At 73.1% G+C, this 111,645-nt stretch carries 99 protein-coding genes, 1 tRNA gene, 1 pseudogene and 1 riboswitch; of the genes and pseudogenes, 51 read left to right on the plus strand and 50 right to left on the minus strand.

Annotation, left to right across the window (positions count from 1 at the left end):
* The 5 genes from ACFXGI_RS10235 to ACFXGI_RS10255 form a co-directional block, all read right to left on the minus strand.
* Positions 1 to 780 (minus strand): SDR family NAD(P)-dependent oxidoreductase (locus ACFXGI_RS10235; RefSeq protein WP_384704976.1); only part of this gene is annotated, 780 nt, incomplete at its 3' end.
* Between the two features lie 15 nt (positions 781 to 795).
* Complete coding sequence (locus tag ACFXGI_RS10240; protein ID WP_384704977.1) at positions 796 to 2,010, minus strand: MAB_1171c family putative transporter; 1,215 nt, start codon at positions 2,008 to 2,010, stop codon at positions 796 to 798.
* Positions 1,997 to 2,500, minus strand: coding sequence for a hypothetical protein (locus tag ACFXGI_RS10245; protein WP_384704978.1), 504 nt, complete (start codon positions 2,498 to 2,500; stop codon positions 1,997 to 1,999). The genes ACFXGI_RS10240 and ACFXGI_RS10245 overlap by 14 nt, the downstream gene beginning before the upstream one ends.
* Before the next feature lie 303 nt (positions 2,501 to 2,803).
* Positions 2,804 to 5,293 (minus strand): Tex family protein, encoded by a 2,490-nt coding sequence (locus tag ACFXGI_RS10250; RefSeq protein ID WP_384704979.1) that lies wholly within the window; start codon positions 5,291 to 5,293, stop codon positions 2,804 to 2,806.
* A 138-nt stretch (positions 5,294 to 5,431) separates the two neighbouring features.
* Entirely contained in the window at positions 5,432 to 6,295 is an 864-nt protein-coding gene (locus tag ACFXGI_RS10255; RefSeq protein WP_384704980.1) for a hypothetical protein, read from the minus strand.
* A gap of 115 nt (positions 6,296 to 6,410) precedes the next feature.
* Between ACFXGI_RS10255 and ACFXGI_RS10260 the strand changes: the two genes are divergently transcribed.
* Both ACFXGI_RS10260 and ACFXGI_RS10265 read left to right on the plus strand, forming a co-directional pair.
* A complete protein-coding gene (locus ACFXGI_RS10260; RefSeq protein ID WP_384704981.1) occupies positions 6,411 to 6,863 on the plus strand; it encodes a hypothetical protein in 453 nt (150 codons plus the stop codon).
* 256 nt (positions 6,864 to 7,119) lie between these two features.
* The gene (locus tag ACFXGI_RS10265) at positions 7,120 to 8,625 is read left to right on the plus strand and encodes a M1 family metallopeptidase (protein WP_384704982.1); all 1,506 of its coding nucleotides are present in this window, start codon (positions 7,120 to 7,122) and stop codon (positions 8,623 to 8,625) included.
* Positions 8,626 to 8,664: 39 nt separating this feature from the next.
* Here the strand turns inward: ACFXGI_RS10265 and ACFXGI_RS10270 are convergent, their stop codons facing one another.
* Positions 8,665 to 9,558, minus strand: coding sequence for an oxygenase MpaB family protein (locus tag ACFXGI_RS10270; RefSeq protein WP_384704983.1), 894 nt, complete (start codon positions 9,556 to 9,558; stop codon positions 8,665 to 8,667).
* 173 nt (positions 9,559 to 9,731) lie between these two features.
* Here ACFXGI_RS10270 and sph point away from each other — a divergent pair, with 173 nt between their 5' ends.
* A complete protein-coding gene (gene sph, locus ACFXGI_RS10275) occupies positions 9,732 to 10,721 on the plus strand; it encodes a sphingomyelin phosphodiesterase (protein WP_384704984.1) in 990 nt (329 codons plus the stop codon).
* Positions 10,722 to 10,769: 48 nt separating this feature from the next.
* Here sph and ACFXGI_RS10280 read toward each other — a convergent pair whose 3' ends face one another.
* From ACFXGI_RS10280 to ACFXGI_RS10295, 4 genes are all read right to left on the minus strand, one after another.
* Positions 10,770 to 11,570 (minus strand): hypothetical protein, encoded by an 801-nt coding sequence (locus tag ACFXGI_RS10280; RefSeq protein WP_384704985.1) that lies wholly within the window; start codon positions 11,568 to 11,570, stop codon positions 10,770 to 10,772.
* Positions 11,567 to 12,013: a hypothetical protein gene (locus tag ACFXGI_RS10285; RefSeq protein ID WP_384704986.1), complete on the minus strand. Its 447-nt coding sequence runs from the start codon at positions 12,011 to 12,013 to the stop codon at positions 11,567 to 11,569. The genes ACFXGI_RS10280 and ACFXGI_RS10285 overlap by 4 nt, the downstream gene beginning before the upstream one ends.
* A gap of 48 nt (positions 12,014 to 12,061) precedes the next feature.
* Positions 12,062 to 12,709: a hypothetical protein gene (locus tag ACFXGI_RS10290; protein WP_384704987.1), complete on the minus strand. Its 648-nt coding sequence runs from the start codon at positions 12,707 to 12,709 to the stop codon at positions 12,062 to 12,064.
* Between the two features lie 177 nt (positions 12,710 to 12,886).
* Positions 12,887 to 14,737, minus strand: a complete 1,851-nt coding sequence (locus tag ACFXGI_RS10295) for an AMP-dependent synthetase/ligase (protein WP_384704988.1) — start codon at positions 14,735 to 14,737, stop codon at positions 12,887 to 12,889.
* An 85-nt stretch (positions 14,738 to 14,822) separates the two neighbouring features.
* Between ACFXGI_RS10295 and ACFXGI_RS10300 the strand changes: the two genes are divergently transcribed.
* Positions 14,823 to 15,560: a MerR family transcriptional regulator gene (locus tag ACFXGI_RS10300; protein ID WP_229335589.1), complete on the plus strand. Its 738-nt coding sequence runs from the start codon at positions 14,823 to 14,825 to the stop codon at positions 15,558 to 15,560.
* A gap of 45 nt (positions 15,561 to 15,605) precedes the next feature.
* Here ACFXGI_RS10300 and ACFXGI_RS10305 read toward each other — a convergent pair whose 3' ends face one another.
* From ACFXGI_RS10305 to ACFXGI_RS10330, 6 genes are all read right to left on the minus strand, one after another.
* Positions 15,606 to 17,777 carry a 3-hydroxyacyl-CoA dehydrogenase NAD-binding domain-containing protein gene (locus tag ACFXGI_RS10305; RefSeq protein WP_384704989.1) on the minus strand — a complete coding sequence of 724 codons (2,172 nt, stop codon included), beginning with the start codon at positions 17,775 to 17,777 and terminating at the stop codon, positions 15,606 to 15,608.
* A gap of 52 nt (positions 17,778 to 17,829) precedes the next feature.
* A complete protein-coding gene (locus ACFXGI_RS10310; RefSeq protein WP_384704990.1) occupies positions 17,830 to 19,044 on the minus strand; it encodes an acetyl-CoA C-acetyltransferase in 1,215 nt (404 codons plus the stop codon).
* 30 nt (positions 19,045 to 19,074) lie between these two features.
* Positions 19,075 to 20,217: an acyl-CoA dehydrogenase family protein gene (locus ACFXGI_RS10315; protein ID WP_384704991.1), complete on the minus strand. Its 1,143-nt coding sequence runs from the start codon at positions 20,215 to 20,217 to the stop codon at positions 19,075 to 19,077.
* 9 nt (positions 20,218 to 20,226) lie between these two features.
* The gene (locus ACFXGI_RS10320; protein ID WP_384704992.1) at positions 20,227 to 21,252 is read right to left on the minus strand and encodes an LLM class F420-dependent oxidoreductase; all 1,026 of its coding nucleotides are present in this window, start codon (positions 21,250 to 21,252) and stop codon (positions 20,227 to 20,229) included.
* On the minus strand, positions 21,252 to 22,427 hold the full coding sequence (locus tag ACFXGI_RS10325) for a CaiB/BaiF CoA transferase family protein (RefSeq protein ID WP_384704993.1): 1,176 nt from the start codon (positions 22,425 to 22,427) through the stop codon (positions 21,252 to 21,254). The genes ACFXGI_RS10320 and ACFXGI_RS10325 overlap by 1 nt, the downstream gene beginning before the upstream one ends.
* 105 nt (positions 22,428 to 22,532) lie before the next feature.
* Complete coding sequence (locus ACFXGI_RS10330) at positions 22,533 to 22,961, minus strand: MmcQ/YjbR family DNA-binding protein (protein ID WP_384704994.1); 429 nt, start codon at positions 22,959 to 22,961, stop codon at positions 22,533 to 22,535.
* Between the two features lie 395 nt (positions 22,962 to 23,356).
* Between ACFXGI_RS10330 and ACFXGI_RS10335 the strand changes: the two genes are divergently transcribed.
* A complete protein-coding gene (locus ACFXGI_RS10335) occupies positions 23,357 to 25,036 on the plus strand; it encodes a PKD domain-containing protein (protein WP_384704995.1) in 1,680 nt (559 codons plus the stop codon).
* Between the two features lie 199 nt (positions 25,037 to 25,235).
* Positions 25,236 to 26,390, plus strand: coding sequence for a saccharopine dehydrogenase family protein (locus tag ACFXGI_RS10340; RefSeq protein WP_384705123.1), 1,155 nt, complete (start codon positions 25,236 to 25,238; stop codon positions 26,388 to 26,390).
* 12 nt (positions 26,391 to 26,402) lie between these two features.
* Here the strand turns inward: ACFXGI_RS10340 and ACFXGI_RS10345 are convergent, their stop codons facing one another.
* Positions 26,403 to 27,080, minus strand: coding sequence for an endonuclease V (locus ACFXGI_RS10345; protein WP_384704996.1), 678 nt, complete (start codon positions 27,078 to 27,080; stop codon positions 26,403 to 26,405).
* Positions 27,081 to 27,106: 26 nt separating this feature from the next.
* Between ACFXGI_RS10345 and ACFXGI_RS10350 the strand changes: the two genes are divergently transcribed.
* A complete protein-coding gene (locus tag ACFXGI_RS10350; protein WP_384704997.1) occupies positions 27,107 to 27,406 on the plus strand; it encodes a YciI family protein in 300 nt (99 codons plus the stop codon).
* Positions 27,407 to 27,919: 513 nt separating this feature from the next.
* Here ACFXGI_RS10350 and ACFXGI_RS10355 read toward each other — a convergent pair.
* Together ACFXGI_RS10355 and ACFXGI_RS10360 are read right to left on the minus strand one after the other, a co-directional pair.
* On the minus strand, positions 27,920 to 28,456 hold the full coding sequence (locus ACFXGI_RS10355; RefSeq protein WP_384704998.1) for a DoxX family protein: 537 nt from the start codon (positions 28,454 to 28,456) through the stop codon (positions 27,920 to 27,922).
* A gap of 501 nt (positions 28,457 to 28,957) precedes the next feature.
* Entirely contained in the window at positions 28,958 to 30,046 is a 1,089-nt protein-coding gene (locus tag ACFXGI_RS10360) for a WD40/YVTN/BNR-like repeat-containing protein (protein WP_384704999.1), read from the minus strand.
* Positions 30,047 to 30,120: 74 nt separating this feature from the next.
* Here ACFXGI_RS10360 and ACFXGI_RS10365 point away from each other — a divergent pair, with 74 nt between their 5' ends.
* From ACFXGI_RS10365 to ACFXGI_RS10380, 4 genes are all read left to right on the plus strand, one after another.
* Positions 30,121 to 30,537, plus strand: a complete 417-nt coding sequence (locus ACFXGI_RS10365; protein WP_384705000.1) for a (4Fe-4S)-binding protein — start codon at positions 30,121 to 30,123, stop codon at positions 30,535 to 30,537.
* A 142-nt stretch (positions 30,538 to 30,679) separates the two neighbouring features.
* Positions 30,680 to 31,132, plus strand: a complete 453-nt coding sequence (locus tag ACFXGI_RS10370) for an SsgA family sporulation/cell division regulator (RefSeq protein WP_384705001.1) — start codon at positions 30,680 to 30,682, stop codon at positions 31,130 to 31,132.
* A 230-nt stretch (positions 31,133 to 31,362) separates the two neighbouring features.
* Positions 31,363 to 33,003 (plus strand): ABC-F family ATP-binding cassette domain-containing protein, encoded by a 1,641-nt coding sequence (locus tag ACFXGI_RS10375; protein WP_384705002.1) that lies wholly within the window; start codon positions 31,363 to 31,365, stop codon positions 33,001 to 33,003.
* A gap of 263 nt (positions 33,004 to 33,266) precedes the next feature.
* Positions 33,267 to 34,238 (plus strand): acyl-ACP desaturase, encoded by a 972-nt coding sequence (locus ACFXGI_RS10380; RefSeq protein WP_384705003.1) that lies wholly within the window; start codon positions 33,267 to 33,269, stop codon positions 34,236 to 34,238.
* A 111-nt stretch (positions 34,239 to 34,349) separates the two neighbouring features.
* Here the strand turns inward: ACFXGI_RS10380 and ACFXGI_RS10385 are convergent, their stop codons facing one another.
* The 3 genes from ACFXGI_RS10385 to ligD all read right to left on the minus strand — a co-directional run bounded on the left by ACFXGI_RS10385 (position 34,350) and on the right by ligD (position 36,574).
* Positions 34,350 to 34,604: a WhiB family transcriptional regulator gene (locus ACFXGI_RS10385; RefSeq protein ID WP_384705004.1), complete on the minus strand. Its 255-nt coding sequence runs from the start codon at positions 34,602 to 34,604 to the stop codon at positions 34,350 to 34,352.
* Positions 34,605 to 34,681: 77 nt separating this feature from the next.
* Positions 34,682 to 35,476: a VOC family protein gene (locus tag ACFXGI_RS10390; protein ID WP_384705005.1), complete on the minus strand. Its 795-nt coding sequence runs from the start codon at positions 35,474 to 35,476 to the stop codon at positions 34,682 to 34,684.
* A 54-nt stretch (positions 35,477 to 35,530) separates the two neighbouring features.
* Entirely contained in the window at positions 35,531 to 36,574 is a 1,044-nt protein-coding gene (ligD, locus tag ACFXGI_RS10395; RefSeq protein WP_384705006.1) for a non-homologous end-joining DNA ligase, read from the minus strand.
* A 75-nt stretch (positions 36,575 to 36,649) separates the two neighbouring features.
* On the opposite strand from ligD, the gene ACFXGI_RS10400 reads away from it, so the two are divergent.
* Positions 36,650 to 37,723, plus strand: a complete 1,074-nt coding sequence (locus ACFXGI_RS10400; RefSeq protein WP_384705007.1) for an ATP-dependent DNA ligase — start codon at positions 36,650 to 36,652, stop codon at positions 37,721 to 37,723.
* Here the strand turns inward: ACFXGI_RS10400 and ACFXGI_RS10405 are convergent.
* The gene (locus ACFXGI_RS10405; protein ID WP_384705008.1) at positions 37,681 to 39,108 is read right to left on the minus strand and encodes an NAD(P)-binding protein; all 1,428 of its coding nucleotides are present in this window, start codon (positions 39,106 to 39,108) and stop codon (positions 37,681 to 37,683) included. The genes ACFXGI_RS10400 and ACFXGI_RS10405 overlap by 43 nt on opposite strands.
* A gap of 104 nt (positions 39,109 to 39,212) precedes the next feature.
* On the minus strand, positions 39,213 to 40,214 hold the full coding sequence (locus ACFXGI_RS10410; protein ID WP_384705009.1) for an NAD(P)/FAD-dependent oxidoreductase: 1,002 nt from the start codon (positions 40,212 to 40,214) through the stop codon (positions 39,213 to 39,215).
* A 107-nt stretch (positions 40,215 to 40,321) separates the two neighbouring features.
* Here ACFXGI_RS10410 and ACFXGI_RS10415 point away from each other — a divergent pair, with 107 nt between their 5' ends.
* The 3 genes from ACFXGI_RS10415 (at position 40,322) to ACFXGI_RS10425 (ending at position 41,420) form a co-directional block, all read left to right on the plus strand.
* The gene (locus tag ACFXGI_RS10415; RefSeq protein ID WP_384705010.1) at positions 40,322 to 40,807 is read left to right on the plus strand and encodes an NUDIX hydrolase; all 486 of its coding nucleotides are present in this window, start codon (positions 40,322 to 40,324) and stop codon (positions 40,805 to 40,807) included.
* A gap of 93 nt (positions 40,808 to 40,900) precedes the next feature.
* Complete coding sequence (locus tag ACFXGI_RS10420) at positions 40,901 to 41,173, plus strand: DUF6400 family protein (RefSeq protein ID WP_384705011.1); 273 nt, start codon at positions 40,901 to 40,903, stop codon at positions 41,171 to 41,173.
* Positions 41,160 to 41,420 carry a hypothetical protein gene (locus ACFXGI_RS10425; RefSeq protein ID WP_384705012.1) on the plus strand — a complete coding sequence of 87 codons (261 nt, stop codon included), beginning with the start codon at positions 41,160 to 41,162 and terminating at the stop codon, positions 41,418 to 41,420. Before ACFXGI_RS10420 ends, ACFXGI_RS10425 begins: the two co-directional genes overlap by 14 nt.
* Positions 41,421 to 41,516: 96 nt before the next feature.
* On the opposite strand, the gene ACFXGI_RS10430 is transcribed toward ACFXGI_RS10425, so the two are convergent.
* The 3 genes from ACFXGI_RS10430 to ACFXGI_RS10440 all read right to left on the minus strand — a co-directional run bounded on the left by ACFXGI_RS10430 (position 41,517) and on the right by ACFXGI_RS10440 (position 46,045).
* Positions 41,517 to 43,625, minus strand: a complete 2,109-nt coding sequence (locus ACFXGI_RS10430; protein WP_384705013.1) for an MDR family MFS transporter — start codon at positions 43,623 to 43,625, stop codon at positions 41,517 to 41,519.
* Between the two features lie 48 nt (positions 43,626 to 43,673).
* The gene (locus ACFXGI_RS10435; RefSeq protein WP_384705014.1) at positions 43,674 to 45,029 is read right to left on the minus strand and encodes a 6-phospho-beta-glucosidase; all 1,356 of its coding nucleotides are present in this window, start codon (positions 45,027 to 45,029) and stop codon (positions 43,674 to 43,676) included.
* A gap of 143 nt (positions 45,030 to 45,172) precedes the next feature.
* Positions 45,173 to 46,045: a helix-turn-helix domain-containing protein gene (locus ACFXGI_RS10440; RefSeq protein WP_384705015.1), complete on the minus strand. Its 873-nt coding sequence runs from the start codon at positions 46,043 to 46,045 to the stop codon at positions 45,173 to 45,175.
* A gap of 335 nt (positions 46,046 to 46,380) precedes the next feature.
* Here ACFXGI_RS10440 and ACFXGI_RS10445 point away from each other — a divergent pair, with 335 nt between their 5' ends.
* The 3 genes from ACFXGI_RS10445 to ACFXGI_RS10455 all read left to right on the plus strand — a co-directional run bounded on the left by ACFXGI_RS10445 (position 46,381) and on the right by ACFXGI_RS10455 (position 48,855).
* Positions 46,381 to 47,046 carry a helix-turn-helix domain-containing protein gene (locus tag ACFXGI_RS10445; RefSeq protein WP_384705016.1) on the plus strand — a complete coding sequence of 222 codons (666 nt, stop codon included), beginning with the start codon at positions 46,381 to 46,383 and terminating at the stop codon, positions 47,044 to 47,046.
* A gap of 67 nt (positions 47,047 to 47,113) precedes the next feature.
* Positions 47,114 to 47,671: a toxin-antitoxin system, toxin component gene (locus tag ACFXGI_RS10450; protein ID WP_384705017.1), complete on the plus strand. Its 558-nt coding sequence runs from the start codon at positions 47,114 to 47,116 to the stop codon at positions 47,669 to 47,671.
* Entirely contained in the window at positions 47,668 to 48,855 is a 1,188-nt protein-coding gene (locus tag ACFXGI_RS10455) for an MAB_1171c family putative transporter (protein ID WP_384705018.1), read from the plus strand. Before ACFXGI_RS10450 ends, ACFXGI_RS10455 begins: the two co-directional genes overlap by 4 nt.
* Before the next feature lie 37 nt (positions 48,856 to 48,892).
* Here ACFXGI_RS10455 and ACFXGI_RS10460 read toward each other — a convergent pair whose 3' ends face one another.
* From ACFXGI_RS10460 to metG, 3 genes are all read right to left on the minus strand, one after another.
* Positions 48,893 to 49,672, minus strand: a complete 780-nt coding sequence (locus ACFXGI_RS10460; protein ID WP_384705019.1) for a hypothetical protein — start codon at positions 49,670 to 49,672, stop codon at positions 48,893 to 48,895.
* Positions 49,673 to 49,712: 40 nt separating this feature from the next.
* Positions 49,713 to 50,309, minus strand: a complete 597-nt coding sequence (locus ACFXGI_RS10465) for a hypothetical protein (RefSeq protein ID WP_384705020.1) — start codon at positions 50,307 to 50,309, stop codon at positions 49,713 to 49,715.
* A 328-nt stretch (positions 50,310 to 50,637) separates the two neighbouring features.
* Positions 50,638 to 52,353 (minus strand): methionine--tRNA ligase, encoded by a 1,716-nt coding sequence (metG, locus tag ACFXGI_RS10470; RefSeq protein ID WP_384705021.1) that lies wholly within the window; start codon positions 52,351 to 52,353, stop codon positions 50,638 to 50,640.
* Between the two features lie 490 nt (positions 52,354 to 52,843).
* Here metG and ACFXGI_RS10475 point away from each other — a divergent pair, with 490 nt between their 5' ends.
* Complete coding sequence (locus tag ACFXGI_RS10475) at positions 52,844 to 53,461, plus strand: RNA polymerase sigma factor (protein WP_384705022.1); 618 nt, start codon at positions 52,844 to 52,846, stop codon at positions 53,459 to 53,461.
* Positions 53,462 to 54,237: 776 nt separating this feature from the next.
* Positions 54,238 to 54,957, plus strand: a pseudogene (locus tag ACFXGI_RS10480) (IclR family transcriptional regulator C-terminal domain-containing protein); the annotation flags it as partial.
* A 413-nt stretch (positions 54,958 to 55,370) separates the two neighbouring features.
* Here ACFXGI_RS10480 and ACFXGI_RS10485 read toward each other — a convergent pair.
* Positions 55,371 to 56,222 carry a LysR substrate-binding domain-containing protein gene (locus ACFXGI_RS10485; protein ID WP_384705124.1) on the minus strand — a complete coding sequence of 284 codons (852 nt, stop codon included), beginning with the start codon at positions 56,220 to 56,222 and terminating at the stop codon, positions 55,371 to 55,373.
* Between the two features lie 138 nt (positions 56,223 to 56,360).
* On the opposite strand from ACFXGI_RS10485, the gene ACFXGI_RS10490 reads away from it, so the two are divergent.
* Genes ACFXGI_RS10490 through ACFXGI_RS10500 form a run of 3 tightly spaced genes read left to right on the plus strand, consistent with a single transcriptional unit; the run spans position 56,361 to position 58,095 of the window.
* On the plus strand, positions 56,361 to 57,416 hold the full coding sequence (locus ACFXGI_RS10490; protein WP_384705023.1) for a bile acid:sodium symporter family protein: 1,056 nt from the start codon (positions 56,361 to 56,363) through the stop codon (positions 57,414 to 57,416).
* A 9-nt stretch (positions 57,417 to 57,425) separates the two neighbouring features.
* Positions 57,426 to 57,863 (plus strand): (2Fe-2S) ferredoxin domain-containing protein, encoded by a 438-nt coding sequence (locus ACFXGI_RS10495; protein WP_384705024.1) that lies wholly within the window; start codon positions 57,426 to 57,428, stop codon positions 57,861 to 57,863.
* Positions 57,864 to 57,873: 10 nt separating this feature from the next.
* Complete coding sequence (locus tag ACFXGI_RS10500; protein WP_384705025.1) at positions 57,874 to 58,095, plus strand: hypothetical protein; 222 nt, start codon at positions 57,874 to 57,876, stop codon at positions 58,093 to 58,095.
* Positions 58,096 to 58,209: 114 nt separating this feature from the next.
* On the opposite strand, the gene fdhD is transcribed toward ACFXGI_RS10500, so the two are convergent.
* Positions 58,210 to 59,046, minus strand: coding sequence for a formate dehydrogenase accessory sulfurtransferase FdhD (gene fdhD / locus ACFXGI_RS10505; RefSeq protein ID WP_384705026.1), 837 nt, complete (start codon positions 59,044 to 59,046; stop codon positions 58,210 to 58,212).
* Positions 59,047 to 59,267: 221 nt separating this feature from the next.
* On the opposite strand from fdhD, the gene ACFXGI_RS10510 reads away from it, so the two are divergent.
* Positions 59,268 to 60,209, plus strand: a complete 942-nt coding sequence (locus tag ACFXGI_RS10510; RefSeq protein ID WP_384705027.1) for a beta-ketoacyl-ACP synthase III — start codon at positions 59,268 to 59,270, stop codon at positions 60,207 to 60,209.
* On the opposite strand, the gene ACFXGI_RS10515 is transcribed toward ACFXGI_RS10510, so the two are convergent.
* Entirely contained in the window at positions 60,193 to 61,374 is a 1,182-nt protein-coding gene (locus ACFXGI_RS10515; RefSeq protein ID WP_384705028.1) for a low temperature requirement protein A, read from the minus strand. The genes ACFXGI_RS10510 and ACFXGI_RS10515 overlap by 17 nt on opposite strands.
* A gap of 208 nt (positions 61,375 to 61,582) precedes the next feature.
* Here ACFXGI_RS10515 and ACFXGI_RS10520 point away from each other — a divergent pair, with 208 nt between their 5' ends.
* From ACFXGI_RS10520 to ACFXGI_RS10535, 4 genes are all read left to right on the plus strand, one after another.
* On the plus strand, positions 61,583 to 62,044 hold the full coding sequence (locus ACFXGI_RS10520; RefSeq protein WP_384705029.1) for a hypothetical protein: 462 nt from the start codon (positions 61,583 to 61,585) through the stop codon (positions 62,042 to 62,044).
* 144 nt (positions 62,045 to 62,188) lie between these two features.
* Positions 62,189 to 62,276 (plus strand) — tRNA-Leu (locus ACFXGI_RS10525).
* Positions 62,277 to 62,353: 77 nt separating this feature from the next.
* A complete protein-coding gene (locus ACFXGI_RS10530; RefSeq protein ID WP_384705030.1) occupies positions 62,354 to 64,021 on the plus strand; it encodes a serine/threonine-protein kinase in 1,668 nt (555 codons plus the stop codon).
* Positions 64,022 to 64,173: 152 nt separating this feature from the next.
* Entirely contained in the window at positions 64,174 to 64,701 is a 528-nt protein-coding gene (locus ACFXGI_RS10535) for a hypothetical protein (RefSeq protein WP_384705031.1), read from the plus strand.
* On the opposite strand, the gene ACFXGI_RS10540 is transcribed toward ACFXGI_RS10535, so the two are convergent.
* Positions 64,614 to 65,639 carry an IS4 family transposase gene (locus ACFXGI_RS10540; protein ID WP_384705032.1) on the minus strand — a complete coding sequence of 342 codons (1,026 nt, stop codon included), beginning with the start codon at positions 65,637 to 65,639 and terminating at the stop codon, positions 64,614 to 64,616. The two genes, ACFXGI_RS10535 and ACFXGI_RS10540, sit on opposite strands and share 88 nt — an antisense overlap.
* Before the next feature lie 345 nt (positions 65,640 to 65,984).
* Between ACFXGI_RS10540 and ACFXGI_RS10545 the strand changes: the two genes are divergently transcribed.
* The 6 genes from ACFXGI_RS10545 to ACFXGI_RS10570 all read left to right on the plus strand — a co-directional run bounded on the left by ACFXGI_RS10545 (position 65,985) and on the right by ACFXGI_RS10570 (position 74,292).
* On the plus strand, positions 65,985 to 67,808 hold the full coding sequence (locus tag ACFXGI_RS10545; RefSeq protein WP_384705033.1) for an AMP-dependent synthetase/ligase: 1,824 nt from the start codon (positions 65,985 to 65,987) through the stop codon (positions 67,806 to 67,808).
* Positions 67,809 to 67,920: 112 nt separating this feature from the next.
* Entirely contained in the window at positions 67,921 to 69,183 is a 1,263-nt protein-coding gene (locus ACFXGI_RS10550) for an ABC transporter substrate-binding protein (protein ID WP_384705034.1), read from the plus strand.
* A gap of 10 nt (positions 69,184 to 69,193) precedes the next feature.
* On the plus strand, positions 69,194 to 72,067 hold the full coding sequence (locus ACFXGI_RS10555) for an ATP-binding cassette domain-containing protein (RefSeq protein ID WP_384705035.1): 2,874 nt from the start codon (positions 69,194 to 69,196) through the stop codon (positions 72,065 to 72,067).
* Positions 72,064 to 72,840 carry an ABC transporter ATP-binding protein gene (locus tag ACFXGI_RS10560; protein WP_384705036.1) on the plus strand — a complete coding sequence of 259 codons (777 nt, stop codon included), beginning with the start codon at positions 72,064 to 72,066 and terminating at the stop codon, positions 72,838 to 72,840. Before ACFXGI_RS10555 ends, ACFXGI_RS10560 begins: the two co-directional genes overlap by 4 nt.
* A 170-nt stretch (positions 72,841 to 73,010) precedes the next feature.
* On the plus strand, positions 73,011 to 73,859 hold the full coding sequence (locus ACFXGI_RS10565) for an aldo/keto reductase (RefSeq protein ID WP_384705037.1): 849 nt from the start codon (positions 73,011 to 73,013) through the stop codon (positions 73,857 to 73,859).
* A 7-nt stretch (positions 73,860 to 73,866) separates the two neighbouring features.
* Complete coding sequence (locus ACFXGI_RS10570) at positions 73,867 to 74,292, plus strand: RICIN domain-containing protein (RefSeq protein WP_384705038.1); 426 nt, start codon at positions 73,867 to 73,869, stop codon at positions 74,290 to 74,292.
* A gap of 13 nt (positions 74,293 to 74,305) precedes the next feature.
* Here ACFXGI_RS10570 and ACFXGI_RS10575 read toward each other — a convergent pair whose 3' ends face one another.
* The gene (locus ACFXGI_RS10575) at positions 74,306 to 74,611 is read right to left on the minus strand and encodes a 4a-hydroxytetrahydrobiopterin dehydratase (protein WP_384705039.1); all 306 of its coding nucleotides are present in this window, start codon (positions 74,609 to 74,611) and stop codon (positions 74,306 to 74,308) included.
* 144 nt (positions 74,612 to 74,755) lie between these two features.
* Here ACFXGI_RS10575 and ACFXGI_RS10580 point away from each other — a divergent pair, with 144 nt between their 5' ends.
* Positions 74,756 to 75,553 (plus strand): helix-turn-helix domain-containing protein, encoded by a 798-nt coding sequence (locus ACFXGI_RS10580; protein ID WP_384705040.1) that lies wholly within the window; start codon positions 74,756 to 74,758, stop codon positions 75,551 to 75,553.
* Here the strand turns inward: ACFXGI_RS10580 and ACFXGI_RS10585 are convergent.
* Positions 75,539 to 75,961, minus strand: coding sequence for a hypothetical protein (locus tag ACFXGI_RS10585; RefSeq protein WP_384705041.1), 423 nt, complete (start codon positions 75,959 to 75,961; stop codon positions 75,539 to 75,541). The genes ACFXGI_RS10580 and ACFXGI_RS10585 overlap by 15 nt on opposite strands.
* Before the next feature lie 322 nt (positions 75,962 to 76,283).
* Between ACFXGI_RS10585 and ACFXGI_RS10590 the strand changes: the two genes are divergently transcribed.
* From ACFXGI_RS10590 to ACFXGI_RS10605, 4 genes are all read left to right on the plus strand, one after another.
* A complete protein-coding gene (locus ACFXGI_RS10590; RefSeq protein WP_384705042.1) occupies positions 76,284 to 77,303 on the plus strand; it encodes a hypothetical protein in 1,020 nt (339 codons plus the stop codon).
* Positions 77,300 to 77,863 carry a toxin-antitoxin system, toxin component gene (locus ACFXGI_RS10595; protein ID WP_234435625.1) on the plus strand — a complete coding sequence of 188 codons (564 nt, stop codon included), beginning with the start codon at positions 77,300 to 77,302 and terminating at the stop codon, positions 77,861 to 77,863. Before ACFXGI_RS10590 ends, ACFXGI_RS10595 begins: the two co-directional genes overlap by 4 nt.
* Before the next feature lie 109 nt (positions 77,864 to 77,972).
* Entirely contained in the window at positions 77,973 to 79,415 is a 1,443-nt protein-coding gene (locus ACFXGI_RS10600) for an NAD(P)/FAD-dependent oxidoreductase (RefSeq protein WP_384705043.1), read from the plus strand.
* Entirely contained in the window at positions 79,412 to 80,614 is a 1,203-nt protein-coding gene (locus tag ACFXGI_RS10605; protein ID WP_384705044.1) for an MAB_1171c family putative transporter, read from the plus strand. Before ACFXGI_RS10600 ends, ACFXGI_RS10605 begins: the two co-directional genes overlap by 4 nt.
* Positions 80,615 to 80,633: 19 nt before the next feature.
* Here ACFXGI_RS10605 and ACFXGI_RS10610 read toward each other — a convergent pair whose 3' ends face one another.
* Together ACFXGI_RS10610 and ACFXGI_RS10615 are read right to left on the minus strand one after the other, a co-directional pair.
* On the minus strand, positions 80,634 to 81,887 hold the full coding sequence (locus ACFXGI_RS10610) for an NADH:flavin oxidoreductase/NADH oxidase family protein (RefSeq protein WP_384705045.1): 1,254 nt from the start codon (positions 81,885 to 81,887) through the stop codon (positions 80,634 to 80,636).
* Between the two features lie 229 nt (positions 81,888 to 82,116).
* Positions 82,117 to 82,962 (minus strand): bifunctional 5,10-methylenetetrahydrofolate dehydrogenase/5,10-methenyltetrahydrofolate cyclohydrolase, encoded by an 846-nt coding sequence (locus ACFXGI_RS10615; protein WP_327135753.1) that lies wholly within the window; start codon positions 82,960 to 82,962, stop codon positions 82,117 to 82,119.
* Positions 82,963 to 83,057: 95 nt separating this feature from the next.
* Positions 83,058 to 83,157: riboswitch (ZMP/ZTP riboswitch) on the minus strand.
* 108 nt (positions 83,158 to 83,265) lie between these two features.
* Between ACFXGI_RS10615 and ACFXGI_RS10620 the strand changes: the two genes are divergently transcribed.
* Both ACFXGI_RS10620 and ACFXGI_RS10625 read left to right on the plus strand, forming a co-directional pair.
* Complete coding sequence (locus ACFXGI_RS10620; protein WP_384705046.1) at positions 83,266 to 84,027, plus strand: methyltransferase domain-containing protein; 762 nt, start codon at positions 83,266 to 83,268, stop codon at positions 84,025 to 84,027.
* A gap of 225 nt (positions 84,028 to 84,252) precedes the next feature.
* On the plus strand, positions 84,253 to 85,845 hold the full coding sequence (locus ACFXGI_RS10625; RefSeq protein WP_384705047.1) for an RNA polymerase sigma factor: 1,593 nt from the start codon (positions 84,253 to 84,255) through the stop codon (positions 85,843 to 85,845).
* Between the two features lie 15 nt (positions 85,846 to 85,860).
* On the opposite strand, the gene ACFXGI_RS10630 is transcribed toward ACFXGI_RS10625, so the two are convergent.
* The 6 genes from ACFXGI_RS10630 to ACFXGI_RS10655 form a co-directional block, all read right to left on the minus strand.
* Entirely contained in the window at positions 85,861 to 87,672 is a 1,812-nt protein-coding gene (locus tag ACFXGI_RS10630) for a hypothetical protein (RefSeq protein ID WP_384705048.1), read from the minus strand.
* A 112-nt stretch (positions 87,673 to 87,784) separates the two neighbouring features.
* Positions 87,785 to 88,846, minus strand: a complete 1,062-nt coding sequence (locus tag ACFXGI_RS10635) for an ATP-binding protein (protein ID WP_384705049.1) — start codon at positions 88,844 to 88,846, stop codon at positions 87,785 to 87,787.
* A 95-nt stretch (positions 88,847 to 88,941) separates the two neighbouring features.
* The gene (locus ACFXGI_RS10640; RefSeq protein WP_384705050.1) at positions 88,942 to 89,382 is read right to left on the minus strand and encodes an SRPBCC family protein; all 441 of its coding nucleotides are present in this window, start codon (positions 89,380 to 89,382) and stop codon (positions 88,942 to 88,944) included.
* 74 nt (positions 89,383 to 89,456) lie between these two features.
* Entirely contained in the window at positions 89,457 to 90,842 is a 1,386-nt protein-coding gene (locus tag ACFXGI_RS10645) for an amino acid permease (RefSeq protein WP_384705051.1), read from the minus strand.
* Positions 90,843 to 90,918: 76 nt separating this feature from the next.
* Positions 90,919 to 93,132 (minus strand): phage holin family protein, encoded by a 2,214-nt coding sequence (locus tag ACFXGI_RS10650; protein ID WP_384705052.1) that lies wholly within the window; start codon positions 93,130 to 93,132, stop codon positions 90,919 to 90,921.
* A gap of 371 nt (positions 93,133 to 93,503) precedes the next feature.
* Complete coding sequence (locus tag ACFXGI_RS10655) at positions 93,504 to 93,908, minus strand: hypothetical protein (RefSeq protein WP_384705053.1); 405 nt, start codon at positions 93,906 to 93,908, stop codon at positions 93,504 to 93,506.
* Between the two features lie 139 nt (positions 93,909 to 94,047).
* Between ACFXGI_RS10655 and ACFXGI_RS10660 the strand changes: the two genes are divergently transcribed.
* On the plus strand, positions 94,048 to 94,824 hold the full coding sequence (locus tag ACFXGI_RS10660) for an MBL fold metallo-hydrolase (RefSeq protein WP_384705054.1): 777 nt from the start codon (positions 94,048 to 94,050) through the stop codon (positions 94,822 to 94,824).
* A gap of 47 nt (positions 94,825 to 94,871) precedes the next feature.
* Positions 94,872 to 95,483 carry a DedA family protein gene (locus tag ACFXGI_RS10665; RefSeq protein ID WP_384705125.1) on the plus strand — a complete coding sequence of 204 codons (612 nt, stop codon included), beginning with the start codon at positions 94,872 to 94,874 and terminating at the stop codon, positions 95,481 to 95,483.
* A gap of 20 nt (positions 95,484 to 95,503) precedes the next feature.
* On the opposite strand, the gene ACFXGI_RS10670 is transcribed toward ACFXGI_RS10665, so the two are convergent.
* Complete coding sequence (locus ACFXGI_RS10670; protein WP_384705055.1) at positions 95,504 to 96,100, minus strand: TetR/AcrR family transcriptional regulator; 597 nt, start codon at positions 96,098 to 96,100, stop codon at positions 95,504 to 95,506.
* Positions 96,101 to 96,282: 182 nt separating this feature from the next.
* Between ACFXGI_RS10670 and ACFXGI_RS10675 the strand changes: the two genes are divergently transcribed.
* Entirely contained in the window at positions 96,283 to 97,227 is a 945-nt protein-coding gene (locus ACFXGI_RS10675) for an alpha/beta hydrolase family protein (protein WP_384705056.1), read from the plus strand.
* A gap of 36 nt (positions 97,228 to 97,263) precedes the next feature.
* Here ACFXGI_RS10675 and ACFXGI_RS10680 read toward each other — a convergent pair whose 3' ends face one another.
* The 3 genes from ACFXGI_RS10680 to ACFXGI_RS10690 all read right to left on the minus strand — a co-directional run bounded on the left by ACFXGI_RS10680 (position 97,264) and on the right by ACFXGI_RS10690 (position 100,462).
* Complete coding sequence (locus ACFXGI_RS10680; RefSeq protein ID WP_384705057.1) at positions 97,264 to 98,493, minus strand: MBL fold metallo-hydrolase; 1,230 nt, start codon at positions 98,491 to 98,493, stop codon at positions 97,264 to 97,266.
* A 44-nt stretch (positions 98,494 to 98,537) separates the two neighbouring features.
* Positions 98,538 to 99,827 carry an aminotransferase class I/II-fold pyridoxal phosphate-dependent enzyme gene (locus ACFXGI_RS10685; protein ID WP_384705058.1) on the minus strand — a complete coding sequence of 430 codons (1,290 nt, stop codon included), beginning with the start codon at positions 99,825 to 99,827 and terminating at the stop codon, positions 98,538 to 98,540.
* A gap of 62 nt (positions 99,828 to 99,889) precedes the next feature.
* A complete protein-coding gene (locus ACFXGI_RS10690) occupies positions 99,890 to 100,462 on the minus strand; it encodes a TIGR03086 family metal-binding protein (RefSeq protein ID WP_384705059.1) in 573 nt (190 codons plus the stop codon).
* Positions 100,463 to 100,656: 194 nt separating this feature from the next.
* On the opposite strand from ACFXGI_RS10690, the gene ACFXGI_RS10695 reads away from it, so the two are divergent.
* From ACFXGI_RS10695 to ACFXGI_RS10715, 5 genes are all read left to right on the plus strand, one after another.
* Positions 100,657 to 101,484: a methyltransferase domain-containing protein gene (locus ACFXGI_RS10695; RefSeq protein ID WP_384705060.1), complete on the plus strand. Its 828-nt coding sequence runs from the start codon at positions 100,657 to 100,659 to the stop codon at positions 101,482 to 101,484.
* Between the two features lie 124 nt (positions 101,485 to 101,608).
* Entirely contained in the window at positions 101,609 to 102,052 is a 444-nt protein-coding gene (locus ACFXGI_RS10700) for an SRPBCC family protein (protein WP_384705061.1), read from the plus strand.
* A gap of 284 nt (positions 102,053 to 102,336) precedes the next feature.
* Complete coding sequence (locus ACFXGI_RS10705; RefSeq protein ID WP_384705062.1) at positions 102,337 to 103,170, plus strand: M55 family metallopeptidase; 834 nt, start codon at positions 102,337 to 102,339, stop codon at positions 103,168 to 103,170.
* A gap of 1 nt (position 103,171) precedes the next feature.
* Positions 103,172 to 104,530 carry a M20/M25/M40 family metallo-hydrolase gene (locus tag ACFXGI_RS10710; protein ID WP_384705063.1) on the plus strand — a complete coding sequence of 453 codons (1,359 nt, stop codon included), beginning with the start codon at positions 103,172 to 103,174 and terminating at the stop codon, positions 104,528 to 104,530.
* A 13-nt stretch (positions 104,531 to 104,543) separates the two neighbouring features.
* The gene (locus ACFXGI_RS10715; RefSeq protein WP_384705064.1) at positions 104,544 to 106,556 is read left to right on the plus strand and encodes a prolyl oligopeptidase family serine peptidase; all 2,013 of its coding nucleotides are present in this window, start codon (positions 104,544 to 104,546) and stop codon (positions 106,554 to 106,556) included.
* Between the two features lie 3 nt (positions 106,557 to 106,559).
* On the opposite strand, the gene ACFXGI_RS10720 is transcribed toward ACFXGI_RS10715, so the two are convergent.
* On the minus strand, positions 106,560 to 107,876 hold the full coding sequence (locus tag ACFXGI_RS10720; RefSeq protein ID WP_384705065.1) for a serine hydrolase domain-containing protein: 1,317 nt from the start codon (positions 107,874 to 107,876) through the stop codon (positions 106,560 to 106,562).
* A gap of 121 nt (positions 107,877 to 107,997) precedes the next feature.
* Positions 107,998 to 108,735, minus strand: coding sequence for a hypothetical protein (locus tag ACFXGI_RS10725; RefSeq protein WP_384705126.1), 738 nt, complete (start codon positions 108,733 to 108,735; stop codon positions 107,998 to 108,000).
* A gap of 11 nt (positions 108,736 to 108,746) precedes the next feature.
* Between ACFXGI_RS10725 and ACFXGI_RS10730 the strand changes: the two genes are divergently transcribed.
* Together ACFXGI_RS10730 and ACFXGI_RS10735 are read left to right on the plus strand one after the other, a co-directional pair.
* Entirely contained in the window at positions 108,747 to 109,304 is a 558-nt protein-coding gene (locus tag ACFXGI_RS10730) for a GNAT family N-acetyltransferase (protein WP_384705066.1), read from the plus strand.
* Positions 109,305 to 109,393: 89 nt separating this feature from the next.
* Positions 109,394 to 111,388 (plus strand): DUF5107 domain-containing protein, encoded by a 1,995-nt coding sequence (locus tag ACFXGI_RS10735; protein ID WP_384705067.1) that lies wholly within the window; start codon positions 109,394 to 109,396, stop codon positions 111,386 to 111,388.
* The last annotated feature ends 257 nt before the right edge of the window (positions 111,389 to 111,645 follow it).

The following is a 111,645-nucleotide window of genomic DNA, read 5'->3' on the forward strand; positions in this document are numbered from 1 at the left end:
CGTGGGCCTCACTCGGGGGGGGGGCCGGCCTGTGGGCCACACCGCTCGGCCACCTCCCGCGCCCGGCGGGCGGCTCCGCGGGCGGGCTATGCCGGCGTGGCGCGGGGGTGTTTCCATCCCCGGCCGCCCCAGGGCCAGGTCCCGCAGGGCCTTGCCCACGACGGCCTCGGGCTCCAGCCACACCGCCTCGCGCAGGGAGCTGACGTCCATCCCGGCGCGGGCCTGGAACTCGGTGCGGGTGAACCCCGGGACCACCGCGAGCACCCGGACCCCGTACGGCGCCATGTCCACCCGCAGGGACTCGCTGAACGCGGTGACCCAGGCCTTGGCGGCCCCGTACGTCCCGGTCGGCAGCAGTCCGGCCACCGAGGACACGTTCACCACCGCGCCCCGGCGGCGCTCGCGCAGCCCGGGCAGCATGGCGTGGGTGAGCCGCAGCGGGACCTTCACCAGCAGGTCGAGCAGCCGCTCCTCGTCCTCGACCGGGCTGTACGGGAACGGCGCGGGCAGCCCGAAGCCCGCGTTGTTGACCAGGATGTCCACGGGCCGCCCCCGGTCGGCGAGCCGCTCGGCGACGGCCGTGCAGTCCGCCGGGTCCAGCAGATCGGCGGGCAGTACCTCGCTCGCCGTGCCGAACTCCCGGCCGAGCTCCCGGGCCACGGCTTCGAGGCGGTCCTTGTCGCGGGCGACCAGGACGAGCTCGCAGCCCTTGGCCGCGAAGCCGCGGGCGAAGGCGGCGCCGAGTCCGGCACTGGCCCCGGTGATCAGAACGGTGGTCAAGGGAGGGTCACTTCCTTACGGGGTGTGCGGGCGCTGCGGGGTCGGGCCCTGTGGGCTGAAGTCCGTGGTCGACGGCGATCCGTAGGCCTGGGCCACGTCGACCAGGAACCGGGCCTCGTCGTCGAGGTCGCCGCCCTCGGCGGAGGTCTGCATCGCGGCGGGCAGTTCCCACGCCGCGTCCTCCCCCGGCTGCCCGGGCCGTCCGGCGAGCTTCGCCTGCCGCGCCTCCTTCAGTACGCAGGCCAGCGCGGCCGCGGTGCGCCGCTGCTCGGGTATCCCGTGCCCGGTGACATGGCTGCGGGCCAGCTCCGGAACGCCCGGGGCGACGTACTCGCCGAGGATCAGGATCGCGTCGCGGGTCTCGATCACCTTGCGGTACACCAGCAGGTTGCGCGGGACCGGCGGCCACAGCAGCTCCACGACCCGGCCGGCCCGCGGCTTGGTGAGGGCGACGTGCGGGACGGCCTGGACCAGGTCGTGCCAGAGCGGCCACAGCCGCCAGGCGGTGGCGATGTCGGCGCTCGTGCGGCGCAGCGTGAACAGCGTGGGCACGAGGATCGCGGCAGCCCGCAGCAGTCCGTGCAGGTTCATCATCAGCGGCAGGGCGGGCATCGCCCAGGTGCTGCCGAACAGGGCCTTGAGCAGGTAGGCGAACCAGAACAGGCCCGCGAGCGCGGTGCCGAGGCCGAACAGCCGCAGCCCGGCGGCCAGTCCCCGGCTCTCGGTGCGCCGGCTGTAGCGCCAGCAGAGCGAGACGCAGGTGGTGTTGGCGAGGAGGTGCGCGGAGATCAGCAGCAGCCAGTACGCGAGCGAGGGCACCGGGTCGCCCTGCGGCGGGATGGTGTGCGCGGTGTGCGCGGGGGCGGCCGTGTCGAGCACCACGAGGGTGGTCAGCCAGGCCACCGTACCCACCCAGGCGGCGAGTTGGAGGGCCCGGCCGCGGGTGGCCGCGGCGACGAAGTAGAGCACGGTGCCCGCGGACAGCACGCCGATCAGGTTGCGGACGAGGCCGACGGTGTGCGCGTAGTCCGGATCGCGCATCGCGTACGTGACGACGTCGGGGAGGTTCAGGGTCATCGCGGCGGCGGCGGTGGCGACGGCGAGCCACAGGCCGCGCTGCTGCGGGGAGCGCAGGGCGGCGGGGGCGCGCAGCAGGACGGCCGTCCAGAGGCAGACGACGCTGGGCACGGCGAGCGAGTCGCCGAACGCGGTGAGGTCAGCGGCGTCCATGGCTCCCCCGCCCGTAGCCCATGGCGGATTCCAGCCAGGCGAGGGTGGAGCGGGGCCCGGCGGCCGACTGCGGGCAGGATCCCGTGGTGCGGATGCGGATCATGCTGGCCAGCATTTCCGCCTCCTGCTCCTGGCTGGTGGTGTAGTTGGTGCGCCCGAGGACGGTGGGGACCTGCCCGTCGTTGTCCTCGGCCTCCAGGGAGTTGTGGCCGAACAGGATGTGCCCGAGCTCGTGGAGCACGATGTGCTCGCGGTGCAGCGCGGTGGTCTGTGCCTCGTAGAAGACGAAGTCGACGCTGTCGGTGCCCACCCACAGCCCGCAGACCCCGGATTCCGCCGCTTCCCTGGGGAGCGGGTGGAGGTGGATCGGGCGGCCCCGCTGCTCGGCGATCCGGTTGCACAGCCCCTCGATGGAGAAGGGATGTGTCAGCTCCAGATGGCCGAGAATCTTCTCGCACCGTTTACGGAGGCTGGGTTGCGAGTGGGGCATGTGATCCCTCTTCGGACCCTTTCGCGGGCAGCGTCGGTAGGCGTGCGTGGGCGTGGGCATGGCGTCCTGTGCCTTCAAGGCGGCCTCTGGGAGTGGGGTCCTGAGGGGAGAAACGGAAGCCCGTTCGCCATTCGGCGAACGGGCGTTCCACCATGCCTACAGATCATGTACGGGAGTTCGCAAGATGTGTCCCCAGGTGGGGTGCCTATTCGGCCATCCTGGAAACCGGGTGATCCCGCCCGCGTGCCACGCCCCGGCGGCTCCGCCGGACCGGTGCCGGCGGAGCCGCGGGACACGCCCGTCTCAGCGCTTGCGGCGCCCCTCGTCGCCGCCGGTGAGACCGGCCCGGCGCAGGGCGTCGGCCATCGCGCTGTTGGCCGGGGCCGGGGAGCCGCTGCCGCCTTGGCGCTGCCCGCCGCCGCCCTGGCCCCTGCCCTGCCCGCCGCCCTGGCCCTGGCCCCGGCTCTGACCCTGGCCTCCGCCCTGACCCTGACCCTGACCCTGGCCGCCGCCCTGGCCCTGGCCGCCGCGCTGCTGCGGGGGACGGCCGCCGCCGCGTCGCTCCTGGCGCTCCTGGCGGTCCTCGCGCTGCCGGGGGGCGCCGCCCGCCGGGCGGTCGGCCTCGTCCTCCAGCCGCAGCGTCAGCGAGATCCGCTTGCGCGGGATGTCCACGTCCAGGACCTTCACCCGGACGATGTCGCCCGGCTTGACCACGTCCCGCGGGTCCTTGACGAAGTTCTTCGACAGCGCCGAGACGTGGGCCAGCCCGTCCTGGTGGACGCCGATGTCGATGAAGGCGCCGAACGCGGCCACGTTCGTGACCACGCCCTCCAGGATCATCCCCGGCGCCAGGTCGCCGATCTTCTCGACGCCCTCCTTGAACGTGGCGGTCTTGAAGGCCGGCCGCGGGTCGCGGCCCGGCTTCTCCAGCTCGCGCAGGATGTCCGTCACGGTCGGCAGGCCGAAGGCCTCCGTGACGAACTGCTCCGGGCGCAGCGAGCGCAGCACGCCGGTGTTGCCGATCAGCGCCGCCACGTCGCTGCCGGCCGTCTTGGCCATGCCCCGGACCAGCGGGTACGACTCGGGGTGCACGCTGGAGAGGTCCAGCGGGTCGTCCCCGCCGCGGATCCGCAGGAAGCCCGCGCACTGCTCGTACGCCTTCGGACCCAGGCGGGCGACGTCCTTCAGTGCCTTGCGGCTGCGGAAGGGGCCGTTGTCGTCGCGGTGGGCCACGATGTTCTCGGCGAGCCCGCCGCTGATGCCCGAGACCCGCGAGAGCAGCGGGGCGGAGGCGGTGTTGACGTCGACACCGACACCGTTCACGCAGTCCTCGACCACCGCGTCGAGCGAGCGCGACAGCTTCACCTCGGAGAGGTCGTGCTGGTACTGGCCGACGCCGATCGACTTGGGGTCGATCTTGACGAGCTCGGCGAGCGGGTCCTGCAGGCGCCGGGCGATGGACACGGCGCCGCGCAGCGACACGTCCATGTCCGGGAGTTCCTGCGAGGCGAACGCGGAGGCCGAGTACACGGAGGCGCCCGCCTCGGACACCATCACCTTGGTGAGCTTCAGCTCGGGGTGGCGGGTGATCAGGTCCCCGGCGAGCTTGTCGGTCTCGCGCGAGGCCGTGCCGTTGCCGATGGCGATCAGCTCGACCGCGTGCTCCCCGGCGAGGCGGGCCAGCTTGGCGAGGGACTCGTCCCACTTGTTGGCGGGCACGTGCGGGTAGACCACGTCGGTCGCCACGACCTTGCCGGTGGCGTCGACGACGGCGACCTTCACTCCGGTGCGGAAGCCCGGGTCGAGGCCGAGGGTGGCGCGGGTGCCGGCGGGCGCCGCGAGCAGCAGGTCGCGCAGGTTGGACGCGAAGACCCGTACGGCCTCGTCCTCGGCCGCCTGGCGCAGCCGCATCCGCAGGTCGATGCCGAGGTGCACCTGGATCTTCGTACGCCACGCCCAGCGGACGGTGTCGCCCAGCCACTTGTCGCCGGGGCGGCCGCGGTCGTTCACCCCGAAGCGGCGGGCGATCATGCCCTCGTACGTGGACGGGCCGGGCTCCTCGCGAGGCTCCTCGGGCTCCAGGGTGAGGTCGAGGACGTCCTCCTTCTCGCCGCGCAGCATGGCGAGGACGCGGTGCGAGGGCAGCGCGGTGAAGGGCTCGGCGAAGTCGAAGTAGTCGGCGAACTTGGCGCCCGCCTCCTCCTTGCCCTCGCGCACCTTCGCGGCGAGCCGGCCGCGGCCCCACATGCGCTCGCGCAGCTCGCCGATGAGGTCGGCGTCCTCGCCGAAGCGCTCGGTGAGGATCGCGCGGGCGCCCTCCAGGGCCGCGGCCGGGTCGGCGACGCCCTTGTCGGCGTCGACGAACGCGGCCGCGGCGGCGGCCGGTTCCACCGACGGGTCGGCCAGCAGGCGGCCGGCGAGCGGCTCCAGGCCGGCCTCGCGGGCGATCTGCGCCTTGGTGCGCCGCTTGGGCTTGAACGGGAGGTAGATGTCCTCCAGCCGGGCCTTGGTGTCGGCCGCATTGATCCGGGCCTCCAGCTCGGCGTCGAGCTTGCCCTGCTCCCGCACGGAGTCCAGGATCGCCGCGCGCCGGTCCTCCAGCTCGCGCAGATACCGCAGCCGCTCTTCGAGGGTGCGCAGCTGGGCGTCGTCGAGCATCTCGGTCGCTTCCTTACGGTAGCGCGCGATGAACGGCACGGTGGAGCCGCCGTCGAGCAGCTCGACGGCGGACTTGACCTGCCGCTCCCGTACGCCGAGCTCCTCGGCGATCCTGCCTTCGATGGACATCGTCACGATCGGGTCCCGCCTGCCTTCGTTTGCACTGGAAGGCTGCCAATTGTGGCAGGTGGCGGCGACGGGGGCCGGGAGACCCGCGCCCGGGTCCCCGCCCGGGCCCGCGCCCGGGCCCGCCCCGGACCCGCCCCGGACCCGTCAGGCCTTGCCGAAGGCGTCCGCGGGGAAGGCGCCGGCGGTGACGGCCTTGACGACGAGTCCGCCGCCGAGCTCGGCGAGCCGAGCCAGGCCTTCGGCGCCGAGGTGCTCGTACGGGGCCGCGTCGAGGCGGTCGGTGTCGGCTTCGAGGCGCTCGCGTACGGCCGCGCCCTCCGCGGTGAGTTCGCCTTCGGTGTCGAGGATCCCGCGCTCGTGCAGCCGGTCGGCGGCGGCGTCGAGGTCGGACTGATCCCAGCCGCGGATGGCCTTGATCCACTTGTGGGTCATGCCGCGCCCGGTGGCGGTGTGGCTGACCAGGGCCTCCAGCGGGTCCAGCCCCGCGAGCAGCAGGGCGGCGAGGTGGCCGTCGCCGCGGTGCTCGCGCAGCAGGGTGGTGGCGTGCCAGAGCCGCAGGTGCGGCTCCTCGGGTACGGGGAGGTCGGCGTGGGCGGCGTAGAGGGGCCGGGCGTGCCGGGTGCAGCCCTCGGTGGCGCGCAGGGCGAGGTCGGCGGCCTCGGCGAGCTCGGGGGATTCGATCGCCTCCGCGCCGAGCAGCCGGCGCAGGGTGCCGTCGGCGGCGCGCAGCCGGGCGTCGAGGGCCTGTTCGGGGGTGATGGTGTCCCAGACGGCGGGCAGGTGCCGGGCGACGAAGTCGTGGCGGTAGTTGTAGAAGGTGGCGGTGACCGTGCCGGGTCCGACGGCTCCCATGGCGGCGGAGCGGGAGGCGAGGTTCACGGCGGGCCGCTCGGTGACCCCGAGGGCGGCGAACTCCTTGCCCAGGTCGGGAGAGAAGTAGATGGTCGCGTGCAGCGGGTTGATCGCAGCATGCCAACAGTTGCGGGCGGCGCGCGCAGGAATCGTCATGGCGGCCAGATTACCGACCGCTCAGTATGCCGGGTAGACCGAGTCCCGGCCGCCGTGCATATGATCGAGCCGACATCAACGGGGAGGCGTGAACATGTCAGAGGATGGCGGCCAAATGGCGGACCTTCAGGTCGGCATGCGGTTGAACCACGTACCGGTCGAACCGAGCGGCCCGACGGTGCCGCCGACGGGACCGGCGGCGCCGGGCAACCCGAAGGGCCCGATGGGCCCGTTCGTTCCGGGCGGTTCCGGGGACTTCGCTTCGACGCCGGCCCAGAAGAAGGACGCGGCGAACACGATCGAGACCGAGCTGGAGCCCAACACCAGGAAGGCCGCGGAGTACGCGGACACCGACACCGGCACCGCCCAGAAGGGCTTCGACGGCTGGGAGACCGCCGCCGGCCTGAAGAAGGTGGCGGACACCTGGGACCAGCAGGTGAAGACCCTGATGGGCCGTCTGGCGGCCGAGAAGACCAGCCTGCGCGGCGCGTCGGGCCTCTTCTCGAGCAACGACACCGGCATCGGCACCCAGTTCCTCGCGACCAACTCGAAGCTGAACGGCCTCTAGGAGGCGTCCTTCGGGTCTCGCCGGCATCCGGTTTCCGGCCTTCTTCCGCGCGGCGCACCGCGCGGAAGAAGGCCGTTCGCGTACCCGGACACGGCCCTTGGGGGCGGTGGCCACCGGTCCGGCCGCTCGCCTGTGACGGCCGAATGGCGATCGTGTGACACGAGGGGCCATGGACATGACGTAGGGCGGCGGGCGTGAATACGTTCGGACGACAAGCCGTTGAACAGAACTGTCTCCCTACCCCTTGGAGCTCTTCGTGCACCGCAAAGTCATCGCCCCGAGCGTCCTCGCCGCCTCCCTCCTGCTGGTGATCCCGGCGTCGGCGGCGAGTTCCGTGCAAGGGGCCCCGGGGATCGGCGACCCCTACTACCCGGCCAGTGGCAACAGCGGGTACGACGTGTCCCACTACGACCTGCGCCTGCAGTACCAGCCGAAGACGGACCTGCTGGAGGGCACCGCCACGCTCCTGACCACCGCCAGGCAGGACCTCTCCCGCTTCAACCTGGACTTCGGCCTGAAGGTCAGCGAGATCCGGGTCAACGGCGCCAAGGCGAAGTTCGCCACGTCCGGGGACCACGAGCTGGAGGTGACCCCCGCCCAGGTGCTGAAGAAGGACACCCCGGCGTCGGTCGTCGTCAAGTACGCCGGAAAGCCCTCGGAGTTCAAGATCGACGGCTGGTCGGCCTGGCAGCGCACCCCGGACGGCGGTGTCGCCGCGCAGGAGCCCGACTCGGCCGTCTGGTGGTTCCCGAGCAACGACCACCCGCTCGACAAGGCCACCTTCGACATCTCGGTCAACGTCCCCGACGGCACCCAGGCCATCAGCAACGGCGTGCTCCAGTCGCAGATCTCCCGGCTCGGCTGGACCCGGTACAGCTGGCGCTCGAACAAGCCGCAGGCCACGTACCTGGCCACCCTCGCGATCGGCAAGTTCGACGTCACCACGGGGACGACGGCGAACGGGCTGCCCATCGTCAACGCGTACAGCAAGGACCTCGGCGACAACGCGGGCGCGGCGCGCGCGAGCGTGGAGCGGACCGGCGAGGTCGCCGAGTGGCTGGAGGGGGTCTTCGGGCCGTACCCCTTCAACGCCCTGGGCGGGTACGTGCCGAACGTGCCCTCCAGCTTCGCGCTGGAGACGCAGACCCGGCCGTTCTACAGCCCGAAGCAGTTCGCGAACGGCGCCAACGTCTCGGTGGTCGTGCACGAGCTGGCCCACCAGTGGTACGGGGACAGCGTCTCCGTCGACGGCTGGAAGGACATCTGGATCAACGAGGGCTTCGCCCGCTACAGCCAGTGGCTGTGGTCGGAGAAGGAGGGCGAGGGCACCGCGCAGGAGCTCGCCGACTGGGCATACGGGCAGCGCGCCGCGGACGACCCGTTCTGGCAGGTCAAGCCGGGCGACCCGGGCCCGGACAACCAGTTCCACGGAGCCGTCTACGACCGCGGTGCGATCGCCCTGCAGGCGCTGCGCAACGAGATCGGCGACGAGAAGTTCTTCAAGATCCTCAAGGGCTGGCCGGCCGAGCGGGCCTACGGGAACGCCAAGGTCGGGGACTTCGTCCGGTACGCGGAGAAGTTGTCGAACAAGCCCCTCGCCCAGCTCTTCGAGACCTGGCTGTACACCCCGGGCAAGCCCGCCTTCGCCCCGCCGGCCGCCGCGGCCGAGAACGCCCGGTCCCTCAAGGCCCCCGCCGCGAAGCCGGTGGAGCCGAAGTCCTGGAAGAAGATCGCCGAGACGAACACGATCCACGACCACTGAGCCGCGCAGCGCGCACGAGGCCCCGCGCGCCGGCGCCCCTCAGGGGGTGCCGGCGCGTCGGCGGGCCCGGGCCGCGCGGGCGATGGGCAGGTAGCGCAGGCGCTCCGGCAGCAGCGGTACGAGGAGCCGTACGGCCGTGCTGAGCCGCCGGAGCCTGCGTTCCTGGGACGGGCTCCACTCCAGCCCGATGGCGGCGCGGGCCTCGGGCGGCATGTACCCCACGGTGACGAATGCCCGGAAGTGCAGGAACGCGGCCCGCAGCGCCGGCCAGGCGAGCCGCAGCAGCAGCCGTACCGGCAGGGAGCCGCCCTCGGGCCTCGGCAGCGGCACGTCGGTGGCGACCAGCTCGCGGGCGACCTTGGTCGGCTCGATCTCCTCGGCCAGCATCCGGTGGTAGTAGACCCAGTACTCCTCGATGGTCTGCGGCATGTCCCGGTCGTGTATGCCGAGGATCCGGCCCACCTGGAGCCACTCCCGGTACAACTGCCGCTCCTGCGCGGGGGTGAAGCGGCGCAGCAGGTACCGCCCGGCGTAGAGGTAGATCGGGAAGCCGGTGGCGTGCACCCAGGAGTAGCAGGCGGGGTCGAGGGAGTGGTAGCGCCGTCCCCGGGTGTCGATGCCCTGGATCTCCTTGTGCAGGCGGCGTACCCGGCGGCCCTCCTCGGCGGCCTCCGCGCCGCCGTACACCCACAGCTGGACGGAGCGCAGCGAGCGCTCGCCGCGCCCCCAGGGGTCGGTGCGGAAGACGGAGTGCTCGTCGACCCCGGCGCCGATCGCGGGGTGGGCCACCTGCAGGGTGAAGGCGGCCGGGAGCATCAGCAGGGCCCGGATGTCGCCGGAGATGGTCCAGAGCACCCCGCCGGGGGCCGGCGGCTCGGGATCGGGGCGGCGCGCGGCCTTCGGTCCGGGTGCGGGGAGCGCTGCTTCTCTCATGGTTCCAGTATGCGATTGCCGAAGGTTCGGGCTGCGAGCGCCGGACGTCCCGGGTCGCGAGTACCAGACGTCCGCTCCCGGACAGAAAGTCTTGTCACGGGTGTTACCCAGAGGTAACCGCGGCTGCTTGGATGACGGAGTCGATCTCCCCCTGCAGGAATGATGGAGACCTCATGCTGCACACCAAGCTCAGCCGCAACCGCGCCGCCGCCACGGCCGTTGCGGCGATCGCCGTCGGCGCACTGGCCGCCACCGGTGCGCCGGCCGCCTCGGCCGCGGAGAGCGCCGCGGCCCCGCGGCTCAGCGTCCTCACGTACAACACGTTCCTGATGAGCAAGAACCTCTACCCCAACTGGGGTCAGGACCACCGGGCTTCGGAGATCCCCAAGGCGTCCTTCTTCCAGGGCCACGACGTGGTCGTGCTCCAGGAGGCCTTCGACAACGGCGCCTCGGACGCGCTGAAGTCGAACGCCTCCGCGCAGTACCCGTACCAGACCCCGATCGTAGGCCGCAGCAAGAGCGGCTGGGACGCGACGGGCGGCGCCTACTCCTCGACCACCCCCGAGGACGGCGGCGTCACGATCCTCAGCAAGTGGCCGATCCTCCGCAAGGAGCAGGTCGTCTACAAGGACGCCTGCGGCGCCGACTGGTGGTCCAACAAGGGCTTCGCCTACGTCGTGCTGAACGTGGGCGGGGCCAAGGTCCACGTGGTCGGCACCCACGCCCAGTCCACCGACCCGGGCTGCGGCTCCGGCGAGGCGGCCGACATGCGCGCCCGGCAGTTCAAGGCGATAGACGCCTTCCTGGACGGCAAGAACATCCCGGCGGGCGAGCAGGTCATCGTCGCCGGCGACATGAACGTCGACTCGCGCTCCCCCGAGTTCGCGTCCATGCTCGCCAACGCCGACCTGGCCGACTCCGACTCGCGCACGGGCCACCCGTACTCGTTCGACACCGCGCAGAACTCGATCGCGAACTACCGCTACCCGACGGACCCGCGCGAGGACCTGGACTACGTCCTCTACCGCAAGGGCAACGCGCGCCCGGCGGGCTGGGAGAACAACGTGGTCAAGGAGCAGTCGGCGCCCTGGACCGTATCCAGCTGGGGCACCTCGTACACGTACACCAACCTCAGCGACCACTACCCGCTGATCGGCCGCTAGCCCGCCCCCGCTCGGTGCCCGCCGCGCGGCGGGCACCAGCGCGTTCGGTCAGCCGAGGATCTCGGCGATGTCGGCCTGGAGCCGCCGGTAGTCCTCCGGGTTGTCCGGTGCCCACGCGCGCGCGTCCTCGGAGGCCTGCCGGGCCAGTTCCGCCGCCCGGCCCGGCCAGCCGGCCCAGACGTACATCCGGACCAGTTCCACGGTCGCGCTCGTCGTGGACGGGTGGCTCCGTCCGGGAGAGCGGCGCGCGGCGCGCACGGTCCGCTGCTGCGACTCCAGGGCCTCGCCGACCCGTCCGTTGGCCATCAGCCGTACCGCGCGCAGCGTGCGGACCTCCTGCTCCTCGAAGACGTCGTGCTTCGCGAGGACGGCGGCCGCCAGCAGCAGGGGCACGGCCACCAGGACCACGTACGGTCCGGGGCCGGCGGTGAGGTCGGGCAGCCGTCCGGCGCGGTCGCGCACGGTGCCCGTCTCGGCGAGGTCCAGCGCCGCCCAGGCGCCTCCCAGCACCGCGGCCGTGACCAGCACCGTGCGGTGGACGATGCGGCCGCGCCCGAACACCAGCAGGCCGGCCGCCCAGAGGGCGGCGGCGCCGGTGACCACCACGACGAGGGCGTCCCCGCCCGCGAGTCCGGCCCTCGATCCGAGGGCGGCGGCACCCGTGGCGGCGTCCGCGCGGAATCCGTAGGGCAGGGTGTCGCCGTCGGCCCCGACGACCCACGGCAGTACGGCGCCCAGCAGCATCAGCAGCGCTCCGGCGGCGCCCAGGGTGGCCGGGAGGCGCCCGGGGGTGACCAGCGAGGACAGTACGGCGGTGGCCCGGCCCGTGCCGCCGGTGGGGGCCTTCATCCGCCCAGCCTGACGACGTCGGTGGTGTAGGTGGTGACGGCGACGTAGACCACCACGGGTACGAGCAGGACGGCGGCCGGCGACAGCAGCCAGGTGCACAGAGGCCGCAGCCGGGTGGTCCGCAGTCTGCGGGAGGTCCACAGCAGGGTGCCCGGGACGAACAGCACCAGGGTGATCAGGCTGAGCGCGAAGCGGACCGGGCCGTCCCCGGGGACGGGGAAGAGGAAGGCGAGCGGGGAGTCGTACGTCAGCCTGTCCACCCCTGCGGCGAGCCCTTGGAGGACGAGGATCGCGATGCCGATCGGGGAGAGGAGCAGCGGCACCAGGCCGGCCCCGTCGGTCGACACGGAGTGCGCCATGCGGAAGCTCCCCGGCGTCCTTTCGAGGACCCGTTCCCTCTCGATGGCCCGTTCCAGGTCGTACCCCGGTTGTTCGTCGAACATGTCCGTTCCCCCGGTGGTGGTGTGGTCGTGGTGGTACTCGGGGCCCGGTCAGGCGAGGGCGGGCGCGTCGGGGCCGAGGACCCGTCGGTTGATGCCGCGCCGGCGCAGGGCGCTGAAGGCCCACAGGGCCGCCCCGGCGCCTGCCAGCGCCAGGAAACGGGTCTGGTTCTTGGGCGGAACGGCGGGCACCTTCGCGATCGCCAGCCTGATGCCCGGCCCGCGCAGGGGCGTGTCCAGCGTGTACCCGCCCGGTTGCAGGGGGGCGGTGGCGGCCGGCCAGGCCTGCCAGTGCCCGCGCTCGTCCGCGTACCAGTAGCGGTGGTCGATCGCCTCGCGCAGCCTGGGGGTGCGCCAGGCCCCCTGGTCGAGCGGGTGTCCGTCGGTGGCGGCGAGGGACACCGTACTGCCGGGCTTGTTGCGCGCGTCGCCCTTCACCATGGCTTGCAGGGCCGGGGGCCGGGGCAGATCGGTGCGGCTCTCGATCCAGACCAGGTAGAGGCCGTCGTCGGCCAGCTGGACCGTCCCGGCCTGTCCCGGCTCGGTGCGCAGGACCTTCGCCGCCCCGACGTTGCCGAGGTGCTGGTTTCCCTGCGCGGCCAGCGCGACGCCCAGGAATCCGACGACCCACAGCGCGAGGGCGCCGTCCAGCCAGCGCCGGGACCATCCCGTGCGTAAGAACACTGCGTCGCGTGGCATGCAACCGCCCCCCGTTCGCCGCGGCCGCGTCGTCCGGCCGGGCGCCAACCCGTGGCCCACAGTGTGGCCCGGACTACGGGCCGCTGTCCGGCCGTTGGCCGAGATGCCCGCACCGGGCGGCTCGGGCGGAACCCGTCCGGCGGGCGGTCGTGCGCCCGCCGGACGGGGCCGTCCGGGCTACGGGGCCGGGGCCGCCTGCGGTTCCCCATGAGGGTCCTCGTACAGGGCCTCGATGAGGGGGCCGTACTTCTCCCGGACCACCCGGCGGCGCAGTTTCAGCGACGGCGTGAGCTCTCCGGAGGCGGGGCCCCACTCCTCGGTCAGCAGCCGGTACCGCTTGATCTGCTCGGTCCGGTTGAGCCGGGCGTTGGCCGCCGCGACGGCGGCGGCGATCTCCTCCCGGACGGCCGGGTGCTCCGCGAGCCCGGCGAGCGGACCGGCCTCGATGCCTCGGGCCGCCGCCCACGCCGGGGCCACCTCCCCGTCGAGCACCAGGAGGGCGACGAGGTAGGAGCGGCCGTCCCCGTGCACCAGGGCCTGGCCGATCAGCGGGTGCTCCTTGACGGTGTTCTCCACCAGGGCCGGCGAGACGTTCTTGCCGTTCGAGGTGATGATGAGTTCCTTCTTGCGGTCCGTCAGCCAGAGGAACCCGTCCTCGTCGAGCCGGCCGACGTCCCCGGTCGGGAACCAGCCCTCGGCGTCGTGCGCGCTCTCCACCGACCCGTCGGGCCGCAGGTAGCCGGCGAAGACGGTCGCGCCGCGCGTGAGGATCTCGCCGTCCTCGGCGAGCCTCAGCTCCAGCCCCTCGATCGGGCGTCCCACCGAGCCCAGCCGGAAGCCGTCCGGGCTGTTGATCGTGCACACGCCCGAGGTCTCGGTGAGCCCCCAGGCGTCCATGATGGTGATCCCCCAGCCCGCCCAGAAGCGGACCACGTCGATCGGCATCGGGGCTGTGGCGCTGGCCGTCCACACCAGCCGGTCCAGCCCCGCAAGGCCCAGCAGCGGGTCCAGCACCTGCTCCTTCGCCCGGGCGTACGAGGCTTCGAGCGCGGCCGGGATCCGCTCGCCGCGCTCCCGGTGGCCGGCCCTGGCCCGGGCGAGGTCGTTCGCGGCCTCGATGGACTCCCGCTGCGCGGCGGGAAGCTGGGCGAGCACCGCCCGGACCGACGCGGCGAGCTTCTCCCAGACCCGGGGCACCCCGAAGAACTGCACCGGGTGCAGTTCGCGTACGGCGGCCCCCACGGCGGCCGGGTCGGCGACGAGCCGGACGTGCGCGGCCCGCAGCAGCGGCAGGTAGATGCCGAGGATCCGCTCGGCGATGTGCGCGAACGGCAGGTAGCAGATGTGCTCGGCGTGCTCGGGCAGGTCCGTGCGCCCGTCGATGCGGACGGCCTGGAGCATGATGTTGCGGTGGGTCAGCCGTACGCCCTTGGGGTCGCCGGTGGTGCCGGAGGTGTAGACGACGGTCAGCGGGTCCTCGGGGCGGGTCTCCCGCCAGGCCTTCTCGAAGGCCTCGGGGCGGTGCGTACGGGCGCCGCTCGCTTGCAGAGATCCGTACGTACGGTGCGGACCCGCCTCGGCGGCCTCGGCCACGACCAGCCGCTCCAGGGGCACCTGTGCGTCGGCGAGCAGCGGTTCCCAGCGGGCCAGCTCGCCGGCGCCTTCGAGGACCGCGACCCGGGCCCGGCTGTGCCGGGCGATGTGGGCGATCTGCTCGGGCGCGGAGGTCCCGTACACGGTGACCGGGACGGCGCCGAGGTGGACGAGGGCGAGGTCGGTCAGCCAGTGCTCGGGGCGGTTGCCCATCATGATCAGCACGTGTTCGCCGCGTTCCACGCCGAGGGCGGCGTATCCGGAGGCGAGGACGGCGACCTTGCGGCGGACCTCGGTCCAGTCGAGGGTCGTCCAGCCGTCGCCCTCTCGCCAGGAGAGGGCGGGGAGAGCGCCGTGTTCGGCGGCGTTGCGCGCCAGCAGGGCGGGGACGGTGAGCTCTTCGGGTCGTCCGGGCAGTCGCAGTTTCATGGTCATGGGCAGCTCCTGGCCGTTTCACATCGTTGGTGCGACAGCAATACTGTTGAACCCAAGCTGTGGAGCAGAGAGCGAGGCGCAGACGATGGCCGACCAGGCACCCGAGCCGATGCTCACCGTCGACGAGCTGGCGGCCAGGGCGGGCGTCACCGTGCGCACCGTTCGTTTCTACAGCACGCGCGGGCTTTTGCCCCCTCCCGTGATCGGCCCTCGTCGGGTGGGGCACTACGGGCCGGAGCACCTGTCCCGGCTGGCGCTCATCGAGGAACTCCAGCACCAGGGCATGACGTTGTCGGCCATCGAGCGCTATCTGGACGCGCTGCCCGACGACCTGAGCGCGCACGACCTGGCGATCCACCGCGCCATGGTGTCCAGTTGGGCTCCTGACGCGCCCCAGGAGGTGTCGCGGGAGGAGCTGGAGAAGCGGGCCGGGCGGAGCCTGTCGGACGCCGACGTGCGGCGGCTGACGGCGATGAACGTACTGGCGCCGGCCGCCGGCGGGTTCCGGGTGGACGTGGGGCTGCTGCGGCTGGGCGTCGCGCTTCTGGACGTGCCGATCGCGCACGAGACGATCCTGGTGGCGCGCAAGGTGCTGCTGGAGCACGCGCGGACGGCGGCGCACGAGCTGACGGCGCTGTTCCGGGACGAGGTGTGGGGGCCGTTCACGCGGGGCGAGAGCGATCCGGAGCGGGTGGAGTCGATGAAGGCGCTGTCCGCGCACATGCAGCCGATGGTGGTGCAGGCGCTGGTGACCGCGTTCCAGCGGTCGCTGAAGGAGGAACTGCGGGCGGCGTTCGTCTCGGAGCCCGAAGGCTCCGGGTGAACGCCGCCCGCGGCGGGTCCTGCCGGTTCGGCGGGTCCTGCGGGGTCAGTCGGAGTACGTCTCGCCGCGCTCGGCCTTCGCGACGAGCGAGGCCGGCGGGGTGAAGCGCTCGCCGTACTGGGCGGCCAGCTCACGGGAGCGGGCGACGAAGCCCGCGAGGCCGCCCTCGTAGCCGTTGATGTACTGGATCACGCCACCGGTCCAGGCCGGGAAGCCGATGCCCATGATGGAGCCGATGTTGGCGTCGGCGATCGAGGTGAGCACGCCCTCGTCGAGGCAGCGGACGGTGTCCAGGGCCTCGGAGAAGAGCATCCGCTCCTTCATGTCGGTGAACGGGATGTCCGCGTCCGGCTTGGCGAAGTGCTCGCGCAGGCCCGGCCAGATGCCGGCGCGCTTGCCGCTCTCGTCGTACGCGTAGAAGCCGGCCCCGCCGCTGCGCCCGGGGCGGCCGAAATCGTCGACCATCCGGTCGATGACCGCGTCCGCGGGGTGCGCGGTCCACGTGCGGCCCTCGGCCTCGAAGGCCTTGCGGGTCTCGTTGCGGATCTTGCGCGGGAGGGTGAGCGTGAGCTCGTCCATCAGGGAGAGCACCTTGGCCGGGTAGCCGGCCTGGGCCGCGGCCTGCTCGATGGAGGCGGGCTCCACGCCCTCGCCGACCATCGCCACGCCCTCGTTGATGAACTGCCCGATGACGCGCGAGGTGAAGAAGCCGCGCGAGTCGTTGACCACGATCGGGGTCTTGTTGATCTGCCGTACGAGGTCGAAGGCGCGGGCGATGGCCTCGTCGCCGGTGCGCTCGCCCTTGATGATCTCCACCAGCGGCATCTTGTCCACGGGCGAGAAGAAGTGCAGTCCGATGAAGTCGACCGGGCGCGAAACCCCTTCCGCGAGGCCCGTGATGGGCAGCGTGGAGGTGTTGGAGCAGAGCAGCGCGTCGGGGGCGATGACGTCCTGGATCTCCTGGAACACCTTGTGCTTGAGGGAGGTGTCCTCGAACACGGCCTCGATGACGGCGTCGCAGCCGGCCAGGTCGGCGGCCTCGGCTGTCGGGGTGATCCGGGCGAGCAGCTCGGCGCGCTGGGCCTCGGTGCTGCGGCCGCGGGAGACGGCCTTGTCGAGCAGCTTCTCGGAGTACTCCTTGCCCTTCGCGGCGGCCTCGGCGGTGACGTCCTTCAGCACCACTTCGATGCCCGCGCGGGCGCAGGAGTACGCGATGCCCGCGCCCATCATGCCGGCGCCGAGGACGGCGACCTTGGTGACCTTGCGGGGCGCGATGCCCTGCGGGCGGCTGCGGCCGGCGTTGACGGCCTGGAGGTCGAAGAAGAACGCCTGGATCATGTTCTTGGCGGTCTGCCCGGTGACCAGCTCGGTGAAGTAGCGGGCCTCGATGGTCAGCGCCGTCTCGAAGTCCACCTGGGCGCCCTCGACGGCACACGCCAGGATGTTGCGCGGGGCCGGGTACGGGGCGCCGTTCAGCTGCTTCCTCAGGCTGGCCGGGAAGGCCGGGAGGTTGGCGGCGAACTTCGGGTTCGACGGCGTGCCGCCCGGGATCCGGTAGCCGGGGACGTCCCAGGGCTGCTTCGACTCGGGGTTGGCGTCGATGAAGGCGCGGGCCTTGGCCAGCATCTCCTCGGGGGTGGTGGCCAGTTCGTGGACGAGGCCGTTGTCGAGGGCGCGCTGCGGGTTGTACTGGGTGCCCTGGAGCAGGACCTTGAGCAGCGCGTCGGCGATGCCCATGAGGCGGACCGTACGGGTGACACCGCCGCCGGCCGGGAGCAGGCCGAGGGTGACCTCGGGCAGGCCGATCTTGGAGCCGGGGGCGTCGAGGGCCACGCGGTGGTGGGAGGCGAGGCAGATCTCGTAACCGCCGCCGAGGGCGGCGCCGTTGATGGCGGCGACGACGGGCTTGCCGAGGGTCTCGATGCGGCGCAGCGAGCGCTTGATCTCGGTGCCGGTGTCGAAGGCGAGCTGCGCGTCCTCGGGACGCAGCCGGATCATGTCCTTGAGGTCGCCGCCCGCGAAGAAGGTCTTCTTGGCGGAGGTGTAGATGATGCCGCGGATGGAGTCCTTCTCGGCCTCGGCGCGGTCGGCGACGGCCGCGATGGAGTCCTTGAAGGCCTGGTTCATCGTGTTGGCGGACTGGCCCGGGTCGTCGAGGGTCAGGGTGACGACGCCGGTCTCGTCCTGGTCCCAGCGGATCGTGGTGGACTCGCTCATGTTTCTCGCTGCTTCCGTGTCGGGGAGGAGGTCGGGGGGATCAGGACGGCGTTCAGAGGCGTTCGACGATGGTGGCGACGCCCATGCCGCCGCCGACGCAGAGGGTGACGAGCCCGTAGCGCTTGTCCTGGCGCTCCAGTTCGTCGATGACGGTGCCGAGGAGCATCGCGCCGGTGGCGCCGAGCGGGTGGCCGAGCGCGATGGACCCGCCGTTTACGTTGACCTTGTCGAGGGTGATGCCCATGTCCTTGACGAAGCGCAGGACGACGCCGGCGAAGGCCTCGTTCATCTCGATCAGGTCGATGTCGTCGATGGTCAGGCCGGCCTTGGCGAGGGCCTTGCGGGTGGCCGGGGCGGGGCCGGTGAGCATGATGGTGGGCTCGGAGCCGGAGACTGCGGCCGAGACGATCCGGGCGCGGGGAGCCAGCCCGTTGCGCTCCCCCGCCTCGCGGGTACCGATCGCGACGAGCGAGGCGCCGTCGACGATGCCGGAGGAGTTGCCCGCGTGGTGGACGTGGTCGATCTTCTCGATCCAGTGGTACTTCTGCAGGGCGACGGCGTCGAAGCCGCCGAGGTCGCCGATGTCCGCGAAGGACGGCTTGAGCTTGGCGAGGCTGTCGGCGGTGGTGCCCGGGCGGACGAACTCCTCCTGGTCCAGGACGACCAGGCCGTTGCGGTCGGTGACCGGGACGACGGACTTCGCGAAGCGGCCTTCCTTGATGGAGGTGGCGGCCCGCTCCTGGGAGAGGGCGGCGTACTCGTCGACGTCGCGCCGGGAGAAGCCCTCGATGGTGGCGATGAGGTCGGCGCCGATGCCCTGCGGGACGAAGCCGGTGTCCCAGTTGGTCATCGGGTCGTTGAACCAGGCACCGCCGTCGGAGGCCATCGGGACGCGGGACATGGACTCCACGCCGCCCGCGAGGACCAGGTCCTCCCAGCCGGAGCGGACCTTGGCGGCGGCCAGGTTGACGGCCTCCAGGCCGGAGGCGCAGAAGCGGTTCTCCTGTACGCCGGCCACCGTGTCCGGGAGTCCCGCGGCGATGGCCGCGATCCGGGCGATGTCGGAGCCCTGGTCGCCGACCGGGCCGACGACGCCGAGCACGATGTCGTCGATGGTGGCGGGGTCCAGGCCGGGGTTGCGCTCGCGCAGGGCGTTGATCAGGCCGACGACCAGGTCGATCGGCTTGGTGCCGTGCAGGGCGCCGTTGGCCTTGCCGCGGCCGCGCGGCGTGCGGATCGCGTCGTATACGTACGCTTCGGTGCTCACTGGTCAAGCCTTTCGGGGAGAGGTCGTGCGTTAGCCGAGGAGGGAGCGGCCGATGATCTCTTTCATGATCTCGGTCGTGCCGCCGTAGATGGTCTGGATACGGCCGTCGATGAAGGCCCGTGCGACCCGGTATTCGCTCATGTACCCGTAGCCGCCGTGCAGTTGCAGGCAGCGGTCGGCGACCCGCTTCTGGAGCTCGGTCGCCCACCACTTGGCCATCGAGGCGTGCACGTGGTCCAGCTCGCCGTTGGAGTGGTCGACGATGCAGCGGTCCAGGAAGGCGCGGGTGACGGCGCATTCGGTGGCCATCTCCGCTATCTCGAAGCGGATGTGCTGGAGCTTGGAGAGCGGCCGCCCGAAGGCCTCGCGCTCCTTCACGTAGGTGGTGGTGATCTCCAGCAGGTGCTCGGCGGCGGCGATGCCGGCCATCGCGATGCCCATCCGCTCCTGCGCGAGATTGGTCATCAGGTGGACGAAGGCCCCGTTCAGCTCGCCGAGCAGGTTCTCCTTGGGGACGCGCACGTCGTGGAAGAACAGCTCGGCGGTGTCCTGCGCCTTCTGGCCGATCTTGTCGAGGTTGCGGCCGCGTTCGAAGCCCTCCGTGCCCCGCTCGACCACCAGCAGCGACAGGCCGTGCGCGCCGCCCTCCGGGGTGGTCTTCGCGACGACGACCACCAGGTCGGCCAGGATGCCGTTGGAGATGAAGGTCTTCGAGCCGTTCAGCACCCAGTGGTCGCCCCGGTCCTCGGCGCTGGTCCGGATCCCCTGGAGGTCGGAGCCCGCGCCCGGTTCGGTCATCGCGATGGCGGTGATGGTCTCGCCGGAGCAGAAGCCCGGCAGCCAGCGCCGCTTCTGCTCCTCGGTGGCGAGCGAGGTCAGGTACGGGCCGATGATGTCGTTGTGCAGGCCGATCGCGAGCCCGGCCGCCCCGGCCCGGGTGAACTCCTCGGCGATCACGGCGGCGTAGCGGAAGTCGGTGTTCCCGCCGCCCCCGTACTCCTCCGGGACGGCCAGGCCCAGCAGGCCCTGCCGGCCGGCGGCGCGCCAGGCCTCGCGGCTGACGATCCCGTCCTTCTCCCACTGCTCGTAGTGCGGCAGCACCTCCTTGGTGAGGAAGGTGCGTACGGTCTCGCGGAACGCCTCGTGGTCGGCGTCGAAGATGCGGCGTTGCATCGGGGCCCCCTAGAGCCAGCTCTTGACGGTTTCGATCAGCCGGGCCGGCTCGGCTCCGACGGGTGTGACGTTGAGCATGGTGACGCCCGCCTCCCGGAAGGCCTCGACCCGCTCGCGTACGTAGCCCTTCGGCCCGCACAGCGTCATGAGCTCGCAGAACTCGTCCGGGACGGCGGCCGCGGCGTCGCGCTTGCGGCCGGAGAGGTAGAGCTCCTGGATCTTCCGGGCCTCCTCCCCGTACCCGTAGGCGACGGCGAGGTCGTTGTAGAAGTTCTTGCCGACCGCGCCCATCCCGCCGACGTACAGGGCGATCTGCGGGCGTGCGAGGTCCCGTACGGCGGCGGCGTCCTCGCCGATCGCGAGCAGTCCGCCCGCCACGGTCTGCAGCGGGCCGAGCTCCGGGGAGCGCAGGGCGGCGCCCTCGGCGAGGGCGCTCCCCCACACCGCGTGGGCCTTCTCCGGCAGGAACAGGGTGGGCAGCCAGCCGTCGGCGATCTCGGCGGTCATCCGCACGTTGGCGGGACCGAGCGAGGCGATGTAGACGGGGACCGCGTCGCGGACCGGCCGGGTGAGGATCTTCAGCGGCTTGCCGTGACGGCCGCCCTTCTCGGGCGGCAGCGGCATGTCGGTGATGCCGTGGTGGTCGATCGTCTCGCGGCGCCAGATCCGGCGGCACAGCTCGACGGTCTCGCGGGTCCGGCCGATCGGCTTGTCGTACGGCTTCCCGTGCCAGCCCTCGACGACCTGCGGGCCCGAGGCGCCCAGGCCCAGCAGCGCCCGGCCTCCGGAGATCGCGTCCAGTCCGGCGGCGGTCTGGGCGACGAGGGCCGGGGTGCGCGAGTAGACGTTGAGGATGGCCGAGCCGATCTTCATCCGCTCGGTGCGGGCGGCGAGGTAGCCCATGATCGTCGGGGAGTCGAAGCCCCAGGCCTCGGCGACCCACACGGCGTCGAGCCCGGCCGCCTCCAGCGCCGCGGCCTCGTCGGCGGCCCGGCGCGGGTCCCCGGCGTAGTCGAGCATCATGGACAGTTCCATCAGACCTCTTTCGGGAGCAGGGCCGGTACGTCCCAGTCGCGGGCCACGGATTCGGTGTGAGCGCCCGGCAGTGCGGGGCCGGCGGCGACCGCGGCCGGGGTGGCCGAGAACCGGGGCGCGGGGGCGGGCTGGGTGATCCCGCCGAAGTCGGTGAAGGTGCCGCGGGCGGCGAGGTGCGGGTGGAGCGGCGCCTCGCGCAGGGACAGTACGGGCGCCACGCAGGCGTCGGAGCCCTCGAACACCGCCGTCCACTCCTCCCTCGTACGGGACTTGAAGCGGGCGGCGACCGCCTCGCGGAGCTCGCCCCAGCGGGCCAGGTCCTTGCGGGCCGGGGCCTGGCCCTCGATGCCGAGCAGCTCGACGAAGGTGTCGTAGAACTGCTGCTCCAGCGCGCCGACCGCCATGTACCCGCCGTCGGAGGTCTCGTACGTGCCGTAGAACGGGCAGCCGCCGTCGAGGAGGTTGGCCCCGCGCCGGTCCTGCCAGCCGCCGGCCGCCATCATGCCGTGGATCATGGCCGTGAGGTGGGCGGTGCCGTCGACGATGGCCGCGTCGACGACCTGGCCGGTGCCGCCGGGGGTGCGGGCGTGCCGGAGGGCGGCGAGCACGCCGATCACCAGGTAGAGCGAGCCGCCCGCGTAGTCCCCGACGAGGTTGGCGGGGACGGCAGGCGGCTCGCCCGGGTTCCCGATCATGCCGAGGGCGCCGGTGACGGCGATGTACGCGATGTCGTGCCCGGCGGTGTGGGCGAGCGGCCCGTCCTGGCCCCAGCCGGTCATCCGGCCGTAGACGAGCTTCGGGTTGCGGGCGTGGCATTCGGCGGGGCCGACGCCGAGCCGCTCGGCGACTTGGGGCCGGAACCCCTCGATGAGCACGTCGGCCCGCTCGACGAGGTCCAGTACGCGGGCCGGGCCCTCGGCGGACTTCAGGTCGACCAGGACGGAGCGCTTGCCGCGGTTGGTGACGTCGTACGCGGGGTCGACCGCGAGCCCGCCGCCGCCGGGCCGGTCCACCCGTACGACGTCCGCCCCCAGGTCGGCGAGGAGCATGGCGGCGAACGGGCCGGGGCCGATGCCCGCCAGTTCGACGACGCGCACGCCCGCGAGCGGGCCGCGGCCGCCGCCGGGCCCGGCCGGCCCGACCGGCCCGCCGGGCACGTTCCCTGTCACTGCCATCGAGCCCCCAGCGTCCGTAGCATCCGTGGCGCGCCATTGTGTGACACAACTGATGTAACACCAGTGATGCTAGGAACGCGCCCCACTCAGCACAAGAGCAACCGCTTAGCCGGTTGACTCGTTTCGCACGTCCGGGCCCGCGTCAGGCCCCGCCTCGAGCCGTGCGTCGAGTTCCTTGAGGTGCCGCTTGAGGGCCACCGTCCGGTAGCTCTCCTCCACCCACTCGCACAGCACGTCGAGGGCCGGCGCCCCCTTCTCCCCCAGCGGCACGAAGACCCAGCCGGCCCTCCCCAGCCCGTACCCGGTCGGCTCCGCCCCGGGCGCGGTCATGGCGTGGCCGTGGAGCGCCTCGTCCTTGAGCTTCACGGAGAGCCCGGGCGCCCGCGGGCCGTCGACACTGCCCAGGAACACGAAGATCTTCTTGTTGACCTTCACGACGCAGTCCTCGGGCCCCCACGGAAACTCCATCACGGCCTCCGGCAGCTCCTGGGCGAACTCCCGCACCGCCTCCCACTTGCGCACCGCAGCCTTCATCGACGCCTCCCGTCACCACAGCCGCCCGCTCGCACGGACACTCGACCCTCACGCTAGCGCCGCCCCCCGACACGGACCGGGAAGCGGACCACTGCCTCCTCGCGGGCGCCGTCGAGATCCGGCCACCGGCGCCCTCGGCGCCATCGGTGACCGGAATCGGAATGACGGCGACATCAGCCCCGCCGTCGGCTTTTTCGGGGCCTACCCGGACAACTGGCCAGAGAACATGAAACGCCTGATCACAGCAGCCAGAGGTGATTTCCGTGCCGCTTTCGAGACTCGTTCCGCAGGCGCGGGAATGAGCGCGGGGGGACGTTAAGCGGAAGCTCAGGAGCTATGTAATCTGAGCGGGCTTTCAGCCCTGGCCAAGGGCTCACGAAACATGGGGGGGCTCGGTGTCCTACCGCCGACTCGCAGCATCCGCCGCCGTCTTCGCGGCCGGCATTTCTCTCATACCGGGCATGGCCCACGCGGCCGGCACCGACTCCGGCGATGCCCAGGGCATCAGCAAGCCCGACCTGGCACAGGCCGGCCTGAAGAACACCGCCAAGTTCTCCAGCCCGGCCGACCGGTCGATCCGGCAGAGCGCACCGGTCCCCAAGAGCAAGCTCGCCGCCGCCCCCATGGCGGAGACCGCCGGCGCCGCCAACCCGACGCTCGCGGTCGGCCTGGACGCCTTCGCCATGAGCGCGCACGGGATCGCCGTGGACAGCTCCATCACCAGCGCGGCCACCCCGCTCGACGTGAGCATCGCCTGGGGCGACGGGGCCGTCACCACCGCCTCCGCCTCCGGCACCCAGGTCGTGGAGTCGGAGCACACCTACGCGGAGCTCGGCACCTACACCGTCAAGGTCACCGTGACGGACAAGGCCGCCAACACCGTGGTCACCAACGAGGTGGCCGTCACGACCGAGGGTTCGGACTACACCCCGTACGGCCCGACCCGCCTGCTGGACACCCGCAACGGCACCGGCGCCGCGAAGGCCGCCAAGGTCGCCCCGTACAGCTCGGCGCACCTGAAGATCGGCGGGAACGGCTCCATCCCGGCCGGCGTGACCGCGGTCGTCCTCAACGTCACCGTGACCGGCGCCACCAGCGGCGGCCACGTCACCGCCTTCGCCGACGGCGACGACAAGCCGAGCACCTCGAACGTCAACTTCGTCCCCGGCCAGACCGTCCCGAACCTGGTCATCGTGCCGGTCGGCGAGAACGGCTACGTCAACCTGTACAATGGCGGCTGGGAGTCGGTCGACCTCATCGCCGACGTCACCGGCTACTTCACGCAGACCGCCTCCAGCGGCTACACCCCGCTGGCGCCGCAGCGCTTCGTCGACACCCGCAGCGGCACCGGCACCGCCAAGGGCCAGCTCGCCGGCTACGGGTCCTTCAGCACCCAGATCACCGGCCTCGGCAAGGTGCCGGCCTCCGGCGTCACCGCCGTCGCGCTCAACGTGACCGTCACGGGCCCGAAGAGCGACGGCCACCTGACCGTCTACCCGAGCGGGCAGTCGGCCCCGACCGCCTCGAACGTGAACTTCACGACGGGCCAGACCATCGCCAACTCGGTGATCGTCCCCGTCGGCCCCGACGGCAAGATCAGCCTCCGCAACGGCGGCTGGAACCCGGCCGACGTCATCGTCGACGTCGTCGGCTACTACAGCCCGCAGAGCAAGGGCTCCTACGTGCCGTTCATGCCGATGCGCATGCTCGACACCCGCGACCCCGAGAGCCCGGTCCACGGCCCCGTGGGCGGACGCGACTTCATCCACGCGGAGATGTCCGCGCCCGGTGACGGCGCCACCGGGTTCGTGCTGAACACCACGGTGACCAACACCAAGGACAGCGGGTTCCTCGCCGTGGCCCCCGACCCGAACACGCAGGACGCCTACGACCAGGGCACGGCGAGCCAGCCGAACCCGCCCGGCTCCTCCACCCTGAACTGGACGACCGGCAAGACCGTCCCGAACCTCGTCCAGGCGAGCACCGGCTCCACCGGCGTCGTCGACTTCTGGAACCAGAGCGACGGCGACACCGACCTCATCGTCGACATCTTCGGCATGTACCAGGAGAACTGAGGCGCGGCGCCCCGCGCCGATCGCAGCGCCCCGGAACGGCCCCCCAGGCCGCCTCCGGGGCGCTGTTCTGCATACGGGCCGTGCGGGTTAGCCTCAGCCTCCGACAGGAGTGGGAGGAGCCGTGGTGAACGAAGAGGTTCGACAGGCCGACGGGGCCGCAGGACGCGAACCGGCAGGCGCACGCGAACGGGCCTATGACGTGGTGCTCTTCGGTGCGACCGGCTTCGTCGGCGCCCTCACCGCCGAGTACCTCGCCGCGCATGCCCCCGCCGGCTGCCGGTGGGCCCTCGCGGGGCGCGACCTCGGGAAGCTGGAGCGGCTGCGCGAGCGGCTGACCGCCCTCGATCCCGGCTGCGCCTCGCTGCCGCTGCTGCGCGCGGACGCCGGGGACGCGTCGGCCGTACGGGAACTGGCCGCCTCCACCCGGGTCCTGGCCACGACCGTCGGACCGTACGTGCTGTACGGGGCGGAGCTGGTCGCCGCCTGCGCGGCGGCGGGCACGGACTACGTGGACCTCACCGGCGAGCCGGAGTTCGTGGACCGGATGTACGTCGAGCACGACACCCGGGCCAGGGAGAGCGGCGCGCGGCTGGTGCACGCCTGCGGCTTCGACTCGATCCCGGCCGACCTCGGCGCGTACTTCACCGTGGGGCAGCTGCCGGAGGGCGTCCCGCTGCGGGTGGACGGGTTCATGCGCTCCAACGCGGCCTTCTCCGGCGGGACCCTGGCCTCCGCACTGACCGCCATGGGCCGCGGACCGCAGACCCTGGCGGCGGCGCAGGAGCGGCGGCTGCACGAGCCCCGGCTCCTGGACCGGCGCGTACGGGGACCCCTGGGCGCACCGCGGTTCAGCCGGGAGACCGGCACGTGGGCGCTGCCGCTGCCGACCCTGGACCACCGGATCGTGACCCGATCGGCGGCCGCGCTGGAGCGGTACGGGCCGGACTTCCGCTATCGGCAGTACGCCTCGGTGAAGCACCTACCGGTCGCAGTGGGCGGTGCGGCGGCGGTCGGCGGAGCGGTGGCCCTGGCGCAGCTCCCGGCGGCGCGGCGATGGCTGATGAGCTGCTGGGAGCCGGGCCGGGGTCCGGACGCGGAGCGGCGGGCGCGCAGCTGGTTCACGGTGCGCTTCGTGGGCGAGGGCGGCGGCCGCCGCGTGTTCACCGAGGTCTCGGGCGGCGACCCGGGCTACGGGGAGACCGCCAAGATGCTGGCGGAGTCGGCGCTGTGCCTCGCGTACGACGCCCTGCCGGAGCGGGCCGGCCAGCTCACCACGGCGGTGGCGATGGGCGACGCCCTGCTCGACCGGCTCCAGAAGGCGGGGATCCGCTTCCGGGTGGCCGCCGCTCGCTGAACCGGCCGCCGGTCAGGAGGCTTCGCGCAGGGCCCGCCGGCAGAGGGAGTCGGCGTGCCGGGTGGACTCGGGGATCCGGAAGCGCGGGCTCAGCGCGAGGGCGTGGGCGCAGGCGGTGTCGAGCGAGATCCGGTGGCCCACGGAGACGTACACCGGCTTGATCCCGTCCTGCGTGCGCAGCGCCCGCCCGACGACGGCGCCGTCGGCCGCGACCAGCGGGGCGGCGTCGCCGCGCCGGGCCCCGGGCTCCTCGTACGTGAACGTGAACGGGTTCTTCGCGACGCCCATGCTCGGCAGTCCGGTGACGACCCCGAGGTGGCAGGCGAGGCCGAAGCCGCGGGGGTGGGCCAGCCCGTAGCCGTCGCAGACGACCAGGTCGGGGGCGGCGGTGAGCGAGTCGAGAGCGGCCAGCACGGTGGGCAGCTCACGGAAGGCGAGGAGCCCGGGCACGTACGGGAAGCTGACGCGCCCGACGGCCGTCGCCTCCTCGACGACCTCCAGGGTGGCGGCGTCGAGGACGACGGCCGCGGCGGCGACGAGGTCGCGCTCGTCGTCGTAGGCGACGTCCACGCCCGCGACCAGCCCGCGCCCGGGCGGCGGACCGGCCTCGTCGAGCACCACGGTCCTACGCAGTTCGTCCTGTATCGCCCGGGCCTCGGCCTCATCGGCGGGGGTCTTCGCACTCGTCATGATGGTGCGAGAGTAGCCTGGCGATCATGTTCGTCATGGAGCTCACGTACACCGCACCCATCGAAGCCGTCGAAGACGAGCTGGACGCCCACATCGCGTGGCTGGACGGTTATTACGCCTCGGGCGTCTTCCTCGCCTCGGGTCGCAAGGTCCCGCGCGAGGGCGGCATCATCCTGGCGGCGGGCGTCTCCCGCACGGAGATCGAGCGCATCGCGGCGGAGGACCCCTTCACCGTGGCCGGCGTATGCGAGTACCGCATCACGGAGTTCCTCGCGACGAAGACGTCGGGGGACTTGGAGAACGTACGGGAGAACCCGGTGGTTTAGGGGGCGGGGGCTTCGGGGGCTGGACCTTCGGCTCGGGGTCGGGCGGGCGGGGCGGGACTCATGCGCTCGGGGTCGGTGGTGTGTCCGGGGGCGTCCCGTCAGTCCACTGTCCTTCCGTGTCGGGTCGGTCCGTCAAGGGCGCTCCCTGCGGTCGCGTCGCTGCGCGATGGCCTTCGGCCACCCTTGACCGACCGCCCCGCCCCGGAATGCCATAAGACTGCCGGGAAGCCCCCGAAGGAATGGCCGGGGGTTTACCGGGCAGGAACGGGCCCTCAGCGAAGCCGATCGGCGCCTCCTGCCCATCAGCACGACCAGAGGGCGTCATCAGCAGTCATCCGCACCTCGGTGGGCCCCAACCTGCACCGGATGACGATGGGATGACCATCCCCCACCGGTTCGCGACGGATCGCTACGCGCTTCTCCCGGCATGGCGTCCGACGACCGTCCGGGGCTGGACATGAACCGCCCACGCACCGGGACGGACCTCCCTGGCGACGCGACTGCAGGTGACGGTCAGTCGCGGATGAGGAGGACGACGCATCCGACCACGGCTCCCAGGACCAGTCCGAGAACGGAGTAGCGGGGACGCGACTCGCGGAGGACGGGGAGGAGGTGGTCGACGGAGAAGCGGCCCGGTCCGGTGAGCGTGAGGGCGATGACGGCCGCGAAGAGCACGGACTCCAGTTCCACGCCCTTGGGGGCGAAGAAGGTGTTCAAGCCCCGAACGGCCAGGATGTTGATGAGGGTTCCGGTCAAAGCCGCGCCGGCGAGCGGCGTGAGCAGGCCGAGGGCGAGCCCCAGGCCACCCAGGGTCTCGGAGAGACCGGCGATGACCGCCATGGCGTCCCCGGCGGGATACCCGCTCATCGAGAAGCCCTTGCCGGTGGCCGAGAGGCCCGGGCCTTTGAACCAGCCGAAGAGCTTCTGCGTACCGTGACCGGCCATGGTGAGGCCGACGACGAGCCGGAGTACGAGCAGGCCGATGTCGTGGGTCACCGTGGTGGCGGAGGTGACGCCGAAGATCGTACGGTCCCGCCGGGCGTACGCCATGAACGTCCGTTCCTTCCGTCGCCGGTGAGCGACGGCCACCCTATGACGCTCCACTGCAACGACCGGGCCGCAACGTCGTCACCCCTCGTCGTCGACCCGTTCGGCCGCAAACAACCACGCCCGGCCCCAGACGACCGCCGGACGCCATGCCGAGAGGAGCGCGTAGCGATCTGACGCGCCCCTGGTCATGGCCGGGGATGGTGGTACCGGGACGGGAACAGGACCGGCCAAGGCCGCCGATCGGCATCGCTGAGGGCCCGTCCCTGAACATGAACCTCCCGGCCATCCTTCGGGGGCTTCCCGGCAGTCTTATGGCATTCCGGGGCGGGGCGGTCGGTCAAGGGTGGAGCGCAGCGACATCGCGGAGCGACGCGAACGAAGTGAGCGCCCTTGACGGACCGACCCGACACGGAAGGACAGTGGACTGACGGGACGCCCCCGAACACCATCCCGACCCCGAGCACACGAGCCCCGCCCCCGAAGCCCCCGCCCCCATCAGCCTCACACCCCCTCCAGCCTTCCCACCCGCCCCTTCTCCCCCGCCGCCCAGCAGCCGCCGTCGCTCGCGCAGTCGACCGTGTCGAACGAGCCCGGGGTCAGCGGCCGCCACGTCCTGCCGGCGTCCGTCGTGACGTCCGTGCCCGTCGGCCCCACCGCCAGGGCCGCCGTGCGCAGGTGCGGGAGCCAGGCCGCGCCCGAGCGGTACGCGGGCGGCGGGTTCGGAGCCGGGCGCCAGGTGCGGCCCGCGTCCGCCGATACCGCGGCGGCCTGCGGGGAGGCCTCGCCGGTGCGGTAGTCGCCGCCGACCGCGAGGCCCGCCGTACGGTCGCGGAAGGCCAGCGCGAAGACCCCCTTGGCCGGGTCCCCCGCCGGGATGCCCGATTCGGCGACCCGCCAGGTGCGGCCGCGATCCGCCGAGTGCAGGATCCGGGCGGTCGCGCCGCCGCCCGTGGCCAGCCAGGCGTCGCGCGGCCCGGCGTTCACCAGGCACTGGCCACTGGCCGCGAAGCCCGCCTCGCCCGGCAGGGCGTCCGGCATCCCCGCGCTCGGCAGCACCGCCCAGTTCCGGCCGCCGTCGTCCGTCGACAGGATCCGGAACTTGCCGTCCACCGGGTCGCTCATGGCCAGCCCGTGCCGGGAGTCGAAGAAGGTGAGACAGTCGTAGAAAGCCCGCGGGTCGGGGTTGCGGAAGGCCTCGGTCCAGGTGGCACCGCCGTCCTCGGTGCGCAGCACCCGCGAAGCCTCGCCCTCCCCGATGGACAGGGCCACCGCGCGCCGCGCGTCGAAGGCCTCGATGTCGCGCAGTTCCAGGCCCTCCGCGACCGCGCCCGGCGGTGAGACGTCACGCCAGCTGCGGCCGCCGTCCATCGTGCGCAGCACCGTGCCCTTGGTGCCGGCCACCCAGGCCGTGGAGCGGCTGACCGCCGCCAGCCCGCGGAACCGGGCGTCCTTCCCGGTGTCCTTCAGCGCCCAGCCCACGCTCTTGCCCCGTAACCCCTGCACGTCGCCCAGGTCCTCCGCGTGTGCCGGGGCGGCCAGCAGACCCACCGCCAAAGCCGCCGCGCACATGCCAACTCCCAGAAGTCTCATGGCGCCGGAAGCTAATGCACGCCGGATTCCGCGTCCAGGGTGCGTCCGTGCCCCCGCGTTCCTACGCTGAGGCCATGCCATCCAAGGAACCCAAGGCCTACGACGGCAAGCGCATCACCGTCACCTACGACACCGGGCGGTGCCTCCACGCCGCCGAATGCGTGCACGGGCTCCCCGAGGTGTTCGACTCGGGGAAGCGTCCGTGGGTACAGCCGGACGGCGCCGAGCCGGAGCGGGTCGCGGAGGTGATCCGCCGGTGCCCCTCGGGTGCGCTCCAGTACCGGCTCGCCGACGAGGGGCCCGCCGAGGAGCCGGACCGGCCGACCACGGTCGTACGGTCGCCCGCCGGGCAGCTCGTCATGCGCGGCGATCTGCGCGTGACGACCCCCGAGGGGACCGTCCGACGGGAGACCAGGGCCATGCTTTGCGCCTGTGGAGTGAGCGGGAACCAGCCGTTCTGCGACCACTCCGGGGCATGCGGCAACGACTGAGACCCCTTCACCCACACCCCTCCACCCGTCACTCTGTGCGATCAAACGGACGCGTTCCAGCCAATCGGTGACACAGCTCACGTCAGTTCGCATGCACGGATTTGCCGATTCCGGCGTCTATCCGGTTGTCGGGCTTCACCCCATGCCCGGCAGGAGATCCGCCGCAAGGGAGCGAGCCTTGATCACTGTTATCGAGCAGGCCGTGCAGGCCCGTCTGGTCGCCACCGCCCCGAAGGTCGAGACCGTACCCGTCACGCTCGGCTACGACCGTGCGGATCCCTTCGCCGTGCGCATGGCCTTCCCCGCTCCCGCCACCCTGGAAGGCGTCGAGGTTTCGTGGACCTTCGCCCGCGAGCTCCTCGAATCGGGGCTGGACGGCCCTACGGGGTGGGGCGACGTGCGGGTGCGGCCGTACGACATCGACCGGACCACCATCGAGTTCCACGCGCCCGAGGGCGTGGCGATCGTGCTGATGCTGACGGCCGAGCTGCACCGGTTCCTGGAGCGTGCCGCGACGATCGTGCCGCCGGGTCTGGAGCACCTGTACCTCGACATGGACCACAGCCTGGCCGAGCTGATGCGCGACCCGCACTGAATCCGGATCTCCCGCCCTCCCGCGGTTAATTCGTTTGCGGGCGGCTCCCGGCCGCCCGTAGCTTCGCAGACGCCCCACTGCCGTCGAAACGGAGCAGGACGTTGCTCTTCTGAGGTCCGAGACACCGACCGATCCCACTGATCCCGCCGATCCGACCCGTTCCGCGTCGGATCCGACCGTCGGCTGTCTCCCCGCGTTGCACGCACCACTCACGCAACCTGGAGGCCTCCATGAGCCATACCCCTGCATTCATCACCTGCTCCGCCCTTTCCTTCGGCTGGCCCGACGGAACTCCCGTCTTCGAGGACTTCCAGCTGGCCGTCGGCCCCGGCCGTACCGGCCTGATCGGAGCCAACGGCTGCGGGAAGTCCACCCTGCTGAAGCTCATCGCGAGTGAACTGACGCCGTCCGAGGGCCAGTTGTCCGTGGCCGGCACCCTCGGACACCTCCCGCAGAACGTCACCCTCGACACCGCCCTGCGCGTCGACGAGGCACTCGGCATCCGCACCACCCGCGCCGCCCTGCACGCCATCGAGGCGGGCGAGGCCACCGAGGCGAACTTCTCCGCGGTGGGCGACGACTGGGACGTCGAGGAGCGGGCCCTGGCCACCCTCGACCAGCTCGGCCTCGCCCGGATCGGCCTGGACCGCACGGTCGGCGAACTGTCCGGCGGCGAGTGCGTGTTGCTGCGCCTCGCCGCGCTGCTGCTCGCCCGCCCCGACGTCCTGCTGCTGGACGAGCCGACGAACAACCTGGACCTGCGGGCCCGGCGCCGGCTGTACGCGGCGGTCGAGTCCTGGTCCGGGGTGATGCTCCTGGTCAGTCACGACCGCGAGCTGCTGGAGCGGGTCGACCAGATCGCCGACCTGCACGACGGCGAAGTCCGCTGGTACGGAGGGAACTTCTCGGCGTACGAGGAGCAGCTCGCCACCGAGCAGGACGCGGCCGAGCGGATGGTCCGGGTCGCGGAGGCCGACGTACAGCGGCAGAAGCGGGAACTGTCCGACGCCCACATGAAGTTGGCACGGCGCAAACGGTACGGCCAGAAGATGTACGACACGAAGCGCGAGCCGAAGATCGTCATGGGTGCCCGCAAGCGCGCGGCGCAGGAGTCGGCCGGCAAGCACCGCATCATGCACGCGGAGAAGCTGGCGCAGGCGAAGGAGCGGCTGGACCAGGCGGCGGAGGCCGTCCGGGACGACGACGAGATCCGGATCAAGCTGCCGGCCACGCAGGTCCCGCCGGGCCGCCGGGTCCTGACCTTGAGCGACGTGCACCTGGCGCACGGAGCCCGGGTCGCGGGCGAGTGGGAGCTGCGCGGTCCGGAGCGGATCGCCCTGGTGGGACGCAACGGCTCGGGCAAGACGACCCTGCTTCGCACGGTCGCGGGGGCGCTCGCACCGGTGTCCGGGGAGGCGATCACGCACGTGCCGACGCGGTTCCTGCCGCAGCGGCTGGACGTGCTCGACGAGAGCCGGTCGGTGGTGGAGAACGTGGCCCGGTTCGCCCCGCAGGCCTCGAACAACCTGATCCGGGCGCGGCTCGCGCACTTCCTGCTCCGGGGTGCCCGGGCGGACCGGCCGGCCGGCACCCTGTCGGGCGGCGAGCGGTTCCGGGCGGCGCTGGCGGCGCTGCTGCTGGCCGAGCCGGCCCCGCAGCTGCTGATGCTGGACGAGCCGACGAACAACCTCGACCTGGCGAGCGCACGCCAGCTCACGGACGCGCTGGAGTCGTACGAGGGCGCGCTGCTGGTGGCCAGCCACGACGTGCCGTTCCTGGAGTCGATCGGGATCACCCGGTGGCTGCTGCTCGACGGCGAGCTGAAGCCGACCACGGCCGAGGAGGTGCGCGAGGCCCTCTGGCACGAGTGAGCCCGCGGCCGACCGCGCGGCCGGCTCCACCGCCGCGATGCCCGTCCGGACGGCGACAGCCGTCAAGGCGGGCGTCGCGGGCCACCTGCCGGGGCGACTTTCGTCCCGCCGGGCCCTTTCCGCACGCCTTCAAACTGCGCAGATAACCGGACGTAACCGGACATATGAACGTCTGGGGCTTGGCTGGCCCTCACGCTCCGCTTAACCTACGGGTTCGTAGGCTACGGAACCGTAGGTATCTCGCTTTGTCCCCAGGAGCACCCGTGACAATCACCTCTCCCCACCTCGGCAGCTCGGAGGCGTGGACCGACGCCAAGCTGCTGTTCGCGCTGGAAGAGGTGGTCGAGAAGGAACTCAACCGCCACCTGAAGGTCACCAAGGACTGGATGCCCCACGAGTACGTCCCGTGGAGCGACGGCCGGAACTTCCCGGGCTTCTTCGAGGACGGCGAGGCCTGGGACCCTCAGCAGTCCAAGGTCACCGACATCGGCAAGATCGCGCTGGTCGTGAACCTGCTGACCGAGGACAACCTCCCCAGCTACCACCACGAGATCGCCACGCTCTTCGGCCGCAACGGCGCCTGGGGCACGTGGGTGCACCGCTGGACGGCCGAGGAGGGCCGCCACGGCATCGTGATGCGCGACTACCTGCTGGCCTCGCGCGCCGTGGACCCGGACAAGCTGGAAGCGTTCCGCATGCAGCACATGTCGGAGGGCTTCGAGTCCGACAACCGGCACTCGATGCTGCACTCGGTGGCGTACGTGGCCTTCCAGGAGCTCGCCACCCGCATCTCGCACCGCAACACCGGCCACCAGTCCGGTGACCCGGTCTGCGACCGGATGCTGGCCCGCATCGCGCAGGACGAGAACCTGCACATGGTCTTCTACCGCAACCTGCTGGGCGCGGCCTTCGAGATCGCCCCGGACCTGACGATGCAGGCCGTGCGGGACGTCGTGGTCAACTTCCGGATGCCCGGACACGGCATGCCCGGCTTCGAGCGGATGGCCGCGCAGATGGCGATCGGCGGGGTCTACAACCTGCGGATCCACCACGACGACGTGCTGAGCCCCGTGATCCGCTTCCTGAAGATCATGGACATCGACGGCCTCGGCCCCGAGGGCCTGCAGGCCCAGGAGGAGCTCGGGCTCTTCATGAACGGCCTGGACTCCGAGGCCCGCAAGTTCGACGAGCGCCTGGCCGCCCGCGCCGCGCGCATCGCGGCCCGCAAGGCCTGACCGACTCGCACGGCCTGACCGGCCCGCAACGCCTTGAGACCCTGGCATGGCCCCCGCCCTGCCAGGGTTTCGTGTTGTCCGGGGATGACGGCCCGGCGGTGGCGGGCCCGGTCAGCCGCGCGGGCGCAGGGCGAGGCGCTCCGACTCCGAGAGGCCGCCCCAGACGCCGAAGCGCTCGTCATTGGCCAGGGCGTACTCCAGGCATGCCGTGCGGCCCTCGCACGCCCCGCACAGCCGCTTCGCGTCCCGCAGGGACGAGCCCGGCTCCGGGAAGAAGAAGCCCGGCCCCGTCTGGGCGCAGAGGGCGAGGTCGTACCAGGCGGGCGCAGCGGTGGTGGCGGTGGTGGTGGCGGTGTTCATCGACATGCCGGAGATACTCATCGGCGCCGATGGACGTCCGATCAACGCCTGATCAACACCGCTCCGCTACCGGCCGCGCGGCCTCAGGCACCCGGTACGGGAGCACTGGCGATGACCGCGAACCGTGCGCCGTAGGGGTCCGCCAGCTTCGCGAAGCGGCCGACGCCCTCCATCGACACCGGCGACAGCCGGACCTTGCCGCCCGACTGCTCCGCCGCGGCCGCCGTCACATCGCAGTCGTCGACCTCGAAGTACGGGGTCCAGTAGGGCCGTTCGGCGTCTTCCACCGGGTCGGTCCCGATCGGGACCAGGCCGCCGAAGGCCGCCGCGTCGGGCGTGCCCGCCGCCTTGACCACGGTGTACGAGCCGCCCTCGAAGGGCATCTCGCCGATCTCCCAGCCGAAGACGGAGCCGTAGAAGGCCGCGGCCGCCGGCACGTCGTCCGTGTACAGCTCGGTCCAGCACAGGCTGCCGACGTCGGTCACCACGCCGAGGCCTTCGATCCGGCCCGGCTGCCAGACGGAGAACGTGACCCCCGCCGGATCGGCGAAGATCGCCATCCTGCCGAGCCCCATGACGTCCCTGGGTTCGACCGCCACCGTGCCGCCCGCTGTGACCACGGCGGCCGCGGTGGCGGCCGCGTCGGCGGTCTGGAAGTAGAGCGTCCAGGCCGTCCGGACCGCCTCCGGCGCGACGGCCATGCCGCCGGCCGCGATCTTGCCGTCGAGCTGGAACATCGCGTATCCGCCGGCTTCCTCACCGCCCGGCCGGTAGTCCCAGCCGAACAGTCCGGTGTAGAACCCGGCGGCGCCGTCGAGGTCGGGCGTGCCGAGGTCGACCCAGTTCGGCGAGCCGTCTTTGTAGTCCGTCGTGAGCATGACCCGTACTCCTTCCGTCCTCCCTACGAGCATGGCACCCGCCACCGACAGCGCTCAGTCCTCGCCGTCCTCGTGCTTCGCGTCGTCGCGCTTCGCCCGGCTCGGCTGGACGCGTTTCGGTTCGCCCGGCATCTTCGGGTAGTCCGGCGGGTACGGCATGTCGCCCAGGCCGTGGTCGTGTTCGTGGCGGTCGGCCAGTTCCAGGGCCGCGTCCAGGGTGAAGGCGTGCCCGTCCATGTCCGCGTGAAGGTCGCCGAGTTCGGCGTAGCGCGCCGGCATCGTGGTGATGTCGAAGTCGCGGGGCTCGGCGGAGTCGATCTCGTCCCAGCGCAGCGGGGCCGAGACGGGGGCGTGCGGGCGCGGGCGCACGGAGTACGCGGAGGCGATCGTGCGGTCGCGGGCGGTCTGGTTGTAGTCGACGAAGATTCGCTCGCCGCGCTCCTCCTTCCACCACGCCGTGGTCACCTTGCCGGGCATCCGCTGTTCCAGCTCGCGGCCGATCGCGATCGCACAGCGCCGGACCTCGGTGAAGGTCCAGCGCGGTTCGATCGGGACGAAGACGTGCAGACCGCGCCCGCCGGAGGTCTTGGGCCAGCCGCGCAGGCCAAGGTCCTCCAGTACGTCGCGCAGCTCGTGGGCGCAGATCACCGCGTGGTGGTAGTCGGTGCCCGGCTGCGGGTCCAGGTCGATGCGCAGTTCGTCGGGCCGGTCGGTGTCCTCGCGCCGCACCGGCCAGGGGTGGAAGGTGAGACAGCCCAGGTTGGCGGCCCACAGCACGGCGGCCGGCTCGGTCGGGCAGATCTCGTCGGCCGAGCGCCCGCTGGGGAACTCGATGTGCGCGGTCGGGATCCAGTCGGGCAGGTTCTTCGGGGCGCGCTTCTGGAAGAAGGACTCTCCCCCGACCCCGTCGGGGTAGCGCTCCAGGGTGGTGGGCCGGTTGCGCAGGGCGCGCGTGATCCCGTCGGCCACGGAAAGGTAGTACCGCGCCACATCCAGCTTCGTCAGGCCCCGCTCGGGAAAGTAGACCTTGTCCGGGCTGGACAGCCGCACGGTCCGCCCGCCCGCGTCCAGCTCGATGGCATTACCGGATGCACCCATGTGCGCCACGGTAGGCGGCTCCCGCCCGGTGCGCATACCGGGCGCTTCGCGACGTACCACCGCAGAATCTAAGACATGGATCTGCCCGTGATGCCGCCCGTGAAGCCGATGCTCGCCAAGTCGGTGGCCAAGATCCCGCCGGGTATGCAGTACGAGGCGAAGTGGGACGGCTTCCGGGCCGTCGTGCACCGCGACGGCGACGAGGTGGAGATCGGCAGCCGCACCGGAAAGACCCTGACCCGGTACTTTCCCGAGCTGGTGACCGCCCTGAAGGAGAACCTGCCGGCCCGCTGCGTGGTGGACGGCGAGATCGTCATCGTGCACGGCGGGCGGCTGGACTTCGACCGGCTGACCGAGCGGATCCATCCCGCGCAGTCCCGTGTCGACATGCTGGCGCAGAAGACCCCCGCCAGCTTCGTCGCCTTCGATCTGCTCGCGCTCGGCGACGAAGGACTCCTCGACACCCCGCTCGCCGACCGCCGCAGCGCCCTCACCGATGCCCTGTCCACCGCTCGGCCCCCCGTTCACCTCGCGCCCGCGACCACCGACCCCGCGCTCGCGCAGGAGTGGTTCGAACGGTTCGAGGGCGCCGGGCTCGACGGGGTGGTCGCCAAACCGCTCGACCTCCCCTACCGGCCCGATGCCCGTCTCATGTTCAAGATCAAGCACGAGCGTACGGCCGATGCCGTGATCGCGGGTTTCCGTTTCCACAAGAGCGGTCCGATTGTCGGATCGCTGCTCCTGGGCCTGTACGACGCCCACGGCAGCCTCCAGCACGTGGGGGTGTGCGCCGCCTTCCCGATGAAGCGCCGCGCCGAGCTGGTGGACGAGCTCGCGCCGCTGCGGATGGACGACACCACCGGCCACCCGTGGGCCGCCTGGGCCGAGGGATCCGCGCACGAGAGCGCCCGGCTGCCCGGCGCGCAGAGCCGCTGGACCGGCAAGAAGGACCTCTCGTGGGTGCCGCTGCGCCCCGAGCGCGTCTGCGAGGTCGCCTACGACCACATGGAGGGCGACCGCTTCCGGCACACCGCCCAGTTCCGCCGCTGGCGGCCCGACCGCGATCCGGCGGGCTGCACGTACGCCCAGCTCGAGGAGGTCGTCGGCTACGACCTCGCCGAGGTCCTCGGCCCGACCGCCGGATCGTAGACCAGCCGCTCCCACTCCGCCCGGTCCGGCCCCGCCTCGTGCGGCGCGTACCCGGGCCGGGCCGCCAGCCAGCGCTCCACCCGCGCCCGCACCTGCGGGTCCGCGTACGCCCGCTCCGGCGGCTCGACCAGGTGGCGCACCCGCGCCCGGGCCCGCATCACCTCGGGGTCCTCCAGCGCGCACTCGAACAGCGCGGCCACCGCGCGCGCCGACGCGGTCCGCCGCCCGGCCCGCGTCGCGAACCGCTCCCCGATGGCCGCGTCGGCCACCACCTGGAAGTCGAACCACGGCTTCAGGGTCCGCACGGCCCAGGCGTGGTAGGCGGCGGCGAACCGCACCGACCCCGCGTCCTGGTCCGCCGTACGGGCCACCCTGCGGGCGGCCCAGAGCGCCAGCGAGGTGCCCTGTCCCAGGGTCGGATTGGTGTGCGTGATCGCGTCCCCGATCGGGACCAGTCCGGTCGCCACCGGCCCCCGCCCGTCGACCAGCGCGCTCCAGCGGTTGTCCAGGCTCGCCGTGGCCAGGACCCCGGACAGCGGTTCGGCTCCCAGGTCCAGCCAGGTCGCGCCGGGCGGAAAGGCCCGTGCGGCGGCCTCGAACACGGCGGGATCGCGCAGCGCGGAGCGGGTGGCGTCCCGGGTGTGGACGAACAGGGTCACCGCGAAGGCCCTGTTGTCGGCCGGGAAGACGGCGCACCCGGCGAACGTGCCGCCGGTCACCGCCCAGGGCCGGCGCGGACCCTCCTCCATGCCCTCCGGCAGCCGGTACCAGCGGCAGAAGTACGCCAGCCCCGTGCGGTGGCGCTCCACGACCGCCGGCCGGCAGCCCGCCGCGGGCAGCAGGCGTTCGACGCCGCCGCGCCGCCCGCCCGCGTCCACGACGAGGTCCCCCGCGTACGCACCGGCCGGCGTGATCACGCCCCTCACCCGTACGGCGGTACCCGTCGGCTCGGCCAGCAGCCCGGTCACCGGCTCCCCGTGGTGCATGACGGCCCCGGGCTCGGCGCGCAGGGCGGTGGCCAGAGCGCTCTCCAGCACGATGCGCCGGGCCTGGATCATCACCAGGTCCTCGTCTCCGGGCCGGGCCGGCGGGCGTACGTCGAACCAGTCCAGCTCGTGCCGCTCGCGGGCGCCCAGCCGCAGCATCTCCGCGTGGACGTCGGGCAGTTCCTGCCGCAGGACGGTACGGGCCGCGCCGAGCAGGGCATGCGGCTGCGTGGCCTGCGGGACACCCGGCCGGTGCCATCCGAAGAAGTCCCGGTCGAGCGCGGCGCCGGGTGCGCGCGTATCGCGTTCGAACAGTTCGGCGGTGTGTCCGTGGCGCGCGGCGAGCAGCGCGGTCGCCAGCCCTCCGACACCGCCGCCGATGACCAGCACATGTGCCATTGCGAGCCCCCCGAGCCTCTGAGCCGACGAACGGTACGAAGATCAGACCGCTCAGAGCCTGCACGGACCCGCCCCGGCCGAAACCCGCACAGGCGTCCGACGGACTAAGCCCCGCGGCCGGCCGCGCGGTGGGCTTCGAGGGCTCGCCGCCCCTCCTCCTCGATGAGGTCGGTGTTGATCGCCACGGCCGCACGCACCCCGGCCGCGGCGGCGCCGGCCAGCTTCTCCATGGGGTCGGCCACGTTCCCGGCGGCCCAGACGCCGCGCAGGGCGGTGGCCCCGCTCGCCGGATCCGCCTCCAGACAGGTGCCGATCGCCGCTCCGGCCCGCTCCACGGTGGCGACGGGCAGCCCGAGGCTCGCCGCCACCCCGGCGCGGGCGGTGAACCGCGGGGCCACCACCAAGGCCGTGCACGCGACGGCCGCCCCGTCGGCCAGGGTCACCCCGGCCAGCCGGTCGCCGTCGGCGTCGAGGCCGGTCACCTCGCCCTCCACCACCGGGATTCCGAGCGCGGACAGCAGCTCCCGGTCCTCGCCGGTGAGCCGCCAGGTGTGGGTCAGCAGGGTCACGCGGTCGGTCCAGTTCCGCCACATCTGCGCCTGGTGCACGGCGAGCGGCCCGGTGGCCAGCACGGCGACCGGCTCGTCGCGGACCTCCCAGCCGTGGCAGTACGGGCAGTGCAGCACGTCCCGCCCCCAGTGCTCCCGGAGCCCGGGCAGCTCCGGCAGCTCGTCGACCAGCCCGGTGGCGACGAGCAGCCGGCCGGCCCGTACGGCGGACCCGTCGGCGCACCGGACGGCGAAGCCGCCGCCCGGCAGCCGGTCGGCGGCGAGTGCGGTGCCGGCGGCGCCCGCCCGGATCTCGCCCCCGTACCCGGTGACCTCGGCCCGCCCCACGGCCAGCAGCTCCGCCGGGCTCGCCCCGTCCCGGCCCAGGTAGCCGTGCAGGTGGGCGGCGGGGGCGTTGCGGGGGCTGCCGGAGTCGAGCACCAGCACCGTACGGCGGGCCCGGGCCAGGGTCAGCGCCCCGGCGAGTCCGGCGGTCCCGCCCCCCACGACCACCACGTCGAAAGAGCCGGTCAGCGTGTTGTCCCTCGTGTCGTCCATACCTCCGAGGGTGTGGCCGCCCCGCCCGGCTGGCAAACTCTGTTGCCGAACCGGCAAACCGAGCAGCAGAGCGGCAGAGCGGCAGAGCGGCAGAGCGGACCAGAACGATGACCACACCGAACGACCGGCACGAACGACCGGCACGGGCCGTCCCCCGGCCCAACGCCGTCGTCGGCGTCGGCCTCGTCGTCACCGACGCGGACGGGCGGGTACTGCTCGGCCAGGCGCACGACGGCCGCTGGGAGCTGCCCGGCGGGAAGGTCGACCCCGGCGAGAGCTTCGAGCAGGCGGCCGCCCGCGAACTGGCCGAGGAGACGGATCTGCGGGTGGCCCCCGGGGACATCCGGATCCTGACCGTCCAGCTCTCCCCGGAGGCCGGGACGACCCGCCTGACGGCGGGGGCCGTCACCGGCTCCGCCGAGGGCACCGCGAAGGTCACCGAGCCGCACAAGATCCTGCGCTGGCAGTGGTTCGCCCCGGACGGGCTCCCGGAGGCCCTCTACGCGCCCTCGGTGGCGGTCCTGCGCGCCTGGCGCCCCGAGCTCGGACCGACCCTGCCGCCCGTCCCCTCGTACGACTACCCGACGCCGTAGGTCGCGTCGGGGCCTCTGCCCCACCGCCGACCTGCTGTGACATCTCCCACCCCCTCTTGCCAGCAGAAGGAAGGCATACCTAAGTTCTGAAGTATGGCCCCACACCACCCCACACCCCCCAGCGACCCCGGCGCCCCCGGGCTGGTCGACTTCAGCGTCGACCTCACCGCCCAGGAGGTCCTCCGGCGGGCCCAGGTCATGGCCGCACTCGGCCCCGACTGGGACCCGATCGAGGTACTGCGCGGTGAGGAAGCGGCGTACGACCTGCTGTACTCCGGCCTCGACGCCGAGCAGCAGCGCATCTACGACGGCCTGGTCGAGGCCGGTGTGCTCGCCCCGCGCGGGGACGGCCATGCTGCCGCTTGACCCGCAGGCGGACCCCGGGCGACGCGCCTGGGTGGCCTGCCCGAGCTGCGACGACGCCCGCGGCTGCGCGCCCTGCGAGGAGCGGCGCACCTGCTCCTCGCACTGGCGCTACCTGCTCACCAACACGGGCAGCCTGCTGCACCTGCAGTGCCCTTCCTGCACCCACGTCTGGGTGCACGAGAGCGGCTTCGGCGCCACGCGTTCCCTGTGGAACCGCATCACCGGCGGCCGGTCCGCCGGAATCTGACGACCTCGTCCACCGGAGTCCGAATCCGGTCACGGCCACGGCCACGACCACGCCGACGCCCAGGCCGACGGCCACGGCCATGACCACGGCCCCGGATCAGACCCCGACCGGGGTCTTCTGCGCGAAGTAGCCCTCACTCAGGTCCTCCGCCAGCAGCCGCTTCGCGATCGCATCGGCCGCCGCCCGGAGTTCCTCGCTCCGCGGTCGGCCGCGGTCCTTCTCCAGCTGGTCGCCGAGCCAGTCCCCCCACGCCTTCGAGAGGGTCGCCGCCTCACGCCGCCCGGCCTGCGTGAGCGTGAAGAAGGTGCCCTCGCGGGTCAGGAACCCCTCCTGCTCCATCCGGTCGAAGACCGGGACCAGGACCTCCGGCGGCAGGGCGCGGCGCGATGCGATGAGCCCGAGGCTCGCGTGGCCGACCGTACGGGTCATGATCTCCACCTGCATCACCGCCCACGCGCCCGCGATGTCCAGCCGCGTGTCCGAGGCGTCGACGATCGCCCGCGCCGTCTCCGGCCCCATGTTCCGTACGAGTTTGCCGACCGCCAGCTCCAGCAGTTTGGCCGAATCCCCGGAGGCGGTGACCGGTGAGGCGAAGCCGTCGCCCATGTCCGTCGACGCCGCGCGGGCAGAGTCCCGCAGGTGTACCTGCTTGAGGAAGAGCGCGACGACGAAGCCGACCCCGGCCACCGGCACGGTCCACAGGAACACCGTGTGCAGGGCCTGCGTGTATGCCTCGACGATGGGGCCGGCCGCCGCGGCGTCGAGCCCGTGCACCCCCTGCGGACTCTGGGCCGTCTTCGCCAGCTGCACCGGGTCGGCCCCGGTGGCCCGGGCGGCCTCCGCGACGGCCTTCTCCAGTTCGGGGCCCAGGGTGTTGGCGTAGATGGTCCCGAACACGGCGGTGCCGAACGAGCTGCCGAGCGTACGGAAGAACGTGACACCTGATGTGGCGGTGCCGAGGTCGGCGTAGTCCACGGTGTTCTGCACGGCGATCGTCAGCACCTGCATGCACAGACCGATCCCCACACCGAGCACGAACATGTACACCGATTCCAGCCAGACGCCCGTCTGCGGACCCATCCGCGACAGCAGGTACAGTCCGACGCCCATCACGAGGCAGCCGACGATGGGGAAGATCCGGTACCGGCCGGTCTTGCTCGTGACGTTCCCGCTGAAGACGGACGCGATCAGCAGGCCGATCACCAGGGGCAGCGTGCGTACGCCCGAGACCGTGGCCGAATCCCCGTCCACGAACTGCAGGTACGTCGGCAGGAAGGTCATCGCGCCGAGCATCGCGAAGCCGACCACGAAGCTGAGCACCGAGCAGACCGTGAAGACCTGGTTCCGGAACAGCCGCATCGGCAGCATCGGTTCCGCCGCCCGCGTCTCGACCAGGCAGAACAGGGCCAGCGCCAGCACGCCGAGCACGAAGAGCCCGATGATCGTCGCGGAACCCCAGGCGTACTCGTTGCCGCCCCAGCTGGTGGCCAGGATCAGGGCGCTGGAGCCCACGGCCACCAGCGCGATGCCGAGGTAGTCGATGCGGGTCCCCCCGGCGGCGCGGACCGAGGGGATCGTCCGGGCCGCCGCGATCACGACGAGGATCGCGATCGGGACGTTCACGTAGAACGCCCACCGCCAGGTCAGGTGGTCGGTGAACAGGCCGCCGAGCAGCGGCCCGATGACGGTCGCGACGCCGAAGACGGCGCCGATCGCGCCTTGGTACTTGCCGCGTTCGCGCAAGGGGACCACGTCGGCGATCAGGGCCATGGAGGTGACCATCAGGCCCCCGGCGCCGACGCCCTGGACCCCCCGCCACAGGATGAGCAGGGACATGTTGCTCGCCAGGCCGCACAGGAACGAGCCGGTGATGAACACGATCGCCGAGACCTGGAAGATCAGTTTCCGGCCGAAGAGGTCACCGAACTTGCCCACCAGCACCGTCGCGACGGTCTCCGCGAGCAGGTACGAGGTCGCCACCCACGACATGTGCTCCCCGCCGCCCAGATCCGCCACGATCGTGGGCAGCGCGGTGCCGACGATCGTCTGGTCCAGCGCCGCGAGCAGCACCCCCAGCATGATCGTGCCGAAGACGACGTTGCGCCGCTGCCGGTCGAGCACGGGGGGTACCGAGGCTTCGGCTGCGGCTTCGGCGGGGGCGGTGGTCACATCTCGCACTCTCACAGCGCCCCCGCCGCGCCGCATGCGCACTGGGCCGTACGGGGGACCCGCGGCGGGCCCACCGGCGCGGGATCAGCGCAGGTAGGCCAGGCCGGGATGCTCGGCCGCGTACCGGTCCAGCAGCCGCCGGGCCACGGCGACCGAGTCCACCAGCGGGTGCAGCGCGAAGGCCTTGACCGCGTCCGCACGGGAGCCGCTCGCGGCGGCGGCGAGGACCTCCCGCTCGACCGCCTTGACGGAGGTCACCAGGCCCACCGCGTGCAGCGGGAGCGGGTCCACGGCCACCGGGTGCGCGCCGTTCGCGTCGACCAGGCAGGGCACCTCGATGACCGCCTGCGCGTCGAGCACGGACAGCACGCCGCGGCCCCGGACGTTGAGGATCAGCGTGGCCCGCTCGTCCCGGGCGATGGCCCGCATCAGCGCGAGCGCCACTTTCTCGTACCCGCCGGACTCCAGATCGCTCTCGTCGCGCTCGCCCAGACCCGCCGCCTCGCGGTTCTCGGCCATGTACGTGGCCTCCCGCTCGGCCCGGGTCCGGTCCCACGCGGCCAGCGCCGCCCCGGCGGCCTGGTCCGCCCGGCCCGCCTCGGCGTAGAACCCGCGCTGCTGGTCGCGCAGGAAGGCCCCGCGGGTCTGCTTGGCCTCCGTGTACGCCCGTACGGTGTCACGGTTGAAGTAGTAGTAATGCAGGTACTCGTTCGGGATCGCTCCGAGCGAGCGCAGCCACTGCGCCCCGAACAGCCGGCCCTCCTCGAACGACTCCAGCGCCTCGGTGTCGGCCAGCAGCCGCGGCAGTTCGTCCCGGCCGGCGATGCGCAGACCGCGGACCCAGCCCAGGTGGTTGAGGCCGACGTAGTCGATCCAGGCCTCCTCGGGGCGGGCGCCGAGCAGCCGGGCGAGGCGCCGGCCGAGCCCCACCGGGGAGTCGCAGATCCCGATCACCCGGTCGCCGAGCGCCTCGGCCATGGCCTCGGTGACCAGTCCGGCCGGGTTGGTGAAGTTGATGACCCAGGCCTCGGGGGCGATACGGGCCACCCTGCGGGCGATCTCCCGGGCTACCGGCACCGTCCGCAGGCCGTACGCGATCCCGCCCGCGCCGACCGTCTCCTGGCCCAGCACTCCCTCGGCCAGCGCGACCCGCTCGTCGGCGGCGCGCCCTTCGAGGCCGCCGACGCGGATGGCGGAGAAGACGAAGTCGGCCCCGCGCAGGGCCTCGTCGAGGTCGCCGGTGGCGGTGACGGCCGGGGCGTCGGGCACTGCGGAGGCGGCCGCCTGGTCGGCGAGCACCCGGGCCATGGCGCCGAGCCGGGCGGGGTCCTCGTCGTACAGGGTCACATGGGACACCCGGCCCTCGGCATGGTCGCCGAGGAGTGCACCGTAGACCAGCGGTACCCGGAACCCGCCCCCGCCCAGGATGGTCAGCCGCACGCCCTACCGCCCTTCGCCCGCGCCACGATCGGTGCCACGATCCGTGACACCCGCTCCGCGACACGCGATCGACCCGTGATTGGAAGCTCCAGTGTCCCCCGGCGGACGGCCTTGCGGGGGCTCATCCATCCGCCGGACAGGCCCTAGTCCTCCAGCGACGGCACGGCGCGCAGCCGGGGGCCCTGGTGGAGCGGGGCGGTCGAGCCGCCGCCGGCCGGGCCCGTCGCCGCGCCCTGCGGGGTCGACAGGACCATGGTGATCCGGGTGAGGCCCATCCCGTCGAGCATCCGGCTGGATTCGGCCACCAGCCGGCAGCGCACGTGCCCCCAGCGCGGGTCCCAGTGGCGGACGGTCCGCACGGCCCCGTCCAGCTCGGCGGCGTCCGTCCCGTGGGTGCTCAGCCAGTGCGGCACCCCGTAGCGGTAGGCCGCCTCCATGAACGGATCGCGGGCCACCTCCCGGCGAATGCTGTTGAGCCCCTCGTCCTCCGGGGCGGCGGCGAGCGCGCCGGCGAACTGGGCCAGCAGCGGTACGCACCAGGCCGGTTCGTGGTCCTCCAGCACGGCCGCGGCGTCCGGGTGGAACAGCACGAAGCGCAGGAAGTTGTCGTCCGGCAGGGCGGTCGGGTGCGGGCGCACCGACTGGAAGAGCTTGTCGAACGCCGAGTTGGTCAGCGCCACGTCCCAGCGGTGGTCCACCAGGAAGCTCGGGTAGGGCACCGCTTCCATGAGCGCCGCGTAGTCGCACAGGTAGTCCCGCTGGGCGGGGTCCTGGGGCAGCCGGCTCTCCTCGGCCGCCCGCCAGGTCGGCGGCGGGTCCCGGTCGACCATGACGCGGAAGAGCCAGAAGCACTGCCGCTCGCTCATCTCCAAGGCCTCGGCCAGGGCGAGCAGTTTGCGGTCGGTCCATTCCTTGACCAGGCCGCGTTCCCAGTTGCCGTAGGCGCGGACGCTGATGCGCAGCCGGGCGGCGAGGTCCTCCTGGCTCAGGCCCAGTTCCTCGCGCCGCTGGCGCAAAATCTCCTTGCGTCGCTCCGACCGCACTGCGCCGCGTGCGGACTCTTCGCCTGCAAGGCGTTCCTCACCGGCTCGGGCAAGCCCATCGGACGGGCGCACCGCTGCGAGATGTGGCACCGAGAGCTCCCCCTCTTCACGGTCTGGATCTTCAATTTCCTCTGGCGATCCTGCTACCGACTTCATTCGAGTGTCAACTATCGTGGCAATTCCAGCCTCTTGACAGCTCATTCCCGCCACAGCTGTGGCAAGTTCTGGCCCTGCGGCGGCTCCTCGGCTAGATTCCAAAAGCCGACCATGTGCCCGTACCGACCCGCCGCGATCTAGGAGAACCACTGGTGACAGACGGCTTCCCGGCTCCCGTCGCGGTGGCCAACGCGCCCCTGGCAGCCACCGTCACGCGCGTCGCCGAACTCGCGGGCAAGATGGGCCACGACCTGAACAGGGTCTTCGACCTGCGCCGCCTCTCCGAGGCCTCCGGCGTTCCCGCCGACGTTGTCAGGTCCCTGCTCGACGGCCGGCCCGTCGTCGAGCCCTGCCTGCAGACACGCTTCCTCCAGCGCCTCGACCTCCTCCGGCGCACCCGGCTGAAACCGAACGGACGCCGCTACACGCAGCAGGAGATCGCGGACGGCGCCGGCATGTCGCGCCAGCAGGCGGGCGCCCTGATCAACGGCGACCGCAGGCCCACCATGGAGCACTGCGACGCCATCCAGCGCTTCTTCGGCGTCCACGCCGGCTTCCTCACCGCCCACGACGCCGAAGCGCTCACCGACGCCCTCCAGCGGACCGAGCAGCAGCTGCTCCAGGACTTCGCGGGCCGCACGCGCGAAACCGCACCCGCTCCGGCCGCTTCGACCGGCGATCCGCTGGCAAGACTCCTGCAGAACCACGGTGTCCGCGGCATCGCCTGGCGCGCGGCCCAACTGCCCAGCGACAAACACCGGGACAAGGTGACCGAGTGGCTGGACATGCTTCTCGAAAGCGTCAAACCGAATGAATGATGACCCGGTCGAGAGTCTGGGTCTGATCCTTGAGTCCTGATCCGGATCCGCGCCGACGGGGAGAACGGTGAGCATAGGCAGAGAGCAGCGCCGGTTGTGCGGCGAACTGGTGGCCGGGCTCCGGCTGACCGCGCCCGTGGAACCCGTGGACCTCTACGCCGCCCTCTGCGAGGGCATGAGCAAACACCGCGGCCGCCGGGTGGACTTCCGGATGGCCTCGTTCCCGCCGGGGACGGCCAGCGGCCTGTGGCTCGACATGGCGGACCGCGATCTGGTGGTCATCGAGGAACGCACCGCACCCGACCACCAGCTGGTCATCCTGGGCCACGAGCTGTGGCACATGAAGGCCGGCCACTGCAGCCACCACGTCGACGGAGCCGCCGTCGCCGCCCGGCTGCTGTCGGACGAGGCCGACATCGCCGAGACCGTCCGGAGCGTCGCCGCGCGCACGCGCGCCGACGTCTCGGAGGAGACCGAGGCGGAGACGTTCGGCTTACTGCTGGGCAGCCGGTGCCGGACCTGGCTCGCCGGGTCCGCGAGCCATCGGGCGCCCGCGCAGCGTGATCAGTTGGCGGGCCGCATCGAGGCCTCGCTCGGATACCGGGGGCACAGGAACGACCGTTGAACGGCCAGGATTACTACATACCGGCAGCCGCCCTGGCGGTCTCGCTCGCCTTCAAGCTGCCGGCGCTGAGGCACAACTGGCGCGATCCGCTCCTGCGGTCGGTCTGCGCCCTGCTGATCCTGGCCGGATCGGTTTTCACCTTCGCCGCCCCGCCCACCATCGGGGCGGTCAACAAGTGGACCGGCATCACCAACGTCTCCGCCCCCCTCGTCTACTGCCTGATCACCCTGTTCAGCGCCGCCTGCCTGGTGCTGATCGTGAACTGGCGCGGCGGCCCGCCCGAGGTGACCCGGCGCATCTCGCGCCGCTGGATGATCGGTTACGGCGGCGTCGTCGTGGTGCTGGTGGTGCTCTTCGCGCTCGGCCACACACCGGTCGAGCGGCTGCGCGACTTCGACACGTACTACGCCAACACCCCCTACATCCAGCAGATGATCGCCCTCTACCTGACGGCGCACCTGGTGGCGGCCGTCGTGATGGTCGCGATGTGCTGGCGCTGGTCCCTGCAGGTGCACGGCTGGCTGCGGATCGGCCTGATGATCATCGTCTCGGGCTACGTCTTCAACCTCAGCTACGACGCCACCAAGATCTCCGCGGTCGTCGCCCGCTGGGCCGGCCACGACCTCGACGACCTGAGCACCTACATCGCCCCGCCGCTCGCCTCCGTCGGCGCGCTGATCAGCGCGATCGGCTTCGTCCTGCCCCTGCTGTGCCAGCGGCTGTCCGACAGCTGGCAGACCTGGACGACGTACCGGCGCCTCGGCGCGCTCTGGCACGAGGTACAGATCGGCGCCCCGAGCGGCACGCCCTGCGTGCAGATGTCCTGGTGGGCCCCGGCGGAACTGCGGGTGATCCAGCGCGAGTCGGACATCCACGACGGATTCCTGCACCTCGGCCCGTACTTCGACCCCGGCCACCGCGAGGACGCGTACGCGCGGGCCCTCGCGGCGGGGGCGGAGGAGCAGGCGGCGCGGGCGGTCGCCGACGCGGCGATGGTCGCGGCCGCCGTACAGGCCCGCTCGGCGGACCCGGAGGGCGCGGTCATCGGGGCGAGCGAGGAGAGCGTCCTCGACACCCTCGGGGGGCCGCGCGACCTCGTACGGATCTCGCACGCGCTGCGGCATTCGCCGGTGGTGGCGGCCGTACGGCGGCAGGTGGCCCTGTCCGGCAGCGGACCGGCCTGAGCCGGCCCGCCCGCGCCGTAGCGGGGCCCTCGGGGGGTCAGCGCTCGGCCGCGGCCAACGCCACCTTCGGGAACAGGTCCTGGAACGGACCCGCGGAATCGATTCCGTCCCGGCCGTAGGGTGCGTCGAAGCTCCACACCATGAACAGCAGGAACACGATCAGCGCGCTGAACAGCCCCGCCAGCAGCAGCTCGCGCCCGGACCGCCGGATCTGCAGGGTGAAGATCAGCCCCACCGTGACCAATCCGCCGACCAGCAAACCGAACCACACCACGCTCGGCAGGGTGGACTCGTCGGCCTGCATGCGCGAGTGCCGGGCGTCGTCGGCGGCCGCGATGTGGTCGAGCAGCGGCTGGTAGGCCTGTGCCTGGAGCTCGTTCGCCGGGCTCTGGTGGGTGAGGTCGGTGCGCAGCTTGCCGAGCAGGTCGGCGCCCTGGGACGAGGCGCCCTGGCCCGAGGTGAGCAGCGGCCAGTCCACCGCGACGGTGTGGGAGACGTACGCGTCGACCTCGCCGCGGATCCGGTCGCGGATCGGGGTCGGGTAGACGTCGGCGCGCTGGGTGACCTCGTACAGCGACTGGGCCTCGCGGCGCACGCTGTCCTCGGCGGCGCCCCGCGCCTCCCAGACGCCGGCGATGGCCAGGCCCAGCACGATGGCGTAGACCACGCCCACCATCATCGTCATGTACTCGATGACGTCGGGGGTTTCGCTGGTGTCCTCGTCCTCCGCGACCCGGCGGTGCCGGAGCGCGGTGCAGGCGAGGACGAGGGCGCAGACGAGCGCCATGGCGACGGCCAGGACCAGCCATTCGGACACGAGGGTTCTCCCGTTGGTGGATCGGGTGGGGCGGTGGGGCTCAGCGACGGCTCTTGGAACGCGGCCGCAGCGCGGCGGCGGCGAGGACGGCCGGGGTGGTGACGACGACCATGAGCATCACGGTGGACATGCCGCCCGGGCCGCGCCGCTCCAGGGCGATCGAGTGGTACGGACGCACGTGGAAGGCCCCGGCGGGCGCGGCCACGGCTGCGGCCCGGGGCGGGGCGGGCGCTGCGGCCGGCGCCGGCCCGGCAACGACCCGGGGCTCCGGCGCGGGCGGCGCGGGCTCCGCCTCCCCGGCCCGGGCCTTCGCCGCCGGCGAGGGCGCCGCCTCCGGGGCCGCGACGGCCGGTGCGGGCCCCCGCCCCGGGTGGTGCACGGTCGGCCGCTCGGCGCCGGGCACGAGGACCCGTACCGGAGGCCGCACCGCGGGCGCCACGACGGCCGGGGGCACGGCGGCCGGGGGCACGGCGGCGGGCGGGCGCGGCTTCCCGCCCGGAACACAGACGTCGAGCCGGGCCCCGTGGCCGCGTACGGGCTCGGGGCCCGTGCCGTCGTCCGCGACCGCCACATGGCCGTACAGCGGGCAGAGTGCCGCCACCATGCCCGCTCCGGCGAGGTACTGCCAAGCCGTCACCGCGCGTCCTCCCGTTGTGAGGGTTTCGGCTGAAGAAACGATCACAACGGCGGTTCGATACGCCGCAGACGCGTCAAGATCTTCGACGGACTGACTACTTCAAGCCATCGACGTCGAGATCCGCACCGGCTTTGCGGCCACCCCTGACGGAGAGCGCGGGGAACGGCACCCCACGCGATGCCGTGCATCCGGCCATCGCCTTCGTGTTCGTCAGGTGGTTCACCGCGGAAGAGGCGAAGAGGCCGACGGACGATCTGACGCCCCGGGCCGGGTACGGCGAAGGGGCGCGACCCCGGGAGGTCGCGCCCCTTCGCCCGGGCAGGGAGGGTCAGGCGGTCTCGGTGCCGCCGAAGCGCTCGCGGTAGGACGCCAGGTCTTCCTCGGCGATCCGCGCGAAGAGCACCGGCGGCACGGTGAACGGCGTACCCGCCGGGACCGCGTCCAAGGACTTGGCCTGCTCCGGGCTGATCCACGCCGTCGTGTCGTCGGCCAGCGCGAAGGAGGAGCGCATGGTGCGCGCCGAGGCCGGGATGAACGGCTCGGAGACCACCGAGTAGAGGTGGATCAGGTTCATCGCGGTGCGCAGGGTGAGCGCCGCGCCGTCCAGATCGGTCTTGACCTCCAGCCAGGGGGCCTTCTCGTCGAGGTACGCGTTGCCGGCGGACCACAGGGCGCGCAGCGCAGCCGCGGCCTTGCGGTACTGGAGGGAGTCCATGTGGCCCTCGTACTCGGCCAGCAGCTCGGCGATCTGCTCGCCCAGCCTGGTCTCGGCCTCGCCGGCCGGGCTGCCCGCCGGGACCTCGTCGCCGAACTTCTTGCGGGAGAAGGTCAGGACGCGGTTGACGAAGTTGCCGAGGGTGCCGCCGAGGTCCTTGTTGACCGTGGTGGTGAAGTGCTCCCACGTGAAGGACGAGTCGTCGGACTCGGGCGCGTTGGCGATGAGGAAGTAGCGCCAGAAGTCGGCCGGGAGGATCTCCAGCGCCTGGTCGGTGAAGACGCCGCGCTTCTGCGAGGTGGAGAACTTGCCGCCGTAGTACGTCAGCCAGTTGAAGGCCTTGACGTAGTCGACCTTCTTCCACGGCTCGCGGGTGCCGATCTCCGTGGCCGGGAACATCACCGTGTGGAACGGGACGTTGTCCTTGGCCATGAACTGCGTGTAGCGCACGTCCTCGGCCTCGTACCACCACGCCTTGTAGTCGCGGTTCGCCGGGTCGGCGTCCGCCCACTCCTTGGTGGAGGCGATGTACTCGATCGGCGCGTCGAACCAGACGTAGAAGACCTTGCCGTCGGCGGCCAGTTCGGGCCAGGTGTCGGCCGGGACCGGCACGCCCCAGTCCAGGTCGCGGGTGATGGCGCGGTCGTGCAGGCCCTCGGTCAGCCACTTGCGGGCGATGGAGGACGCCAGCTGCGGCCACTCCTCCTCGTGCTCCGCGACCCAGGCCTCGACCTCGACCTGCAGCTTGGACTGGAGGAGGAAGAGGTGCGTGGTCTCGCGGACCTCCAGCTCGGTGGAGCCGGAGATCGCCGAGCGGGGCTCGATCAGGTCCGTGGGGTCCAGCACGCGGGTGCAGTTCTCGCACTGGTCGCCGCGGGCCTTGTCGTAACCGCAGTGCGGGCAGGTGCCCTCGACGTAGCGGTCTGGCAGGAACCGTCCGTCGACCGGCGAGTAGACCTGCCGGATCGCGCGCTCCTCGATGAACCCGTTCTCCTGCAGCTGCCGCGCGAAGTGCTGGGTGATCTCGGCGTTCTGCTGCGAGGAGCTGCGGCCGAAGTAGTCGAAGGACAGCTCGAAGCCGTCGTAGATCGCCTTCTGGGCGTCGTGCGCCTGCGCGCAGAAGGCGGCGACCGAGAGGCCGGCCTCCTTCGCGGCGAGTTCGGCGGGGGTGCCGTGCTCGTCGGTGGCGCAGATGTAGAGGACGTCGTGGCCGCGCTGGCGGAGGTACCGGGAGTACACATCCGCCGGAAGCATCGACCCGACCATGTTGCCCAGGTGCTTGATCCCGTTGATGTAGGGAAGCGCGCTGGTGATCAGGTGTCGAGCCATCCTCGGATGCTCCATTTCATCTATGCGGTGACAACGTGACGTGACGGATTGTGATGCGGTTCATCGTATCGAACCGCGGAAAGGCCACGTGCCGCATTTTCGTGGGGTGGACGCCAGCGGGTGTAACGCAAAAGCGAGGGTGGTGACCTCTGCGTCACGGCCCTCGCAATGGGCCCATGCTACAGCCGGTCCGGATCATCGCGGACACCGGTCTTCGGGGCGTACGCCGGTGCACGGCGGCCCGGCTTGGCCCCGGCATATGCGTACGCACGGACTGGGCGGGCGCGTGGTCGAAATCGGTCATCGGCCGGTCATGATCGAACGTAATCCCTCGCTCTCTCTCTTCTGCGCTCCCCCGGTGCGCCCGCACTGCCAGGCTGTCCGCGCACAGGGGACGAGGCGAGGTGGACCGGTGAGCGATGGCGGACCAGAGGAGTCCGGTGGGGCGGTGGGACTGCCACTGCCCAGCCGGCGGCGGCAGCCGACGCCCATGAGCCAGTGGGACCCCACGGCACGCCTGTCGTACTGGGCCTTCCACGCCGACCGGCGGCCCTCGTACATGCGCTTCGCGTACCTGCAGCTGGGCTCCGACGCGGCGGCCGAGGACGCGGTGGACGCCACCTTCGACTCGATCATGAACGAGTGGTTACGCATGCTCCACATGGACCGGCTCGACGCCTACGCCTGGACCATCCTCAAGCAGCGCCTGGTCGATCGGCAGGAGCGGCGCGGCGGCGGGCGCGGCGGCCGGCCGACCGCACCCGCCGCGCCCGAACCGATGGACATCAGCGCGTTCGAGGCCGCCCTCAAGGAGGCCCGCGCCGATCAGCAGTGCGAGGTGCTGACCGACACCATCCGCTTCTACTCCGCCGTGTCCCGGCTCGCCGAGCGCCAGCGCGACACCGTGCTCCTGCGCTACGGGCTCCAGTGCACCCCCGGGGAAGCCGCGTCCGTGATGGGCGTGGACGAGGCCACGGTCCGCTCGCAGCTCGGCCAGGCCCACCGGCGGCTCGCGCGCATGCTCGACGCCTCCGCCGGGCCGGCCGGCCCGGCGGAGTACGCCGACTCGGCAGAGTCACCCGACTCGGCCGAATCACCCGAGTCATGAGGCGCCGCGAGGGCACGGAGGAGCGCGGCGGCGAGACCGGCCGCCGCTCCCTGGCCGAGTTCCTGAGCCGGGCCGGCGTCCGCGACCGGTACCCGCACTACGACCTGGGCGCGGCCGAGGCCCGGCTGCTGCGCGCCTCCCGGGGGCGGGCCACCGCGGAGCCCCCGCGCCGCCGGGCCCCGTACGGGTGGAGCGATCCCGCGCGGGACTGCCCGCTCGACTCCGAACGGGCCCGGCGCGACCTCAAGGCCGTCTGCCTGGTCACCGTGTGCGGTGCCAAGGCGGAGGCGCAGCTCGCGGCCTTCGTCGCGAGCGGGCACACCGATCTGGCCGGGGCCGTGGTCTTCGGCTGCCTGCTGCACCTGGCCGGACTGCGCGAGGGCGCCCGCTTCTGGTGGCAGTTCGCCGCCGGTTCCGGCCGGGCGCGGACCGCCTCGGCCGCGTACTGCCTCTTCCTCGACCACTCCCGGCGCGGGGAGCACCACGACGCCCGGTTCTGGGCGCGCGAGCTGGACCGGCGCGGCTACCGGCCGAACGGCCGGCGGGATCTGCGCGAGGTGCGGCTGTGCGCACAGGCGACCGTGCTGCGCTACGTCGACCAGCTCGACGATCCCGATCTGGGCCCGGTGCCGCTGCCCAGGCGCGGACTGCCCTCGGCGCTGGCCGCGTTCCGGCCGGCGCCCCCGGTGGCGGCGGAGCCGGAGCGGTCCGTGCCGCGGCAGCGCGTGGCTCCGGCGCCCGGGCAGCCGGCCCGTTCCGCAGGGACGAGCGAGGCCATGGCGCAGGCTCGGCGCGCGCTGGCCGTCGTACGGGTTCTCGAAAGGCATCCGCTGGGGGTACGGGCCACCCAGCTGCGGCGGGAGTCCGGCCTGGCCGAGGCGGAGCTGCGGCCGCTGCTGGCGATGCTCTGCGAGGAGGAGTACGCGTACCGGCCGGGCGCGGGGGTCTTCGCGCGCGGGCCCGCCCTCGACCGGCTCGCCGCACCCGGCGCCGGAGGGCTCCCGGGCCAGCTCCAGCGCACGCTTGCCCTGGCCCGGGACAGCGCGGGCGCCGCGGTGTACCTGAGCCGGTATGCCGAGGGGGAGGTCCGGATCACGCAGATGGCGGACGGGCCGGGGGCGCCGCCGGTGCGGGAGTGGGTGGACTTCAAGGCCGCCGCGCACGCCAGCGCCGTGGGCAAGTGCCTGCTGACCCAGCTCGATGCCGACCGGCGCCGCGACCACGTCGCCCGGTACCGGCCGGCCCGGCTGACCCCGCAGACGATCACCGACAGCCGGGTCCTGTTCAGCGCCCTCGACGCGGTGGCTCCGGGGGCGCCGGTCTTCGACCTGCGCGAGTACTCCCCCGGCGTGGTCTGCTCGGCGGTCCCGATCGCGGCCGGCGACGCCGCCGGGAGCCTGGCGCTGGCGCTGCCCTCGACGCATGCCCACCGGCTGCACGAGGCGACGCAGGCCCTGCGGCGCAAGGCCGTCCCGGTGCTCTTGGCGCTGCTGCTGTCGGGGGCGATCCCGCCGGACGCGCAGGACGTCCAGGGCGTCCCGGACGTCCCGGACGTCCCGGCCTCCGCGGACTCCGCGCCCGCGGCGCGTCCGGTCCCCGGGGTCACCCCGGAGACCCTGCGCCACCTGCGCATGCTGTTCCGTACCCCGCTGACCCGCTCGACGGCTTCGCCGACCGACCCCCACCTGGTCAGCGACACGGCATCGGAGGCGGCGTACTTCTTCGACCCCCTGCCTGATTCCGACCAGCCTCGCCTGTCCCTCCCCGTCACCTTCGCCCCGCTCACCCCGGGCGCCCTGCCCACGGCGGAAGGCCTGGTGGTCCTGAGCACCTGACCGCCCGAGCACCTGACCGCCCGAGCGGCTGAGCACCCGAGCGGCTCGCCTGACCGCCGACCGCCGGGCGGCGGTCAGGCGGGACGGGTGAGGCGGTCCGCGCCGGAGAGGATCGCGGAGGCCAGCGCCTCCGCCTCCGGCGAGCTCCGCCCGCCCCGCAGCAGCGCGAACTCCACCGACCCGAGGTCGGGCAGCCCAGCCACCCGCACCAGCCCCGGCGGGATCAGGCCCCGGGTGTGGGCCATCACCCCCAGCCCGGCCCGGGCCGCCGCGACCAGCCCGCTCAGGCTGCCGCTCGTACAGGCGATGCGCCAGCCCCGCCCGTCCCGCTCCAGCACCTCCAGAGCCCGGGCCCGGGTGATCCCGGGCGGCGGGAAGACGATCAGCGGAACCGGTCGGTCCGGGTCCACCCGCAGCCCCTCCGCCCCGATCCACACCATCCGGTCCCGCCACACCAGCCGGCCCCGCTCGTCCCCCGGCCCGCGCCGCTTCGCCAGGACGAGGTCGAGCCGCCCCGCGTCGAGCCGTTCGTGCAGCGTCCCGGACAGCTCGACCGACAGTTCCAGGTCCACCTCGGGGTGCTCGTGCCGGAAGCCCTCCAGGATCTCCGGCAGCCGGGTCAGCACGAAGTCCTCCGAGGCCCCGAACCGCAGCCGGCCCCGCAGCCGCGTCCCGGTGAAATGGGCCGCCGCCCGCTCGTGCGCCTCCAGGATGGTCCGGGCGAAGCCGAGCAGCGCCTCGCCTGCCTCCGTCAGCTCCACGCTGTGCGTGTCCCGCAGGAACAGCGGGCGGCCCGTCGCCTCCTCCAGCCGCCGTACGTGCTGGCTGACCGTGGACTGCCGCACGCCCAGCCGGCCCGCGGCCTGCGTGAAGCTGAGCGTCTGCGCCACCGTGAGGAAGGTGCGCAGCTGGACCGGGTCGTACATGGCTCCCATGGATCCCATGCTGCCACCGTCATCACGAAGTGAGATGACAGTCAGTGCGGTGTACGGGTTTCCCGATCACCGGGCCACCCTCGACGATGAAGGGGTCCCGCCGAGCCACCGACCGGAGAGTCCCCGTACATGCGCCGCCGCCCGCACCCGCCCGCTTGGCTGCCCCTGGACCCGTGGATCCCGACCCTCCTCGGCACCGTAGGCCTCGCGGCCCTGCTGCCGGCCCGCGGCTCCGCCGCCACTGTCGCCGACGGCGTCGCCACCGGGGCCGTGGCTCTGCTCTTCTTCCTGTACGGCGCCCGGCTCTCCACCCGCGAGGCCCTCGACGGCCTGCGCCATTGGCGGCTCCACCTCACCGTGCTGGCCTGCACGTTCGTCCTCTTCCCGGTGCTCGGCATGGCTGCCCGGGGCCTGGTCCCCACCGTGCTCACGCCCCAGCTCTACAGCGGCCTGCTCTTCCTGTGCCTGGTCCCCTCGACGATCCAGTCCTCGATCGCCTTCACCTCGATCGCCCGCGGCAACGTCCCCGCCGCGATCTGCGCGGGCTCCTTCTCCAGCCTTGCCGGCATCGTCCTCACGCCGCTCCTCGCCGCCGGCCTGCTCGGCGGGAACGGGGGCGGGTTCTCCCTCGATTCCCTCCTCAAGATCGTCCTCCAGCTCCTGCTGCCCTTCCTGCTCGGCCAGGCCCTGCGCCGCTGGGTCGGCGGTTTCCTGGTCCGGCGCAAGAAGGTCCTCGGATACGTCGACCGCGGCTCGATCCTGCTCGTCGTGTACGCCGCCTTCAGCGCGGGCATGGCTGCCGGGGTCTGGCACCAGGTCAGCGCCGCCCGCCTGGGCGCGCTGATGGCGGTGGAGGGCGTACTGCTCGCCGTCATGCTGCTGGTGAGCTGGTACGGGGCGAAGCGGCTCGGGTTCGGCCGGGCGGACCGGATCGCGATCCAGTTCGCGGGGTCGAAGAAGAGCCTCGCGGCCGGACTGCCCATGGCCAGCGTGCTGTTCGGGGCCCAGGCGAGCCTCGCGGTGCTGCCGCTGATGCTGTTCCACCAGATGCAGCTGATGGTGTGCGCGGTACTGGCGCGCCGCCGCGCCCGGGACCCGGAGCCCGCGGCGGGCCCCGAACTGCCCGCCGGACGTGTGGTGGAGGTCTCCTCGGAGCTCCAACCCCCCGCGACGCGGGCCCGGTAACGTGCGGCGGTGACCTGGATACGCCCGCTCGCCGCCCACGCCGAACGCCCCTGCACCCTGGTGGTCTGCCGCGGCTGCTGCTGCGGGGACCCCCGCAAGAACCCCGGCTCGGACCACGTCGGCCAGCTGGCCCGGCTGCGCGAGGCCGCAGCGGCGTCGGAGGGCCGGCTGGCCGTCCGTACGAGCGACTGCCTCGGGCCGTGCGCGCAGGCCAACGTGATCGTGGTGCAGCCGACCACCGAGGCGCGCCGCCGGGGCGCCCGCGCGGCCTGGTTCGGCTGGGCGCTGGACGACACCGCCACGGACGAGGTCATCGCCTGGGCGCAAGCCGGCGGCCCGGGTGTCACCCCGATCCCGGCGACCCTGGACCTCCACCGGATCGACCCGCCGAAGCCGGAGCCGAAGCCGGCGGCCAAGGCGGGACGACGCACCCGCCGGGGGCGCTGAGGTGACCCGAGTGGAACGCCTCACGCCGCCGGCGGGCGTGATCCTGTTCGCCCTCGCCGCCGGCGTGATCGGCTGGATCCGCTGGGCGCCGAGCCCGTTCGGCCTGGAACCCGGTGACCTCACCGGAACCTGGCGGGCCGACGACGGCTCGGCCCTGGAGCTCCGCGGCGGCCGGAGCCCGACCGTGCGCTCACCGAGGACCACACCGGCCGGCGCACCGGCCGCTTCGTGATCGACGACGCGCACGGCGAGCTGACGGGACGCTTCACCGCCCCGGCGGCCGAGCACCGCTCGTCCGCCCGCTACCGCCTGGACGGACGAGCGGGCTCGTGACGGAGCCCGGCACTCACCAGGTGATCCGCTCCTCGCCCGCGTAGATGTTCATGTTCGGCCCGCGCAGGAAGCCGACCAGCGTCAGGCCCGACTCCAGGGCCAGGTCCACGGCCAGCGAGGACGGGGCCGAGACGGCGGCCAGGACCGATATGCCCGCCATCACCGCCTTCTGCGCGAGCTCGAACGAGGCCCGGCCCGACACCACCAGGACCGCGTCCGCCAGCGGGAGCCGGCCGGCCTGGAACGCCCTGCCGACGATCTTGTCGACGGCGTTGTGCCGGCCGACGTCCTCCCGTACGTCCAGCAGCTGGCCCTCCGGCGAGAACAGCCCGGCCGCGTGCAGCCCGCCGGTGCGGTCGAACACCTTCTGGGCCTCGCGGAGCCGGTCCGGCAGCTCGCCGAGGAGCCGGGCGGGGATCCGTACCCCGTCGGCGGCCCCGCTCTGCCGGATCGGGAAGCGGGTCGCCGTGCGCACCGCGTCCAGGCTGGCCTTTCCGCACAGGCCGCAGGAGGAGGTGGTGTAGACGTTGCGTTCGAGTGTGATGTCCGGCACCGCGACCCCGGGTGCGAGCTGCACGTTGACCACGTTGTAGGTGTTCGAGCCGTCCTCCGCGGCCCCCTCGCAGTAGGTCACGGCCCGCACGTCCGACGCGGAGCCCAGTACGCCCTCGCTCACCAGGAAGCCCACGGCCAGCCCGAAATCGTCGCCGGGGGTGCGCATCGTGATGGCCAGGGGCTTGCCGTTGAGCCGTATCTCCAGCGGCTCCTCGGCGACCAGCGTGTCCGGGCGTACCCCGGCCACCCCGTTCCGCACCCGGATGACACGACGGCGCTCGGTGACCCGTCCCATGGTGATCAGCCCGCCCGTTCTGTCCGTCCTCGTCGCGCACTCCGTCGTGCAGCTGACGAGCCCATTCTCGCGGATCGCCGTCGCACGGCGCTCCCGGCAGGAAGATCCTCCGGAATCTCCAAATTAAGGGGCGGTAATCCTGTTGGGTCACGCGCACCCGTACCCACCAGTAGCAGGTCAAGCTGGGTGATCCTGACTTCCCAATAAGGGGGACCCCGCCCATGACCGGTTCACGCGTGGTGGCGCTAGGGCACTACCAGCCCGCGAAAGTGATCACCAACGAGGACCTCGCGGCGATGGTCGACACCAACGACGAGTGGATCCGCTCCCGGGTCGGCATCAAGACCCGGCACATGGCGGGCCCCGACGAACCGGTGGACGAGCTGGCCTTCCACGCCGCGGGCAAGGCCCTGGCCGGCGCCGGGCTGACCCCCGACGACATCGACCTCGTCCTGGTGGCCACCTCCACCGCGATCGACCGTTCGCCCAACATGGCCGCCCGGGTCGCCGCCAAGCTGGGCATGGGCGGCAGCCCGGCCGTGATGGACCTCAACGTCGTCTGTTCGGGCTTCACCCACGCCCTGGCCACCGCCGACCACGCGATCCGGGCCGGCTCGGCCACCCGCGCCCTGGTCATCGGCGCCGACAAGATGACCGAGATCACCGACTGGACCGACCGCACGACCTGCGTACTGACCGGCGACGGCGCGGGCGCGGCCGTGGTCGAGGCCTGCGAGGAGCCCGGCATCGGCCCGGTCCTGTGGGGTTCGGTCCCGGAGATGGGCCACGCGGTCCGGATCGAGGGCTCCCCGCCGGTCTTCGCCCAGGAGGGCCAGTCCGTCTACCGCTGGACCACCAGCCGGCTCCCGGCGCTCGCCCGCAAGGTGTGCGAGAAGGCCGGGGTCACCCCCGAGGAGCTGGCCGCCGTCGTCCTGCACCAGGCGAACCTGCGGATCATCGAGCCGCTCGCCGCGAAGATCGGCGCCGTGAACGCGGTCGTGGCCCGCGATGTCGTGGACTCCGGCAACACCTCGGCCGCGAGCATCCCGATGGCGCTCTCGAAGCTGGTCCAGCGCGGCGAGATCCCGACCGGTGCCCCGGTCCTCCTGTTCGGCTTCGGCGGCAACCTCTCGTACGCGGGCCAGGTCATCCACTGCCCGTAGCCGCTTGCGTACGTTCCGCCGAGGCGGCCGGGGCCCAGCGGGCCTCGGCCCCCAGCGCGGCCAGGAGTACGACGACCAGCGCGAGCAGCTGCCAGAGCCCGGCGGTGGCCGCGCCGAGCGGGACCGTGGCCAGGGCGAGCAGCATCGCCGCCGCCCGGAAGCGGGCCGGGCCGATCCCGAGCACGGCCCGGAAGGCCAGGTCCCCGGCCAGGTAGACGGCGACCCCGCCGGCGAGGGCGAGCGCGGGGCCGGTGTGCAGGTGCTCGCCCAGGTGCCCGATGGTCTTCTTGACGCCCGCCGCGAAGGCGGCGATCCCGAGCAGCATGGGCAGGAAGGCGTAGTAGTAGGCGAGCATCGCCAGCTTGAAGCGCTTCTCCGGGGCCGTCTCGGCGAAGACCTCCTCGGCCCGGCCCTCGTCACGGACGAAGTACATCCACCACAGCGCCGACGCGATGGCGAGCGCGAGGAAGGCACCCCCGGCGATCCCCACGGACAGGGGCAGTGAGCCGGTGCCGATGCCGATCGCGATCACGGACTCGCCGAAGACGATGATCAGCAGCAGTCCGTGCCGCTCCACGAGGTGCTCCGCACTCATGCCGCCGAGCTGGTCGCTGACCGTCGTCACCGCGGACGCGGCCTCGGCGGGCTCCGCCCCGCTCGCCGCCACTCTCTGCACCAGCTGTGGCACGACGAACTGGATCGGCAGGGCGAGCATCCACAGCCCCCAGGCGGGCGGCCCGTCGAAGAACCCGGCTGCCAGCACCGCCAGCGCGCACAGCAGGTTGGGCAGTGCGAACCAGAGCACTCCGGCGCCGTGGGCCTGCGTGAACAGGGCGCTGTGCACGAGGACGACGAACACGTACCCCAGCCCGAAGGCGACCCCGCCGGCCCCGAAGGCGGTCGGCACCGCCAGCGCGCACACCAGGAACGCCCCCATGGCCAGGATCAGCAGCACCCTGCGCACGGTGCGGTCGGGCGGCACCTGGTTGGTCAGGTGCGCGTAGCCCCCGTACATCCAGAACAGCACGGTGAAGATCACCAGTACCTGGCCCGCGCCGCGGAAGCTGATGTCGTCCGCCAGCAGCACCGTCAGCTGGGTGATGGTGAAGACGAAGACGAGGTCGAAGAAGAGCTCCAACGTGCTGACGCGGTGCGGTGTTTCCATGTGTACCCCCCTGGATGCCGGCGTGCGGCGCTCATCCGACCGCCTCGGCGCCCGTGGTGTCCAGCGCGTATCGGCATCCGGGTGCGCTTAGGGCCCGTACGACCTGAGATGTACGCGGATCCCGCCCGATGGAAGGACGCGCCGCCCCCGGGCGCGGGCGGAGGATGAGGAACGCCGCAAGCCAGACGCCGAGGGAAGCGAAAGCCCCATGATCCGCAGGTCCGCCATCCTGATCACCACCGCAGTCCTCTCGGCCGTGGGACTCGCGATCGTGGTCGCCCTCCCGGCCGCGGCCGACTGGTACGGCAACCGCCATCAGGAGACGAAGGCGTACGCGACGGGGGCGGAGGCGAAGTCGGCGCGGGCCTCGGTGCCGCGCTGGCTGGCGGACGAGGCCGAGTCGGTGCGGTACTCGATGCGTACGACCGGCGGCGACCGGCTGCTGAAGGCGACCCTGCCGGACGAGCGGCTCCCGGTCGAGTGCACGACCGAGCCGCGGCCGAAGGCGCAGGAGGTCGCACTGAAGGAGGACTGGTTCCCGAAGGACGCCCGGGGAAAGGCCACCGCCCGCTGCGGCCTCTACTACGCCTACATGGACGGCACCACCCTCTACGCCTGGCAGGACAACGACGACTGGCTGAGGGCAGAGCGCGCCGAACCGGCCCGCTGAGCCGCGAGACGCAGGGTCTCGGCGACCCTTCGGGTGCATGCCCGCAGGTCAGCGAGCGGACCGGCCCGAATACCTGGTCGGAAGCACGCCGATCCTTTGCTATTGTTGTCCTTGTCGCCGCGGGAAACCGGGGCCGACCACCTGGTCCGGGTGGCGGAATGGCAGACGCGCTAGCTTGAGGTGCTAGTGCCCTTTATCGGGCGTGGGGGTTCAAGTCCCCCCTCGGACACCAGCAGGAACCCCACTTCGGTGGGGTTCTTTTGCGTTTACGGCTCCTGTTCGCAGGGGCCGCTCCGGCGGTGCGGCATCATGGGCGCACGGGGTCGGAGGGGAAACAACGTGTCGCACGACGAGCCGGGCAGCAGCATCGTGATCGCCGGGCGGTACCGCCTGGAGAAGCGGTTGGGCCGAGGCGGCATGGGGACCGTCTGGCAGGCCTCCGACGAGCTCCTCGGGCGTCCCGTCGCCGTCAAGGAGCTCCATGTCGACGGGGGTACGGAGGCCAAGGGCGCCCTGCGGGAGGCCCGGACCGTCGCACAGGTCAGGCATCCGCACGTGGTGGTGGTCCACGACGTCGTGGAGCACGACGGGCGCCCCCACATCGTCATGGAACTCGTCGAGGGCGGCTCGCTGGCCGACCGGCTCGGCGCCGGGGGACCGCTGGGCCCCGCCGAGACCGCGCGGACGGGGCTGGCCCTGCTCGGCGCGCTGCGCGCGGCGCACGCCCGGGGGGTGCTGCACCGGGACGTCAAACCGGCCAACGTGCTCCTGGAGGCGGACACCGGGCGGGTGGTGCTCACCGACTTCGGCATCGCGAGCCTCGCCGGGTCCACCACCATCAGCGAGACCGGCGCCTTCGTCGGCTCGCCCGAGTACGCCTCGCCCGAGCGCATGCAGGGCGCCGCCGCCGGACCCGAATCCGACCTGTGGTCGCTCGGGGTCCTGCTGTGCACGGCGCTCACCGGGAAGTCGCCGTTCCACCGCGATTCGCTCGGCGGCGTCCTGCACGCCGTCGTGTTCGCAGAGATCCGCCCGCCGGCGCAGGCGGGGCCGCTGGCCCCGGTCATCCGCGGCCTGCTGGAGCGTCTCCCCGAGCGGCGGATGGAAGCGGCGGAGGCCGAGCGGCTGCTGTCGGCGTACGTGAGCACCGGTACGGTCCCCGCCGTGGCCGACCGGGCTCCCGGGCCGGATCTGGAGACCGCCCCGGCGCCCGGAAGCGCTCCCGGGAGCGCGGGCGGACCCGGCGGCCCGGCCGGCTACTCGCCGACCGAGCACGTCGCACAGCCGTCCGCCCCGGCGCGGCGGACCCGGCCGGCTCTGCGGGCGGGGCTGATCGCCGCGCTGTTCGCGGTCGCGGTCGCGGGGGCCGTGGCCGTCACCTCGCAGTTCGGGGAGCGGTCGGCGGACGGCGCGCGGCAGGCGCCGCCCGCCACCGCGTCCGTCTCGAGCCGGGCCACCGCCTCGTCCCCCTCCCCCGCCGACGCCAAGCCCGCCCGCACGGCGTCCGCTCCCGCTCCCGCGGCCGCCAGGCCCGCACCCGCCGGGTACCGATCGGTCTCCGACGCCGAGGGCTTCAGCATCGCCGTACCGGACGGCTTCCGGCGCAGCACCGACGACCAGCGCGTGTTCTACGTGTCCCCGGACGGGGCCTTCCGGATCGGCGTCAAGACGACGCCCGCGGCGTCCGAGGGGCCGGTCACCCTCATGCGGCTCTCGCACGCGAGCGGCCCGGCCACCAACCCCGGATACCGCGACGGCACGGTCGTACCGACCACGCACAACGGACTGCCCGCCGCCCTGTGGGAGTTCACCTGGGACGGCTTCACCGCCGCCGAAGGGGCCCGGCACACCTTCGACGTGTGCTGGGAGGAGAGCGGGCGCCTGTACGACGTCTGGGTGTCCGCGCCCGTCGGCCGGCTCCCGGAGGCGCGCAGCCACTTCGACGCGGCGCTGGACTCCTTCGTCCCGGCGGGCTAGCGCAGACCAATGCAGTTGCTTTAAGCACCCGCCCAGTTCACAGGGCTCCTCTGCGCTTCGGCTTCGCCACCGCAGGCGCTCGTCGCCATCACCCGCAGCTGCCAGGCCCCGGGATACCCTGCCCCGCCCCACCCCGACCGGAGGTCATCTCAGTGTCACCTGCACGGGTATTCGCCGTTGCCCCGCTGGCTCTGGTGATTCTCGCCCTGTCCGGCTGCTCTTCCTGGGGCTGCACCGACACGACGGCGGAGCGCGGCAGGGCCGGTGTCAGGGTGCAGGTTGTGGACACGTACGGGCAGCCTCTCGGCGTCACCGCCGCGGTCGTCGACTGGCGCCTTGAGCCCCACCCGCAGGTGCCCTCCGAAGGTGACCGGGTCCACTTCCGCTTCCGCTTCGACGGCGCTGACCCATATTCCGACCCCACGGTGGACGCCTGCGCGGTCGACAAGGAGCGTGTCGCGTTGGGGTGTCACACGGTTCACTCGTCCCAGGCGTTCGGGCCGGCCGACGATCCCCTCACGGGCGACGACTGGCTCGCCATCGAGCAACCTGAGCAGGTTGCCGGAGTGTTGTTGATCCCCAATGACCGGTCCTACGACCGACGCACCTGTGAAGAGGACATCAAGGACGGTGGCGGGATGCATCCTCCGAAACCACCCGGCAGGGGGGACCAGCTGTAGGGGCCGGCGCCCCGGTGATTGCGCTGTTTGGTGGTCTGGTTGTGTGCGGGGCGGCAGCAGACGGGGCCGCGCTTCCTGGATAGCCTCATTCCAGGCGTTGGTCGCCTGGAGGTGCCGTGCCGGGACGGCACGCTGCGCCGGGCGATCCGGACGCAGCGGAGGCAGGAGAGCCGGTCGGCATCCAGGACCGGGCCATTCGCCGCGGCGTCGTGCGCGAACCGGCGGACGGCCTGGTGGACCGCGAGCAGGGCCCACAGCTCCTGCCGCACGGCTTCGGGGGTGCGCGATCGGAGCGGTCCGCCGGGGCCGAGGTGGTTCTTGGTCTCGTCGAAGGCCGGCTCGATCTCCCAGCGCTGCCGGGAGAGGGCGATCAGCTCGTCCGCCGGGTACCGCTCGGTGTCCGGCAGGGGCGTGCCCAGGTGCACGGCCTTGTCGTTCGTGGTGAGGGTGATGACGCGGTAGGTCGTCTCCTTCGGCAGGACCCGGCCTTCGCGGGCTGCCCGGCGGCGGACATCCTTACCGGGGCGCATCAGGGACAGCCGGGAGGCATCAGGCAACTCCGCCTGAGTGGTGCCGAGGTGGTCGGACTGGAGCCTGGCCGGCAGATGGGCGCCGGACGTGGTGAAGGCGTAGACGAATTCGACCGACCAGAACCCGCGGTCGGCGATGACGAGATCCCCGAGGCCTGTCGAGCCGGCCAGTGGGCAGGCCAGGCCCCGTTCGCCGTCCCGGTAGCCGCCGAGGCCGGCGTCGAGGATGGCGTGGGTGCCGATCTCCGCGAGCACGGCGGCTCGCACCTGCGGAAAGCCGAACGGCGTCCCGCCTGTGGAGGGGCCGTCGAAGGTGTCGCCGTTGCCCACCGAGTCCGGCACGTCGCACTGTGTGCCGTCCAGCGCCGGGAGGCGCAGACCACGCCACCACGCGCCCGTGCTCGGCAACGGCCGCGTGCACGAGCTCCGGCGTGAACGCCTTGGTCCGGATCCCTATGCGCGACCGGCATCTCGGCCCCCACCCCTCCACGAGCAGATCAACGGACCAGCCGACTCAAAAGCAACTGCATCGGCCAGCGCAGACCCCAGGGCCTGAGGGTGCGCGCGCCGCCCCGTCCCGCCCTGCGCGGGATCGGGGCGGCGTTCGGCGTTTCCGGGGTGGTGGGACGGGGAGTGTCCCTATCTCCGGGCCTGCACACCTCCCTGGGGAGGTCTTGTGGAGGTCTTCGCTCGGTGATCAACCCTGGTGAGGTGTGGGGTAGCGTCGCCGCGCTGCGCGGAGAGGAGCGGGGCATGCGCGAGATCACCGTCCCACCAGTCGTTGTTGCGGCGCCCGTCGGCGGGCTCGCCGACGTCGTGTTCCACCATGCCCAGGAGGATCCCGGCAGGGTGGTGCTCGGCCGCAAGGCCGACGGGGTCTGGGGGGACGTGACCTCCGGGGAGCTCGCCGCCGAGGTGCTCGCCCTGGCGAAGGGGCTGCTGGCCCAGGGGGTCCGGTTCGGGGAGCGGGTCGCGGTCATGTCCCGGACCCGGTACGAGTGGACCCTGTTCGACTTCGCCCTGTGGGCGATCGGCGCGCAGCCCGTGCCCGTCTACCCGACCTCCTCCGTCGATCAGGTGCACTGGATCCTCCAGGACTCCGACTGCACCGCCTGCGTCGTTGAAGACGAGGACCAGGCCATGACCGTCGGGTCGGTCATCGAGCGGCTGCCGCACCTGCGGCGGCTGTGGCAGCTGGACGCCGGGGCCGTCGACGCGATCGTCGCGGACGGCCGCGGGGTCGCCGAGGACCTGGTGCACCGGCACCGGGCGGCGGTGACGCCCGATGCCGTCGCCACCGTCATCTACACCTCGGGGACCACCGGGCGGCCCAAGGGCTGCGTGCTCACGCACGGCAATTTCATGTACGAGGCCGACACGATGGTGGCCCGCTGGGAGTCCGTCTTCCGGGCGGGGCCCGGGGAGCAGCCCTCCACCCTGTTGTTCCTACCCCTCGCCCACGTCTTCGGGCGGATGGTGGAGGTGGCGGCCGTCCGGGCGCGGGTGAAGCTGGGCCACCAGCCGGTGCTGGCGGCCGCCGAGTTGCTGCCGGACCTCGCCGCGTTCCGGCCGACGTTCGTGCTGGGCGTCCCGTACGTCTTCGAGAAGGTGTTCGCGGCGGCCCGCCGCAAGGCGGAGGCGGAGGGGCGTACGGGCCCCTTCGACCGGGCGGTGGAGACGGCCGTACGGTACGCGGAGGCGCGCGAGCACAAGGCGTTCGGGACCGGGCCGGGCCCCTCGGCGGGACTGCGCATGGAGCACCAGCTCTTCGAGAAGCTGGTGTACGGGAAGGTCCGCGAGGCGATGGGCGGCCGGGTGCGGCACGCCATGTCGGGCGGGTCGGCGATGTCGCGGCGCCTCGGGCTGTTCTTCGACGGGGCCGGGATCACGGTGTTCGAGGGCTACGGCCTGACCGAGTCCTGCGCGGCGGCCACCGCGAACCCGCCGGGCGCGACGAAGTACGGCACGGTCGGCCGGCCGATCCCGGGCAGTACGGTGCACATCGCCGAGGACGGGGAGGTGTGGCTGCACGGGAACCACGTGTTCGCCGGGTACCTGAACGACCCGCGCTCCACGGAGGCGGTGCTGCGGGACGGCTGGCTGGCGACCGGGGACCTGGGGCGGCTGGACGAGGACGGGTACCTCACGATCACCGGGCGCAAGAAGGAGATCCTGGTGACCTCCAACGGCAAGAGCGTCTCCCCGACCGCCCTGGAGGAGCGGGTGCGTTCGCATCCGCTGGTCGCGCAGTGCGTGCTGGTGGGCAACGACCGGCCGTACGTGGCCGCGCTGCTCACGCTGGACATGGAGGGGATCGCGCACTGGCTGTCGATGCGCGGGCGCCCGCAGCTGCCGGCGGCGCAGCTGGTCCACGACCCGGATCTGACGGCGGAGGTGCGCCGGGCGGTGGTGGCCGCGAACACGCTGGTCTCGCAGGCCGAGGCGATCCGCACCTTCCGGGTGCTGGCGGAGCAGTTCACCGAGGAACGGGGGCTGCTGACGCCCTCGCTGAAGCTGAAGCGGCGGGCGATCGAGAAGGCGTACGCGCAGGAGGTTGCGGCCCTCTACCAGGCCTGACGGGCCGCTTCACCAGTATCTGACGCTCCGTCATTTCACCTCGCCGATCGTATTGACGCCTCGTCAGGTCAGCCACAGAATGCGGGGATTCCGACCGGAGGGGATCCCACACATGCTGCGACCGATCCGCACCCTGGCCGCCGCGGCGGCGGCGCTCGCGCTCGTCTCCGCCTGCAACTCCGCCTCCAACGGCTCCTCCCCCGGCAAGCCCGGGGCCGCCGGGAACTCCCGCGGCGTGAGCGCCGACTCGATCAAGGTCGGCGGGATCGTCTCCATGACCTCCGCCAGCGGGTACAGCAAGAAGGACACCGACCTCGGCGCGAAGGCCCGGTACCTGAGGGCCAACGCCGAGGGCGGGATCAACGGGCGCAAGATCGACTACCTGGGGGCGGAGGACGACGGGCAGGACCCCGGCAAGAACATGGCCGCCGCCCGCAAGCTCGTCCAGCAGGACAAGGTCTTCGCCGTCGCCCCGATGAGCTCGGTCACCTTCTCCGGCGCCGACTTCCTGGAGCAGGAGAAGGTCCCCACCTTCGGCTGGGGCACGCTGCCCTCCTTCTGCGGGCCCAAGTACATCTACGGGTTCAACGGCTGCCTGGTCCCCTCCCCCGGCGGCACCCTCAACCAGACCTGGCCCGAGGGAATCGGCCGGCTCCTCGGCGGCGCGCAGGGCAAGTCGGTCGCGGTGATCGCCAACGACAGCGACGCCGGGAAGTTCGGCATCCGCACCTTCCAGCAGGGCTTCGCGGCCGCCGGGTTCAAGGTCGCCTACGCCAAGGCCTCCGTACCCGCGACGGCGGTGCCGAGCGACTGGTCGGCGTACGTGAAGGACATCCTGGAGAGCAACGACGGCAAGGCGCCGGACGCCGTCGTCTCGGTCATGCAGACCCCGAACAACATCGGCCTCTTCACGGCGCTCAAGCGCAGCGGCTACCGGGGGCTGCTCTCCGACCCGACCGACTACGACCCGGGGCTGCTCGCCAAGGACGCCACCAAGCAGGCGCTCGACGGGGTGCACGTGCTGCTGCAGTTCCAGCCGTTCGAGTCGGCGGACCCGAAGATGACCCAGTTCAAGGCCGACATCAAGGCGGCCGCGGGCGGGCAGGAAGTCCCGCTCAGCATGCACATGTTGACCGGGTACATGTCCGCCGACCTGTTCGTCTCCATCGCGCGGAAGGCGGGCAAGGAGCTGACCGCCGAGTCCTTCCAGGCCGCCGCGCAGGGCTTCTCCGACACCGGCACGCTCGTCGGCGACCGCTCGGAGCCCAAGGGACAGAAGGACAGCTTCGGCTGCGGAGCACTCGTCCAGCTGCGCGGCGGGGCGTACGAGGTCTCCGTCCCCTTCTCGTGCCGTCAGCCCATCCCCTTCAAGTAGGGCTCGCGGCATGGGAGATCTGCTCGTCTTCGTGCTGAGCGGTCTGGTCTCCGGCGCCCTGTACGCACTGCTGGCCACCGGGCTGGTGCTGTCGTACTCGGCGTCCGGGCTGTTCAACTTCGCGCACGGGGCCACCGCCTACCTGTGCGCGCTGACCTTCTACGAGATGCACTCCGGGCTGGGCTGGCCGGCCGTCCCGGCAGCCCTGCTGGTGGTGTGCGTACTGGCCCCCGGGCTCGGGTGGGGGCTGGACCGGCTGATGTTCCGGCGGCTCGCGCGGGTCGGCGAGACGGCGCAGATCGTGGCCACGATCGGGCTGCTGGTGGCCCTGCCGGCGGCCGGGCTGTGGGCCGTGGAGATGCTCGGGGACGCGGGCGCGCCGGTGAGGCCCGCGGAGAACCAGTTCGGGCTTCCGGGGGTGGGGCCGAGCCCGGCCCGGAGCTGGCAGCTGCTCGACGGCGTGGGCGTGGACTCCGACCAGCTGATCACCTGGGTGGTGACGGCGGTGGTGGCGGTGTGCCTGTGGGTGCTGATGCGGCACACGCGGCTGGGTCTGCGGCTGCGGGCGGCCGTCGACAACCGCTCGCTGACCGAGCTGCGCGGGATCAGCGCCGACCGGCTGTCTTCGGTGGCCTGGATGATCTCGTCCGCGCTGGCGGGACTGGCGGGGGTGCTGGCGACGCCGCTGCTGGGGCTGTCGGCGCACGACTTCACCCTGTTCCTGTTCGTCTCGGCCACGGCGGCGGTGATCGGGCGGTTCGCGTCCGTGCCGCTCGCCTTCGCGGGCGGGCTGGGGCTGGGGGTGCTGCAGAACCTGGTGGCCGGGTACGCGTCGTTCGCCGAGGGGATCACCGGGTTCCGCACGGCCGTGCCGTTCCTGATCCTGTTCGGCGGGCTGCTGGTGTCGGCCCGGCGCGGGCGGACCGCGGGGACCGCGGCGCAGGACGCGGAGGCGGGTGCGGGTGCGGGTGCGGGTGCGGGTGCGGTTCCCGTGGACCATGTGGCGGGGGCCTCCTGGGCCCGGCGGTGGGGAGTGTGGGCGGCGGCCGCCGGGGTGCTGGGCGTGGCCTTCTACACCGTGACCACGCCGTTCTGGAGCGGGCTGCTCGCGCAAGGGCTGGCCCTCGGACTGGTGTTCATGTCCTTCACGGTGGTGACCGGTCTCGGGGCGATGGTCTCGCTGGCGCAGGGCACGTTCGTGACCGGGGCCGCGCTGGTGGCGGGGCTGCTGATGAGCCGGGGCTGGCCGTTCGTGGCGGCGCTCGCGGTGGGTACGTGCGTGGCGGCGGTGCTGGGGGCGCTGGTCGCGCTGCCGGCGCTGCGGCTGGGCGGGCGGACGCTGGCGCTCGCGACGCTGGCGCTGGCGTTCCTGGCGGACCAGGTGCTGTTCCAGATGCGCTGGCTGCGGAACGGGGACTCGGGGTGGTCGATCCCGCGGCCGGTGTTCGGGCCCGTGGATCTCGGCGACGACCGGGCGCTGGGAGTGGCGCTCGTGGTGCTCGTCTCGGTGTGCGCGGCGGGACTGGGCGCGCTGCGGAACTCGCCCTCGGGGCGGGCGATGCTGGCCGTACGGTCGGCGCCCGCGGCGGCCATGGCCTCGGGGGTGTCCGTCCTGCGGACGAAGCTGCTCCTGTTCACGGTGTCGGCGGGGCTGGCGGGGTTCGGGGGCGTGCTCGTCGCCTCGTACAACACCCGGATCACGGCGACGGACTTCACGGCCATGACGGGGCTGGTGTGGCTGGCGGTGGTGGTGGCCGCGGGGGTCCGGCGGCCGCAGTACGCGGTGGTGGCGGGGGTGGTCTTCGCGGTGGCCCCGCGGGTCCTGGCGGACTACGTGACGGAGTCCGCGCACCTGCCGGTGATCCTGTTCGGCCTGGCGGGGTTGGCCTTGGCCAACGATCCGGACGGGTACTGCGCCGCCGTTGCGGTACGGCGGGCCAGGCGCCGGGCCGCGGCCTCCGGCGGGGGTGGCGCAGCCGATGCCGGTGCGGGCGCCTCGGCCTCCGGCGGGGGTACGGGTGCCTCCGGTGCGGTGACAGCGGGCTCCGGCGGGGGTACGGGCCCTGCGGGGCTATCGCCCAACCCGCCCCTTCCCGAAACCGGGCTCCGCCCGGACCCGGTGCGGGGGCTCCGGCCCCGCACCCCCGGGCAGCGCCCGCCGACGGAGCCCGGCGCGCCGGGTGCCGGGGGTGGGCCCGCCCTGGAGCTGCGCGGGGTCACCGCGGGGTACGACGGGGGGCTCGTCCTGAACGGGGTCGATCTCGTCGTCCGGCAGGGGGAGATCCTCGCCGTGCTCGGGCCGAACGGGGCCGGGAAGAGCACCGCCTGCCGGGTGGCCGCCGGGGCGCTGGCCGCCGGGAGCGGACAGGTGCTCCTGCGGGGGCGGGACGTGACCCGGGACGGGCCCGTGCGGCTGGCCCGGAGCGGGGTGCTGCTCGCCCCCGAGGGACGGGGCATCTTCCCGGCGCTGACCATCGAGGAGAACCTCTCGCTGTACCTCCGCGAAGCGCAGGCGCGGGAAGGGGTCTACGAGCGGTTCCCGCGCCTGCGGGAGCGTCGGGGCGTGGCCGCCGGGGCCCTGTCCGGCGGGGAACAGCAGATGCTGGCCCTCGCTCCGCTGCTGCAGCGCCCGCCCGAGGTGCTGATCGCCGACGAGCCCTCGATGGGGCTGGCTCCGCGGGTGGTGGAGGAGGTGTACGCGCTGCTCACCGAGCTCCGGGACGCCGGGACCGCGCTGCTGCTGGTGGAGGAGAAGGCCGCCGGGATCCTCGGGGTCGCCGACACCGTCGCGTACCTCTCCCGGGGCCGGGTCACCTGGTGCGGGCCGCGCGCCGAGGTGGAGGCCGGCCGGCTGGCCGCGGCCTACCTGGGGAGGGCGACATGACGGCGCCGCCGTACGTACTGCAGGGCTGCGGCATCAGCGTCCGCTTCGGCGGCGTGAAGGCCCTGACGGGGGTGGACCTCGGGGTCCGGGCCGGGGAGGTGTGCGGGCTCATCGGGCCGAACGGGGCCGGGAAGACCACCCTGTTCGACGTCCTGTCCGGGATCCGGCGGCCCGACCGGGGGCGGATGCTCCTCGACGGGGCGGACATCACCCGCCGCTCCCCGGTCTGGCGGGCCCGGCACGGGATGCGCCGGACGTTCCAGCGGCAGCAGTTGTTCGGGCAGCTCAGCGTGGCCGAGAACCTGCTGGTCGCGCAGGAGTGGCGCGGCGGCGGGGGCGGACTGGCCGCCGACCTCCTCGGGGTGCCGGCGCGGCGCCGCCGGGAACGGGAGCGTCGGGAGCGCGGCGAACGGGTGCTGGCCGCCTGCGGGATCGGCTCGCTGGGGGCCTCGTACGCGGGCGGGCTGCCGGTCGGCCGGGCCCGGATGGTCGAACTGGCCCGCGCCGTGGCCGATCCGCCGCGCGTACTGCTGCTGGACGAGCCCGCGTCCGGGCTGTCGGCGCCCGAGCGCGCGCAGCTCGCGGCGGTCGTGCGGCGGCTGGCCGAGGAGGAGGGGTGCGCGGTGCTGCTGGTGGAGCACGACGTGGCCTTCGTCATGGAGCTGTGTACGCGGGTGGTGGTCCTGGACCTCGGAACGGTCCTCGCCGAGGGCGCGCCCGCCGAGATCCGGGCCGATCCGCTCGTCCGGGAGGCCTATCTGGGGGCGTCCTGACGGTGTGTCCGGTCCGGCTGCGCCGCCTTGGCGGGAATACGCTCGCCCGGGCGGCCGGTCGTCGCCCCCGTGCACCCGTGGACCCGTGGACCCGTGCGCCCGTAAGCGGCTGCGCCCGTACGCCCGCAGCCCGCACGCCCCAGTCCGCCGAACCGAGGGAACAGCCAGACGTGAACGACGTCCCCGCCATCCGGCTCAACAACGGCACGCTCATGCCCCAGATCGGGTACGGCGTCTTCCAGGTCCCGGACTCCGAGGCCGCGCGGGCGGTCGGGGACGCGCTGGAGGCGGGGTACCGGAGCATCGACACGGCGGCCGCCTACCGCAACGAGTCGGGCACCGGCCAGGCGATCGCAGCCTCCGGGGTGCCGCGCGAGGAGCTGTTCGTCACCACCAAGCTGTGGAACGACCGCTCCCGGACCTGGCAGCGCAACGACGTGCTGCGCGCGCTCGACGGCTCCCTGGGCAAGCTGGGCCTCGACCACCTCGACCTGTACCTGATCCACTGGCCGCGCCCGATGCGCGAAGACTTCCTCACCATCTGGAAGACCTTCGAGGAGATCGCCGAGAGCGGCCGCGCCCGCGCCGTCGGCGTGTCCAACTTCCGCCCCGCCGACCTGGAGCGGATCGGCGCCGAGAGCCCGCTGGTCCCGGCCGTGAACCAGATCGAGCTGCACCCGCTCTTCCCGCAGGCCGAGCTGCGCGCCGTGCACTCGACGCTCGGCGTCGCCACCGAGGCCTGGTCCCCGCTCGGCCAGGGCAAGGAGCTGCTGGCGCTCCCCGCGGTCGTCGAGGCCGCCGACCGGCACGGGCGCACCCCCGCCCAGGTGGTGCTGCGCTGGCACCTGCAGCTCGGCAACATCGTGATCCCGAAGTCGGTGACCCCGTCGCGGATCCGGGAGAACCTGGACGTGTTCGGCTTCGAGCTGGACGAAGCCGACCTCGCCTCGCTGGACGCGCTGGGGCGGGGGGCCTCGGCCGGGCGGATCGGGCCGGACCCGGCCGTCTTCGACATCTGAGCCGCGGATGAGCCCGCCCGACGGGGTCTACCGGATCCGCAACGCCGCCAGCGGCCTGCTGCTCCGGCTGGAGGGCAGCACCCGGGTGGGGGTGGGCCCGGACGGCCCGCCCGCTCCGCAGGCCGCCCTCCGGTGGCGGATCTCGCCGGTCCACAGCGGCGGCGGGATCGTGCACATCGTCAGCGTCCACAACGACAGGCGGCTGGACGTCGCCAACGCCTCGACGGAGAGCGGCACCCGGGTCCAGGTCTGGCGGGCGAACGCGTTCGGGGCGCAGGAGTGGATCGTCGAGGAGCATCTCGACGATCCCGGGGTGGTGTCCCTGATCGCCTGTATCAGCGGCCTGCCGCTGGAGGCGGACGAGGAGGGCCGGGCCCGCCAGTGCGAGGACACCGACTCCCCCGCCCAGTGGTGGCGGCTGGAGCCCGTCTGAGCAGCCGTCCGTGTCAGCTCGCGCCGTGGGCGGGGGCGAGGGCCTCGACGCGCTCGGCGAGCGCGAAGTCGGCGCCGGTGACGGAGTCGCCCGCGCTGTGCGTGTTCACGGACACCCGGACCGTGTTGTAGCCCAGGGTCAGGTCCGAGTGGTGGTTCAACTCGTCCTGGACCGAGGCGATGTGGGCGATGAGCGCGCTCGCCGCGAAGTGGGTGCCCAGCCGGTAGGTGCGGATGATCCTGTCGTCCTCGAAGGCCCAGCCGGGGAGCTCCCGCAACCGGTCCTCGATCTCCTTCTGCGAAAGCGGCTCGTCTGCCATCGGCATGCTCCTTCACCGTTCGGACCGGAATTCTGACGTGCGGTCAAGGTTCCCACAGCGGGGGCCGCACGGAGGGTTTCGCGCCGTGGTGCGTGCGGGTGCTTCCGTGCCGCCGCGTACGGCCCCTCGGCTAACGTCGTGGGCATGACCTCCACCCCGTCCGTCGGAGCCCTGCTGCGCACCTGGCGGGAGCGGCGCGGCATCAGCCAGCTGGAGCTGGCGGGCCGCGCCGACTCCTCGTCCCGGCACATCAGCTTCGTCGAGACCGGCCGGTCGCGGCCGAGCAAGGAGATGGTCCTGCGGCTCGCGGACCACCTCGACGTGCCGGTACGCGAGCGCAACACGCTGCTCCTCGCGGCGGGTTACGCCCCGCACTACACGCAGACCCCGCTGGACGACCCCTCCCTGGGGGTGCTGCGCGAGGGCCTGGAGCGGCTGCTGACCGGCTACGAGCCGTACCCGGCCCTGGTCGTGGACGCCACGTACGACGTCGTCGCCGCCAACCGCGGCATCGCGATGCTGCTCGACGGGCTGCCCGAACACCTGCTGGTCCCGCCGCTGAACGCCATGCGGATCACCCTGCACCCGCAGGGCCTGGCGCCGCGGATCCGCAACCTCGGCCGGTGGCGCGGGCATCTGCTGGCCCAGATGGAGCGGCAGATCGCGCTGTCCCGCTCGGCGCCGCTGCGCGCGCTGTACGAGGAGGTGTCCGGGTATCCGGTCGCCGGGCGGTCCGGGGACGCGGGGGCCGGACCCGAGGAGACCGTCCCGTACATCGCGCTGCCGCTGCTGATCGAGCACGACGGGCACCTGCTCTCCTTCGTTTCCTCGATCGCCACGTTCAACACCCCGATGGACGTGACGGTCGCCGAGCTGGCCGTCGAGACGCTGCTCCCGGCCGACGCGGCGACGGCTAAATACCTGCGCTCAGCGGTCCCCTGAGGCGGAGCGCAGTGCCTGCCGCTGCAGGGCGGCGAACGCTGCGACGGTGGCCGCCTGGGCCGGGATCCACACCAGCCCGGCGGTGGTGGGGGCGTCCCACAGGAACAGCGAGACCAGGCTCAGGGCCGCCCAGGCGCAGTTCGCCCCGATGACGAACCTCACCGGGCCGGCCGGGGGCCTGCGGCGTGCGGCGAGCAGGCCGACGCCGGCCCCGTAGAGGGTCAGGAACAGGCCGAGTTCGCACAGCGTGCCCCGCCCGGCGCCGAGCAGCCGGCCGAGCGGGGCGCAGAACACGGCGTACGCGAAGCCGTTCCCGCCCGTGACCACGGCGTCGAGGGCGAGCAGGCGGCGCAGCGCGGTCTGCGGGACGGCGGTACGGGCGATGCCGGCGGGCAGGGTCGCGGACATGACGGATCGGCCTCCATGACGGGTAGGGGCGTTCGCGCGGTCGCGGTCGCAGTCGCGGTCCCGCGGTCGAACGCGCTGGTGGGGACGGGTCCCGAGGCCGAGTGCGCGGACTCGGGACCCGATGGCTCCACTGTGCCGCCGGGCCCGCGCCGGGGTCGATTACCTCCGGGGTCATGCCCGCGGGGCGGGGCGGGCTTGCCAACCTTCTTTGACTCACATCGCAAGAAACGTTGGGATTCTCCTGTTTCACCGACAGGGGGAGGGCTACGCTGCACCCAGCCGAAGCTCTCGAACGTCCTCTCGACATACGGAGTACCTCACGGTGCCAGCTGCCGACCGACCCGACCTGGCCTCCGCCTGGGTGCGCGTCGCGGCATCGGCCGAACGGAGCGGGCGGGACGCCGCCGACGTACTGTGCCCGGAGCGGCTGAGCCGCCTGTGCGGGGTCGAACCCGCGCTCATCCCGCAGGTCGTGGCCGGGACCGCGCCCGAAGTGCCGCTGTGCCTGAGGGTGCACCGGCGCTTCCTGCGGCTGCGGGCCACCCGCCGTGACAAGCACGGCCGGGAGTGGTCGCTGGCCGCCATCGCGGAGGACTTCCAGGCGCCCGGCGCCTCCCTCGGCCCCCTCAACTCGGGCACCGGACTGCCGCGGCTGGGCCATGCGGCGGGCGTGCAGCGGTTCTTCGGGGTCTACGCCGGCTTCCTCCTGGCCGACAGCCAGTGCGCGGTGGAGCACGCCCTCGCCACCACCGGCGGCGGCGCCCCCGCGGATCTCGGGCACCTCTCGTACCTGACGGGCATGCCCCCGCAGGACATCCGGCTCACCCTCGACGGCGCGCCGCCCCGGCTCCCGCTCAAGGAGCAGGTCCGCCAGCGGTTCGAGCACCTGCGGCGCACCCGGCCGCGCGCGGACGGCCAGGCCCACTCCCTCGCCGCCATCGCCGAGTCCTTCTACGCGTCGGGGCAGTCGCTGACCCGCCTCGCGCGCGGCGACGGCCTGCCCAACCTCGCGGCGGCCGCCGGGATCCAGCGCTTCTACGGGGTCGACGGCGGCTTCCTGCTGGCCGACGACACCGAGGCGCTCGCCACCGCCCTCGCCGGGATCGAGCAGGAGCTGGAAACCGCCGAACGGAGCACGGAGAACCCGATGCTGGCCGTCCTGCGGGCGCACGATGTACGGAGCATCGTCACGCGCGCCGGGCGGCTCTCCCCGGCGGGCTGGAAGTCGCTGGCCGACCACCTCGACGACCTGCTGGCCCGCGAGGGACAGCTGACACGCGAGAGCTCGGGCCGCGTGGCGGTGCCGGACGACCGGAAGGCTGCCGAGGGGGGAACGCCATGAGGACCACACGAAGCATGCGGAAACTCGGCGGAGATCTGCTGGCGGAAGCGCGCCTGGCGCAGCCGGCCGATGCCGCCGAGATCATCGGAAGCCTGTGCGCCGCGTACGGCCGCCGGCGCGGCGGCCGGCCCGTGGAGTTCCGGTTCGCCGGGTTCCCGCCCGACACGGCCAGCGGGCTGTGGCTGGAGATGGAGGAGCGCGACCTGCTCGTCATCGAGGAGCGCACCCGGCCCGAGCACCAACTCGTGATCGCCTGCCACGAGTTATGGCACCTGGAGGAAGGCACCTGCGACAGCCACGGCCCGGGCATGGCCGTGGCGGCCCGGCTCACCGGAGACCGGGGCGACCTCGCGCAGCTGCTGCACTCGGAGACCGGACTGGGCAGCGTGGTCCGGCAGGCGGCCGCTCGCGCCGACCGGGAGGACCCGGCGGAGATCCGGGCGGAGACCTTCGGCCTGTATCTCGGCCAAGTCCTCAAGGCGTACTTGCCGGGGCCCCGCGAGGAGCGGTTCCCCGAGGCGATCGAGCGCATCAAGTCCTCGCTCGGCTGGGGCCGTTGAGTGCACGCCCGCGCGGCGTACCGATGACGCCCCGGTGACCGGCGCCTCCCCTCCCGACGCACCTCACGCGCGCCGCTGCCCCCGCACGGCCCTGACAGAGAGCACCACGATGACCCAGTCCTCCCCGCCCCGCCACGCCGTCGTCATCGGCGGCAGCATGGCCGGCCTGCTCGCGGCGGCCGTGCTCGCCGAGCACGCGACGGTCACGATCATCGACGCCGACACGCTGCCCGACAGCCCGGCGCCGCGGCGCGGACTCCCGCAGGCCCGGCACGTCCACGTCATGTGGTCGGGCGGGGCGCGCGCCATCGAGAAGATACTCCCGGGCATCACCGACGCGTGGACGGCGGCCGGCGCGATCCGCCGCAGCCTGCCCACCGACCTCGTCACCATGACCGCGCAGGGCTGGATCCCGCGCTGCGGGGAGAAGCAGTTCAACATCTCGTGCAGCCGCGACCTCCTCGACGCGGTGGTCCGCGCCCGGGTCACGGGGCTGCGCGGCATCACCACGCTCCAGCAGAGCCGCGTACGGGCCCTGGAGGGCACGGCGGCCCGCGTCACCGGCGTCCGTGTCGACACCCCCGCGGAGCAGAACCGGCTGGTGACCGCCGACCTCGTGGTCGACGCGAGCGGGCGCGGCTCGCGGGCCCGGGCCTGGCTGCAGGAACTGGGGGTCGGCGGGATCAGACAGGCTCAGGTCGACTCCGGCCTGGTGTACGCGACCAGGATCTTCGAAGCCCCCGCCGGGGCGCACGAGATGGGCTTCCCGATCGTCAACGTGCAGTCCGATCCGCGGGTGTACGTACCCGGCCAGACCGCGACGATCGTCCCCATCGAGAACGGCCAGTGGCAGGCCACCCTGTCCGGCACCCGCGGCGGCCAGCCCACCGGCGACCCCGAGCAGTTCATCCCGTTCGCCAAGGGCCTGCGCGACCCGATCGTCGGCGAGCTCCTCGACAGCAGGAAGCCCCTGAGCGACATAGCCGTCACCCAGGGCACCGCCAACCGCCGGGTCTACTTCGAGAAGGCGGACCTGCCCGACGGGTTCTTCGCCGTCGGCGACTCCGTCGCGACCTTCAACCCGCTGTACGGACAGGGCATGACCGTCGCCGCGCAGGGGCTGCTGGCCGTACGGACCCTGCTGCGCACCCAGGGGCTCGCCCATCCCTCCTTCGGCCGCGAGGCGCAGCGCGCGCTCGTCCCGCAGGTGTCCACCGCCTGGGAGCTCGCCACCTCGCAGGACATCCTGTACCCGGGGGCCACCGGCATGAAGCCGCGGGCCGGTGTCGGTCTGCTCAACGCGTACGTCAACCGGCTGATGACCGGAGCCACCACGCGGGAGGCGCTCACCGCCGCGTTCCTCCAGGTCGTCACCATGAGCAGCACTCCGGCGTACTGGCTGCGCCCCCTGGTGGTCTGGCGCGTGCTGCGCGCCTCGGACCGGGGTGCGCTGAAGGCGCCGCCGCTGACGGCGGCCGAGCGGGCCGTCGCGGGGCTCGACCAGGGGTCCGGGCCGGTCGATCCCGTGGGTCCCGTCGGTCAGGCGCGATGAACGACGGTCTCATCCTCTACGTTCCGGGGTCGGTGATGATCCTGGCGCTGCTGATCAAGGCGCCGACCCTGCGCCGGGGCTGGGACCAGCCGCTGATGCGGGCCGTGTGCACCCTGCTCGTGGTCGGCTGCCTCGTCATGTTCCTGGCTGCGCCGCCGACGATCTCCGCGGTCAACCGGTTCACGGGGATCGTCAACTTCTCGGCCCCGCTCGTGTACAGCGCGCTGACCGCGTTCTCCGGATCGTGCATCGTCCTGGTCCTGCAGTGGGGCGGTGGCCCGCCGGCCGTCGTACGGCGGGCCACCCGGCTGACGGTGGGCGTGTTCAGCGCCGTCACCCTGCTCATCGTCGTCCTGTTCGCGATCGGCGACGCGCCCGTGGAGCGGCTGCGCGACCTGGACACGTACTACGCCAACACGCCCTGGCTGCGCGAGATGATCGTCTGCTACCTCCTCGCGCACACGGTGGGCAGTTCGACGCTGACCCTGCTGTGCTGGAAGTGGCTGCTGCGCGTGCGCCCCTCGCTGCGCCCGCTGCGCACCGGACTGGCCCTGATCGTGCTCGGCGGAGCGCTGGACCTGGGCTACCTGGTCACGAAGTGGGCTGCGGTGGGCGCCCGCTGGGCGGGCCGCGACTGGGACGGCCTGTCCACGTACGTGGCCCCGCCGTTCGCCTCCGCCGCGGCCCTGATGGTGGGCTCGGGGTTCATCGTCCCGCTGGTCGGCGGCTCGGCGGCCTGGCGGGACTTCAGCCGGTACCGGCGGCTGCACCCGCTGTGGAAGGCGCTGCGCGGCTTCGCCGCGTCGAGCGTGACCACGGTGCCGCTGACCTGGTGGTCGCCGATCGGGATCCGGCTGATCCACCGCGAATCGGTGATCGACGACGGGATCCTCGCCCTGGCCCGCTGGTTCGACCCGGCCGTACGGGACGCCGCCTACGAGGCCGCCCTCGGCCAGGGCATGTGCGCGTCGCGGGCCTCGGTCGTGGCCGACGCGGCCATGCTCGCCGCGGCCTGCCGGCGCCGGGAGGCGGCCGCCGCCGAAGCCGCGGCGGCCGCAGACCGGGAGGCCGGGGCCGGGGCCGACCAGGGGCTGCCCGAGCCGTACCGGCTGGACTCCCGGCCGCTGGCCGCGCTGGCCCGGGAGTTCCGCACCTCCCCCATCGTGGCGGCCGTACGGCGGGACCCGGCCGCGCTCTGAAGGCGCCGGCCGCCGGTCTTCACCCGGCGAGGGCGTCCTCCGGCTCGGGGTTCCGCGCGAGCCAGGCCCCGTAGGCCCGCACCCGGCGCCAGTGCTGGAGCTGGTCGAGGGCGAACGTGGCCCGGGGGGAGGCCGCCGGGCGCGGCTCCAGCCCGCGCGCCAGCCGGTGCAGCTGGAAGCGTACGAAGGCCAGCAGCGCGGCGCCGGCCAGGTCCCGGTCCTTCCAGCGCAGCCGCTCCACGGTCACCCGTACGTCCTCCCCGGCGCGCCAGCGGGCCGGCAGATCGGGGCGGAACGCCAGTGCGGAGGCGAGCCCGACGACGGACACCCCACGGGCCAGGACCTTCCGAGCGGTCTCCTGGCGGCCTATCCCGCCGGTCAGCATCAGCGGCATCGTGGCCGCGTCCAGGAACTGCTCGGCGAAGGTGAGGAAGTACGCCTCCCGTTCGAGGGTCCGCAGGTCGGCGGTGCGGCCCAGGGTCGCGGGGCTCTCCACGCTGCCGCCGGACAGTTCGACCAGGTCGACGCCGAGGCCGGCCAGGGCCCCGAGGACCTGCGCCGCGTCCTCGGTGTCGAAGCCGCCGCGCTGGAAGTCGGCGGTGTTGAGCTTGACGCCGACCGCGAAGCCGGGGGCCACCTGCGCGCGGACCGCCCGGACGACCTCGGTGAGCAGCCGGACCCGGTTCTCCGGGCTGCCGCCCCAGCGGTCGGTGCGCCGGTTGACCAGCGGGGAGAGGAACTGGCTGAGCAGGTAGCCGTGGGCGGCGTGGATCTGCACCCCGTCGAAGCCGGCCTCCTCGGCCCGCCGGGCCGTGACCGCGAACCGGGCGATGGTGGCCTCGATGTCGGCCTCGGTCATCGCGGTGGGGCGGGCGAAGCGCTTGGTGTGCTTGCCCAGGCTCACGCCGATGTCGGAGGGCGCCCAGGCCGTGCCGGGCATCTCGGAGCCGACCTGCCGGCCCGGGTGGTTGATCTGCATCCAGACCCGGCCGCCACCGCTGGACGCGGCCTCGGCCCAGCGGCGGAAGGGGTCGAGCGGGGAGCGGGCGTCGAGGACGATGGTGCCCGGCGCGGTCAGCGCCCGGCGGTCGACCATCACGTTCCCGGTGATCAGGAGGCCCGCGCCGCCCCGCGCCCAGCGGCGGTAGAGGCGCTCGATGCGCTCGTCCGGCAGCTGACCGGACCCGGCGAGGCTCTCTTCCATGGCCGCCTTCGCCAAGCGGTTCGGCAGGGCCGAGCCGCCCGGCAGCTCCAGTGGCGTGAACAGGTCCATCAGCAGTCTCCCCAGGAAACGTGTTGCACGTGTCATCGCGCGCCCCGGCGCAAAACATACCGCTCGCTCCCCGAAGCCCGTCAGGCTCCGCCCACAAGAATCAAGACACCCCGAACCCCCCGAACACGCGGAACGCCCCGGGCCGAAGGACCCGGGGCGCCTGCCGTACGCGGCGTGCGTGCGAGGAGTGCGTACGCGGCATTGCCGTACGCGGCGTGCGGCGCGGCGGTCAGAGGTCCGCGAGCTCCAGCCCGGCCTGGGCGGCGGCCGCCTGGACCGTCTGCTCCAGCAGCACGGCGATGGTCATCGGGCCGACACCGCCCGGGACCGGGGTGATCAGCGAGGCGCGGGCGGCGGCGGACTCGAAGTGGACGTCGCCGACGTTGCCCTCGTTGTAGCCGGCGTCCAGGACCACGGCGCCCGGCTTGATGTCCTCGCCCCGGATGAACTCGGCCTTGCCCACGGCGGCGACCAGCACGTCGGCCTGGCGCACGATCGAAGGCAGGTCGACGGTGCGGGAGTGGCAGTAGGTGACGGTGGCGTTCTGCTCCAGCAGCAGCATGCCGGCCGGCTTGCCCAGGATCGCGCTGCGCCCGACGACCACGGCGTGCTTGCCGGTCAGGTCCACGTCGTACTCGGCGAGGAGCCGCATGATGCCGCCGGGGGTGCAGGACACGAAGCCCGGCAGCCCGAATCCCATGGCGGCGAAGGAGTGCATGGTGACCCCGTCGACGTCCTTGCCCGGGGCGATGGCCTCGAAGGCGGCGCGCTCGTCGATGTGGTGCGGGACCGGGTGCTGGAGCAGGATGCCGCTGATCTCCGGGTCCTCGGAGAGGGCGGTCAGCGCGGCGACGAGCTCCTCGGTGGTGGTCTCGGCCGGCAGCTCCACGTGGCGGGAGGTGATCCCGGCCTTGGCGCAGCGGTTCTGCTTCATCTTCACGTACGTCACGGACGCCGGGTCCTCGCCGACCAGCACGGTCGCGAGACAGGGGGCGGTGCCGGTGCGCTCGGTGATCTTCGCCGCGAGGGCGGCGGTCCGCTCCGAGACACGGCGGGCGAGGGCGGTGCCGTCCATCAGCCGGGCCAGGCCGGTGTCGGTGACAGTGGCAGTCTGGGCAGTCGTCACGGGGTCTCCTGAGCGTCGCTGCGGATCGCGGGTTCGCGGGGTTCGCGGTTCGCCCAGGCGCGCGGCAGGAGACGTACGTGCGGGGACGTACGCCGGGCCGCTCCCCGGTGGTGATCCACCCGAACGCCAGTCACGGCCCGGCTCCACTCTAATGGACCCCGTCGGCGGGTGCGGTGGTCCGCAGCGGCGCCCGGTGTGCGGGATCCGGTCAAACCGGTGGATCACCGGCGCCACTCCTGGGACGATCGAGACATGACGCGCACTTTCGACCACCTCGTCGCCGAAGCCGAGTCCGTTTCGGTCGACGGCTGGGACTTCTCCTGGCTCGACGGCCGGGCCACCGAGCAGCGCCCCTCCTGGGGCTACCAGCGGCTGCTCGGCGAGCGCCTCGCCCGGGTCCGCTCCGCCCTCGACATCCAGACCGGCGGCGGAGAGGTGCTCGCCGGGGCCGGGCCGCTGCCCCCTCTGACGGCGGCCACCGAGTCCTGGCCGCCGAACATCGACAAGGCGACCCGGCTCCTGCACCCGCTGGGCGCGGTCGTGGTCGCGGACGCCGACGAGCCGCCGCTGCCGTTCGGCGACGAGGCCTTCGAGCTGATCTCCAGCCGCCACCCGGTGACCATCTGGTGGGAGGAGATCGCGCGGGTGCTGCGCCCGGGCGGTACGTACCTCTCGCAGCAGGTCGGGCCGGCGAGCGTCTTCGAGCTCGTCGAATACTTCCTCGGACCCCAGCCGGAGGAGGTCCGGCGCGGCCGGCACCCCGACGACGCGGTGGCCGACGCCGGCAAGGCCGGTCTCGAAGTGGTGGATCTGCGCTCCGAGAGACTGCGTACGGAGTTCCACGACATCGGAGCCGTGATCTACTTTCTCCGGAAGGTGATCTGGATGGTGCCCGGCTTCACGGTCGGGCAGTACCGGGACCGGTTGCGCGAGCTCCACGAACGGATCGAACGTGACGGCCCGTTCGTGGCGCATACCGCCCGTTTCCTCATCGAAGCCCGCAAAACGGGCTGACGGGAAGGGCGCGCAGGCGCGGACGGATCCACGGCCGAATGGTTGCGCGCCCACAGCGTGGCGCAGGTCACTCAATTCAGCGCGTAACGAATCGACTCGGGCATGCGATGAACCGACAGGTGTCCTCGCGCGGCCCCGGAATACAGACCCCCCTCGGGTCTGTTTCCCGAGTCCGCGCGATGATGTCCCGCCCACTCCCTATCTGTTCGCAACGAGAGGCTCCTTGTGTCGCTCAGCCCGTCCCGTACGTTCCCTCCGGAGATCGCCGAATCGGAGGCCCTCGTCACGCTCGTCGAGCGCGGCCGCGAGCAGGGTCACATCAACGGTGACGACGTGCGCCAGGCCTTCGAGGCCGGCCGCATCCCGGTGGACCAGTGGAAGCGGGTCCTGCGCAGCCTGAACCAGGTCCTGGACGAGGAGGGTGTCGCGCTGCACGTCAGCGCCGCCCCCGCCACGAAGGCTGCCGCGAAGAAGCCCCGCAAGGCGGCCGCCGCGCCTGCCCGCACCGTGACGAAGAAGGCGGCCGCCGCGCCGCGCCCCATCGGTGCGCGCAAGGCCTCGGCCACCAGCGCGGCCCCGGCCACCGCGGCGGCGATATCCGCTTCGTCGGCCGCGGCCACCGAGGACGAGGTGACGGCCGACGCCGCCGCCGAGCCGAAGAAGCGGACGGTCAAGAAGACCGCCGCGAAGAAGACCGCGGTGAAGAAGACCGCCGCCGCGGCCAAGAAGACCAGTGCCAAGGACTCGGACGAGGGCGAGACCCCGGCCGCCGAGGGCGAGGACTGGGCCGCCGAGGACCTCGCCGACGAGGCCGAGGAAGAGGCCCCCAAGGCCGGCGGCGCCCAGGGCTTCGTCCTGTCCGACGACGACGAGGACGACGCCCCGGCGCAGACGGTCATGGTGGCCGGTGCCACCGCCGACCCCGTCAAGGACTACCTGAAGCTGATCGGCAAGGTGCCGCTCCTCAACGCCGAGCAGGAGGTCGAGCTCGCCAAGCGCATCGAGGCGGGTCTCTTCTCCGAGTACAAGCTCGAAGAGGAGGAGGACCACAAGCCCGCGTTCAAGCGCGAGCTGGAGATCCTCGTCGAGGACGGCCGCCGCGCCAAGAACCACCTGCTGGAGGCCAACCTCCGCCTCGTGGTCTCCCTGGCCAAGCGCTACACCGGCCGCGGCATGCTCTTCCTGGACCTGATCCAGGAGGGCAACGTCGGTCTGATCCGCGCCGTGGAGAAGTTCGACTACACCAAGGGCTTCAAGTTCTCCACGTACGCGACCTGGTGGATCCGGCAGGCGATCACGCGTGCCATGGCCGACCAGTCGCGCACGATCCGCATCCCCGTCCACATGGTCGAGATCATCAACAAGCTCGCCCGTGTGCAGCGCCAGATGCTCCAGGACCTGGGCCGCGAGCCCACCCCGGAGGAGCTGGGCAAGGAACTCGACATGACCCCCGAGAAGGTCATCGAGGTCCAGAAGTACGGCCGCGAGCCGATCTCCCTGCACACCCCGCTGGGTGAGGAGGGCGACAGCGAGTTCGGTGACCTCATCGAGGACTCCGAGGCGGTCGTGCCGGCCGACGCCGTGTCGTTCACGTTCCTCCAGGAGCAGCTGCAGTCGATCCTGGGCACGCTCTCGGAGCGTGAGGCGGGCGTCGTCTCCATGCGTTACGGCCTGAACGACGGCCAGCCGAAGACCCTGGACGAGATCGGTCGCGTGTACGGGGTCACCCGTGAGCGCATCCGCCAGATCGAGTCCAAGACCATGTCGAAGCTGCGCCACCCGTCGCGTTCGCAGGTCCTGCGCGACTACCTCGACTGAGCCGGCCCGCGCCCCTCAGGCCAGTCGGAAGACCGGCCCGCGGGGCGTGAACGGCAGGGTGGCACCCTGCGGAACCAGATAGGCGTGCTCGCGCCGGATCCGCAGGGTGTCGCACCACCCGTCCGTGATCACCAGCACCGGCGCCTGCGGAGGGAAGTCCTCCGCGCGCTGGAGCAGGTCGATGCCGGGCTGGAGCTCGGTCCCGCCCCGCCCGCGTACCTTCACCCGCCCCGCGATCTCGGTCGGGGGCAGATAGCCCGCGTCGTAAGGCGCCGCGTCGCAGAACACGACGCGTGCCGCCGGTACGTCGCGGGCTTCCGCGTACGAGGCGATGGCGCCCAGCGCCTTGCCGAGCAGGGCGGCGGGCATCGACCCCGAGGTGTCGAGGACCACGCCGAAGGTGCAGCGGGCGGTCTCCTCGGGCGGGAAGTACCGGCCCGCCCGGGGGATGTCCGGGGTGGAGGCCTGGCGGCGCGCCGGACGGGCGTAGGAACGTACGGGCTCCGGGCGCGGCACGTACTCGTCGAACCAGCGGGCGAGCCGGGCGTCCCAGGGCACGGGCGGGTGCGCCAGCGCCCGGATCTCCTGGACCAGCCCGGCGGGCAGCAGCCCGCGCTCCCCGTACCCGTGCAGGTCGAAGCCCTGGAGCAGGCCGCGCCGGTAGAACTCGTCCAGGTCGGTGTACGGACCGCTCCCCGAGTGGGTCAGCGGCTCGCCCAGGATGTCCCCGAGCCCCTTGCCGCGCAGGGTCGACAGCCGGCGCCGGCGGCGCAGGTCGGTGGCGATCCGGTCGTAGACCTCCTCGACGGAGAGGTCCTTCAGCTCCGGGTCGTACAGCAACCCCTCGGGCATCTCGCCGACACCCATCTCCACCAGCCAGCCGTTGACCACGTAGTCGGCGGCCACGTTGTGCAGGTACGGGTCGCGGGCCCCGCGCCGCTCGCCGTGGCGCAGGGCGGCGTGCAGCATCTCGTGGGCCAGGATGAAGCGCCATTCGGCGTCGGTGAAGCCGCGCAGCGGGTTGACGTAGATCTCCCCGGCGCTCGCGCTGACGGCGGCGACGGCGATGCCCTCGGCGCGGGCGAGCTCGGCGTCGGCGACGATCCGCAGGCCGGCGGCGAGCCCGCCGAGCAGCGGGTACGAGGAGACGAACCAGTTCAGGGCGCGGTCCCACGGGCGCGGGCGGACCCGCTCCCCGGTGACCCGGTCGCGGCGGCCGCCGGCCACGTCCATGGCGGCGGAGACGCTGCGCGTCAGGGCGTGCGCGAAGGAGGTCTCCCAGTCGGGGGCCTTGTCGTGCTCCCCGCCGTGCCAGGTGACCAGGAGCTGGTCGGGGTGGGGACCGGCGGTGCCGCAGTGTGCGTACGCGGCGGGGACGCCGTCACGGCGCCAGCGGGCGGCGAGCAGTTCCTCGTCGCCACCGGGGTACTCGGCGGGGAGGTGGTCGGGGGCCCGGCCGATGGGGAACGTCTGCAGGAAGCGGTTGACGACGACGCAGCGGGCGGCGAGCTCGGCCGGGCCGGGCTGCGGGCGCTCCGCCTCCGCTGCGGCGGGGACGTGGCCGAAGCCGAGGTGGAGCAGGGCGTGGGCGATGGCCCACGCCCACTCCAGGGGTTCGGCACGCCGCGTGGGGTGGACGTGGACGGTGCCGTTGGAGGTGACGGAGGCCAGTCCCGCGGCCGGGGCGGCCCGGCAGTCGGCCTGCCGGCAGATGCTGCCGTCGAGGGCGCCGAGGGCAGGGTTCCGCTTGACCAGGGCGAGGCCCTCGGCGAAGGCCTGGGTGGCCGGGTCGGGCGCGGCGTCCTTCTTCCGCGAGGTCCGGCTCACGCGGCGGCCTCCCGGCGCGCGGGGGCCGCCGTACGGGCGCGGACGGTGGCCGTCGTACGGGCGCGGGCACGGCTCGTCGTACGGGCGCCCTCGCCAGGGCGCGCGGCGGCGCTCACCGGCGGGCCGCGACGAGTCGCGGCATGTCGCGGGCGGCCTCGACCAGGAACCAGGCGGGCAGCACCGGCAGGCCGTCGGCGTCGTCGGCGATGACGGTCTGGGCGACCTCCACGGAGATCTCGGCGAGCTGTACGAGCAGGGACTTCGCGCGGTAGGCGGTCTGCCGGACGGCGGGCGAGACGTGCTCCTTGCGCTCCGGGAGCTCCTTGACCAGGCGGCCGCGGAAAGCCTCGGCGAGGTAGTAGAGCAGATCGCGGTCGGCGGGGCGGGTGGGCCAGGAAGCGTCGCCCTTGATGATCGCCTCGATGCCGAAGGCGTGTCGGACGATCTTGGCGTAGCCGCAGAAGGAGACGGCGTGCGCGGGGGTGAGGGTGCCGTGCGCGACGATCTTGAGGGTCTGCTCGTCCAGGTCCGGCCCGAAGGAGTGCAGGGCGTCGGAGAGCACGTGCCAGGAGCGCGGGGTGGAGAAGGGCTCCTCGGTCTTGGGCGGCGCGGACCACAGGTGGTCGGGGCGGTCCGTGAGGTGATCGGTGATCCAGGGGTGGATGCCGTTCTCCCCGGCCCACACCAGCCAGTCGGCCGCGGAGGCCCGGAGGTGCACGTGGGTGAGCCGGTTGACCAGCGCGGAGGCGATGGGCCGGGCCAGCGCGTTGTCGGTGGCCCGGTTGCCGGCGCCGATGACGATGGAGCCGGCGGGGAGCTCGTAACTGCCGATCCGGCGGTCGAGGATGAGGGAGTAGAAGGCCTTCTGGACGTCCGGGGTCGCGGCGTTGAGCTCGTCGAGGAACAGGCAGTACGGCTCGTCGCGGGCGATGGCCTCGGGCGGGCAGAACACGGAACGGCCGTCGCGGATCTGCGGTACGCCGATCAGGTCCTCGGGCGCGAGCTGCGTGCCGAGCAGGCTGACGCACTCCAGGCCGAGCGAGTCGGCGAACTTCCTCACCAGCGAGGACTTGCCGATTCCGGGTGCCCCCCAGAGGAACACGGGCCGCACGGTGGCGAGGCCCAGCAGCAGTTCGGGGATCTGGGCGGGGGTGACGGTCACGGCGGCCTGCACGAGAAGCTGTCCTCAGGGGTGGGGTACGTGGCGCGCCCAGTGTGGGCGCACCCCGTACCCCGAAGCACCCGGTTTTTCGCGGGCCGGTGCCGGCCTCAGTTCTCCAGGAGGTGCTTCAGCTTCTCCTCGTTGCGCGGCATCTCCTTGCGGGCGTACGGCTTGACCACGAGCGGGGCGATGACCTTGCCGATGCCGTGGCCCTCGAAGTCGAGGTCCAGGGTCACGCGCGAGCGCTTGCCGCCGTCGAGGGACTCGATGGTGCCGCGCACATCGCCGCGCACGGGTCCGCCGAGCCCTTGGATGTGCCAGCTGCGCGGCCGGTCGAGCTCCGTGACCTGCATGGTCATCGGGAACTCCCGCTTGCCCATGCGCCGGGTGACGACGACCTTCGAACCGACGTGGACGGGTGCGCCGTCGAGCGGGCGGGCGGAGACGGCACTGTCCTGCCACTCCGGCAGGTGCGTGGGGTCCGTGACGTAGTCGAAGACGTCTTCGGGACTGCGGGAAATGTCGATGCTCTCTCTGATCGCGGACATGGCGACCCCTTACTGCCCCCTGCGTGTCCTCGTCGTTTCCTTTCGATCGCTCTCGTTCCACGCTACCGCGCAGGTCAGGCGGCGGCCCGGTGTCCGGCCCGGTGCTTGCGGGCGGACATCGCCGCGTAGACGAGGACGCCGGCGAAGAGGAACAGCACGCCCTGGTAGACGGCCGCGTAGCCGGAGCCGGCGACCAGCCACATCGAGAAGCCGAAGGCCAGACCCGCGAGGACCCCGTCGCGGACCAGGCGGCCGCGGTGGACGCGCTCGGACTGCCCGGAGAGCAGGAAGTAGATCTGCGCGGCGGTCGAGAGCAGGTACGGGACGGTCGCCGTGAAGGTGGTGACCAGGACGAGGATCTCGAAGACCCCGTCCGAGCCGGCCGTGTAGTTGTAGACCGTCAGGCAGGAGGCCAGGACGACGGTGACGAGCACGCCGACCACCGGGACGCCCCGCTTCTTCGTCTCGAAGACCTTCGGGAAGAGCCCGTCGCGGGCGGCGGCGTACGGGGTCTGCGCGCTGAGCAGGGTCCAGCCGTTGAGGGCGCCGAGCATCGAGATCACGGCCGCGCAGGCGACGAGCGTGCCGCCCCAGGTGCCGCCGAACATCGCGTTGACGGCGTCGGTGAAGGGGGCCTCGGAGGCGGCCAGCTCGTCGTGGGGTACCAGGCCGAAGACGGAGAGGGTGCCCAGCAGGTAGACGGCGGCCGCGCCGGCGGTGCCGAGGATGGTGGCCCGGCCGACGTTGCGGGCCGGGTCGCGGACCTCGCCCGCGCTGACGGCGGCCGACTCGACGCCGAGGTAGCTGAAGAGCAGGATCGCCGCGGCGGCGGAGACCGCGCCGACGGGGCTCTGGCCCGTGGCCTGGAAGGGGCCGAGGTTGGCCGGGTCGAAGAAGAACAGCCCGCCGACGGCGACCAGCAGCAGCGGGGCGAACTTCAGCACGGTGGCCACCAGTTGGACGGCGCCGACGTAGCGGGTGCCGGCCAGGTTGGCGAGCGCGGGGAGCCACTGCACGGCGAGGGCGGCCAGGCACATCGCCGCCTTGTGCCCGCCGATGGCCGGGAAGAGCACGGTGAGGTAGCCGACGGCCGCCACCGCGAGGGCCGCGTTCGAGACCCAGGCGGTGATCCAGTAGCTCCAGGCCGCGAGGAACCCGGCGAAGTCGCCGAACGCGGCGCGGGCGTAGACGTACGGACCACCGGTCTGCGGGAGCCGCTGCGCGAGCCGGCCGAAGACCAGGGCGAGGGCTATCGCACCGGCGGTGAGCACGCCGAAGGCGACGAGGCTGATCGTGCCGAAGGGTGCCACCGAGGCGGGCAGCAGGAAGATCCCGCCGCCGATGATGTTGCCCATGACCAGGCAGGTCGCGATCGGCAGGCCGAAGCGGCGCGCGTGGGGGTCGCGGCCCTGCTCGGGGGGTGCGGCGGCCTCGGCAGGCAGGGTTGCGGTGCTGGTCATCGGTGGTGCGCCTCTGGATGTCTCACATGCTGGGCAGGGTCAACACATGGTTGACCACCGCGAAGGCGCCACAAAATCAGCGGATTTCGTCCCGTGCGGACACCCTTGCGGAAGGAAGGCTTCCGCCGTTTCCGCCCCCGGACGGGGGTTCCTCCACCGGCTGCGCCCCTGGGGCCGCCGCCTCGCCCGCCTGCGCCTCGCCCATCGCCGCCTCACCCATCGCTGCCTCACCCATCGCTGCCTCACCCACCGCTGCCTCGCCCACCGGCGGATCGACCGGCACCTGGGGGCCGTCCGCCTCCCGTAGCCAGCGCCGCAGCACCTCGTGCACCGCCTCCGCGCCCACCAGGCCCGGCTCCGGCTCCGACAGCTCCGTCGGCCACATCAGGAACGGGCGCCCCTGCTCCCCGCCCAGGCCGCCGTGCGAGCCGATCTGCTCCTCGAAGGCGTGCACCGACCCCGCGAGCGGGTCGTACGACGAGTTCACCATGACGTCGGCCACGTGCGGGAAGGCGTCGGTCCGCCGGACCGCCTGCTCCGCGCCGGGCCCGAACCGGGCCAGCAGCTCCTGCGCCGCACCGGGCTCGTCGAGGCGGGCCACCGCCCCTCCCGGGCCCAGCACCTCCCCGTCCACCAGCAGGAACCCGATGCCCGGGTGGTTGGCCAAGGTCGCCAGCAGGGCCGGGTGCGCCCGCTCGATCCGCTCCCGCGAGGCCCGTCCCCGTACGTCCGGGAAGGAGATCAGCCCGAGGTTGCCCGAGGCCAGCACCACCGGGTCCGGACCCCGCTCCGGGTGGGCCTGCTCACCCTCCTCCACCGGCCTGTGCAGGGCCGCGCGCACCGCCGCGCGGGCCTCGGCGCCGCTGCGGGTGCGGCCGGCCCGGCGCGAGACCGGCAGTCCGCAGCCCGCGCGGACCAGGTCCTTCAGGGTCAGCCCGTACCGGCCCAGGAAGGTCTCCCCCGGGCTCTGGCCGTGGTCCGAGAGCAGCACGATCCGGTACTCCCGGGGTGCGTGCTCGGCCACGCGGGCGATCAGCGCGAGGCTGCGGTCGAGCCGGGCCAGCACCCGGTCGGTGTCCCGGCCGTGCGGCCCCGAGTGGTGGGCGACCTCGTCGTAGGCGACGAGGTCGGCGTAGATCGCGGCGCGCCCCGCGAGCATGTCGCCGATCACCGCCGCGACGACGACGTCCCGTTCGACCACCGTCGCGAAGGCGCGGATCAGCGGGTACAGCCCGCCGCGGGCCACCCGCGGCCGCTCTTCGCGCAGCCGGGCCCGCAGCGACTGGCCGATCTCCCGGGCGACCTCGGCGACGAAGGACAGCGCGGTGCGGACGGCGTTGGCCGGGTCGCAGAAGTACGCGAAGTAGCCCGCTCGGGAACGGTTCGCCCGGCCCCGCCGCGCCGAGACCGACAGGACGAGGGCCAGCTGGTCGGCGCCGCCGCTGAAGAGGTTGCCCCGGCTCGCCCCGTCGAGGGTCAGCAGCCCGCCGTCGCCGGTGCGCGCGACGGCCCGGCGCTGGAGTTCGGCGGCGCTGGTCGGCCGGTTGCAGACCACCACCTCGCCGGTGTCCTTCTCGTACCAGCGGAAGGCGGGCACGTCGTGGTTGGAGCCGTGCAGGATGCCGAGCTGGCTGGCGCCGGTCTGGCTGGACCAGTCGGTGCGCCAGGGCGTGATGTGGTGGCTGCCGTCCAGCCAGCCCGCCACCGTGGGCATCAGAGCGCTGCCCGCCGCGTGGCGCAGCGTCCCGTACCCGACGCCGTCGAGCTGGAGGAAGACCAGGCCGGGGGCGCTCGGGCCGGCGCCGGGCGCGCCCTTGAGCCGGGTGCGCCGGCGGCGCCGGTCGGCGAGCCGGTGGAGCCGGCGCCGGTACGCCTCGTCGTCGCGTACGGCGAGGGCGGTCGAGGTCGCGGAGGCGACGGCGGACATCACGGCGGCCACCACCACGGCGGTCTCCGGGGCGACCTCGCCGCGGCCGGAGGGGATCAGGCTGAGGGCGAGCAGCAGCAGCGAGCCGTTGAGGAAGAAGACGAGCAGGCCGAGCAGGAGGGCGGGCACCAGCAGCAGCGCCCGGACCAGCACCGGCCACACCAGTGCGCTCAGCAGGCCGAAGGCCCCGGCGCCCCAGGCGGCGGTCAGCCCGATCTCGGTGACGCTGTCGCCGTCGCCGGACTGGAGCCGGAAGTCGGGGAGGATGCCGGCGAGCGCGAGCATCGTGAGGGTGGACACCGCCCAGACGAGGATCACCCGCACCAGGGCGCTGCCCGCGGTCCTCCACCGTCCTCGCCGCACGCCGTACCGCCTCGTGTCCCCCGGATCCGCGCCCCGCCCGCGGTCCCGGCCGCACCCTCCAGCGTCGCACAGCGCGGCCGACACGGCCGGGGGCCAGGGGTGGCGCACGGAGGTGCGAACGGCGCCGGCCGGGAGCTCGCGGCCGAGCCCGGCCCGGGAAGCGCCTGGCCAGGGAGTGTCGTCAAAGTGGCGTCGGCCGCCCGGGAGGGCGGGGCCGGCGGGGCCTGGTGCGTGCGATCGCAAGGCGGAGGAGGGAATCGACGCGGTGGGGGCACCTCCCAGCGGTAGCTGGGGGACGTCGATGACCGACGACGACGCGGCGAGCGTGCGTGCCAGGCCCCGCCGGCCAGACGGGACTTTGACGACACGACCTAGGTGCCGTCGTAGCCGGCGGTCGGCATGGACAGGCGGCGGTGCACCTCGGCCTTCATGGCGGAGGTGTACTGCGGCTCGGCGAGCCCTGCGGTCTCCAGCCGTACGCCGCGCCGCTCGCACTCGGCGGTGAACTCCTCGACGGAGCGCAGCGCACGGGCCAGGACCCGATGGTTGGGGGCGACGAACAGGTCGACCTGCCCGGCGTCGACGTCGCACCAGAGCCCGCAGTGGTTGGCGCGCAGCCCGTAGAAGAGCAGCGTCCTCGTCACGACGTAGCCCCGGTCGGCCGCCCAGCGCGCGCACATGGCGTACTGGCTGCGGGTGTCGACGGCGAAGGGGTCGGTGTCCAGATCCTCGAGCGGGGCCAGGCTGGCGATAGCGGCCACGCGCAGCTCATCCATGCCGCCCGACCCTACTCCGATCCGCGGCCCGGGAGGAGGGTGCTGTCACCTTCGGTTCGACGCGCATCAAGGGGGCAGGATCCCGGACACCCCCTAGGCTTCAAGGGGCCGGGGACGCACGAGTCGACGGGGAGGCCGGGTGGCGGTGGAAATCACCTGGTGGGGCCATGCCACGTGCACGGTCGAGGACTCCGGGGTGCGGCTGCTGACGGACCCGCTGTTCGCCCGGCGGCTCGCGCATCTGCGGCGGCGGCGCGGGGCGCCGCCCCCGCCGGAGGCGGCCGAGGCGGACGTGGTGCTGGTGTCGCACCTGCACGCCGACCACCTGCACCTGCCCTCGCTGGCCCGGCTGGCGCCCGGTACCCGGCTGCTGGTGCCGCGCGGGGCGCCCCGGGCCGTGCCGGGGCTCGCGCGGGTCGCGGCCGTGCGGGGGCTGCCCGTCACGGAGGTGGTCCCGGGAGACGAGGTGGACGTGCGGGCGGGCGTGCGGGTCCGGGCGGTCAGCGCGCGGCACGACGGGCGGCGGCTGCCGTTCGGGCCGCGTCTCGCGCCGGCGCTCGGGTACGTGGTCCAGGGCTCGGCGCGGACGTACTTCGCAGGGGACACCGGGCTGTTCGAGGCGATGGCGGCGGAGGTCGGGCCGGTGGACGTGGCCCTGCTGCCGGTCGGCGGCTGGGGCCCGTACCTGGGGCCGGGGCACCTCGATCCGGGCGGGGCGGCGCGGGCGCTGGCCGCGCTGGCACCGGCGGCGGCGGTTCCGGTGCACTACGGGACGTACTGGCCGATCGGGCTGGACGCGGTGCGGCCGCACGAATTCCACTCGCCGGGCGAGGAGTTCGTACGGCGGGCCCGGCAGCTGGCGCCGAAGGTGACGGTACGGGTGCCCGGCCACGGCGAACGGGTCCGGCTGCCGTGACGGGGCACGGGATCGGGTACGGACTCGGGCACGGGGTCGGCGCCGCGGTGGCGGCGGCGGTCGGCCAGGTGCCGCCGGAGACGAGCCGGCAGGCGGTGGGGTACCCGGCGCTGTTCCTGCTGGTGGCGCTGGGGGCGCTGGTGCCGGTGATCCCGACGGGGGCACTGGTGAGCACGGCGGCGGTGGTGGCGTTCCATCAGCAGTCGCTGCCGTTCGGGGTGCTGATGGTGTTCGTGGTGGCGGCGGTGGCCGCGTTCGCCGGGGACATGGCTCTGTACTGGCTGGGGCAGCGCGGGGTGCGGTCCCGGGGCGGCTCGCGATGGCTGGAGGCGCTGCGGGGGCGGGCGACGCCCGAGCGCCTCGCTCAGGCCCAGCGGAAGCTGGACGAGAACGGGGTGCTGGTCCTGGTGGTCTCCCGGCTGGTCCCGGCGGGCCGGATCCCGGTGATGCTGGCCTGCCTGCTGGCCCGGCTCCCGCTGCGCCGCTTCGCCCGCGGCGACGCCCCGGCCTGCCTCGCCTGGGCGGCGACGTACGGCCTGATCGGCATCCTGGGCGGCTCCCTGTTCTCGGAGCCGTGGAAGGGCGTGGCGCTGGCGGTCGCCGTGACCCTGCTGATCGGCGTGGCCCCGTCGCTCTGGCGCCGGCTCGGGAACCGTTAGGGCCTGCGGCCCCGCGGACGTCAGGGGCGGCGCGGCGGGCGGAGCCCCTCGACGAGGAGTTCGACCAGTCGGCGCGCGTCGTAGCGGGGGTCGGTCCCGGCGCCGATGCAGAGGTTCCCGACGCCGCGCATGAACTGGTACGCGCTGACGTCGGAGCGGATCTCGCCCGCCGCGGCGGCGGCGTCGAGGAGCTCGGTGCAGACCGGCAGGAGGCGGTCGAGGAAGTAGGCGTGCAGCGTCTCGAAACCGGCGTTGTCGGCCTGCATCGCGGCCGCGAGCCCGTGCTTGGTGACCAGGAAGTCGACGAAGAGCCGGACCCACCGCCCGAGGGCGGCGTGCGGGGTCGGGCCGGCCGCCAGGAGGGCCGGTCCGGCCTCGGCGCAGGCCTCGACCTGGTGGCGGTAGACGGCGATGATGAGGTCCGCCCGGGTGGGGAAGTGCCGGTAGATCGTGCCCATGCCGACGCCGGCCTCGGCCGCGATGTCCCGTACGGGCGCCTCGACGCCCGAGGTGGCGAAGACCGCGGCGGCCGCGTCCAGCAGGGTCTGCTGGTTGCGCCGGGCGTCCTTGCGCTTGGACGCGGCCGGGCCGTCCGCGTTCTGACCGCTGTCGTCCATCGCGGCGTCCTTCCCTGATCTGCCTCTTGAAAAACGGAACAACGCTCCGTATCGTTAACGGAACAAGGTTCCGGTTCAGCCATGATGGCAGACCGGGGGGCCGCCCACCAGGCCGCCCCCGTTGGCGACGGGCCGGACCCCTTTGACCGAAAGCGCGCAGAAACCGAACGGAAGGCACTCCCATGTCCGAATCGAACTCCGCGAACGCCCGGCAGAGCGCGGACGCCCCCACCACGGTGGTGTCCGCCAAGCCGGTCCTCCTGCCGGCCCCGGCCGGCCGCGGCGAGGACCTCCAGGTCCGCGTCAGCGCCCCCGCCACCGGCGGTGATCTGCCCGTCATCGTCTTCTCGCACGGCTTCGGCTGGTCGATGAACGGCTACGCCCCGCTCGCCGACCACTGGGCCGCGCGGGGCTTCGTGGTCGTCCAGCCCACCCACCTCGACTCCCGGACGCTCGCCATCCCACACGAGGACCCCCGTACGCCGCGGATCTGGCGCATACGCGTCGAGGACCTCACGCTCGCACTCGACGGGCTCGACGTCCTGGAAGCCGCCGTACCCGGTCTCGGCGGCCGCGTCGACCACGGCCGCGTCGCCGTGGCGGGCCACTCCTGGGGAGCCCAGACCGCGAGCACGCTGCTCGGCGCGCGGGTCCTGGACGCCGACGGCGTTCCCGGCGAGGACATGTCCGACCCCCGCGTCAAGGCGGGCGTACTGCTCGCCCTGCCCGGTCTGGGCGACAGCCTCACCCCGTTCGCCGCCGAGAACCTGCCCTTCATGAAGCCGTCCTTCGACACCATGACCACCCCGGCGCTCATCGTCGCCGGCGACAAGGACGACTCCGCGCTGTCCACCCGCGGGCCGGACTGGTTCACCGACCCGTACACCCACAGCCCGGCCGGCAAGAGCCTGCTCACCCTGTTCGGGGCCGAGCACTCGCTCGGCGGCATCCCGGGCACCGAGGTCGCCGAGACGACCGACGAGAGCCCCGCCCGCGTCGCCCTGCTCCGGCAGCTCACCACGGCCTACCTCCGCAGCGCCCTCGACCCCGGGGACACCGGCTGGAAGACGGCGGTCACCGCGCTGGAGAACGACCCCGACCCGCTGGGGACCCTGCGGAGCAAGTAGGAACCGGAGCCGGCCGCGGGCCGGAAAGCACCCCGGCTACCCCGCCGCGGCCCCGGCCCCCGCCCCCGGCCGGGCCCCGGCGGGCCGGAGCGCGCGCGAGCCGCCGATCGGAAGGTCCCAGAGGTCCTCCCGGGGCAGACCGGCCCGGGTCCAGGCCGCCCGGACCCGCTCCAGCGGTTCCGTCACCGGCTCCGCCGACAGTACGAACGTGCCCCAGTGCATCGGCGCCATCCTCCTCGCCCCCACGTCCCGGCAGGCCTGAACGGCCTCCTCCGGGTCGGCGTGGACATCCCTCAGCCACCACCTCGGCGCGTACGCCCCGATCGGCAGCAGCGCCAGGTCGATCCCCGGATGGCGCCGCCCGATCTCCCCGAACCAGTGCCCGTACCCGGTGTCCCCCGCGAAGTACACCTTCCCCGGCGTCCCGCCGGCCCGCACGTCGCTGAGCACCCAACCGCCCCACAGCGTCCGGCACGTGTCGAGCAACGACCGCTTCGACCAGTGATGCGCCGGGACGAACTCGAAGCGTACGCCGCCCAGTTCGGCGTACTCCCACCAGTCGAGCTCGGTCACCCGGCTGAAGCCGCGGCGCCGGCACCAGCGGGCCAGGCCGGCCGGGACGAAGAGCGGGGTGTGCCGGGGCAGCCGCTTGAGGGTGGGGGCGTCCAGGTGGTCGTAGTGGTTGTGGCTGATCACCACCGCGTCCACCGGCGGCAGTTCCTCCCAGCGCACGCCGACCGGGGTCATCCGCGCCGGCGTGCCGAGGATGCGCCGTGACCAGACCGGGTCGGTCAGCACGGTCAGCCCGCCGATCCGCAGCACCCAGCTGGCGTGCCCCGCCCAGGTGGCGCAGAGCGTCCCGGGGCCGGCCACGGGCAGCGGGGCGGGGGCGTACGGGAGGTCGGGGATGCCGCGCAGCCCGTCGGGGCCGGGCCGGAACGCGCCCTCGCGCGCGAGCCGGGCGAAGGCCAGCACCCCGGGCAGCGGGGTGGTCAGCCGGTCGGCGAAGGACCGCGGCCAGCTCCGCACCTCCCCCAACGGCCGCGGCCCGGCGGGGCCGGGGCCCGGGCGGCCGGACACGGGGCGGGGCGTCAGGCGGGGCGCTGTGTCGCGGTGGGGCGCGGCCTCGCGGTGCGGCCCGGTGCCGCGGTGGGGCGCGGCACCGCGGCGGGCCGTTGCCGCGAGGTCCGCGGTCGCGAGGTCCGCGGTCGTGGGGCCCGCGGTCGTGGGGCCCGGAGGTGCGGGGGTGTCCGTCCGATCCCTCATGAAGAGCTCTCCGTTCACCGCACAGCGGGCTCGTATCGGTCAGGTCATGAGCTCAGTGCGGCAAGGACCGATCCGAGCAGGTCCAGGGAGCGCCGTACGTGCGGGAGGCCGAGGGGGTCGGGCGCGGTGAGCGCGGCGAGCCGCTCCTGCGGGGTGGCGCCGAGCAGCGGGCCCGTCGACAGGCGGACCCGCAGCGCGCCCAGCTCGTCGGCGAAGCGCTGCCCGCCCGGGGTGGGCGCGCCGAGCCGGCCGCCCAGGTAGTCCTCCAGCTCCATCGCGTCGCGGACCCCGTGCCGGGCCAGTCCGGCGCGCAGCGGGGACAGGTCGGCGTACAGGTGGCGCCCGGCCTGCGGCGGCCGGGCGAGCGCGCCGGCGGCCAGCAGCTCCCGGTGGGCGGCCGCGGCCACCACCCCGTGCAGCGCCGCTGCGGCGTAGGCGCGCCCGGCGACGGCGTCCGGTTCGTCGAGCGCGTACGCCGCGGCCCCGGCGACCGGGCCCGCCACCAGGGCCCCGGTCGCGGTGAGGATGTCGAGGGTGCGGGCCCGCAGCCAGGTGCCGCGCGGGGTGCCGGGGAAGCGGACCACGGCCGCGGGCCACCCGGCGGGCAGCAGCGCCCCGGACAGGTCGAGGAGTACGGCGGCCTGGTCGGGCAGCATCTCGGCGGGGCTCAGGACGAGGGTGTCGTGCGGCCGGTGGACGGTGTCGCGCCAGCTCTCGTCGCTGACGACGAACAACCCGGCGTCCCCGGCGGCCTCGCAGGCCTCGCGCAGCATTTCGGGCGGGGGCACGGTCGCCGTCGGGTCGTCGGCCACGGACAGCAGCAGCACGCGCGGGTCGCCTCCCTCGGCGCGCACCCTCCGTACGGTCTCCAGCAGGGCGTACGGATCCGGGATGCCACCGCACTCGGCCGGGGTCGGCACGTGGTAGGCCCGCCGCCCCAGCAGCCGGACCTGTGGGGTCCACCATGCGGGACACGGCCGGGGCAGCATCACATCGCCGCCGTACGCGCCGAGCAGCGCCAGCAGCAGGGCGGGAGCGCCGGGCCCGGCGGCCACGTTCTCCGGCGCGGTGGGCAGCCCGCGTCGGCTCCAGTGCCGGCAGGCGGCCTCGCGTACGGGCTCCCCGCCGCCCGGGGGTTCCGGGGCGGACCGCTCCGCGGCGGCGGCGATCACGGCGGTGAGCTCGGGGAGCACGGGCAGGCCGGGCTGGGGCGCGGGCGGCCCGTAGCGGACCGGACCGCGGCCCTCCGCCGTGCGCTGCGTCCCCGGCACCTCGCCCCGCCTTCCCCGTTCCGTATCCGTATCCGTATCCGTACCGACGACCCGATCGGCCATGCCCTTTATACGGCGATTCGCGTGGGCACGCCTGTTGTCGTCCCCCGGCGGGCGGCAGGGGCTCAGCCCTTCCTGCCCACCAGCGCCAGCAGCCGGGTCTGGGCGTTCGCGCCCGCCGGTATGTCCAACGGCTCGGCGAACATGCCGCTGGCCGCGAGCCCGTCGGCGTACGGCATGACCTCCTTGAGGGCGAACTCGACCAGACCGTCCGGCAGCCGGTCGTCGGCGCCGACGCCCCGCGAAAGGTCCCAGGCGTGCACGACGCAGTCGGCGGTCAGCTCCGCGCAGTACGCCCGGCCCAGGGCCGGTCCGTACGAGAGCCGGACCGTGCGGTCCAGCGCCCCGGGCGCGGTGAACGCGGCGTGCGCGGCGCCCGACGCCCGCTCCCAGGCGGCGGCCGGGTCCTCGCCGAGCACGTCGCCGGAGAACGCGTCGCCGATCTCCTCGACGGTCCGCCCCTCGGTGACCATCGGCGGGATCCAGAGCTGCTCTCCGGTGACGTGGTTGACCAGGTCGCGGACGGTCCATTCCGTACAGGGGGTCGGGGCGCCCCATTGGCCGTCCCCGACGGCGCGCACCCGCTCACCGAAGAGCCGCAGGGCCTCGGCGTGCTGTTCGAGCAGCGTGTCCGGCATGGCTCTCACCGTCCTCTGCCAGGGGACCGGATCTCTGGAGCCCACTGTCCTCGCCCCTCCCTCCCCCTGCCACCGACCCATAGACCACCCTTGCCCCACAAGGGTGTTGTCCACATGTCAAAACAGATATCTCATCCACCGAACCAATCCCCTACGGTGATCACAACGCTTCGACGACGAGGAGGAGTCGGCTCATGAGTGCCGAGGAGACGAAGGAAACCGCCGTCTACACGCACGGGCACCACGAATCCGTACTGCGCTCGCACCGCTGGCGCACTGCGGCGAACTCGGCGGCTTACCTGATCGGTGAGCTGCGGCCGGGGATGTCGGTGCTGGACGTGGGCTGCGGCCCGGGCACCATCACGGCGGACCTGGCGGAACTGGTCGCGCCCGGCGGCCGGGTGACGGCGGTCGACGCGGCGCGGGACGTCCTGGAGCAGGCGGCGGAGTACGCGGCGGGGCGCGGCCTGACCGACGCGGTCGCCTTCGCCACCGCGGACGTCCACGCACTGGACTTCGCGGACGACTCCTTCGACGTGGTCCACGCCCACCAGGTGCTCCAGCACGTCGGCGACCCCGTACGGGCGCTGCGCGAGATGCGCCGGGTGTGCCGGCCGGGCGGCATCGTGGCGGTCCGGGACGCGGACTACGCGGCGATGACCTGGTATCCGGCCGAGCCGGGCCTGGACGACTGGCTGGACCTGTACCGCCGCGTGGCCCGCGCGAACGGCGGCGAACCGGACGCCGGGCGCCGCCTGCTGTCCTGGGCGCGGGCGGCCGGTTTCACGCAGGTGGCCTCGTCGGCGACGGCCTGGTGCTACGCCACCCCGCAGGAGACCGCGTGGTGGTCCTCCCTGTGGGCGGACCGTACGACGGCCTCGCCCTACGCCTCCCTCGCGACGCGCGAAGGCCACGCGACCCCGGCCGGCCTGACCGCCGTCGCCGAGTCCTGGCACCGCTGGGCCGCCTCCCCGGACGCCTGGTTCTCGGTCCTGAACGGAGAAATCCTGGCCCGGGCCTGAGCCCGCCCCGGCGCAAAGCCGCGGAGCGCGCCGAGGAGGGCGGGGGAGCCCCCGGATTTGGGCGCTTGACCCGGAGGTGGTTGGCTTGCCGCGACGAGCGGACACAACTGCTGGAGGAACAGCTATGGCGCAGGTCGAGGCCACCACGGAGCGGATCATCGCGGCTGACGCGGAGACCGTGTTCGACGCGCTGGCGGACTACACCGGGACCCGGGGGAAGCTGCTGCCCGAGCACTTCAGCGAGTACGAGGTGCGCGAGGGCGGCGACGGCGAGGGCACCCTCGTCCACTGGAAGCTCCAGGCCACCAGCAAGCGCGTACGCGACTGCCTGCTGGAAGTCACCGAGCCGACCGACGGCCAGCTCGTGGAGAAGGACCGCAACTCCACCATGGTCACCACCTGGGTCGTCACACCGGCCGGTGAGGGCGAGTCCAAGACCGTGGTCACCACCGTCTGGAACGGCGCCGGCGGCATCGGCGGCTTCTTCGAGCGCACCTTCGCCCCCAAGGGCCTGGGCCGCATCTACGACACCCTGCTGGACAACCTGGCCACCGAAGTCGAGGGCTGAGCAAGGCGGTTGCCCCGGGCCGGCGCTGCTGTCGGCACTGCTGTCGGCGTTGCTGCCGGCACCGCCTGCGGCACTGCCGCCCGCGCCGGGCGGCTCACCGGATCGGGTGGATTTCCCGGCCGATGCGAGACGCCGGCCCGGGCGTGGCCCCGGGCCGGAGCGAGCCCCGGCGGCTAGGCTGGACGCCTGCGCGGAAGCAGCGTGCAGGTCCGCCCGGACGCCTTCGTCGGGGTCGGCCGCCCTGCGGTGACGCGCCGTGCGCAGCCGACCGCCCGGGGGGCCCGATGAAGATCCTCGTCTCCGCCGACATGGAAGGCGCCACGGGCGTCACCTGGCCCGGCGACGTACTGCCCGGCACCCCCCAGTGGGAGCGCTGCCGCCCCATGTTCACCTCCGACGTGAACGCGGCCGTCCTCGGGTTCCTCGACGGCGGCGCCGACGAGGTCCTCGTCAACGAGGCCCACTGGACCATGCGGAACCTGCTCCTCGAACAACTCGACGAGCGGGCCGAGCTGCTCACCGGCCGCCACAAGACCCTCTCCATGGTCGAGGGGGTCCAGCACGGCGACGTCGACGGCATCGCGTTCGTCGGCTACCACACGGGCGCCGGCTCCGAGGGGGTCCTCGCGCACACCTACCTCGCCAACTCCATCACCGGGGTCTGGCTGAACGGCACCCGCGCGAGCGAGGGGCTGCTCAACGCGCACGTCGTCGCCGAGTACGGAGTGCCCGTCATCCTCGTCACCGGCGACGACCTGACCTGCGTCGACGCCGACGGCTACGCGCCGGACGCGATGAAGGTCGCCGTCAAGGACCACGTCTCCCGCTACGCCGCCGTCTGCCGCACCCCGGCCCGTACCGCCGCCGACATCCGGAACGCCGCCAAGCAGGCCACGGCCCTCGCCGGGCGCCGGGATCCCGTGCGCGGCGGTCCGTACACCGTGGAGCTGGAGTTCGACGCCGTGCACCTGGCGATGTCCGCCACCGTCGTCCCGGGCGTCGAACGCTTCGGGGAGCGCAGGGTCGCGTACACCACCGAGACGATGTACGAGGGGATCCGCGCCTTCAAGGCGGTCACGACGGTCGTCTCGGCGGCCGTGGAGGAGCAGTATGGCTGACATGCCCGCAGTCACCCAGGAGTCCGCGGCGGACCGGAAGTCCCCCGTCGACCAGGTCGCGCTCGACGAAGCCGTCGAGTTCACCTCCGGTCTGATCCGCATCGACACCACGAACCGGGGCGGCGGCGACTGCCGCGAGCGCCCCGCCGCCGAGTACGTCGCCGAGCGGCTCGCCGCGGCCGGCCTGGAGCCGGTCCTGCTGGAGCGCACGCCCGGCCGCACCAACGTGGTGGCCCGGATCGGGGGAACCGACCCCGGCGCCGAGGCCCTCCTCGTCCACGGCCACCTCGACGTGGTCCCCGCCGAGGCGGCCGACTGGAGCGTGGACCCCTTCTCCGGGGAGATCCGCGACGGGGTGGTCTGGGGCCGCGGCGCCGTCGACATGAAGAACATGGACGCGATGGTGCTGGCCGCCGTACGGGCCTGGGCGCGGGCGGGCGTCCGGCCGCGCCGGGACATCGTGATCGCCTACACCGCCGACGAGGAGGACAGCGCGGTCGACGGCTCGGGCTTCCTCGCCGACCGGCACGCGCACCTCTTCGAGGGCTGCACGGAGGGCCTGAGCGAATCCGGCGCCTTCACCGTGCACAACGGCCCCGGCCAGGCCCTCTACCCGATCGCGGCCGGCGAACGCGGCACCGCCTGGCTGAAGTTGACCGCCCGGGGCGCGGCCGGCCACGGCTCCAAGCCCAACCGGGCCAACGCCGTCAGCCGGCTCGCCGGCGCCGTGGCCCGGATCGGCGAGTACCGCTGGCCCGTCCGGCTCACCGACACCGTCGCCGCCTGCATCACCCGTCTCGCCGCGCTCCAGGGCCTGTCGGTCGATCCCCGCGCTCGCGGCTTCGATCTCGACGCGGTCCTCGGCAAGCTCGGCCCGGCCGGGCTCCTCGTCGAGGCGACCGTGCGCAACAGCGCCAACCCGACCATGCTCAGCGCCGGTTACAAGCTCAACGTCATCCCGGGTACGGCCACCGCGTATGTGGACGGCCGGACGCTGCCCGGCACCGAGGCCGAGTTCATCGCCACCCTCGACGAGCTCACCGGCCCCGACGTCACCTGGGAGTTCCACCACCGCGAGGTGGCTCTCGAAGCCCCCGTGGACGGGCGGACGTTCGGGATCCTGCGCGAGTCCGTGGAACGCTTCGACCCCGAGGGGCACGTGGTGCCGTTCTGCATGGCGGGCGGCACCGACGCCAAGCAGTTCTCCCGGCTCGGGATCACCGGCTACGGCTTCTCCCCGCTGAAGCTGCCGCCCGGCTTCGACTACTGGTCCCTCTTCCACGGCGTCGACGAGCGGGTCCCCGTCGACGCCCTGCACTTCGGAGTGCGCGTCCTCGACCACGCCCTGCGGACCCTGTGATGGTGATTCTGTGATGGCGGTGCCGACCGGGCCCTACGGAAGCTGGCCCTCGCCCCTGGACGCGGCCGTCGCCGCCTCGCTCGACGGGCGGCCCGAGTACGTGGGCACCGTCGGCCCCGAAGTGTGGTGGACCGAGCCCCGCCCCGCGGAGGGCGGCCGCCGCGCCCTCGTGCGCCGGCCCGCCGACGGCGCCGAGGCCTCGGTGCTGCCCGCCCCGTGGAACGTCCGCAGCCGGGTCACCGAGTACGGCGGCCGGCCCTGGGCGGGTACCGAACGCCCTTCGGGCGGGCCCTTGTTGGTCTTCGTCCACTTCGCCGACCAGCGGATGTACGCGTACGAGCCCGACGCGCCCGGCCAGGGCCGCGTCCCGCGGCCCCTCACCCCCGTCTCCGCGGTCGGCGGCGGACTGCGCTGGGCCGACCCCGTCCTGCGCGACGGCGAAGTCTGGTGCGTGCTGGAGGAGTTCACCGGACCGGCGCCGACCGACGTGCGCCGGGTGCTGGCCGCCGTACCGCTGGACGGCTCGGCCGCCGAGGACCGCTCCCTCGTACGCGAACTCGGCGACGACCGGCACCGGTTCACCACCGGACCGCGGCTCTCCCCCGACGGGCTGCAGGCGGCCTGGCTGGTGTGGGACCACCCGCGGATGCCGTGGGACGGCACCGAGGTGCGGGTGGCCGAGGTCCGGCCCGACGGGACGCTGGCCGGGGCCCGGACCGTGCTCGGCGGCCCCGAGGAGGCCGTCGCCCAGGTGGAGTGGGCCTCCGGCGGGGACCTGCTCGCCGTCAGCGACCGCAGCGGCTGGTGGAACCCGTACCGCGTGGACCCGGCGACCGGCGAGGCCGTCAACCTGTGCCCGCGCGAGGAGGAGTTCGGCGGCCCGCTGTGGAAGCCCGGGCTGAGCTGGCTGGCCCCGCTCCCCGGAGGGCTCGTCGCCGTCCTGCACGGCCAGGGCTCCTCCGTCCTCGGCGTCCTCGACCCGGAGACCGGCGACCTGGTGGACGCCGCCGGGCCGTGGACGGCCTGGCAGCCGACGCTCGCCGCGTACGGCAACCGCGTGTACGGGGTCGCGGCCAGCCCGCGCAGCGCCTACGAGGTGGTCGAGCTCGACGTCGAGGACGGTCACGCGCGGGTGGTCGGCGCGGCCGGGGTGGACCCGGTGGACCCCTCGTACTACCCCGAACCGCAGAGCCGGACCTTCCTCGGCCCGGGCGGCCGCGAGATCCACGCCCACATCTACCCGCCGCACCACCCCGCGCGCCGGGCCCCCGCCGACGAGCTGCCCCCGTACGTGGTGTGGGCGCACGGCGGCCCCACCGACCACGTGCCGCCCGTACTCGACCTGCACATCGCGTACTTCACCTCGCGCGGCATCGGCGTGGCTGAGGTGAACTACGGGGGCTCCAGCGGCTACGGGCGCGCCTACCGGGAGCGGCTGCGCGAGCAGTGGGGCGTCGTGGACGTGGAGGACTGCGCGGCGGTGGCCCGGGCACTGGCCGCCGAGGGCACCGCCGACCCGGCCCGGCTCGCCATCCGCGGCGGCAGCGCGGGCGGCTGGACGGCGGCGGCCTCGCTGGCGGCCACCGACCTGTACGCGTGCGGGACGGTCATCTACCCCGTGCTGGACCTGCTGGGCTTCGCCGAGGAGACCCACGACCTGGAGTCCCACTACATCGACGGCCTGGCGGGGCCCCCGCAGACCCTGGCCGTACGGTGCCGGGAGCGCTCGCCGCTGGCCCGCGCCGGGCGGATCACCGCACCCTTCGTGCTGCTGCAAGGGCTGGAGGACCCGGTCTGCCCGCCGGCCCAGGCCGAGCGCTTCCTGGCGGCGCTGCGGGGACGGCCGGTGCCGCACGCGTACGTCGCCTTCGAGGGCGAGGGCCACGGATTCCGCAGGGCGGACACCATGATCCGCGCGCTGGAGGCGGAACTCTCCCTGTACGCGCAGGTGTTCGGCATCGAGCGGACGGACGTCCCGCGGCTGACCCTGGAGCCGAGCACGGCAGCGGAGCCGGAACAGCCCTAGGGCCTAACCGGTGGGGAGGTCCAGCCCGGTGTAGACCTGGTTGAGCACGGTGGGCAGCAGGGCCTGGGCGGTGGTCCGGCCGTCGGGGGCCACGGTGAGGTTCGTCCAGATCACGAGCGTGACGTCGTTGGCCGGATCGTGGCCGATGAAGGAGTTGAAGCCCGGGAGTTCGCCGCCGTGGTAGTACATCGCGGCGTTCGGGCCGAAGCGCTGGTGGGCGATGCCGTAGCCGTACTCCTGGCCGTCGGGCGCGGCCGGGTCCTCGGCCTGCGGGCTGTGGAGCCACTGCTGTTGGGACGCGGGGTCCAGGACCTTTCCCGTCACGAGGGACCGGATCCAGGTGGCCAGGTCGTCGGCGGTGGAGACGGCCCCGCCGGCGGCGGTGGCGTAGGAGGGGTTCTGGCGGGTGTAGTCCACGGGCCGGAGCTTCCCGGTCCGCGCCGCCTCGCGCATCGAGGCGGAGTACGGGTCGTCGGCCAGGGCGTAGGCCGAACCGCCGTACATGTAGCCGTGCGCGGAGGGCTCGGGCAGCGAGCGGTCGTCCGCGGCCGGCAGGAAGGTCCCCTTCAGCCCGAGCGGGGTGAACAGCCGGTCCCGGAACTGCCGGGCCAGGGGCCGGCCGCCGGCCTTCTCCGCCACCAGGCCCAGCAGGGCGTAGTTGGTGTTGGAGTACTCGTAGGAAGCGCCGGGCGCGAAGTTCGGCGGATGCCGGAAGGCGATGGCCAGGACCTGCTGCGGTGTCCAGGCCTTGCCCGGGTCGGCGTCCAGCGTCGCCGCGAGTTCGGGGGCGCCGGTGTAGTTGTAGAGGCCGCTGCGCATCTTCAGGAGTTCGGCGAGGCTGATGTGTTCGCCGTTCGGCACCCCCGGGACATAGGCGGACACCGGGTCGGTCAGCCGGAGCTTGCCGTCCTGGGCGAGGAGCATGATCAGCGCTGCCGTCATGGTCTTGGTGTTGGAGGCGATCCGGAAGTGGTCTCCCGTGTCCGGGGGTGTGGCCTTGCCCAGCTCCGAGGTGCCGACGATCGCCCGGTACGTGCCCTGCGGGGTGCGCAGCAGCACCACCGCGCCGGGGACCGTCAGCTTCTTCGCCGCCCGGTCGACGGCGGCCTGGAAGGCGGCCTGCTTGATCGGCTTCAGGGGCGACGGGATGCGGGTGGGTGCGGGGGCGGTCATCGTCGCCGCGGGGACGGGAGTGGGCGACGGGCCGGCACGCGCCACGGCGAGTGCGGCCGAGCCGAGCGGAGAGCCGCCCCACGCGATCAGGAGGGCGGCGCAGGGCGCCAGCAAGGCCGTACGCCGACGCGATCGGGAGGATCTCATGCACTCACCCCAACCCGATTTGGGCAGAATCATCCAAATTTTAGCAGCGCGTCCGGAACCAGGCCGCCCCAAAGGCCCACCGGCCGCGGAGCAGGCGGGACTTTGGGGACACGGACACCCTCTAAGCCGTGTGCAGCCAGATGCGGAGCGGGCCCAGTGGGGTGAAACCGTGGCGGAGGGCCGTGTCCAGATCCTCCCCGGACTCGTAGCCGACGACCGGGAGGCCGGGCCAGAGCTCCGCGAGGGCTGCGAGGGCGCCCGCCCAGGCCTCGTCGTCGGGGGTGCCGTCCGCCGTGAAGACGTTGGAGAGGCCGACGACCGCGCCCGTACGGTTGGCGGCGGCCCCGGCGAGGATGCGCCCGTCCGCCGACCTCCCGGCCAGGAAGGCGATCTCCGGCGCGAGCAGGCCCGGGTGGAAGAGGCCCGTGCCCTCCCCGCCGCCCCACGCCGCCTCCCAGCCGGCCAGCTCCCCGGCGTCCGCGACGCGGGTCCAGGCCAAAGCAGTAGCCGGCACGGCCGGAGCCGGGGCGTCCGCCGGCCGGTGGATCCACTCGGCGCCGAACAGCACCTCGAAGCCCGCCGGGGCCAGGTCCAGCGCGGCGAAGCTGTCCTTGACGGAGCAGCCGGGGGACCCGGTGTCCATCGCGGCCAGCAGCGCCTCCGCCGAGGCCTCCCTGGTCAGGGTCACGCCGTCGGGGTAGTACGTCGGGGTGCGGCGCGCGCTGGTCCACGCGTCGGCCGCGAACGCGCCGCCCCCGCTCACCGCCGCGCACCACTCCGCGTTGTTGCGTACGGCCGCGCGCAGCAGTTCTTCGGTGTCCTTCTCGATGATCACCCGGGGTAGCCTGCCACAGCTCATAGCCTGGGGGGATGTCATATTCCACGTACCTCCGCGAGGGGGAGCACGTCGGGCTGCGGCCCTTCCGGCTGGCCGACGGCCCCGAGTTCACCGCACGCGTGCACGAGAGCCGGCACCTCCACCACCCCTGGCTGAACCCACCGGCGACGGCCGAGGAGTACGAGGCGTACGCGACACCGCTCATCGAGGGCGCCGGCCGGGTGGGCTTCCTGGTGTGCGAGCGCGGGACCGGGGCCATCGCCGGCTTCGTCAACATCAACAACATCGTCCACGGGGCCTTCGACTGCGGTGCGCTCGGCTACGGCGCCTTCGCGCACGCCGCCGGGCGGGGCCTGTTCCGCGAGGCGCTGGGGCTCGTCGTGGCGCAGGCCTTCGCCGCCGAGGACGAGGGCGGTCTGGGTCTGCACCGCCTGGAGGCCAACATCCAGCCGGGCAACGCGGCCTCGCTCGCGCTGGTCCGCGGAGCCGGTTTCCGGCAGGAGGGGTTCTCGCCGGACTTCCTCTTCGTCGACGGCGCCTGGCGCGACCACGAACGCTGGGCGATGACCGCCGAGATGCCCGGCGCGTAGCGCTCCGGCCAGGGCTTTGCGTAATCCTGACCGGTGGTGATCCGCGGAACCCCTGTGCACCGGCCGCCCCGGCGTGTTCCATTTCCTGCATGGCCACCACCGTCCGCCGCGCCGTACTGAACCTGCCCGCAGCCCCGTTGGGCCCCGAGAACCCGCTGCCCGTACTGCGCGCGCCCGTCGACGCGCACACGCTCGACGAGCTCCCCCGGCTACCGCCGGGAGGTGCCCCCTGGCGCGAGGGGCTGCCGCGCGACATGGCCCGGCAGATCGGGTACGAGCCGTTGCACTCGCTGCTGCCCGTACGGCTGCGGGACGGGTACCGACGGAGCAGGCGGGAAGGCGAGTTCGAGGCGATCGTCCTCGAGAACGCGCACCTGCGGGTCACGGTGCTGCCCGGACTCGGCGGCCGCGTCCACTCGCTCGTCCACGTGCCCACCGGCCGGGAACTCCTCTACCGAAACCCGGTGTTCCAGCCCGCCAACTTCGCCCTCAACGGCGCCTGGTTCTCGGGCGGCATCGAGTGGAACATCGGCGCCACCGGCCACACCACCCTCTCCTGCTCCCCGTTGCACGCCGCACTCGTACCGGCGCCCGACGGGGGCGTCATGGTCCGGCTCTGGGAGTGGGAGCGGCTGCGCGACCTCCCCTTCCAGGTGGACCTGTGGCTGCCGCAGGACTCGGAGTTCCTGTACGTCGGCGTGCGCGTCCGCAACCCGCACGAACGGACCGCCCCCGTGTACTGGTGGTCCAACATCGCCGTCCCGGAGGATCCCGGCACGCGGGTGCTCGCCCCCGCCGACGAGGCCTGGCACTTCGGGTACGAGCGCACGCTGCGGCGGATCCCCGTACCGCGTTGGGAGGACGAGGACCGCACGTACCCGCTGCGCAGCGAGTACCCGGCCGACTTCTTCTACGAGGTCCCGGACGGGGCCCGGCCGTGGATCGCGTCGCTCGACGCCGAGGGGCGCGGGCTCGTCCAGACCTCCACGGCCCTGCTGCGCGGGCGCAAGCTGTTCGTGTGGGGCTCGGGGGAGGGCGGCCGGCGGTGGCAGGAGTGGCTGACCGAGCCCGGCACCGGCGGCTACGCCGAGATCCAGGCGGGTCTCGCCCGGACCCAGCTGGAGCACGTGCGGCTGGAGGCCGGGTCGGAGTTCAGCTGGCTGGAGGCGTACGGACCGCTGGCCGCGGACCCGGGGCCGGTGCACGGCCCCGACTGGGCGTCGGCCCGCTCCGCCGCCGAGGCGGCCCTGGCGGCCGCACTGCCCCGGGAGCGGGTCGAGGAGGCGTACGAGGCGTGGCGCGGGGCCGCCGACACCGAACCCGGGGAGCGGCTGGCGGCGGGCTCGGGCTGGGGTGCGCTGGAGGTGCTGTGCGGCGGGTACGAGCTGCCCGGCACCCCGTTCGACGAGACGGGGCTCGGCGAGGCCCAGGCACCCTGGCTGGAGCTGTGGCGCACCGGGGTCTTCCCCGCCCCGCGGCGGGTGGCGCCGCCGGGGCCCAGCCTGGTCGCCCCGCACTGGCGGGACATGCTGGAGACGGCCCCGGCGGATCCGCTGACCGAGTACCACCTGGGCGTGGCCCAGTGGCACGCGGGTGATGTGGCGCAGGCGGTGCGCAGCTGGGAGCGCGGGCTGGCGCTGGCGCCCTCGCGGTGGCCGCTGCTGCGCTGCCTGGCGGTGGCGGACGCGCTGGCCGGCGATCCGGCGCGGGCGGCGCAGCGGTACGCCGAGGCCTTCGAGGACCTGGCCGAGGAGAGCCGGGGCGGCGAGCCGTGGACGGCCGCGGAGTCCGCGCTGGGGCGGGAGGCGATGACGACGCTGCTGGCGGCCGGCCGGCTGCCGGCGGCGCGGGCGGTGTGGGACCGGCTGCGGCCGGCACTGCGCGAGGAGGGCCGGTTCCGCCTGCTGGCGGCGCGGCTGCTGGCGGCGGAGGGCCATGTGGGCGCGGCCCGCCGGGTGTTCGAGGACGGCTTCGAACTCCCGGACCTGCGCGAGGGCGACGAGATCCTGTCGGAGGTCTGGTCCCGCATAACGCACCGGCCGCTCCCCGCGACGTACGACTTCCGGATGCGCCCGCCGACGTAGATCCACGGCCCCTGGGGGACCGTGGGCGGGGGGCGTCGTTCGTCAGCGCGGCGCAATGGCGTTCAGGATCGCCGACGCGACGTGGTGGGCGGCGTTGCGGTGGCCCTGGGCGCCGGGGTGCGCAAGGGCCGGCCGGTCGTCGTCGAAGACGCCCTCATCCCTCCGTACTCCTTGCCCACCTCGGCCGGCCGGCCCGGGATGCTCGCGGGCGGTTCGTCCCTGCACGGCGTGCCCACGCCGCCACTGCCTCCTCCCGG

The organism is Streptomyces sp. NPDC059355 (assembly GCF_042752335.1).
Lineage (GTDB): Bacteria > Actinomycetota > Actinomycetes > Streptomycetales > Streptomycetaceae > Streptomyces.

Excerpts from the sequence above, each read along its gene's own strand:
- ACFXGI_RS10270 (WP_384704983.1), bottom strand. The coding sequence starts at position 9,558 with ATGAGAGAAGCAGCGCTCCCCGCACCCGGACCGAAGGCCGCGCGCCGC.
- ACFXGI_RS10510 (WP_384705027.1), top strand. The coding sequence starts at position 59,268 with ATGACCGGTTCACGCGTGGTGGCGCTAGGGCACTACCAGCCCGCGAAA.
- ACFXGI_RS10700 (WP_384705061.1), top strand. The coding sequence starts at position 101,609 with ATGGCGCAGGTCGAGGCCACCACGGAGCGGATCATCGCGGCTGACGCG.
- ACFXGI_RS10425 (WP_384705012.1), top strand. The coding sequence starts at position 41,160 with ATGCTGCCGCTTGACCCGCAGGCGGACCCCGGGCGACGCGCCTGGGTG.
- ACFXGI_RS10720 (WP_384705065.1), bottom strand. The coding sequence starts at position 107,876 with ATGAGATCCTCCCGATCGCGTCGGCGTACGGCCTTGCTGGCGCCCTGC.
- ACFXGI_RS10710 (WP_384705063.1), top strand. The coding sequence starts at position 103,172 with ATGCCCGCAGTCACCCAGGAGTCCGCGGCGGACCGGAAGTCCCCCGTC.
- ACFXGI_RS10385 (WP_384705004.1), bottom strand. The coding sequence starts at position 34,604 with ATGTCGATGAACACCGCCACCACCACCGCCACCACCGCTGCGCCCGCC.
- ACFXGI_RS10295 (WP_384704988.1), bottom strand. The coding sequence starts at position 14,737 with ATGACCATGAAACTGCGACTGCCCGGACGACCCGAAGAGCTCACCGTC.
- ACFXGI_RS10375 (WP_384705002.1), top strand. The coding sequence starts at position 31,363 with ATGAGCCATACCCCTGCATTCATCACCTGCTCCGCCCTTTCCTTCGGC.
- ACFXGI_RS10355 (WP_384704998.1), bottom strand. The coding sequence starts at position 28,456 with ATGGCGTACGCCCGGCGGGACCGTACGATCTTCGGCGTCACCTCCGCC.
- ACFXGI_RS10490 (WP_384705023.1), top strand. The coding sequence starts at position 56,361 with ATGCGCCGCCGCCCGCACCCGCCCGCTTGGCTGCCCCTGGACCCGTGG.
- ACFXGI_RS10695 (WP_384705060.1), top strand. The coding sequence starts at position 100,657 with ATGAGTGCCGAGGAGACGAAGGAAACCGCCGTCTACACGCACGGGCAC.
- ACFXGI_RS10330 (WP_384704994.1), bottom strand. The coding sequence starts at position 22,961 with ATGAAGGCTGCGGTGCGCAAGTGGGAGGCGGTGCGGGAGTTCGCCCAG.
- ACFXGI_RS10530 (WP_384705030.1), top strand. The coding sequence starts at position 62,354 with ATGGGCGCACGGGGTCGGAGGGGAAACAACGTGTCGCACGACGAGCCG.
- ACFXGI_RS10670 (WP_384705055.1), bottom strand. The coding sequence starts at position 96,100 with ATGGACGACAGCGGTCAGAACGCGGACGGCCCGGCCGCGTCCAAGCGC.
- ACFXGI_RS10475 (WP_384705022.1), top strand. The coding sequence starts at position 52,844 with ATGAGCCAGTGGGACCCCACGGCACGCCTGTCGTACTGGGCCTTCCAC.
- ACFXGI_RS10390 (WP_384705005.1), bottom strand. The coding sequence starts at position 35,476 with ATGCTCACGACGGACTACAAAGACGGCTCGCCGAACTGGGTCGACCTC.
- ACFXGI_RS10255 (WP_384704980.1), bottom strand. The coding sequence starts at position 6,295 with ATGACGATTCCTGCGCGCGCCGCCCGCAACTGTTGGCATGCTGCGATC.
- sph (WP_384704984.1), top strand. The coding sequence starts at position 9,732 with ATGCTGCACACCAAGCTCAGCCGCAACCGCGCCGCCGCCACGGCCGTT.
- ACFXGI_RS10405 (WP_384705008.1), bottom strand. The coding sequence starts at position 39,108 with ATGGCACATGTGCTGGTCATCGGCGGCGGTGTCGGAGGGCTGGCGACC.
- ACFXGI_RS10365 (WP_384705000.1), top strand. The coding sequence starts at position 30,121 with ATGCCATCCAAGGAACCCAAGGCCTACGACGGCAAGCGCATCACCGTC.
- ACFXGI_RS10290 (WP_384704987.1), bottom strand. The coding sequence starts at position 12,709 with ATGCCACGCGACGCAGTGTTCTTACGCACGGGATGGTCCCGGCGCTGG.
- ACFXGI_RS10555 (WP_384705035.1), top strand. The coding sequence starts at position 69,194 with ATGGGAGATCTGCTCGTCTTCGTGCTGAGCGGTCTGGTCTCCGGCGCC.
- ACFXGI_RS10620 (WP_384705046.1), top strand. The coding sequence starts at position 83,266 with ATGACGCGCACTTTCGACCACCTCGTCGCCGAAGCCGAGTCCGTTTCG.
- ACFXGI_RS10320 (WP_384704992.1), bottom strand. The coding sequence starts at position 21,252 with ATGGAACTGTCCATGATGCTCGACTACGCCGGGGACCCGCGCCGGGCC.
- ACFXGI_RS10315 (WP_384704991.1), bottom strand. The coding sequence starts at position 20,217 with ATGCAACGCCGCATCTTCGACGCCGACCACGAGGCGTTCCGCGAGACC.
- ACFXGI_RS10615 (WP_327135753.1), bottom strand. The coding sequence starts at position 82,962 with ATGGACGGCACCGCCCTCGCCCGCCGTGTCTCGGAGCGGACCGCCGCC.
- ACFXGI_RS10410 (WP_384705009.1), bottom strand. The coding sequence starts at position 40,214 with ATGGACGACACGAGGGACAACACGCTGACCGGCTCTTTCGACGTGGTG.
- ACFXGI_RS10285 (WP_384704986.1), bottom strand. The coding sequence starts at position 12,013 with ATGTTCGACGAACAACCGGGGTACGACCTGGAACGGGCCATCGAGAGG.
- ACFXGI_RS10640 (WP_384705050.1), bottom strand. The coding sequence starts at position 89,382 with ATGTCCGCGATCAGAGAGAGCATCGACATTTCCCGCAGTCCCGAAGAC.
- ACFXGI_RS10680 (WP_384705057.1), bottom strand. The coding sequence starts at position 98,493 with ATGAGGGATCGGACGGACACCCCCGCACCTCCGGGCCCCACGACCGCG.
- ACFXGI_RS10400 (WP_384705007.1), top strand. The coding sequence starts at position 36,650 with ATGGATCTGCCCGTGATGCCGCCCGTGAAGCCGATGCTCGCCAAGTCG.
- ACFXGI_RS10415 (WP_384705010.1), top strand. The coding sequence starts at position 40,322 with ATGACCACACCGAACGACCGGCACGAACGACCGGCACGGGCCGTCCCC.
- ACFXGI_RS10580 (WP_384705040.1), top strand. The coding sequence starts at position 74,756 with ATGACCTCCACCCCGTCCGTCGGAGCCCTGCTGCGCACCTGGCGGGAG.
- ACFXGI_RS10430 (WP_384705013.1), bottom strand. The coding sequence starts at position 43,625 with ATGCGGCGCGGCGGGGGCGCTGTGAGAGTGCGAGATGTGACCACCGCC.
- metG (WP_384705021.1), bottom strand. The coding sequence starts at position 52,353 with ATGGCTCGACACCTGATCACCAGCGCGCTTCCCTACATCAACGGGATC.
- ACFXGI_RS10300 (WP_229335589.1), top strand. The coding sequence starts at position 14,823 with ATGGCCGACCAGGCACCCGAGCCGATGCTCACCGTCGACGAGCTGGCG.
- ACFXGI_RS10600 (WP_384705043.1), top strand. The coding sequence starts at position 77,973 with ATGACCCAGTCCTCCCCGCCCCGCCACGCCGTCGTCATCGGCGGCAGC.
- ACFXGI_RS10690 (WP_384705059.1), bottom strand. The coding sequence starts at position 100,462 with ATGCCGGACACGCTGCTCGAACAGCACGCCGAGGCCCTGCGGCTCTTC.
- ACFXGI_RS10325 (WP_384704993.1), bottom strand. The coding sequence starts at position 22,427 with ATGGCAGTGACAGGGAACGTGCCCGGCGGGCCGGTCGGGCCGGCCGGG.
- ACFXGI_RS10260 (WP_384704981.1), top strand. The coding sequence starts at position 6,411 with ATGGCGGACCTTCAGGTCGGCATGCGGTTGAACCACGTACCGGTCGAA.
- ACFXGI_RS10245 (WP_384704978.1), bottom strand. The coding sequence starts at position 2,500 with ATGCCCCACTCGCAACCCAGCCTCCGTAAACGGTGCGAGAAGATTCTC.
- ACFXGI_RS10280 (WP_384704985.1), bottom strand. The coding sequence starts at position 11,570 with ATGAAGGCCCCCACCGGCGGCACGGGCCGGGCCACCGCCGTACTGTCC.
- ACFXGI_RS10570 (WP_384705038.1), top strand. The coding sequence starts at position 73,867 with ATGAGCCCGCCCGACGGGGTCTACCGGATCCGCAACGCCGCCAGCGGC.
- ACFXGI_RS10685 (WP_384705058.1), bottom strand. The coding sequence starts at position 99,827 with ATGGCCGATCGGGTCGTCGGTACGGATACGGATACGGATACGGAACGG.
- ACFXGI_RS10730 (WP_384705066.1), top strand. The coding sequence starts at position 108,747 with ATGTCATATTCCACGTACCTCCGCGAGGGGGAGCACGTCGGGCTGCGG.
- ACFXGI_RS10420 (WP_384705011.1), top strand. The coding sequence starts at position 40,901 with ATGGCCCCACACCACCCCACACCCCCCAGCGACCCCGGCGCCCCCGGG.
- ACFXGI_RS10705 (WP_384705062.1), top strand. The coding sequence starts at position 102,337 with ATGAAGATCCTCGTCTCCGCCGACATGGAAGGCGCCACGGGCGTCACC.
- ACFXGI_RS10645 (WP_384705051.1), bottom strand. The coding sequence starts at position 90,842 with ATGACCAGCACCGCAACCCTGCCTGCCGAGGCCGCCGCACCCCCCGAG.
- ACFXGI_RS10350 (WP_384704997.1), top strand. The coding sequence starts at position 27,107 with ATGTTCGTCATGGAGCTCACGTACACCGCACCCATCGAAGCCGTCGAA.
- ACFXGI_RS10610 (WP_384705045.1), bottom strand. The coding sequence starts at position 81,887 with ATGGACCTGTTCACGCCACTGGAGCTGCCGGGCGGCTCGGCCCTGCCG.
- ACFXGI_RS10305 (WP_384704989.1), bottom strand. The coding sequence starts at position 17,777 with ATGAGCGAGTCCACCACGATCCGCTGGGACCAGGACGAGACCGGCGTC.
- ACFXGI_RS10520 (WP_384705029.1), top strand. The coding sequence starts at position 61,583 with ATGATCCGCAGGTCCGCCATCCTGATCACCACCGCAGTCCTCTCGGCC.
- ACFXGI_RS10595 (WP_234435625.1), top strand. The coding sequence starts at position 77,300 with ATGAGGACCACACGAAGCATGCGGAAACTCGGCGGAGATCTGCTGGCG.
- ACFXGI_RS10515 (WP_384705028.1), bottom strand. The coding sequence starts at position 61,374 with ATGGAAACACCGCACCGCGTCAGCACGTTGGAGCTCTTCTTCGACCTC.
- ACFXGI_RS10735 (WP_384705067.1), top strand. The coding sequence starts at position 109,394 with ATGGCCACCACCGTCCGCCGCGCCGTACTGAACCTGCCCGCAGCCCCG.
- ACFXGI_RS10370 (WP_384705001.1), top strand. The coding sequence starts at position 30,680 with ATGCCCGGCAGGAGATCCGCCGCAAGGGAGCGAGCCTTGATCACTGTT.
- ACFXGI_RS10550 (WP_384705034.1), top strand. The coding sequence starts at position 67,921 with ATGCTGCGACCGATCCGCACCCTGGCCGCCGCGGCGGCGGCGCTCGCG.
- ACFXGI_RS10240 (WP_384704977.1), bottom strand. The coding sequence starts at position 2,010 with ATGGACGCCGCTGACCTCACCGCGTTCGGCGACTCGCTCGCCGTGCCC.
- fdhD (WP_384705026.1), bottom strand. The coding sequence starts at position 59,046 with ATGGGACGGGTCACCGAGCGCCGTCGTGTCATCCGGGTGCGGAACGGG.
- ACFXGI_RS10725 (WP_384705126.1), bottom strand. The coding sequence starts at position 108,735 with ATGAGCTGTGGCAGGCTACCCCGGGTGATCATCGAGAAGGACACCGAA.
- ACFXGI_RS10655 (WP_384705053.1), bottom strand. The coding sequence starts at position 93,908 with ATGGATGAGCTGCGCGTGGCCGCTATCGCCAGCCTGGCCCCGCTCGAG.
- ACFXGI_RS10345 (WP_384704996.1), bottom strand. The coding sequence starts at position 27,080 with ATGACGAGTGCGAAGACCCCCGCCGATGAGGCCGAGGCCCGGGCGATA.
- ACFXGI_RS10560 (WP_384705036.1), top strand. The coding sequence starts at position 72,064 with ATGACGGCGCCGCCGTACGTACTGCAGGGCTGCGGCATCAGCGTCCGC.
- ACFXGI_RS10575 (WP_384705039.1), bottom strand. The coding sequence starts at position 74,611 with ATGGCAGACGAGCCGCTTTCGCAGAAGGAGATCGAGGACCGGTTGCGG.
- ACFXGI_RS10605 (WP_384705044.1), top strand. The coding sequence starts at position 79,412 with ATGAACGACGGTCTCATCCTCTACGTTCCGGGGTCGGTGATGATCCTG.
- ACFXGI_RS10675 (WP_384705056.1), top strand. The coding sequence starts at position 96,283 with ATGTCCGAATCGAACTCCGCGAACGCCCGGCAGAGCGCGGACGCCCCC.
- ACFXGI_RS10360 (WP_384704999.1), bottom strand. The coding sequence starts at position 30,046 with ATGAGACTTCTGGGAGTTGGCATGTGCGCGGCGGCTTTGGCGGTGGGT.
- ACFXGI_RS10715 (WP_384705064.1), top strand. The coding sequence starts at position 104,544 with ATGGCGGTGCCGACCGGGCCCTACGGAAGCTGGCCCTCGCCCCTGGAC.
- ACFXGI_RS10585 (WP_384705041.1), bottom strand. The coding sequence starts at position 75,961 with ATGTCCGCGACCCTGCCCGCCGGCATCGCCCGTACCGCCGTCCCGCAG.
- ACFXGI_RS10485 (WP_384705124.1), bottom strand. The coding sequence starts at position 56,222 with ATGTACGACCCGGTCCAGCTGCGCACCTTCCTCACGGTGGCGCAGACG.
- ligD (WP_384705006.1), bottom strand. The coding sequence starts at position 36,574 with ATGGGTGCATCCGGTAATGCCATCGAGCTGGACGCGGGCGGGCGGACC.
- ACFXGI_RS10545 (WP_384705033.1), top strand. The coding sequence starts at position 65,985 with ATGCGCGAGATCACCGTCCCACCAGTCGTTGTTGCGGCGCCCGTCGGC.